We start from the raw sequence: 89871 nt of genomic DNA on the forward strand, positions 1-89871 counted from the left end.
GGCCGGCTTCGCGGAGATCGACGTGACCCGGCGCAAGGCGATCTCGCGGTCCCACACGGCGACCCACCTGATCCACCAGACGATGCGGGCGTTCCTCGGCGAGTCGGCGACCCAGGCGGGTTCGCTGAACGCGCCGGGCCGGCTGCGGTTCGACTTCAACACCCCGGGCGCGGTGTCGGCGAGCGTGCTGCACGACGTCGAGCAGCAGGTCAACGAGGTGCTGCTGCGTGACCTCGAGGTCCACGCGTTCATCACCTCCCAGGACGAGGCGCGCCGGCTCGGTGCGATGGCGCTGTTCGGGGAGAAGTACGGCGACGAGGTCCGAGTGGTTGAAGTCGGCGACTACGCGCGTGAACTTTGTGGTGGCACGCACGTGGCCCGCTCCGGCCAGCTGGGCCTCGTGAAGATCCTCAACGAGTCGTCGATCGGTGCCGGTGTGCGCCGCGTCGAGGCGCTCGTGGGTATCGACGCGTTCGGCTTCCTCGCCAAGGAGCATCTGCTGGTCACACGGCTCGCGGAGCTGTTCCGGGTCCCCGGCGACCAGGTCGCCGACCGGGTCGAGCAGACCGTGACGGCGCTGCGCGACGCGGAGAAGGAGCTCGAGAAGATGCGGGCGCAGATGGTTCTGGGCGGTGCGGGTGCGCTCGCGGCGCAGGCCCAGGATCTGCGCGGCGTCGCTTTTGTCGGGACCGAGGCGCCCGAGGGCGCCGCGACCAACGATGTGCGTACCCTTGCGCAGGAGATCCGGGCCAAGATCGACTCGGCCCGTCCGGCGGTGGTCGTGGTAGCGGCCCGGGCCAACGGCAAGGCGTCGCTGATCGTCGCGGTCAACGCGGTCGCCAAGGGCCGTGGCCTGTCCGCGGCCGACCTGGTCAAGGGCGCGTTGTCCGGCCGTGGCGGCGGCAACGCCGATCTCGCGCAGGGCGGCGGTGTCCCCGCCGATCAGGTTCCGGCGCTGCTGGCGGCGGTGGAGAAGGCGGTCGGTGAGGCCGCCTGAGAAGGGCGGGCAAACCGATGAGCGCATGGTCGCGGGGTAGGCGGCTGGCTGTCGATGTCGGTAAGGTGCGCGTCGGGGTCGCCATCAGCGACCCCGACGGGATCCTGGCCACCCCCCTGGTCACGGTCGCCCGTGACATGGGGGCGGCGCCCGACGTCGTCCCCCGCGACATAGCTGAGCTCGTTCGCCTCGTGGGGGAGCACGAGGTGGTGCAGATCGTCGTTGGCCTCCCCGTGCGCCTCAACGGGCGCGAGGGGGATGCCGCCATAGACATTCGTGCGTACGCTGGGCGGCTGGAACATGCGGTCGGGCAGGTCCCGATCGTGCTGGCGGACGAGCGGATGTCGACCGTCGTCGCGACCCGTAGGCTTGCCGAGCGCGGCGTACGGGGCAAACGGCAACGGGCGGTCGTCGACCAGGCGGCCGCGGTGGAGATCCTGCAGAGCTGGCTGGACGCACAGCGGAGGCAGACGAGATGATCGACGAGCTGGACCTGGCGTTCGACGAAGAGGCCGATCGCAGTAAACCTCGCCATCGGCGTGGCGCCAAGGGGGCGAAGGGCGGCGGCAAGGGCAAGACCGCCATCGCGTTCCTGATGGTGTTTGTCCTGCTGGGCGTGCTCGGCGTCGGGGGTTACCTCGGCTACGAGAAGGTCAAGGGCTTCTTCACGGCCGCCGACTACGACGGCGCCGGCACCGACGCGGTGCAGGTCGTCATCGAGGAGGGGTCGCTCACCGCGATCGGCAACACCCTCGTCGACTCCGACGTGGTGAAGAGCACAGCCGCGTTCACCGAGGCTGCTGAGGCGAACCCGCTGGGCAAGAACATCCAGGCGGGCACCTACAACCTGAAGAAGCAGATGGCGGCCAAGGACGCCGTGACGATGCTTCTCGACCCGAAGAGCCGGGTGAAGACGGGGATCACCATCACCCCGGGCACCACGGCCAGGGATGTCTACAAGCTGCTCGCGCAGAAGACCGGCCTGCCGTTGAAGGACTTCGAGGACGCGGGGAAGGATCCGAAGGCGCTCGGCGTCCCGGATTTCTGGTTCAACCGCACCGACGGCAAGAAGGCCTCCGGCACGATCGAGGGCTTCCTCTATCCGGACACCTACGAGTTCAAGCCCAAGGCGACCGCCGCGGAGATGCTGGCGGTGATGGTGCAGAAGTTCCTCACCGTGACCGGTGACATGGATTTTGTGAAGTCCGCCGAGCAGGGGCTGTCCGTCTCGCCGTACGAGGCGCTGATCGTGGCGTCGTTGTCGCAGGCCGAGGCGGGTGTCGCGAAGGACTGGCCGAAGGTGGCCCGGGTCGCCTACAACCGGGCGTACAAGGACCCGAAGATGCCGTTGCAGTTCGACGTGACGACGAACTACTGGCTCAACCTGAACGACAAGTCCGGTAAGCACTCCGGCAAGATGACCAAGGCCGAGCTCGAGGATCCGAAGAACCCGTACACCACGGAGTTGAAGGTCGGGCTCCCGCTCGGCCCGATCAACAACCCGAGCGAGGGCGCGCTGGCGGGTGCCGCGAAACCGGCGAGCGGGCCGTGGCTGTTCTTCGTGGCGGTCGACAAGGCCGGCAACTCGGCGTTCGCGACCACCAACGCGGAGCACGAGGCCAACATCCAGAAGGCCTGCAGGAACGGCATTCCGCTCTGCTGAGCGAACGATGAGCGCCGGTCAAGGACAGACAGGGACAAAGCGGCGCGGCGGGGAAACCGCTGCGCCGCTGCCCGTACGCTGAAGCCGCCAAGCCTCCCGACCGAAAGCGCGCAACCGATGACCGTCAATCGCCGGGCCGCCGTCTGCGGCAAGCCCATCGGCCACTCGCTGTCACCGGTGATCCATGCCGCCGGGTTCGCCGCCGCGGGCCTGCTCAACTGGTCCTACACGACCATCGAGTGCGCCGAGGCCGAGCTTCCCGACCTGGTCGCGGGGCTGGGCCCCGAGTGGGCCGGGCTCTCGCTGACCATGCCGCTCAAAGAGGCAGCCCTCGCGCTGGCCCAGGAAGCGTCGCCGGTCGCGATCGCGTCGGGTGCCGCCAATACTCTGGTACGCCGTGACGACGGCACCTGGTACGCCGACAACACCGACGTCGCGGGCATGGTCCGCGTCCTGCGCGACGCCGGCCTGAAGAACAATCCCCGGGTGACCGTGCTGGGCGGTGGCGGCACCGCGCGGGCCGCCCTGGCCGCGGCCGCGGAGTTCGGCGCCGACGAGGTCACGCTGGTCACCCGTCGTGCCGAGGCCCGCGACGAGCTGATGCCTGCGGCGGAAACCCTCGGCCTGAAGCTTCTGGGCAGCTCCTGGGCCGACGCACCCGGTGCCTTCGACGCCGACGCGGTCATCTCGACGGTCCCCAAGGGTGCGGCGGACACCCTGGTCACCCGGGTCACGTGGCGGCCGCGGGCGGTGCTGTTCGACGCGATCTACGACCCGTGGCCGACCCCGCTGGCGGCGGCGGCCCGCGCTCACGGCGTACGTGTGGTGTCGGGGCTTGATCTGTTGCTCGCCCAGGCCCTCGGGCAGTTCGAGCAGTTCACCGGGGTGCGGCCCGCCCCGGAGCGGGCTATGCGCGAGGCTTTGACGGCCGCGGCCAGCGTTCGTTAGCGAGACTCAGCGCCGCGACCAGCGCGATCGCGGCAAAGCCCAGGATGGCCGCGCCCATCGGCACCCCGGTGCCGGGGTCGCCGAGCCCGGTCAGCGGGGTGGCCGCCGCCGCGATCACCGACTGGATGCCCCCGAGCAGCGCGGCCGCGGTTCCCGCCCGCGAGGGATGCCGGTCCAGGGCCAGCGCCGTCGAGTTGGGCGTGATCATGCCGATCGTGGCGACCAGCACGAACAGTCCGGCGAGCAGCCCGGCCAGCAGACCCGCGAGGGCGCCGGCCAGCACGACGGCGCCCGCGACGGCCTGGGCGGTCAGGGTTGCGATCAGCAGCACCCGCGGCGTGAACCGGTCGAGCAGGCGCGCGTTGGCCTGAGCCGTGACGATCAGTGCGCACGCGTTGAGCCCGAACAGCAGGCTGAACACGGTCGGGGAGAGGCCGTAGCCGTTCTGCAGGACGAACGACGATCCCGACAGATAACTGAACAAGGCGGCGAACCCGAACGACTGGGCGAGGGCGTAGCCGGCGAAGACCCGATCGGTGAACAGCACCCGGGCCGTGCGCAGGGTGTCGCCGAGCCCGCCCGGGCTGCGGCGCGGCACCGGCAGGGTCTCCGGCATCCCGGCCGCGAGCAGTGCGAACAGGCCGCAGGCGAGGACGGCGAGCGCGACGAAGATGCCGTGCCAGGTGGTGACCGTGAGGACCGCGCTCCCCAGCAGCGGAGCCGCGATCGGGGCCAGCCCGAAGACCAGCGACAGCCGGGAGAAGAACTTCGCCGCGGCGACCCCCGAGTAGAGGTCACGCACGATCGCGCGGGCGACGACGACCCCGGCGCCGCCGGCGAAACCCTGGGCCAGGCGGGCCGCTGCCAGCAGCGGAGCGGTCGGGGTCAGGGCGCAGATCAAGGACAGGATGGCGTACGCGGCCACGGCGATCAGCAGCGGCCGCCGCCGTCCCCACCTGTCACTGAGCGGCCCGCAGACGAGTTGCCCGATCGCCAGCCCGGCCAGGCAGGTCGTGAGCGACAGCTGCACCTGCGCGTCGCCGACACCCAGGTCACGGGCGATCGTGGGGAACGCGGGCAGATACATGTCGAGCGACAGCGGCCCGATCGCGGTGACGAGGCCGAGCATGACCACCATCAGGGCGGGGCGGGGTGGTGCTTGCCGATCGGACACCGCCGGACCCTACCGGTGATCATGGAGGCCGGTGGTCCGCAGGGCGGGACGGCAGTGGGCGGACGGCGGACCGCGACGGAGGCGTGCCAGACTGTGACCTGTGTTGCGCTGGCTTACCGCAGGTGAATCCCATGGACCGGCGCTTGTCGCCCTGATGGAGGGCGTGCCCGCCGGAGTGCGGGTGACGAGCGAGGACATCGCACGCGACCTCGCGCGCCGCCGGCTCGGCTACGGCCGGGGTGCGCGGATGAAGTTCGAGCAGGACGAGATCGAGATCATCGGTGGCGTCCGGCACGGGCTCACGCTGGGCAGCCCCGTGGCGATCCGCATCGGCAACTCGGAGTGGCCCAAGTGGCGCACCGTGATGGCCGCCGACCCGGTCGACGAGGAAGAGCTCGCGTCGCAGTCGCGCAACGCCCCGCTGACCCGTCCCCGCCCCGGGCACGCCGACCTGGCGGGCATGCAGAAGTACGGGCACACCGACGCCCGGCCGATCCTCGAGCGCGCCAGCGCCCGGGAGACCGCCGCCCGGGTCGCCGTCGGCGTGGTGGCGAAGGCGCTGGTCAAGCAGGCGCTGGGCATCGACGTCGTCTCCCACGTGATCGAGCTGGGTTCGGTCGTGGCCAAGGCCGGGCTGATCCCCACGCCCGACGACGCCGAGCGCATCGACGCCGACCCGCTGCGCTGTCTCGACCCCGAGGCGAGTGCGCGGATGGTGGCCGAGGTCGACGCGGCGAAGAAGGACGCGGACACGCTGGGCGGCATCGTCGAGGTGCTGGCGTACGGCGTACCCCCCGGTCTGGGATCGCATGTGCAGTGGGACCGCAAGCTGGACGCCCGGCTGGCCACCGCGTTGATGTCCATCCAGTCGGTCAAGGGTGTGGAGATCGGCGACGGTTTCACCCAGGCCCGGTCGCGGGGTTCCGTGGCGCACGACGAGATCATCAACACCCCCGACGGCGTGCGCCGCATCACGGACCGTGCGGGCGGCCTGGAGGGTGGCATCACCAACGGTGAGAACCTGCGGGTACGCGCCGCACTCAAGCCCATCTCATCGCTGAACCGGGCGTTGCAGACGGTCGACGTCGTCACCGGCGAGGCGACCACCGCGATCAACCAGCGCTCCGACATCACGGCCGTGGCCGCCGGTGGCGTGGTCGCCGAGGCGATGGTGGCGCTGGTGCTGGCGGAGGCCGCGACGGAGAAGTTCGGCGGCGACTCGGTCGCCGAGATTCGCCGTAACGTCGCGAGCTACCTCGACAGTCTGCTGATCCGCTGATGGCGCCCGTAGCGGTGGTGGTGGGCCCGCCCGGCGCCGGCAAGACCACGGTCGGGCAGGCCATCGCGGCGCTGCTCGGCGTCGAGTTCGTCGACACCGACCACCTGATCGAGCAGCGGGCCGGCAAGCCGATCCCGGAGATCTTCTTCGACGAGGGCGAGGAGACGTTCCGCCAGCTGGAGCGGGAGGAGATCGCCGGTGCTCTCGACTCGTTCGAGGGGGTGCTCGCGCTGGGTGGCGGGGCCATTCTCGATCCGGGCACGCGTGACGCCCTGCGACCGCACACGGTGGTGTTCCTGTCGGTGGAGCTGCCCGACGCGGTCAAGCGGGTCGGGCTCGGTGCGGGTCGTCCGCTGCTGAGCGTGAACCCGCGGGCGACGCTGAAGTACCTGATGGAGCAGCGCCGCCCGCTCTACGCCTCGGTGGCGACCCACACGGTGAGCACCGATTCGCGCCCGCCGTCCGAGATCGCCGCGGAGCTTGCCGGCCTGCTGAAAGTCAGCTGATCCTCGCCTCCAGTGCTTCGATGCGCTGGACGATCGGCGCGAGTGCGACCTGGAGCAGGTTCGCGGGTTCTTTGGTGGTCGCGCGCAGGTGGGCGTAACCGGCGACGGCAGCACTCACTGCCCGCCGGGTGCTGCGGGCGTCCGCGCCCGCGTCGCGCAGCACCTGTCCGGCCAGGCCGTCCGGCTCGGCGGCCAGTGCGATCAGCAGGTGCTCGCAGCCCACATAGTTGTGACCCATCGTGGTCGCCTCGGTGACGGTCAGCTCGAGGGCGTTGGCGGCCGGGCGCCCGTCCTCGGCTCCCGACGGCACGACGATCGCGGTGGGGTCGATCTCCATCGCGGTGAGGACCTGCACGGCGAGGTTGGTGCCCTCGGCCAGGATGCCGTGCAGCAGGTCGGCGGTGGTGACGGTGGCCGCTCCGGCGGTGCGGGCCCGGTCGATGGCCAGGGTCAGGGTGGCGACGGCCCGTGGGGTGAAGTTCGGCAGCTGGGCGGCCAGGTCGACGGGCTCGCGGACGTCGAGGACGATCCGGCGGATGGCGGAGACGCGGCCGACCGCCTGCTCCAGAGCGCGTTGACAGATTGCGGACACGGGAAGGCCGGCTTCGCGTACGGCGTCGGCCAGGTCATCAGGCAGGTACACGTTGATTTTTGGCATGCTCCATGTGTAACCCCTCATGGGGTTATCTGTCTATAACCCCATGCTTTGGCGCTAACATCTGACCTGATGGACGACGTGACGCGTATTTCCGTGACCGGGGACCGGCCCTACGACGTGCTCGTCGGCCGGGGCCTGTTCGACACCCTGCCCACGCTGGTCGAGGGCGCCGCCCGTGCCGCCGTGCTCTATGCGGCGCCGCTGAAACAGCATGCCGGGCAGGTCGCCGACGTGCTGGCCGCCGCCGGTCTGCGCCCGCTGCCGATCGAGGTGCCCGACGCCGAGGCCGGCAAGAGCGTCGAGGTCGCCGCCCGCTGCTGGGACGAGCTGGGCGCCGCCGGGTTCACCCGTACCGACGTCGTGATCGGCGTCGGTGGGGGAGCGGTCACCGACCTGGCCGGGTTCGTCGCCGCGAGCTGGCTGCGCGGCGTGCGCTGGGTGCCGGTCTCGTCCTCGCTGCTCGGCATGGTCGACGCGGCCGTCGGCGGCAAGACCGGCGTCAACATCGCCGCCGGCAAGAACCTGGTCGGCGCGTTCCATCCCCCGGCCGGGGTGCTCTGCGACCTCGATCTGCTGGCCACCCTGCCCGCCGACGACCTGCTCGCCGGCCTGGCCGAGGTGGTCAAGTGCGGCTTCATCGCCGACCCGGTGATCCTCGACCTGGTCGAGGGCGACCCGGCTGCGTCGGCCGACCCGGCCGCACCGGTGCTGCGCGAGCTGGTCGAGCGGGCCATCCGGGTCAAGACCGAGGTGGTCAGCGCCGACCTGCGCGAGTCCGGCCCCCGCGAGTTCCTCAACTACGGCCACACCCTGGGCCACGCGATCGAGAAGAACGAGCGCTTCCGGTGGCGCCACGGCCACGCGGTCTCAGTCGGCCTGGTGTACGCCGCGGAGCTGGGCCGCATCTCCGGCAGCCTCGACGCCGCCACCGCCGCCCGGCACAGCGCCGTGCTGCAGCTGCTGGGCCTGCCGACGACCTACCGCGCCGACGCCTGGGACGAGCTGCTCCCGGCCATGCGCATCGACAAGAAGGCCCGCGCCGACACCCTGCGCTTCGTCGTCCTCGACGGCCTCGCCAAGCCCGGCATCCTCTCGATCTCGGACGAAGGCATGCTGGCCCAGGCCTACCTGGCGGTCGCGGCGGCATGACTGACTGCACCGAACCGCGCCCGCGTCCGCTTGCGGACGGCCCCGAGAGTGCGGGCCACGAAGGCATGCCAAAGGGGACAGCGTGAGGGTTTATGTGCTGAACGGGCCCAATCTCGGGCGGCTCGGGACGCGGCAGCCGGAGGTCTACGGCCACACCACCTATGCCGACCTGGTGGCGCTCTGCGAGGCGGCGGGCAAGGATCTCGGCCTCGACGTCGTGGTCCGGCAGACCGACGCGGAGCACGAGATGCTGGCGTGGCTGCACGCCGCCGCCGACGAGCAGGCCGCGGTCGTGCTCAACCCGGGTGCCTGGTCGCACTACTCCTACGCCGTCCGTGACGCGTGTGCGATGCTGCGCGACGCCCTGGTCGAGGTGCACATCTCCAACATTCATACCCGCGAGGAGTTCCGGCACCACTCGGTGATCTCCGCGGTCGCGACCGGGGTCATCGCGGGTCTCGGCGTCGACGGATACCGCCTCGCGCTGGCACATGTCGCGGGACGCCCGCGCCCCGATTCGCCTGGTGACGGGTCGCGCCGGTAAACTCGGCCGGTCACCTCTACGTTTTCCCTCTTCCCAAGGCAGGACATGGCTTCCACCAACGACCTGAAGAACGGCCTGGTTCTCAACCTCGACGGCGACCTCTGGGCCGTGGTTGAGTTCCAGCACGTCAAGCCGGGCAAGGGCGGCGCGTTCGTGCGCACCACGCTGAAGAACGTCCTCTCCGGCAAGGTCGTGGACAAGACCTTCAACGCCGGCACCAAGGTCGAGACGGCCACGGTCGACAAGCGGACGATGCAGTACCTCTACCAGGACGGTGAGGACTTCGTCTTCATGGACCTGGACACCTTCGACCAGATCACGGTGCCCGGCGGCACGGTCGGCGAGAACGCCAACTACCTGCTGCCGGAGGCCGAGGCGACGGTGGCGACCCACGAGGGCGTCCCGCTCTACATCGAGCTCGCGACCAGCGTCTTCCTCGAGGTCACCTACACCGAGCCCGGCCTGCAGGGCGACCGCTCGACCGGTGGCACCAAGCCGGCGACGGTCGAGACCGGCGCGACCGTGCAGGTCCCGCTCTTCATCACCACCGGTGAGAAGATCAAGGTCGACACCCGCGACGGCCGTTACCTCGGCCGTAGCTGAGGCCCTGGTAAATGGCTGAAGGTCCCAAGACGCAGATGCCTGCGCGCCGCAAGGCGCGCAAGCGGGCCCTGGACGTCCTCTACGAGGCCGACCTCCGGGACCTCCCGCCGGCCCAGGTGCTCGTCACCTACCTGGACCGGATCGAGAAGCCACGCCCCGATCACCTCGACTACACGGTCAGCCTGGTCGAGGGCGTGGCGAAACACCTGGACCGGATCGACGAGCTGATCTCCAGCTACGCCGAGGGCTGGACGATCGACCGCATGCCCGTGGTCGACCGCAACCTGGCCCGTATCGCGGTCTTCGAGCTGCTCTACGTCGGGGAGATCGACGACCCGGTGGCCATCTCCGAGGCGGTCGAACTCGCCAAGCAGATGTCCACGGACGACAGTCCCCGCTTCCTCAACGGCATCCTCGGGCGCATCGCCGAGTTCGCCACCCGCTGACGGCCGGTCCGGGCCGGGTCGCTTCTGCTGACCCAGCGCCCGGACCTCCGTCGGTTTTTACAGATCGGCCAGCTCGCGGCCCGGCCGGTTCTCAAAGATCGGCCAGCTCGCGGCCCGGCCGGTTCTCAAAGATCGGCCAGCTCGCGCAGCGCGGCCGGTTGGAGCACGATCACGCGACGGTAACCGGTGTCGACCAGCCCGGCCGCGCGTAATTCACGCATCGCCTTCTGCAGGGAAACCTCGGCAGCGCTGCACAACCCGGCGAGCTCCGTCTGGGTCAGATGCACGCCCAGCTGGATCCCTGCCGGAACAGGCAGTCCGTGCATCTCGGCGATCTCCGACAGCACCCGGGCGAGCCGCACCTTGACCGGGTAGGACGCGAAGTCGACGCGGGTCCGGTTGGACCGGCGCAACCGGTCGGCGACGGTGCCCGCCACGGCCAGCGCCGCCTCCGGGTTGTCGCGCAGGAACGGCCGGAACTCGTGGAGATGGATGACGTTGAAGCTCGATGTCGTGCAGGCCGTCACGGTCGCCATGCGCGGGGTGCCGTTCAGCGCGGCCGTCTCGCCGATCAGGTCACCGGAGACCCGGATGTCCAGCAGGGCCTGCCGGCCGTCGGCCATCCGCGCCGAGACCTTGGTGAGCGCGTGCCGGAGCACGATCACGTGGGTCTCGGTCGCATCCTCGGTCAGCAGCGGTGTGCCTGCCGCGACGGTGCGCCGCACCCCGAGCGCGAGGATCCGGTCACGGGTGGCCGGGTCGAGCCGGCCGAGCAATGTGGTCGGTGGGAACGGGGGCAGTGTTTGCGCCACGTCTCCCAGTATCACCCCGCCCATCATCAGGCGTGTGCGAGCAGAGCGGGAACGGCGATCAGCAGCTCCCCTGCGATCATGGCGGCGGCTGCGACGATCAGGCAGTTCAGGCTTCGGCGTACGCGCTGGTGCTTGGCGATCGCGATCCGCGACAGCACCTCGACGAGTTCCCGGAAGTCCCCGTCCGCCGGCCCGAGCCGGCCCGTGCCGCCGGCCGTGTCGAGCCGGGGGCGCAGCGCGTCGGCCAGGAACCAGGCGGCGCCGGCGAGTCCGGCGAGGGCGACCGCGGCGAGGATGCCCCCCGCGTACCGCGCCCACAGGTCGGCCCCGGCCAGGGTGGCGAGGTCGGTGACCCGGCCGGCGAGCAGGGCGGCGCCGCCGAGGACCACACTGGAGAGAGCCGCGATCTTGGTGTCGGCGTGCCGGATGGTGCGCTGGACGAACTCGGCGGTGTGCAGGGCGAGCAGGGGGTCGGCGGGCTGCTGGTCGTCGCGTGCGATGGTCGCCATGGATTCAGTGTCGGCGGGGGCCGGTCCCCGCAATACCTCGAAATATCGGCTGCGCGGGTGCTCCGGATCACGGGCACCAAAAAGTCCGCGTCGCCGGGGCGACGCGGACTCAGATGGTGCGTGTTCAGCTGGGTTCAGCTCGCGAAGAACGCGCGCGGGTCGGCGACCAGCACGCCCTGCTCGGTGAGACGCTCGATCAGGCCCGACGGCGAGATGTCGTAGACGATCGCGAGCGCGCGCAGGTCGTCGGCGCGGATGGAGAGCACGCGTCCGTTGTAGTCACCGCGCTGCTGCTGGATGGCCCGGGCGTAACGCGCGACGTAGGCGAGGTCCTCGCCGGCCGCGTCGTACAGCTTCTCCAGGTCGAGCACGATCTTGTTGGTGGCCTCGAGCCGGACGCCACTGCCGTCGGGCAGCAGCTCGGAGACGGGCACCCGGTAGAAGTCGGCCAGCTCGGCCAGGCGGGAGACGGTGACGGCACGGTCGCCACGCTCGTACGAGCCCACCACGACGGCCTTCCAGCGGCCGTTGGACTTCTCCTCCACGCCCTGCAGGGACAGGCCCTGCTGCTGACGGATGGAGCGCAGGCGGGCGCCAAGCGATTTGGCGTACTCAGACGGCATTCGGACACTCCAGTACTGTGCTGGCCCGGAGGGTTCTTCCTCCGGATCGCTACGCTGCGTGACGGTACGGAGTTTGCGACGCCTGGTCAAGTGTCGGTTGCCTATGAGTCGCTGAGCCAGGGGGTAGATTGCCCGCATTCGTCCGTCTGGTCCCGTGGGTAGGCCACGTCACCATGGTCATCGCCGCACTCGCTGGTAACGTAGCGTCAGCCATCGGGCTCCCCATGATCGGGGGCCTGGTTCAACCCTTCTTTAACGACCCGTCCCGTGAGGCGGGGAAGGAGGTCCGCCGTGGCACCACCACGCGCAGACACCGAAACAGTTCCCGGCAAGGTCATTCTTTCGGGGTCCGACCTGCACAGGGTCGTCGACCGGATCGCACATCAGATCCTCGAGAAGACCTCCGGCGCCACCGGCACGGTCCTCCTGGGAATTCCGACCCGCGGCGTTCCGCTCGCCCACCGTCTGGCCGCCCGGATCCACGCCTTCGAGGGCATCGACATCCCGGTCGGCGCACTCGACATCACCCTCTACCGCGACGACCTGCGGCTGCACGCGACCCGGGCCCTCGGCAGGACAGAAATCCCTGGTGACGGGCTTGACGGGCGGCGGGTGATCCTCGTCGACGACGTGCTGTTCTCCGGGCGTACGGTGCGGGCCGCCCTTGATGCCCTCAGTGATGTGGGCCGGCCGAGTTCTGTGCAGCTGGCCGTTCTGGTCGACCGCGGCCACCGCGAACTGCCCATTCGGGCCGACTACGTGGGCAAGAACATCCCCACCGCGCTCAGCGAGAAGGTGCGGGTGTCGCTCGCCGAGACCGACGACGGCGTCGACGAGGTCAAGCTGTACGGAGACGCCGCATGATCAAGCATCTGAAATCGGCCGCGGACCTCGACGCGGCGACCGCCACGCTCATCCTGGACACGGCGGGTGAGATGGCCGCCCTCGCGGGGCGTGAGGTCAAGAAGCTGCCGACCCTGCGCGGGCGGACGGTGGTCAACCTCTTCTACGAGGACTCCACGCGTACCCGGATCAGTTTTGAGGCCGCCGCCAAACGGCTCTCGGCCGACGTCATCAATTTTTCCGCGAAGGGCTCCAGCGTCTCGAAGGGTGAGAGCCTCAAGGACACCGCGCTCACCCTGCAGGCCATGGGCGCGGACGCGGTCGTCATCCGGCACCCCGCCTCGGGCGCGCCGCACCGGCTCGCCTCGTGGGTGGACGGTTCGGTCATCAACGCCGGCGACGGCACGCACGAGCACCCGACGCAGGCGCTGCTCGACGCGTACACGATGCGGTCCAGGCTCGGAAAGATCGAAGGCCTCAAGGTCGCTATCGTCGGTGACGTCCTGCACAGCCGGGTCGCCCGGTCGAACGTCCTGCTGCTCACCACGCTCGGCGCGCACGTCACCGTGGTCGGGCCACCGACGCTGATCCCGCTCGACGTCGCCGCCGCGCTGGCGCCGGGCATCAAGGTCACCTACGACCTGGACAGCGTCCTCGCGGATTCCGATGTCGTGATGATGCTGCGGGTGCAGACGGAGCGGATGCAGGACTCCTACTTCCCCTCGGCACGCGAGTACAGCCGCCGCTACGGGCTCGACGCCCCGCGCATGCGCAAGCTGCCGGAACACGCGATCGTCATGCACCCCGGTCCGATGAACCGCGGCATGGAGATCGCCCCGGAGGTCGCGGACTCCTCGCGCTCCACCATCGTTGAACAGGTTGCCAACGGCGTCAGCGCCCGGATGGCGGTTCTCTACCTTCTGCTCGGAGGCAAGGCATGACCTCGTACTTACTCAAAGGGGTCTCCGTCCTCGGCGGCTCACCGACCGATCTGCTGATCAAGGACGGGGTGATCGCGTCCGGCGGCGGCAAGGCCGACGAGACGATCGACGCCACGGGCCTGGTCGCGCTGCCGGGCCTGGTCGATCTGCACACCCACCTGCGCGAACCCGGCCGCGAGGACGCCGAGACGGTCGAGACCGGTTCGCGGGCCGCGGCGCTCGGCGGATACACCGCGGTCTTCGCGATGGCGAACACCTCGCCGGTGGCGGACACCGCGGGTGTGGTCGAGCAGGTCTGGCGGCTGGGTCGCGAGGCCGGGCTGGTCGACGTGCAGCCGATCGGCGCGGTCACCGTCGGGCTCGCCGGCAAGCAGATGGCCGAGCTCGGCGCGATGGCGACCTCGGCCGCGAACGTGCGGATCTTCTCCGACGACGGTCACTGCGTCGCCGACCCCCGGCTGATGCGCCGCGCCCTGGAGTACGTGAAGGCGTTCGACGGCATCATCGCCCAGCACGCCGAGGAGCCCCGGCTCACCGAGGGCGCGCAGATGCACGAGGGTGAGGTGTCCACGCGGCTCGGCCTGACCGGCTGGCCCGCGGTCGCCGAGGAAGCGATCATCGCCCGCGACGTGCTGCTCGCCGAGCACGTGGGCAGCCGCCTGCACGTCTGCCACGTCTCCACCGCCGGCTCCGTCGAGGTGCTGCGCCAGGCCAAGGCCCGGGGCGTACGCGTCACCGCCGAGGTCACCCCGCACCACCTGCTGCTCACCGACGAACTCGCGGCCAGCTACGACCCGGTCTACAAGGTCAACCCTCCGCTGCGTACGGGCAAGGACGTCGAGGCGCTGCGTCAGGCGCTGATCGAGGGCGTGATCGACATCGTCGCCACCGACCACGCGCCGCACGCCGTGGAGGACAAGGAGTGCGAATGGGCGTACGCCCGCCCGGGGATGGTCGGTCTCGAAACCGCCCTGCCCGTCGTGCTCAGCGTCCTCGGTGAGCAGTGGGAACTGATCGCCGAACGGATGTCGCGGGCTCCGGCCCGGATCGCGGGCCTGACCGGGCACGGCACCGACCTCAGCCCCGGCTCGCCTGCCAACCTCACGCTGGTGGATCCGGCCGCGCGCCGGGTCGTGGACCCCGCCGAGCTGGCCAGCCGCAGCCGCAACACACCGTACGCGGGCACCACCCTGCCGGGTCGCATCGTCGCGACCTTCCTCCGGGGAGAGCCGACAGTCCTGGATGGGAAGGCCGTCAAGTGAAACCAGCAATTCTCGTGCTCGAGGACGGGCGCACGTTCCACGGAACCTCCTACGGCGCGGAGGGGGAGACGTTCGGTGAGGCGGTCTTCACCACCGGCATGACCGGCTATCAGGAGACGCTGACCGACCCGTCGTACCACCGGCAGGTCGTGGTCCAGACCGCGCCGCAGATCGGTAACACCGGGGTCAACGGCGATGACGACGAGTCCGCGAAGATGTGGGTCGCCGGCTACGTGGTCCGCGACCCCGCCCGCCGCCCCTCCAACTGGCGCTCGACCGGCGACCTCGGTGAGCGACTGGCCGCCGAGGGCGTCGTCGGCATCTCCGGCATCGACACCCGCGCCCTGACCCGCCACCTGCGCTCACGCGGCGCGATGCGGGTCGGCATCTCCACCGTGGAGCTCGACCCGGCGGCGCTGCGGGCCCGGGTCCTCAGCCAGCCGGAGATGACGGGTGCGGACCTGTCCGCGCAGGTCACCACGGACGCGCGATACACCGTCGACGCGGTCGGGGAGCACCGCTACACGGTCGCCGCCCTCGACCTGGGCATCAAGCGCAACGTGTCGCGCCGCCTCGCCGAGCGCGGTGTCACCACGCACGTCTTCCCGGCGTCGACGTCGATCGAGGAGCTGCTCGCGGTCAGCCCCGACGCGGTCTTCCTCTCGCCCGGTCCCGGCGACCCGGCGACCGCGGACGGCCCGGTCGCGCTGGCCCGTGAGGTCATGAACCGGCGGGTGCCGCTGTTCGGCATCTGCTTCGGAAGCCAGATCCTCGGCCGCGCGCTGGGCTTCGGCACCTACAAGCTCGGGTACGGCCACCGCGGCATCAACCAGCCGGTGTTCGACAAGACCACCGGCAAGGTCGAGGTGACCAGCCACAATCACGGCTTCGCGGTCGACGCACCGCTCAACACCGTGATCGACACGGACTTCGGCGGCGTCGAGGTCTCCCACGTGTGCCTCAACGACAACGTGGTCGAGGGCCTGCGGGCACTGGAAGTTCCCGCGTTCACCGTTCAGTACCACCCCGAAGCAGCAGCGGGCCCGCACGACGCGGACTACCTGTTCGACCGTTTCGTGGAGCTTGTCGAGAAGGTCGAGGCCCGCTGATGCCGAAGCGCACAGATCTGCAGCACGTCATGGTGATCGGCTCCGGGCCGATCGTGATCGGGCAGGCCTGCGAGTTCGACTACTCCGGCACCCAGGCCTGCCGGGTGCTGCGCGCCGAGGGGCTGCGCGTCTCCCTGGTCAACTCGAACCCCGCCACGATCATGACGGATCCGGAGTTCGCCGACGCGACCTACGTCGAGCCGATCACCACGGAGTTCCTCGAGCTGGTCATCGCCCGGGAACGCCCCGACGCGATCCTGCCCACGCTGGGTGGTCAGACCGCTCTCAACGCGGCGATCGCCCTGCATCACGCGGGCATTCTCGACAAGTACGGCGTGGAGCTGATCGGCGCCGACATCGAGGCGATCAACCGCGGCGAGGACCGTCAGCTGTTCAAGGACATCGTCGCCAAGGCCGGCGGCGACACCCCGCGCAGCCGGGTCTGCCACTCGATGGACGAGGTCAAGGCGACCGTGGCGGACCTCGGTCTCCCGGTCGTGATCCGGCCCTCGTTCACCATGGGTGGCCTGGGCTCCGGCATGGCACACACCGACGAGGACCTCGAGCGCATCGCCGGTGCGGGCCTGTCGGCGTCCCCGGTGCACGAGGTGCTCATCGAGGAGAGCGTGCTCGGCTGGAAGGAGTACGAGCTCGAGCTGATGCGCGACAAGAACGACAACGTCGTGGTGGTCTGCTCGATCGAGAACATCGACCCGATGGGCGTGCACACCGGCGACAGCGTCACGGTCGCCCCGGCCATGACGCTCACCGACCGCGAGTACCAGAACATGCGTGACCTGGGTATCGCGGTGCTGCGCGAGGTCGGCGTCGACACCGGCGGCTGCAACATCCAGTTCGCGGTCAACCCGGACAACGGCCGCCTGGTCGTCATCGAGATGAACCCGCGCGTCTCGCGCTCCAGCGCGCTGGCCTCCAAGGCGACCGGCTTCCCGATCGCGAAGATCGCCGCGAAGCTGGCCATCGGCTACACGCTCGACGAGATCCCGAACGACATCACGCTCAAGACCCCGGCGGCGTTCGAGCCGGCGCTGGACTACGTGGTCGTGAAGATCCCCCGGTTCGCGTTCGAGAAGTTCCCCGGCGCCGACCCGGAGCTCACCACGACGATGAAGTCGGTCGGCGAGGCGATGAGCATGGGCCGCAACTTCGCCGAGGCGCTCAACAAGGCGATGCGCTCGATGGAGACCAAGGCCGCCGGGTTCTGGACCGCGCCGACGTTCGAGGACCGCGACGAGGCCCTCGAAGCACTGCGGATCCCGCACGACGGCCGGCTCTACACGGTCGAGGCGGCGCTGCGCCTCGGCGCGACCGTCGAGCAGGTGCACGAGGCCAGCGGGCGCATCGACCCCTGGTTCCTCGACGAGATCCAGGCCCTGGTCGACCTGCGCGCCGAGATCCTGGACGCGCCGGTGCTGGACGAGGCGTTGCTGCGCCGGGCCAAGCGCCAGGGACTCTCCGACCGGCAGCTCGCCGCGCTGCGTCCCGAGCTGGCCGGTGAGGACGGCGTCCGCACGCTGCGCCACCGGATGGGCGTACGCCCGGTCTACAAGACGGTCGACACCTGCGCCGCCGAGTTCGAGGCGGACACCCCGTACCACTACTCCACGTACGACGAGGAGACCGAGGTCGCGCCGTCGGACCGGCCCAAGGTGATCATCCTGGGCTCGGGGCCGAACCGGATCGGGCAGGGCATCGAGTTCGACTACTCCTGCGTGCACGCCGTCATGGCGCTCAAGGGCGAGTACGAGACCGTCATGGTCAACTGCAACCCGGAGACGGTCTCGACCGACTACGACACCGCGGACCGACTCTACTTCGAGCCGCTCACGTTCGAGGACGTGCTCGAGGTCTTCCACTCCGAGGACTCCTCCGGCAAGGCGGCCGGCGGCCCCGGCGTGGTCGGCGTGATCGTGCAGCTCGGCGGGCAGACCCCGCTCGGGCTCGCGCAGCGGCTCAAGAAGGCCGGCGTGCCGATCGTGGGTACGTCGCCCGACTCGATCGACCTCGCCGAGCACCGCGGGCTGTTCGGCGCGGTGCTCGCCAAGGCCGGGCTGCGCTCGCCCGACCATGGCACGGCCACCTCGTTCGACGAGGCGAAGGCGATCGCCGACGAGATCGGTTACCCGGTGCTGGTCCGGCCGTCGTACGTCCTGGGTGGCCGCGGCATGGAGATCGTCTACGACGAGCCGACGCTCGCCGACTACATCAGCCGGTCCACGGAGATCTCCCTGGACCACCCGGTGCTGGTCGACAGCTTCCTCGACGACGCCATCGAGATCGACGTGGACGCGCTCTGCGACGCGACCGGCGAGGTCTACATCGGCGGCGTGATGGAGCACATCGAGGAGGCCGGCATCCACTCCGGCGACTCGTCCTGCTCGCTGCCGCCGGTCACCCTGGCCGGTTCGCATCTCGCCGAGGTACGCCGTTACACCGAGGCGATCGCCCGCGGTGTCGGCGTGCGGGGGCTGCTCAACGTCCAGTACGCGCTGCGCAACGACGTGCTGTACGTGCTCGAGGCGAACCCGCGCGCCTCGCGTACGGTCCCGTTCGTCTCCAAGGCGACGGCGGTGCCGCTGGCCAAAGCGGCGGCGCGGATCATGCTCGGCGCCACGATCAAGGAGCTGCGCGAGGAGGGCATGCTGATGCGTACGCGCGACGGCGGTGAGACCCCGCCGAACGCGCCGATCGCGGTGAAGGAGGCGGTGCTGCCGTTCAAGCGGTTCCGTACCCCCGCCGGTAAGGGTGTCGACAGCCTGCTCGGCCCGGAGATGAAGTCGACCGGTGAGGTCATGGGCATCGACCCCGATTTCGGTCCGGCGTTCGCGAAGTCGCAGGCGGCGGCGTACGGCTCGCTGCCGACCAGCGGCAAGGTCTTCGTCTCCGTCGCCAACCGGGACAAGCGCTCGATGATCTTCCCGATCAAGCGCCTGGCCGACCTGGGCTTCACGATCGTCACGACGGCCGGCACCGGTGAGGTGCTGCGCCGGCACGGCATCGCGTGCGAGGTCGTGCCCAAGCACTTCGAAAGCCCGGGTCAGAACGCCGTGTCGCTGATCCAGTCGGGTGAGATCGCTCTGATCATCAACACCCCGCAGGGCTCAGGAGCAAGTGCCCGATCCGATGGGTACGAGATCCGCAGCGCAGCCGTCACCCATGACATCCCGAGCATCACGACGGTTCCCGGTGTCGCGGCGGCCGTGATGGGCATCGAGGCCCTGATGCGCGGCGACATGTCCGTACGCCCCCTGCAGGAGCTGCACGCCTCCTTGCGGGAGAGCGAGTGACGTTCTTCGAGACCGCCGTCCGCCCGGTCCTGTTCCGGGTGGGCGGCGGCGACGCCGAGCAGGCCCACGAGTTCACGCTCAAACGCCTCGCGGGCCTGAGCCCGGCCGTGCGCGCGGTCCTGCGCCGGCGCTACGCGGTGAGCGCCCCCACCGAGGTCTTCGGGGTGCGCTTCCCGAACGCCGTGGGGCTGGCCGCCGGGATGGACAAGAACGGCGTCGCGCTGCCGTCGTGGCCCGCGCTCGGCTTCGGCTTCGTCGAGGTCGGCACGGTCACCGCGAAGCCGCAGCCCGGCAACGACCGCCCCCGGCTGTTCCGGCTGCGGGACTCCGAGGCCGTGATCAACCGGATGGGCTTCAACAACGAGGGGGCCGCCGCACTGGCAGCCCGGCTGTCCGCGCTGGGTCCCATCGGCGTGCCGCTCGGCATCTCGCTGGGCAAGTCGAAGGTCACGCCGCTCGAGGAGGCGGTGCAGGACTATCTGGACTCGTACGAGCTGCTGCACGCGTACGCCGACTACATCGCGGTCAACGTGTCGTCGCCGAACACCCCCGGCCTGCGGACGCTGCAGGACAAGTCGGCGCTCGCCTCGTTGCTCGGCGCGCTGGTCGGCAAGGTCCCGGTGCTGGTGAAGATCGCTCCGGACCTGACCGAGCCGGCCGTCGCGGAGCTGCTCGAGGTCTGCCTGGCGTACGGCGCGGCCGGGGTCATCGCCACCAACACCACGCTCAGCCGTGACGGGCTCGCCGCGGCCGACCAGCCGCGGGCGGGGGAGGCGGGTGGCCTCTCCGGGCGGCCGCTGACCGAGCGGGCGCGCAAGATCGTGCACTTCGTCCATCAGGAGACCGGCGGGAAGCTGCCGATCATCGGCGTCGGCGGGATAGCCGGGCCCGACGACGCGGCCCGCATGTTCGACGCGGGTGCGGCACTGGTCCAGCTCTACACCGGGTTCATCTACCGAGGTCCGGGGCTCGTCAGAGCGGCCGCTCTGACGCGGACCTGAGAAAGCCCGGCTCCGGCCGGGCTTTTTTCTGCCCTGGGCCAGCCCTGGGGAATGCCCTCCCAGGCGCTCCTGGGGCATCTGAGACGCCTTCGCATTACCAGTGACGCCGCCGCGGTGGTGTCCGCCAGCTGACACGAGAGGAAATCATCGTCATGGAGAGCTTCGGAAGGCGGCTGCGCGCCGCCACGGACGCCCGCGGGCCGCTGTGCGTGGGCATCGATCCGCACCCCGCTCTGCTCGCTCAGTGGGGTCTGGAGGACGACGTCGCCGGCCTGGAACGTTTCGCCTTTACGGTCGTCGAAGCACTGGCCGATCGGGTCGCCGTACTGAAGCCGCAGTCGGCCTTCTTCGAGAGATTTGGGTCACGTGGCATCGTCGTTCTTGAGTCAACTATCCGACAGTCACGCCAGGCCGGTGTGCAGGTACTTCTCGACGTGAAGCGGGGTGACATCGGCTCGACGATGGCCGCTTACGCGAGTGCGTACCTCGATCCGGACAGTGCCCTCAGTGTCGACGCGATTACTGTGAGTCCCTATCTCGGAGTGGGCTCCCTGGCCCCCGCATTCGATCTTGCGACCGCTCACGGGGCCGGTGTCTTCGTTCTCGCGCTGACGTCAAATCCGGAAGGACCGGAGGTTCAGCACGCCGTCACCGCAGCCGGAAAGACCGTCGCGCAGACCGTCATCGACGAGATTTCCCAGCTCAACGCGGGTGCGGACGGTCTCGGAAGTTTCGGTCTCGTGGTCGGTGCGACGATCGGGGAGACCGGTCACGACCTTTCCAAGGTCAACGGGCCGCTGCTCGCTCCGGGCCTCGGCGCGCAGGGCGGAGACCCCGCCGGACTGCGAGCGATCTTCGGCGAAAGTCTGCGGAACGTGCTGCCCTCGTACTCACGCGAGGTCCTCTCGGCGGGCCCCGATGTGGCCGCGCTGCAGGCCGCGGCGGATCGCGCTCAGGCCGCCTGCCGGGCCGTGATCGGGTGAAACGGCCTGCCTAGCAGGCCCGGCCCCACCGGGGTGAGGGGTACCCCCACGTTGCCGAAAGCGCCATTGACCGCTAGTTTTCCCGGCGCCGGGAACCACATGCCCCTTTGGTTCCCTGGCACACCACGTTTCACAGAAGTGCCGGTATTGAACTACTGGCGCGATAGGGACCTGAGGAGAACTGGTGCCGCTCCCGTCACTGAGCCCCGAGCAGCGTAAAGCCGCGCTGGAGAAGGCTGCGGAGATTCGTAAGGCCCGTGCTGAGCTGAAGGATCAGCTCAAGCAGGGCAAGACCACCCTCGCCGCCGTGCTCGACCGGGCCGAGGGCGACGACGTCGTCGGCAAGCTGAAGGTCTCGGCCGTGCTTCAGGCACTGCCGGGCATCGGCAAGATCCGGGCCACCCAGATCATGGAGAAGCTCAAGATCGCCGACAGCCGTCGCCTGCGTGGCCTTGGCGAGCAGCAGCGTAAGGCCCTCCTGGGGGAGTTCGCTGCGAACTGACTCTTCGGCTCGTGTAGTAATGAGCCGTGAGCATGGATGACGACGCGCGCCCGGCAGCCCGCCTCACCGTCCTTTCCGGCCCTTCCGGGGTCGGCAAGGACAGCGTGATCGAGCTGATCCGGGCGCGCTCGCCGTGGATCAAGTTGTCTGTGTCGGTGACGACCCGCAAGAAGCGCGACTACGAGACGGATGGCGAGCATTACCACTTCGTCACCCGTTCGGAGTTCCAGCGCCTCGTCGAGGGCGACCAGTTGCTCGAGTGGGCAGAATTCGCGGGGAACCTCTACGGGACCCCGCGGGCCCAGGTCGAAGGCTGGATCGCGCAGGGCCGTCCGGTCCTGTTGAAGATCGACTTGCAGGGGGCGCGCCAGGTGCGCGCCACGATGCCGGACGCACAACTTGTATTCCTGGCCCCGCCGAGTGTGGAAGAACTCCGCCGCCGACTTGTCGGCCGCGGAACCGATGACGAGGACACCATCCGCCGGCGCCTGGCGCACGCGGATGAGGAACTGGCCGCAGAGAAGGAGTTTGACCGGACGGTCGTGAACGACTTCGTCGAGCGTGCGGCCGATGAGCTGGTAGGATTGCTCGGTTCGTCATTTCTGACTCCCGAACAGCTTTAGGTAGGTCAATTCGTGGGAACCATCGCCAACCCCGAAGGCATCACCAACCCGCCGATCGACGAGCTGCTCGACAAGACCTCGTCGAAGTACTCGCTGGTGATCTTCGCGGCCAAGCGCGCCCGCCAGGTCAACGCGTACTACAGCCAGCTCGGTGAGGGCCTCCTCGAATACGTCGGTCCCCTCGTGGAGACCACGCCGCAGGAGAAGCCGCTCTCGATCGCGATGCGCGAGATCAACGCCGGGCTGCTCACCGCCGAGGCGACCGACAACCCCTGATCTTTCTCTCTTTGTTGGGCCCGTGACCGCTTCTGCGTGCGCGGGCCGCTTTTTTGGGGGTACGGATGGCCGAGGTCGTGCTCGGGGTGTGCGGCGGGATCGCCGCCTACAAGGCGTGTGAGCTGCTGCGCCTGTTCACCGAGTCGGGGCACTCCGTCCGGGTGGTGCCCACCGCGTCCGCGCTGAAGTTCGTCGGCGCTCCCACCTGGGCGGCGTTGTCCGGCAAGCCGGTCGCCACCGAGGTCTGGGACGACGTGCACGAGGTGCCGCACGTGCGGATCGGGCGGTCGGCCGATCTCGTTGTCGTCGCCCCCGCCACCGCGGACATCCTCGCCAGGGCCGCGCACGGGCTCGCCGACGACCTGCTCACCAACACGCTGCTGACCGCCACCTGCCCGGTCGTCTTCGCTCCGGCGATGCACACCGAGATGTGGGAGAACCCGGCCACGCAGGCCAACGTGGCGACGCTGCGCTCGCGCGGGGCGATCGTCATCGAGCCGGCGGTGGGGCGGCTGACCGGTGCCGACACCGGCAGGGGCCGGCTTCCCGACCCCGCCTCGATCTTCTCGACGGCCCTGCACGTGCTCTCCCGACGCGTTCCTGATCTCGCGGGCCGTCACGTGGTCGTCACCGCCGGGGGCACCCGGGAGCCCCTCGACCCGGTCCGGTTCCTCGGCAACCGTTCCTCCGGCAAACAGGGTTACGCGCTCGCGTCATCGGCCGTGGCCCGGGGCGCACGGGTAACGCTGGTTGCGGCGAACGTCACTCTGCCCGTCCCGGCCGGCGTCGATCTGGTCACGGTTGGCACCACCGAGGAGCTCCGCAAGGCCACGGTTTCCGCCGCTGCGGATTCCGACGTCGTGGTCATGGCCGCCGCTCCCGCCGACTTCCGGCCCGCCTCGGTGGCCGAGAAGAAGATCAAAAAGAGCGACGACGGCGGCGAACCCGTGCTCGAACTGATCACCAACCCGGATATAGCGGCCGAGCTGGGCGCGGCCAAACGCCCAGGTCAGCTGCTTGTGGCCTTCGCGGCCGAGACCCACGACGCGCTGGAGAACGCCCGCGGCAAGCTCGCCCGCAAGCGCGCCGACCTGATCGTCGTCAACGAGGTCGGCACCGATCTGGTCTTCGGCGCCGATGACAACACGGTGACCATTCTGGGCGCCGACGGCACCACCATCACCCTCGGTAAACTCCCTAAAGCCGATGTGGCTGATGCGATATGGGACGAGGTCGTGTTGCGGTTGGCCTCGCGGTTCGGCCACGATGGGACCCCGCAGGACCGGACCAGCGGTCCTTGAGCCGTGGTGACTACACTGCCGCGGAACGAACCTTCGACGAATCTGAGGAGCACCGTGGCACGCCGCCTGTTCACTTCCGAGTCGGTCACGGAAGGCCACCCGGACAAGATTGCTGACCAGATCAGCGACGGAATTCTCGACGCCCTGCTCACGCAGGACCCCCGCAGCCGCGTCGCGGTGGAGACGCTGATCACGACCGGTCAGGTGCACGTCGCCGGAGAGGTGACGACCCAGGCGTACGCCGACATCCCCAGCATCGTGCGCGAAACGATCCTCGGGATCGGCTACGACTCGTCGAAGAAGGGATTCGACGGCGCCTCCTGTGGCGTCAGCGTCTCCATCGGCTCCCAGTCGCCCGACATCGCCCAGGGCGTGGACAGCGCCGTCGAGCTGCGTGAAGGCAACTCGGAGCACGTCCTCGACGCCCAGGGCGCCGGCGACCAGGGCATGATGTTCGGCTTCGCCTGCTCGGAAACCCCCGAGCTGATGCCGCTGCCGATCGCGCTGGCCCACCGCCTCGCCCGCCGCCTCTCGGCCGCGCGCAAGGACGGCACCATCCCCTACCTGCGCCCCGACGGCAAGACCCAGGTCACCATCGAGTACGACGGCCTGCGCCCCGTCCGCCTCGACACGGTCGTCGTGTCCTCGCAGCACGCCGCGGACATCTCGCTCGAGTCGCTGCTCACTCCCGATGTCCGTGAGCACGTCATCGGCCCCGAGCTCGAAGCCCTGGGCATCGACACCGAGGGCTACCGCCTCCTGGTGAACCCGACCGGCCGCTTCGAGATCGGCGGCCCGATGGGCGACGCCGGCCTCACCGGCCGCAAGATCATCGTCGACACCTACGGCGGCTACGCCCGCCACGGCGGCGGCGCCTTCTCCGGCAAGGACCCGTCGAAGGTCGACCGCTCCGCTGCGTATGCCATGCGCTGGGTCGCCAAGAACGTCGTCGCGGCCGGCCTCGCCGAGCGCTGCGAGACCCAGGTCGCCTACGCGATTGGCAAGGCCCACCCGGTCAGCCTCTTCGTCGAGACCTTCGGCACCGAGACCGTCCCCGTGGACCAGATCGAGAAGGCCATCAACGCCGTCTTCGACCTCCGCCCGGCCGCCATCATCCGCGACCTCGACCTGATGCGCCCCATCTACCAGCAGACCGCCGCCTACGGCCACTTCGGCCGCGAGCTCCCCGAGCTGCTCTGGGAAAACACGGACCGCGCCGCGGACCTCAAGAACGCCGCTGCCTGACCTTGGCAGTCTGACTCTTGGCACAGCGAACGGGTGTCCCTGCCTCCACGGCCGGGGCACCCGCTCTGTTTCCCCCAGCCTCTACCCCGGCCGCATCCCCGGCCGCTCCACTGCCGGGGATGGCCGCGGAGTTATCCACAGGGGTGGCGCAACCTGTCGTACCCCGGCGGCAGAATAAAAAGGTGCCGGCGAAACAGCGCGACCGCGAACCCGCCCCGACCCTCCCGGTCGCCCGCGTCTCCGTCGACGTCCCGCTGCCCCACCTCGACCGCCCCTTCGACTACCTCGTCTCCGCCGCCGACGACGCCGCAGCCCAGCCCGGCGTCCGCGTGAAGGTCCGCTTCGCCGGCCAACTCGTCAACGGCTACCTCCTCGAACGAGCCGACTCCAGCACCCACGCCAAACTCGCCTACCTAGAAAAAGTCATCTCCCCCGAGCAGATCCTCGACCCCGAAATCGCCCGCCTCGCCCGAGCCACCGCCGACCGCTACGCCGGCAACCTCTCCGACATCCTCCGCCTGGCCATCCCCCCACGCCACGCCCGCGTCGAAGCCGAACCCACCCCCGACGCCGTCCCCGGTGACGCCCCGCCGGCGGGTGATGAGCCGCTTCCGGGTGGCGGTTTGCCCGGGGGTGGCGGTTTGCCCGCCGGCGGTGAGTTGGCTCCGGGTGCTGAATCGCTTACGGGTGGCGGATTACCTGCGGGTGGCGGGTCGCTTTCGGGTAGCGGGTTGCCTGCGGGGGGTGAGTCGCTTCCGGGTGTCGGGTCGCTTCCGAGGTCTGGTCCGACTTCTGATTTCGCTTCATCGCACGACCCGGCTGACTCCGGGGCGAGCCCGGACCTCGTGACGCTCCCGCCCACTTCCCCGTCGGCCCCGGGTCTCGGGGCAGCCAGCGGTCGTGAGCAGACATCCGCCGATTCGCCATCGCAGCCGGCTGCGGAGCCACAGCCCTCTGCCCCGGTAGAGCGATCGGTCCGCGCGTCCTCGAGCACACGTGGTTCGGTCACCGATCCAGCGTCGCGCACACACCTTGTGCCGTCAGCGAGCGGCAATCTGCCTTCGGCTCCCACATCGCTTTCTGATTCGGCCCCGCTTCCTGACTCCGAACCCGGCCCCGGTTCCACTCCTGGTCCCGCGTCGGATACTGGTCCCGCGCTGGGCTCTGCCTCCGCGCCCGGCGTCGCGCCGGGCTCTGATCCCACGCCCGATCTCGCGCTTGGCGTCGCGCCGGGCTCTGATCTGACGCCCGTTTTCGCGCGTGGCGTCGCGCTGCGCTCCGATCTCGCGCCTGGCTCTGCTCCTGGGCCTGGGGTCGGGCTGGGCTCTGAGCAGGTACACGCCGACCAGACGCTCGAATCGTCCGATCTGGATTCCACGCCTGATCTCGCGCTGGGCGCTGCCTCCGGGCCTGGTGTCGCGCTGAGCGCTGATCTCCCGCCTGGTTCTGTCTCTGGGCCTGGTGGCAGGTTGAGCGCTGATCGCACGGCTGATCTCGCGCCGGGTTCTGCCTCTGGGCCTGGTGGCAGGCCGAGCTCTGATCCTGCGCCTGATCTCCCGCCTGGCTCTGCCTCAGCGCCCGTCGTGTTGAGCTCTGATCCCGTGCCTGGTGTAGCGGTGGGTTCTGCGCCTGGGCCTGGTGTCGGGCGGGGCTCTGATGCTGCGCCCGGTTCTGGGGCGGTGTCGGGTGGGGGGCCGCAGTGGGCTGACTATCCGGCCGGGGTGGCTTTTCTGCATGCGTTGGAGCAGGGGCGGGATGCTCGGGCTGTCTGGTCGGCGCTGCCTGGGGAGGATTGGGCTGCTCGGATTGCGGAGGCTGCGGCGGCGACCGTTCGGGGTGGGCGGGGTGTGGTGGTGGTGGTGCCGGATGCGCGGGATCTTGAGCGGTTGGATCGGGCTCTGGGGAGGGTGCTCGGGGTGGGGCGGCATGTGGCGTTGAATGCTGCGGCTGGGCCTTCGGAGCGGTATCGGCGGTTTTTGGCGGCCAGTCGGCATCGGGTGCCGGTGGTGGTGGGGACCCGGGCGGCGATGTTTGCTCCGGTTGCCGATCTGGGGCTGGTTGTTATCTGGGATGACGGGGATGACCTGCATGCCGAGCCTCGGGCTCCTTATCCGCATGCGCGGGAGGTGTTGCTGACCCGGGCTCAGATGGCGGGGTGTGCTGCGCTTGTGGGGGGCTTCGCGCGTACGGGCGAGGGGCAGTTGCTTCTTGAGACCGGGTGGGCGAAGGAGATTGTGGCGGGGCGGGACATGGTTCGGGATCGGTGTCCGGCTATTGCTCCTACGGGGGATGATCCGCAGCTGGCTCGGGATCCGGGGGCGGCTACGGCGCGGTTGCCGAGTTTGGCGTGGCAGGCGGCTCGGCAGGCGTTGAAGGACGGGGCTCCGGTTCTTGTTCAGGTGCCTCGGCGGGGGTATCTGCCGTCGATCGCTTGTGGGGAGTGCCGGACGCCGGCTCGGTGTCCGCACTGTTCCGGGCCGCTCGGATTGGCGGGGGCGCGGGATGTCCCTACCTGTCACTGGTGTGGGCGGGCTGCGGCGGACTATGCGTGTCCGGCTTGTGGGGGGCGGCGGCTTCGGGCTTCCGTGACGGGGGCGCGGCGGACGGCGGAGGAGCTGGGGCGGGCGTTTGCCGGGGTTCCCGTGAAGACGTCGGGGCGGGACGAGATTCTGGACACCGTTCCCGGGACGGCGGCTCTGGTGGTGGCTACGCCGGGGGCTGAGCCGGTGGCCGAGGGCGGGTACGGCGCGGTTCTCCTGCTCGACTCGTGGGCGTTGCTGAGCCGGGCCGATCTGCGGGCTGCGGAGGAGACGATGCGGCGGTGGTTGTCGGCGGCGGCTTTGGCGCGGCCGGCGAAACAGGGTGGGCGGGTGGTGGTGGTGGCCGACGGGTCGCTGGCTCCCGTTCAAGCTTTGCTGCGGTGGGATCCGGGGTGGTTCGCGAGCCGGGAGCTGGCGGAGCGGCGGGAGCTGGGGTTCCCGCCCGCGGCGCGGTTCGTGAGTTTGACCGGGAGGACGGAGGCCGTGAACGAGTTGCTGGAGGTTGCCCAGCTGCCCGATGTCGCGGAGATTCTCGGGCCGGTGCCGGCGGCGGAGGATCAGGAACGCATGCTCGTCCGGGTGCCGCGGGGGCGGGCAGCCGAGTTGGCTCGCGCATTGCATCAGGCGGCGGGGGTGCGCAGTGCGAAACGGGCCTCGCTCCCCGTGCGCGTGCAGGTCGACCCCGCCGAGTTGCTGTAATGGTGTGTCCGGTGTTGTCCGGTGTGTGTCCTGAGAGCGCCGGCCAGCCGCGACGTGGTTGCCATGGTGTCCCTACCGAACAACGGAAGGGACGACATGATCTCGTTCAAGAAGCTGGTGGCCGCCGCCGGGATCGGTATGACGCTCGTGGCGGGGCTCGCACTGCCGGCGCAGGCCTCCACCCGGGCGGTCGGCGTTGTCACCGTCGTGAAACCGGACGGTGGTGAGACCTTCGTCCAGCAGCTGTTCCACACGTGGGGGTACAGCACGGTGCTCCTGAAGGCCAACGCGCCCTACGGCCTCACCTCCGGCGGCACGCTCGTGCGCCTCTACGTCGAGGACGAGCTGAAAGGCGACTGCGTGCTGACCGACTACAGCACCCCCTGCCAGTTCTCGGTGCCGGCCGACCGGTACTTCGAGATAAGCCTGACGAAGCGCTGGGCCGGCGGCCCGGACAGCAGCTTCGAAGGCGTGCTGACGATCAAGGATTGAGGACCTCTCCCGCGGGCGGCGCCGGGAGAGGGGGACCCGGCGCCGTCGGGGGAAGGCGGTGCGGAGGTGACGCGACAATGGAGGGATGGATCTAGCCGCTGCCGTCGCCTCGCTGCTGTCGCCCAAGGCCTCGATGGACCCCTACCCGGCGTACGCGGCCCTGCGCTCGGCCGGTCCGATCGTGGGCACGGGCAGCACGTACTTCGTGTCGGGGTACGACGCGGCCGACTCGATCCTGCGTGACCCGGCGATGGGGACGTACGACAGCCGGCAGCTCGACGAGCACTTCGACGACTGGCGCGAGAACCTCGGCGTGAAGCTGTTCGTCGACTCGATGCTGCGGCAGAACCCGCCGAACCACACGCGGATGCGCCGGCTGGCGTCCGGGGTGTTCACCGCGCGGCGGGTCGCCCGGCTCCGGGACGTCATCGTGGAGCAGGTGGACGAGGTGCTCGACGAGCTGGAGGGCAGCGGGCGGGACGGCGTGGCCGACGTTGTGGCGCACCTCGCGTACCCGTTGCCCATTGCTGTGATCTGCGCTCTTCTGGGGGTGCCGCCCGAGGACCGTGGGCAGTTCCGCCGGCTGGCCGAGGCGTTGACGACGGTGCTGGAGGTCCGGTTCACGCAGGCGCAGGCGACGGCGGCGCATGCGGCGGCGCAGGAGCTCACGGCGTACTTCGAGTCCTTGATCGCGCTGCGCAGGCAGGAGCCGCGGGATGACCTGGTGACCGCGCTGGCCGCGGCGCACGACTCCGGCGGCGACAAGCTGACCGCTGACGAGCTGATGGGCAATCTGGCGCTGCTGCTCGTGGCGGGTTTCGAGACCACGACCAACCTGCTCGGCAACGGGGTTCAGCTGCTGATCGAGCGTCCGGCGCAGGCTGCGCGGCTGCGTGCGGATCCGGATCTGGCGCCGGCTTTTGTCGAGGAGATCCTCCGGTACGACTCCCCGGTGCAGCTCACGGAGCGTTTCGCCGGCGAGGACACGGTGGTGGCGGGGCTGCCCGTGCCCGCGGGCAGCGAGTTGATCATCTTTCTCGGCGCGGCGAACAGGGACCCGGCCCGCTTCCGTGATCCCGACCGGTTCGACCCCGACCGGGCCGGGAACGCGCCGCTGTCGTTCGGGGCGGGAGCGCACTACTGCCTCGGTGCGCCGCTCGCCCGGCTGGAGGCCCAGGTCGCTCTGCCGGCGCTGCTGAGGCGCTTCCCGCAGATCACCGCGGCCGGTGAGCCGGGTCGCCGGGACCGGCTGACCCTGCGCGGCTGGGCGACGCAGCCGGTCACGTTGGGCTCTCGTGACACGGCGTCCGTAGACTAGGTGCGAATACCGACTTCGCGCGTCAGGAGCAGCACCGAGTGACCGTCCAGCCCATCCGTCTGTTCGGCGACCCGGTGCTGCGTTCGCAGGCCGATCAGGTCGTCGATTTCGACAAGGAATTGCGTACGCTCGTCAAGAACCTCACCGACACCATGCTCGACGAGGGTGGCGCAGGGCTGGCCGCACCGCAGCTCGGGGTCGGTCTGCGGGTGTTCGCGTTCGACGTCGACGACGTGGTCGGTCACATCGTCAACCCGGTGCTGAGCTACCCCGACGAGGAGGAGCAGGACGGCCCCGAGGGCTGCCTGTCGATCCCGGGGGTCTACGTCGACACCAAGCGCCGGCAGAACGTCGTGGCCGAGGGCTTCAACGAGCACGGCGACCCCATCCGGCTCATCGGCACGGGGCTGATGGCGCGGTGCGTGCAGCACGAGACCGATCACCTCGACGGGGTGCTCTTCCTGGACCGGCTGGACGCCGCGGGACGTAAGGACGCGATGAAACAGATCCGGGCCTCCGACTGGTACGACCTGGCGAAGCCACCCGTGGTGAAGACCAGCCCGCACGGGCGTGGCCTGTTCGGTCTGGGGCGCTGAGCGATGCGCATCGTTTTCGCGGGTACGCCCGAAGTCACCCTCCCGTCCCTCGACGCCCTCGCCGCCTCGTCGCACGAGCTGGTCGCCGTGGTGACGCGCCCCGACGCCCCCGCCGGCCGTGGCCGCAAGCTGCTGCGCTCGCCCGCCGGTGCGTGGGCCGACGAGCGGGGCATCGAGGTGCTCACCCCGCAGCGCCCGCGCGAGCCGGAGTTCCAGGAGCGGCTGCGTGAGCTGGCCCCGGACTGCTGCCCGGTCGTCGCGTACGGCGCACTGGTCCCCTCGTCCGCGCTGGAGATCCCGAAGCACGGCTGGGTCAACCTGCACTTCTCGCTGCTGCCCGCCTGGCGCGGCGCGGCTCCGGTGCAGCACGCCGTCCTGCACGGCGACGAGGTGACCGGCGCGAGCGTGTTCGAGCTGGAGGCGGGTATGGACACCGGCCCGGTCTACGGCACGCTCACGGAGCAGATCCGTCCCACGGACACGTCGGGTGACCTGCTGACCCGGCTCGCCACGGAGGGTGCCGGGCTGCTCGTCGCGGTGCTCGACGCGATCGAGGCCGGCACGGCACGGGCGCATCCGCAGCCCGCCGACGGCATCTCGATGGCTCCCAAGATCAGTGTTGAGGACGCGCGGGTCCGCTGGAGTGATCCGGCGTTCGCCGTCGACCGGCGCATCCGCGCCTGCACCCCGGCCCCCGGCGCGTGGACGACCCTGCGCGACGAGCGGCTCAAGCTCGGCCCGGTCCGCCCGGTGGCCAACGCCGTGCCGCTCAAGCCCGGCGAGCTGCTGGTCGAGCGCAACCAGGTGCTGGCCGGCACCGCTACCACTCCCGTGATCCTCGGCGAGGTCCGCGCCGCCGGGAAGAAACCCATGTCCGCGAGCGATTGGGCCCGTGGCCTGCGGATCAACCCCGGAGAGCAGCTTCAGTGACTTCCGAGCACCACGCCGACCGCCCGCACAACACCGGCCGTCCGCGGCGTCCAGGCGGGCCTGGTTACGGCCGCACCCAGGACCGTGACGCGCGCACCGGACGCGCCCCGCGAGCGGGCCGGCCGGCGTCCGACCCGGCGCGGCAGGCAGCGTACGAGGCGATTGCCGCCGTGCACCGCGACGACGCCTACGCGAACCTGGTCCTCTCCGAGATCCTGCGCGGCATGGGGTTGCACGGCAGGGACGCGGCGTTCGCGACCGAGCTGACCTACGGCACCCTGCGGGCCCTGGGCACCCTCGACCTGATCATCGGGGACGCGGCGGGGCGTGAGGTGTCGCGCATCGACCCGCCCGCCCGCGACGCGCTGCGCCTCGGCGCCTACCAGCTGCTCTTCACCCGGGTGCCGGCCCACGCCGCGGTCAACCAGACCGTCGACCTGGTCCGCGCGGTCGCCCCGGCGGCGCACGGCTTCGCCAACGCCGTCATGCGCAGCATCTCGGAGACCAGCCTCGACGACTGGCTGACCAAGCTCGCCCCGGCCTACGAGCAGGACCCGGTCGGGAACCTCGCAGTCGTGCACAACCACCCCGAATGGGTCATCCGCGCGTTCAGTGAGGCGCTCGGCGGCGACCTGGAGGACACCGCCCGGCTGCTGATCGAGGACAACCAGGCCCCGGTCGTGCATCTGTGCGCCCGTCCGGGCCGCTCCGACGCGATCGAGCTGGCTGACGAGGTCGGTGGCGTGCCGGGCGCGTTCTCGCCGTACGCCGTGTATCTCAACGGTGGCTCCCCGGCGGAGCTGGGCGCGATCCGTAACGGCCGCGCCCACGTGCAGGACGAGGGTTCGCAGCTGGTCGCCGCGGCACTGCTGGCCGCCCCGCTGGAGGGCCGCGACGACCGCTGGCTCGACCTGTGCGCGGGCCCCGGCGGCAAGGCAGGTCTGCTCGGCGCGATCGCCGCCGAACGCGGCGCCCGCGTCACCGCGGTCGAGGTCGCGGAACACCGGGCCCGGCTCGTCGACCAGGCCACGGCGGGGATGCCGGTGACCGTGCTGCCGACGGACGGTCGTACGGTCGGCCGCGATCCCGACCTGCCCGAGGAGGGCTTCGACCGCGTGCTGGTCGACGCGCCCTGCACGGGTCTGGGCTCACTGCGCCGCCGCCCGGAGTCACGCTGGCGCCGCAAACCGACCGACCTGCCGCCCCTGACCAAGCTCCAGCGCGAGCTGCTCGTCGCGGCGCTGCGCGCGGTCCGCCCCGGTGGCGTGGTCGCCTACGTGACCTGCTCACCGCACATGGTCGAAACCCAGGTCACGGTCACCGAGGGCTCCCGCCGCAGCGGCGTCGAGGTCGACTTCGTGGACGCCCGCCCGCTGCTGCCCGCAGGCATGCCGCACCTGGGCACGGGCCCGACGGTCCAGCTCTGGCCCCACCGCCACGGAACCGACGCGATGTTCCTGGCAGTCCTGCGCCGCACCAGCTGACCTGTGCGAGCGGCGGTCCTGCGCCGCACCAGCTGACCTGCGCGAGCGGCGGTCCTGCGCCGCTCCGGCTAGCCGATCCGCAGCGCGTCGAGCACTTCGGCGGCGTGCTCGCGGATCAACCCGTGGGGGGAGACGAGGCCGCGCCTGGCCTCGTCCACCTCTTGCGGCCGGATGGTGCAGGCCGTCCGGATCTTTACTGCTGACGCGTACGCGGGGAACCGCGCGAGGGCATCCTCCAGCTGGCGGTAATCGAGCGGCGGCGGTGCGACCGCATCATCCCGGAAGCCCGTGTACGGCGCGGCGATCGCGTCAGCCACGGTGTCCGCGGGCAGCGTGCCGGCGCGATCCAGAACGGTGTCGAGCCGGCCCAGACGGGCGAGCGCCATCGCCACCCAGTTCCGGTCGGAGCCGTCGGTCCGGTCGAGCGCCGCTTCGAGTGCGTCCAGGACGTCGCCGTCGGGGCGTCCGATGTCGGCGATGAGTTTGGCGGCCTGCCACGCTGTCCCGGGGACGGTGAGCAGCGGGATCAGCGCGGGGAAGGCGTCCGGGCCGAGTTCCCGCAGCGCCGGCTCCGCCTGGACGGGCCCGTCGAACACGTCCAGCTGGCTGACGAGGTGCACGGCCCGCTCGGCGACCGGCTTGGCGGCGAGCCGGGCCAGCTCGGCGTCGCGGGCGTCGTACTCAGGAAAGTGCAGGCTGACCTCGGACGGGGCCAGCACCGCTCTGATCAGTGACTCGCGGTGTTCGTCGTCGAGGAACACGACCATGAGGTCCAGCGTGGTTCGCGCTCGGCGGCAGGCTTGCACGAACGCTTCCAGGTATCGCTGGAACGTCGCATCCCAGTGGCTGGGGGTCGAGGAGCAAGCCTCCGCTGTTACTGCCTCGGTGACCTCGGTGGGGAGCCATGCGTCGTCGAAGTAGTCCCAGTCCGCGATGCTCCAGCCGTCGGTAGCGAGATCCTCGGCGGTGGCGACGCCGAGAGAAGGCAGCATGATCACTCCGTCGGTTTCCCGGTAGAGGTGTGCCAGCGCGGCAGCGACGGCGTCGGGGTTTTCCGCGAGTGCCGAGGTCACGGCGTGGACGAGGCCGTCATGGAGGGTGTTTTCGAGGGCGGTCCAGTCCATGGCGGCATCTTCCTCGTCAAGGTGTGCGGGTGAGGTCCTACACTTCATTCGTGGAGCCATCGCCGATCATTGCCCCCAGCATCCTCGCCGCGGATTTCGCGCATCTGGCTGACGCCGTGCATGACATCGAGGGCGCCGCCGACTGGGTGCATGTCGATGTCATGGACAACCATTTCGTGCCGAACCTGACGCTCGGGCTGCCCGTGGTGCAGAGTCTGCGCAAGGCGACCGTGATCCCGTTCGACGTGCACCTCATGATCACCGACCCGGAGCGGTGGGCCCCCGGTTACGCGGAGGCCGGGGCGTACAACGTGACGTTCCACGCCGAGGCCTGTGAGAACCCGGTGGCGCTGGCCAAGACGCTGCGCGCGGCGGGGGCGAAGGCCGGGCTGGCGATCGACCGGGACACGCCCGTCGAGCCGTACCTCGAGCTGTTGCCCTATGTGGACACCCTGCTGATCATGACGATCAAGGCCGGTTTCGGCGGCCAGAAGTTCATGCCCGAGATGCTGGAGAAGGTGCGCGATGTCCGGCGCCGGATCCGGGCCAAGAATCTCGAGGTGCGCCTCGAGGTCGACGGCGGCATCTCGGCCGACACGATCGAGCAGGCGGCCGAGGCCGGTGCCGACGCGTTCGTGGCGGGCACCGCTGTCTATGGCGCGGCCGATCCCGCCGAGGCCGTCCGCAAGCTGAAGGCGCTGGCCGAGAGGGCGACGATCCGGGTATGAGCACGGGGGCGATCAACTCGAACGACGCTCCGGGCGCCGACCCGGCGGAGAAGCCCGACCTGGTCATGGTCGTGGACGACGACGACGACATCGCCGGCTTCGTGGGGTTCAACCTCAAGGTGCACGGTTTCGAGGTGGTCCGCGCCCGCGACGGGCAGGAAGCGCTCGAGATGATGGAGACGCAGCGTCCCGCGCTGGCCGTGGTCGACTGGATGATGCCCCGGATGGACGGCGTCGAGCTCACCCGCCGGCTGCGTGCCGAGCCGCTGACCTCGGCGCTGCCGGTGATCATGCTGACGGCCAAGGGCATGACCGTGGACAAGGTCGTCGGGCTCACCGCCGGGGTGGACGACTACCTGGTCAAGCCGTTCGACACCGCTGAGCTGCTCGCCCGGGTGTCGTCGACGCTGCGCCGCAACAAGGAGTTCCGGGAGGTCTCGCCGCTGACCGGGCTGCCCGGCAACGCCCGGGTCACCCGGGAGATCGTCGACCGGCTCAAGGCCGGCAAGGAATTCGCGGTCGGCTACATCGACATCGACCGGTTCAAGCCGGTCAACGACGTCTACGGCTTCGACCGCGGCGACGACTTCATCACCACGCTCGCCGAGAGCGTGCACCGCGCGGCGACCGCTGCGGGGCGCCCGTCGGTCTTCCTCGGTCACATCGGCGGTGACGACTTCGTCTTCATCTGCCATCCCGACCAGGTGCTGCCGCTGACCAAGCAGATGGTCACCGACTTCGAGGCCTCGGCCGACCAGCTCTACGACCCGGAGGACGCCCGCCGCGGCTACATCGAGGTGCCCGACCGCCGGGGCGGCAAGCAGCGTGCCGCGTTGGTGACCCTGTCGATCGGGGTGGCCCAGTCGACAACCGGTGGGCGGCACTACGACGACTATCGGGCCGTGGTCGCGGTCGCCTCCGAGATGAAGAAGGTCGCGAAGAGCCAGCCCGGCTCGTACGTCGCGATCGACCGCCGTCGCCTGGAGTCCGACGCCGACGACACTCTGTTGTGACCTGCCTCGCCCGGGGGTCGGCAAAAGCCTCGGAGCGTGCAAGTATCGGGGGTAACCCACCACGCGCTGGCGGGACTCGGTGAAATTCCGAACCGGCGGTGATCGGCTCCTGCGGGAGCCGTAAGCCCGCGACCCGGACGCTGCTTCACTGGCGGACGGTGGACCTGGTGTGACTCCGGGGCCGACGGTGTGATCGACCTGTTCGACGCCATAGGCGTGGTCGGTCCGACAGTCCGGATGAGAGACAGCGCGCGGAGCAGGACATGGGCTGCCGCCGCGCGCTTTTAAAGCGGCGCAAGCGCCGTCGTGTCCTATTCCTGCGTTTTCTCACTCTTTCGCCGCGCGTGACCGTTCCGCGCGAGGGAGAGGCACGAGATGCTCACCGAGGATCAGGCGATGGCCCGCGCGGTCGCGCTCGCCGCCCGCGGCCTCGGCTCCACCAGCCCCAACCCGGTCGTCGGCTGCGTGCTGCTCGACGCCGGCGGGGAGGTGGCCGGGGAGGGTTTCCACGCGATCGCGGGCGGCCCGCACGCCGAGATCGTCGCGCTCACCCAGGCCGGTGAGCGGGCTCGCGGCGGCACCGCCGTGGTAACCCTGGAGCCGTGCAACCACACCGGGCGTACCGGGCCGTGCGCGCAGGCGCTGATCGCCGCCGGGGTGCGCCGGGTGGTCATCGCCGTCGACGACCCGACACCGGACGCCGCCGGGGGCGCTGCCACGCTGCGCGACGCCGGGCTGCAGGTCGAGACGGGGCTGGGCCGGGCCGGGGCGGAGGCGGGCAACACCGCCTGGCTGACCGCCGTGCGGCGCGGCCGGCCCTACGTGACCTGGAAGTACGCGGCGACGCTCGACGGGCGTTCCGCGGCGGCCGACGGCACCAGCAAGTGGATCACCTCGGAGCCGGCCCGCACCGATGTGCACCGGCTGCGGGGGACGGTCGACGCGATCGTCGCGGGGGTCGGCACCGTGCTGGCCGATGACCCCGAGCTCACCGTCCGGGACATCAGCACCGGGTCGCTCGCGGGTCGGCAGCCGCTGCGGGTTGTTGTGGACAGCTCTGGGCGTACCCCACAAAATGCCCGCGTGCGCGACTCCGCGGCAGACACCTGGATCGCGACGGCCGCCGCGGTGGGCGCCGGGCCCGATGGCCACGTCGACCTGTCCGCCCTGCTCACCGAGCTGTACGCCCGAGGCGTCCGCGCCGTGCTGCTGGAGGGCGGCCCCACCCTGGCCGGCGCGTTCCTCGCCGCCGGCCTGGTCGACCGGGTCGTCGGTTACGTCGCACCCAAGCTGCTCGGCGCCGGCCGGCCCGCCCTCGTGGACGCGGGGGTGGCCACGATCGCCGAGGCGATCGACCTGAACCTGATCGAAGTCACGCAGATCGGCCCCGACCTGCGCTTCACCGCTACGCCTGCCGAGAAGGGCAACTGATGTTCACTGGCATCGTCGAGGAACTGGGAGAGGTCGTTTCGTTCACCGAAACGGTGCTCGCCGTGCGCGGCCCGCTCGTCACGTCCGACGCCCGGCACGGTGATTCGATCGCGGTCAACGGCGTCTGCCTGACCGTCGTCGACAACGCGGACGGCGTCTTCACCGCCGACGTGATGGGGGAGAGCCTGCGCCGCTCGTCGCTGGGCGTGCTCGAGCAGGGCTCCCCGGTCAACCTGGAGCGGGCGGCGACGGTCGGCTCCCGGCTGGGCGGTCACCTCGTGCAGGGTCACGTCGACGGCGTCGCGACGATCATCGCCCGCGAGCCCGCCGACGAGTGGGAGGTGTTGCGCTTCTCGCTCCCGCCGGAGCTCGCCCGCTACGTGGTGGAGAAGGGCTCGATCACCGTCGACGGGGTGTCGCTGACGGTCATGGCGGTCACCGCCGACGAGTTCAGCGTCGGGCTGATCCCGACCACGCTCAAGCTCACGGTGCTGGGCGCCAAGGCCGTCGGCGACCCCGTCAACCTCGAGGTCGACGTGATCGCGAAGTACGTCGAGAAGATGCTGGGGGATCGTCATGTCGGATGACATCGAAGCCGCGATCAAGGCGATCGCGGCGGGGCGTTCGGTGATCGTGGTGGACGACGAGGACCGTGAGAACGAGGGCGATCTCATCTTCGCGGCCGAGCTGGCCACCCCGGAGCTGGTCGCGTTCATGGTCCGCTACTCGTCGGGCTACATCTGCGTGCCGCTGCCCGAGACCGAGGCCGACCGGCTCGACCTCCCGCCCATGTTCCACACCAATCAGGATGCGCGGGGTACGGCCTACGCCGTGACGGTCGACGCCCGCGTAGGCATCGGCACGGGCATCTCCGCCGCCGACCGGGCACACACGATCCGGCTGCTGGCGAGCGCGGAGACCGGCCCGTCCGACCTGTCCCGCCCCGGCCACGTGGTGCCGCTGCGCGCGAAGCCGGGCGGCGTGCTGCGCCGTCCCGGTCACACCGAGGCGTCCATCGACCTCGCGACGCTCGCCGGGCTGCGGCCTGCCGGGGCGATCTGTGAGCTGGTCAACGATGACGGCACCATGATGCGCCGGCCCGACCTGGAGAGGTTCGCGGCCGAGCACGACCTGGTGCTGGTCAGCATCGCCGGCCTCATCGAATACCGCCGCCACCACGAGCAGCAGGTCGAGCGGGTCGTCGAGACCCGGCTGCCGACCGAGCACGGTGACTTCACCGCGGTGGGGTACCGCGCGACCGTCGACGGCGGCGAGCACGTGGCCCTGGTCTACGGCGACCTGTCCGAGCCGGGCGACGTCCTCGTCCGGGTGCACTCGGAGTGCCTCACCGGGGACGTCTTCGGCTCGGTGCGCTGCGACTGCGGCCCCCAGCTGGACGCGGCGCTGCAGCGGATCGCCGCCGAAGGGCGCGGCGTGGTGCTCTACATGCGCGGGCACGAGGGCCGCGGGATCGGCCTGCTGCACAAGCTGCAGGCCTACCAGCTGCAGGACCGCGGCCTCGACACGGTCGACGCCAACCTGGAGCTGGGGCTGCCGGCCGACGCCCGCGACTACGGCATCGGCGCGCAGATCCTCTACGACCTGGGCATCCGCTCGATGCGGCTGCTCACCAACAACCCGGCCAAGCGTGCCGGGCTGGAGGGCTACGGCCTGACCATCACGGGTCGCGAGGCGCTGCCCGTGCGGCTGCACCCGGAGAACGTGCGTTACCTGCGGACCAAGCGGGACCGCATGGGGCATCTGTTCGAAGCGTTGGGCTGATTTCGCCCTGTCAGTTATGTGAGCATTATTTCAAAAGGGGGCATCATGGCCGGTTTCGGGGATCCGCACCTGGAAACTGTCGACGGCGCGGGGCTCACGCTCGGCATCGTCGGCGCGCGCTGGCACTCCGACCTGGTCGACCACATGGTCGACCGGGCCCAGGCAGCGGCGAAGGCGTGCGGCGTGGAGAGCGTGACCACGGTGCGCGTGGCGGGCTCGGTCGAGCTTCCCGTCGTGGCCCAGGCCCTCGCGAAGAAGTGCGACGCCGTGGTCACGCTCGGCGTGGTCATCCGCGGCGAGACCGCCCACTTCGATTATGTCTGCGACGCGGTGACGGCCGGGCTGACCAGGGTCGCCCTGGACGAGCAGACCCCGGTCGCCCACGGCGTGCTCACGGTCGAGAGCCTCGGCCAGGCCCGCGACCGCGCGGGTCTGGAGGACTCGATCGAGGACAAGGGCTGGCAGAGCACGGTCGCCGTCCTCGACGCCGTCCTCGCCATCCGCGAGGTCAACAAGGACTAGAGCCGGCCCGCCTCGATGATCCGCGCCAGGAACTGACGGGTTCTCGGCTCCACCGGGTCCCCCAGCACCTGCGACGGGGGGCCCGCCTCGATGATGCGGCCGCCGTCGAGGAAGACCACGCGATCGGCGACCTGGCGGGCGAAGCCCATCTCGTGGGTCGCCAGGACCATGGTCGTACCGTCGTCCTTGAGACCGCGGATCATCGTCAGGACCTCGCCGACCAGCTCCGGGTCGAGCGCGGAGGTGACCTCGTCGAGCAGCAGCAGCCGCGGATTGTTCACCAGCGCGCGGACGATCGCGACCCGCTGCTGCTGGCCGCCCGAGAGCCGGTCCGGGTAACTGTCCGCCTTGTCGGCCAGGCCGACCCGGGACAGCCACTCCATCGCCTGATCCCTGCTCTCGGCGGCGGCGCGCTTGTGCACCTTGTCCGGGGCGAGGGTCACGTTGCGCAGCACGGTCATGTGCGGGAACAGGTTGTAGCTCTGGAAGACCATGCCGATGCGGCGGCGTACGAGATCGGGATCGGCCCTGGGGTCCGTGATGTCCTCGCCGTCGAGGCGGATCACCCCGTCGTCGATCCCGGTGAGCAGGTTGACACAGCGCAGCAGCGTGGACTTGCCTGAGCCGGAGGCGCCGATCAGCGCGACCACCTCGTGCTCGTCCACCTCCAGCGACAGATCGTCCAGGACCAGATTGGTGCCGAACGTCTTGCGGACGTTCTGACAGGACAGCAGCAACTCAGGACCCCGCAGACTGGCGGCGGGCCGCGCGCAGCGTGACCCAGTCGGTGATGCCGATCAACGGCAGAGCGAGGAGCACGAACAGGACCCCGGCCACGATGTACGGCGTGAAGTTGGCGTCCTGCGCCGTGGCGATCTGCGCCGCGCGAACCGCGTCGATCGGCCCGGCCAGCGACACCAGCCCGACGTCCTTCTGCAGCGCGACGACATCGTTGAGCAGCGGCGGCGTGACCCGGCGGACGGCCTGGGGCAGGACCACGTGGCGCATCGTCTGGCGGTACGTGAGCCCGAGCGACCGGGCCGCGGCGAGCTGGCTCGGGTGCACCGACTCGATGCCGGCCCGGAACACCTCGGCCAGGTACGCGCCGTAGACGATCACGAGGGCCGCGCCGCCGAGCACCAGCACGCTGGGCATGCCCTGCAGCCGCAGTCCCGGCACGCCGAACGTGAAGACGTACAGGACGATGATGAGGGGGAGGCCGCGGAATGCGTACGTGTATCCGGTCGCCAGGGCCCGCACCGGGAAGAAGACCGCGCCCCGCAGCGTGCGCAGCACCGCGATGAGTAGGCCGAGCAGCAGCGCGGCGAGCGTGCAGACGACCAGCAGCCGGATGTTCAGCCAGAGGCCCTGCAGGATGTCCGGAAGGTATTTCCGGGCGATCTCCGGATCGAAGAACGACGACTTGACCCGCTCCCAGCCGGGGGAGCCGGTGACGGCGTAGGCCAGCGCGATCCCGACGACGAGGGTCGAGAGCGCGGACAGCAGCACCGAGCGGATCGTCTGCCGGCGTCGGTAGGCGATCCGCTCGCGCTGGATGTCACTCGGCTCGTACGGCCTGGGCTGATAGGGCGTGCTCACGAAAGCTCGGGGGCCCCGCCACTGCTCAGCCACGTCTTCTCGAGCACCGCGAGGGTGCCGTCCTGGCGCAGCTGGTCCACCGCGTCGGTGACGCACGGGGTCAGCTTCGAACCGAGATCGAGGACCAGGCCGAACTGCTCCGGCACGCCGACCTGGGGCAGCTGCCCGACGATCACGCCGTCCTTGAGCTCGGCGCCGGTCATGTAGAACGCCGTCGGCAGGTCGACCACGATGCCGTCGACCGACTTGTTCTCCAGCGCGGCCTTCGCGTCGTCGTTGTTGTTGTAGACCTGGGCCTTGGCGGTCGGCTTGATCAGCTCGTTGACCGCCTGGTAGCTGGTCGTGCCGACCTGGGCGCCGAGCTTGGCGTCCTTGAGCTCCGCGATGGTCTTGGCGTTCGCGATCTTGGAGCCCTTGATGGTGATCACCGTCTGGCGCACGAGGTAGTACGGCGACGAGAAGTCGACCGCCTTCCTGCGCTCCGGCGTGATCGAGAACTGGTTGACGTCGAAGTCGAACGTCTTCGGGCCGGGCGCGATCGCGTTGTTGAACGTCACGTTGGTCCAGACGACGTTCGCCGCCGGGTAGCCGAGCCGCTTGGCCACCTCGTACGCGACGGCGGACTCGAAGCCCTTGCCGTTGCTCGGCGTGTTGTCGCTGAACCAGGGCTCGTACGCCGGGTTGTCCGTGCCGATCGTGAGCTTGCCGCCGGCCAGGGTGTCGAGCGCACCCTGGGCGCATGCGGCGTTCGACGCGGAGGCGGAGCCGGCGGCGGTGGGGGACGACTCCTCGTCCGCGGGCGCACAGGCTGCGAGCGTGGTGAGGAGCACAATGGCGCTGCCCAGCGCGGTGAAGGTGTTTCTGCTGACCATGAACCGCAGCCTAGGCCACGTGCGGCAGGTAGAGGCCCGTCCGTTGCCACCCCGTAATGAGCTGCAACAATCGGTCCTCGTGAAGACGTTCGAAGAGTTGTTCGCCGAGCTGCGGCAGAAGGCGGCCGAGCGCCCCGAGGGCTCGGGCACCGTCGCCGCGCTGGACAAGGGCGTGCACTTCATCGGCAAGAAGGTCGTCGAGGAAGCCGCCGAGTCATGGATGGCCGCGGAGCACGAGGGTCGCGAGCGGACTGCCGAGGAGATCTCGCAGCTGCTCTACCAGGCACAATGCCTGATGATCGCTTCCGGTCTCGACCTCGAGGACGTCTACCGACATCTGTGACGTGCCCTCCGTACTGATCGATACTTCTCGAAGGAGCACGTCCGATGCTGCGCATCGCTGTCCCCAACAAGGGGACCCTCTCCGCCCCGGCCGCCCAGATGCTGCGTGACGCCGGCTACCGCCAGCGCACCGACCCCAAGGACCTCGTCTGCCGTGACGAGGACAACAACGTCGAGTTCTTCTACCTGCGCCCCCGCGACATCGCCACCTACGTCGCCTCGGGTGACCTGGATCTCGGCATCACCGGCAGGGACCTGCTCGTCGACTCCGGTGTCCCCGCGCAGGAGATGCTCGACCTCGGCTTCGGCGGGGCCACGTTCCGCTGGGCCGCCCCGGTCGGCGGGCTCGACTCGGAGTCGCAGATCGGTGGCAAGCGCATCGCCACCGCCTATCCCGGCGTGGTCGGGCGCTACCTCGCCGAGCACGACCTCAAGGCCGACGTGGTCCGGCTCGACGGTGCGGTGGAGAACGCCGTCCGGCTCGGTGTCGCCGACCTGATCGCCGACGTGGTCGAGACCGGCACCACACTGCGCCAGGCCGGTCTGGTCACCCTGGGCGAGCCGCTGCTGCGCTCCTCCGCGATCCTGATCGGCCGGCTCGAGGGCGATGCGGACCCCAAGCTCTCGCAGTTGATGCGCAGGCTGCAGGGCGTCCTGGTCGCACGTGGTTACGTCATGCTCGCGTACGACGTCCGCGCCGACCTTCTCGACCAGGCCACCGCCCTGACCCCGGGCATCGAGTCACCGACCGTCTCCCCGCTGCACCGCGAGGGCTGGGTCGCCGTGCAGTCCATGGTCCGCCGCGCCGACGTGCACCGCGTCATGGACGAGCTCTACGAGATCGGCGCCCGCGCCATCCTCGTGACCGACATCGCCAACTGCAGGTTGTGAGGACCACGATGGCTTCCCCGCTCGTTTTCAAGCCGCAGCGCATCCGCTGGGTGGCCGGCATCGCCGCGGTCGTGACGTTCGTCCTGTTCACCGCGCTCAGCTTCGGCCTGCACGGCTCGACCGGTGACGGCTACGGCCACTTCGAGCGGGGCGACCAGAGCGCGATGATCGGGCTGGGGGTGCTCGCGGCGCTCGGCATCCTGGCGTTCACCCGGCCCCGGGTCCGCGCCGACGCCGACCACGTGCAGGTCCGCAACCTGATCGGCAACTTCGATCTGCCCTGGTCAGCGGTGCGCGCGGTGCGTTTCGACCGCAACTCGGCCTGGGCGATGCTGGAGCTGCACGACGAGGAGATCGTGCCCGTGCACGCGCTGCAGGCCACGGACAAGGACTACGCCGTGCAGGGCGTGCGGGCGCTGCGTGCCCTTCATTCGGCATCTATCTCCTGAGCTGGTAGAGTTCACAGCAGTCGACCACGCCTGCCCTCTGACGACCGCAAGTCGTCAGGCGATCTCAAATCGCTTCCTGGTTTGGGTATCGCTTGGGACGGCGCGAAAGAGGAGCCCGCTGGTTCCCACCCTGTCGCCCTCGAGGCAGCAGGGTCCGGTCAAACCGACTGTGGGAATATCCCGCGGTGGGTGTGCGTCCTCTATGGGGCGCCGATGACCGGTCGAGCGGGCCCTGGCATATGCCGGGGCCTTCTGCTTTCCCGCCGCCCGGTGGTCAGAGGGCGGCGCGAGGCCGACCGACATTGGCACGGGTTGTTCCACGGCGTGAGCCGGGGAGCGACCGGATATTGATCCCGTTCTGAGGAGGCCCCATCAGCGTCGAACCACGCGTTAACGAACAGATCCGGGCACGAGAGGTCCGGCTGGTCGGCCCCGAGGGTGAGCAGGTGGGCATCGTCCCGCTCGAGCGCGCCCTCCAGCTGGCCGCCGACGTCGACCTGGACCTGGTCGAGGTAGCGCCGATGGCGCGCCCGCCGGTGTGCAAGCTCATGGACTTCGGCAAGTTCAAGTACGAGAGTGCACTCAAGGCGCGCGAATCGCGGCGCAACCAGCAGCAGACAGTCATCAAGGAAATGAAGCTCCGCCCGAAGATCGACCCGCACGACTACGAGACCAAAAAGGGTCACGTGGTGCGGTTCCTCAAGGCGGGCGACAAGGTCAAGGTCACGATCATGTTCCGTGGTCGTGAGCAGAGCCGCCCCGAGCTGGGCTTCCGCCTGCTCCGCCGGCTGAGCGAGGAGATCTCCGAGCTCGGCTTCGTCGAGGCCAGTCCCAAGCAGGACGGCCGGAACATGATCATGGTTTTGGCGCCGCACCGGGCCACCAAGGTCGCGGCAGCCGCCGCGGTCGAGGCCGCACGCCCGGCCGGCCGTGAGCCGCGCGAGGGTGACGTCGCCGCCGAGGCGGAAGCGCCTGTGGCGGAGACCGCCGCTAGTTCGTCTGAGTAGTTCTGTAGTTGGCCCCCGCGGCCGTCAGGCCGCGGGGACGAGATGAGAGTAGGCGTCAAGTGCCGAAGATGAAGAGCCACACCGGCATGGGTAAGCGGGTGAAGGTCACCGGCAAGGGCAAGCTCGTTGTCGAGCAGGCCGGTAAGCGTCACCTGCTGGAGGGCAAGTCCTCCAAGGTCACCCGCCGGATGACCGGTACGGTCACCGTGGCCAAGGCCGACACCAAGCGCGTGAAGAAGATGCTCGGCCGCTGACGCGAGCCACAACCGTTCCCCTGTTAGGAGTACCGAAATGGCACGCGTCAAGCGGGCAGTAAACGCCCAGAAGAAGCGTCGCACGTTGCTGGAGAGCGCCAGCGGTTACCGCGGTCAGCGCTCGCGCCTGTACCGCAAGGCCAAGGAGCAGGTACTGCACTCGATGCAGTACTCGTACCGCGACCGCCGTGACCGCAAGGGCGACTTCCGCCAGCTGTGGATCACGCGCATCAACGCCGCGGCCCGGGCCAACGGCATGACCTACAACCGCCTCATCCAGGGCCTCAAGCTCGCGGGTGTCGAGGTTGACCGCAAGATCCTGGCCGACATGGCCGTCCACGACGACGCCTCGTTCGCGGCCATCGTCGAGATCGCGCGGGCCGCTGTGGTGGCCGAGGGCATCGGCGGCGCCGCCGCCCAGGCTGCCTGATTTCGCACCGCACTTTTGAGGAAGCGCCTTCCGCCACGGCGGTGGGCGCTTCTTCGCTTTCTGAGTTTTCCCGCAGCGGAAAACACATGTCACCCCGCTTGGAGTGGACCTCAGTGATCTTCACCCCCCGCACCCCGCGGATCATCGCGGCCCGCAAGCTGCAGAAACGCCGCGACCGCGACAAGGCCGGTCAGTTCCTGGCCGAAGGGCCCCAGGCCGTGCGGTCCGCTCTCGCTGCGGGAGTGGTTCTCGAGCTTTTCGGTACGCCCGAAGCGCTGAACCGCTACGGCGACCTCGCGATCGAGGCGCCCGTGGTGTCCCCGGTCGACGACGACGCGATCGCGGCGCTGACCGAGACCGTCCAGCCGCAGGGCCTCGTGGCGGTCTGCGAGCAGATCGACGTGCCGCTCGCCGAGGCGCTCGCGAAGGAGCCGCGGCTGGTCGCCGTCGCCGTCGAGATCCGTGACCCGGGCAACGCCGGCACGATCCTGCGCACGGCCGACGCCGCCGGGGCGGGCACGGTCATCTTCGCCGGCGATGCCGTGGACCCGTACAACGGGAAATGCGTGCGGGCCTCGGCGGGCAGTCTGTTCAACGTGGACGTGGTCCGCGCGCCGCTGGCGATCGTCGACGAGCTGCGCGACTACGGCCTGCAGGTGCTGGCCACCACGGGTACGGGCGAGACCGATCTGGACTCCGTCGAGCTGGCGAAACCGACGGCGTGGCTGTTCGGCTCGGAGGCGCACGGGCTCGGTCCGGAGCTGTTGAAGGCGGCGGATGCGCGGGTTCGCGTACCCATCTATGGTGGTGCCGAGAGCCTTAACCTGGCTGCCGCCGCCGCGGTCTGCTTGTATGCTTCAGCACGAGCGCAACGGTCCGTTTCGCCGGGAGATCCTCGCTCCGTTTCGCCGGGAGATCATCATGAGTCAGCTGTTTAGCGAGCCCGCTGGCCGCGGGCGCGTGCGCTGACCCTTTCGCGCGTAACTCGTTGACCGGCGGGCTGTGGCCCAGCCGCGCCTCCGTACACTGATCCACCTGAGTCACCCCTTCGCGGCCCGGCCGCGCTCGGTGCACTCGGGTTCCGCCTGATCCACCTGAGTCGCCCCTCGCGGCCCTCGCTGCGCTCGGTGCACTCGGTCCCGACGAGTCGATGGCTCATCCGGTCCTGAGGGAGTTCGCTCGACCATGTCTTACCGCAACGATCCGTACGACCCGAAGCAGGCCGTCCTGCTCGCCCCTGAATCGCTCGACGCGGCGGTGACCGAGGCGCTCGACGCGTTCAAGGGCGCCGCTGACCTCGACGCGCTGGGCGCGCTGAAGCCGGCCCACCTCGGCGACCGCTCGCCGGTGTCGCTGGCCCGCCGCGAGATCGGCTCGCTGCCGCCGGCCGCGAAGTCCGAAGCCGGCAAGCGCGTCAACATCGCCCGCCAGGCCGTGCAGGCCGGCTATGACGAACGCCAGGGCGAGCTGGAGCGCGAACGCGCCGAGCGGGTCCTGGTCGAGGAGCGCGTCGACGTCACCCTGCCCTGGGACCGCCACCCGCGCGGCGCCCGGCACCCCGTGACCACCCTGATGGAACACATGGGCGACATGTTCCTCGGCATGGGCTACTCCGTGGTCGACGGCCCGGAGCTCGAGCTGGAGTGGGCCAACTTCGACGCCCTGAACATCGGCCCCGACCACCCGGCGCGCGGCCTGATGGACACGTTCTACGTGGACCTGCCCGGCCTCGTCATGCGTACGCACACCTCGCCCGGCCAGGTCCGCACGATGCTCACCCAGCAGCCGCCGATCTACGTGGTCAGCCCCGGGCGCGTCTACCGCACCGACGAGGTCGACGCCACGCACAGCCCGGTGTTCCACCAGATCGAGGGCCTGGTCGTCGACGAGGGCATCACGATGGCGCACCTCAAGGGCACCCTCGACCACTTCGCGCGGTCCCTGTTCGGCCCGGACGCGAAGACCCGCTGGCGGCCGCACTACTTCCCGTTCACCGAGCCCTCGGCCGAGTTCGACGTCTGGTTCGCCCAGCACCGCGACGGCCCGCGCTGGGTCGAATGGGGTGGCTGCGGCATGGTCAACCCGCGGGTCCTCACGGCCTGCGGCATCGACCCCGACCGGTATTCCGGTTTCGCGTTCGGCATCGGCGTCGAGCGCACGCTGATGTTCCGCAACGGCGTCAGCGACATGCGCGACATGGTGGAGGGTGACGTCCGTTTCACCCGCAACTTCGGTATGGCGGTCTGATCATGAAGCTCTCCCTTTCCTGGCTCCGCGAATACGTCGAGCTGCCGGCACCCATCGACACCGCCGAGCTCGAGCGCAAGCTGGTCGACCTCGGCATCGAGGTCGAGTCCGTCGTCGACCAGGGCGCCACCATCAAGGGTGGCCTGGTCGTCGGCCGGGTCCTCGAGATCGAGGAGCTGACCGGCTTCAAGAAGCCCATCCGCTTCTGCAAGGTCGACGTCGGCAACCCCGACGCCCAGGAGATCGTCTGCGGCGCCCGCAACTTCGCCGTCGGTGACCTGGTCGTCGTGATCCTGCCCGGCGGCGAGCTGCCCGGCGGGTTCCACATCGCTGCCCGCAAGACGTACGGCCACACGTCCAACGGCATGATCTGCTCGGCGGCCGAGCTGGGTCTCGGCGACGACCACGACGGCATCGTCGTGCTCCCGCCGTCGTCCGCGGCGCCCGGCACCGACGCGCGGCCGCTGATCGGTCTCGACGACATCGTTCTCGACGTGGAGATCACCCCCGATCGTGGGTACGAGATGAGCGTCCGCGGCCTTGCCCGTGAGCTGTCGCATGCGTACTCGGCTGCGTACACGGACCCCGGCGTCTCGGACACCTCTGACATTTCGCTCGGTGCCGCTTTCCCGGTCGCCGTCGACGACACGGTCGGCTGCGACCGGTTCTCGGCGCGTGTCGTGCGGGGGATCGACCCGTCGGTGCCGTCGCCCGACGTCATCAAGCGCCGCCTGACCACGGCGGGGATCCGCTCGATCTCGCTCGCCGTCGACATCACCAACTACGTGATGCTCGAGCTCGGCCAGCCCATGCACGTGTTCGACCTGAACCTGCTGCGCGGCGGCCTGACCGTGCGCCGCGCCCACCCGGGCGAGAAGCTGACCACCCTCGACGGCGTGGCCCGCGTCCTCGACGCCGAGGACATGGTCATCACCGACGACTCGGGCCCCATCTCCCTGGCCGCGGTCATGGGCGGCGAGACCAGCGAATACCAGCCGACCACGGTGGACGTCCTGCTCGAGGCCGCCCACTGGGACCCGGTCATGGTAGGTCGCACCGCCCGGCGCCACAAGCTCTTCAGCGAGGCGGCCAAGCGCTGGGAACGCGGCGTCGACCCGCAGCTCACGCTTGTCGCCCTTGCGCGCGCGGTGGACCTGCTCACCACGTACGCCGGCGGCACCCCCGACGAGCACGTCCTGGACATCGACCACGTCAAGGGCCCCGCGCCGGTCCTGCTGCCCACGGACCTGCCCACCCGCCGGATCGGCGTGCCCTACTCGGTCGACGAGATCACCGAGCTCCTCGGCAAGATCGGCTGCCACGTCACCGGCGTGGAACCCCTCGAGGTCACCCCGCCGTCCTGGCGCCCCGACCTCGTGGCCCCGGTCGACCTCGTCGAGGAGGTCGCCCGTCTCGGCGGCTTCGACGCCATCCCGAGCCTGCTGCCCCCGGCCCGCGGCGGCGGCGGCCTCACCGCCCGTCAGGCCCAGCGCCGTACGGTCGGCCGCGCGATGGCGGAGAGCGGCTACGTCGAGGTGCTGTCCTACCCGTTCGTGTCCCCCGGCGCCGCGGACGCCCTCGCCCTGCCAGAGGACGACGCCCGCCGCAGCGCGGTCAAACTGACCAACCCGCTCTCCGAGCAGGAACCGCTGCTGCGCACCACGCTGCTGCCCCCGCTGCTCGCCACCCTGAAGCGCAACCTGGGCCGCGGCGAACGAGACCTCGCCCTGTACGAACTGGGCACGGTCTTCCAGCCCCACCTGACCACGACCGCCCCGCCGGTCCTCGGCGTCGACCACGGCCCGTCCCCGGAAGACTGGGCGAACGCCAACGCGATCGTCCCGTCCCAGCCCTGGCACCTCGCCGTAGCCCTCACCGGCGACGTGTCCCCGGCCGGCTGGTGGGGCCCGGGCCGCCCCGCAACCTGGTCGGACGCCATCGAAGCCGCCCGCACCGCTCTGTCCGCGGCCGGCCTGGACCCGTCCCGCATCACGGTCCAGGCAGCGGACCTAGCTCCCTGGCACCCGGGCCGCTGCGCCGCCATCCTGGTCGACGACGCGATCATCGGCCACGCCGGCGAACTCCACCCGGCCGTCCTGTCGAACCTCGAACTCCCCAAGCGCACCTGCGCCATGGAACTCGACCTCGACGCCGTCCCCGCCAAGCCGGTCACCCAGGCCCCGCAGATCTCCACCTTCCCCCCGGCCCTGATCGACGTCGCCCTCGTCGTCCCGGCCGCCACCCCGGCTGCCACGGTCGAGGCCGCCCTGGTCAAGGGGGCAGGAGAGCTCCTGGAATCGGTCCACCTCTTCGACGTCTACGAGTCGGCGCAGGTCGGCGAAGGCCTCAAGAGCCTCGCCTACAAGCTGACCTTCCGCGCCCCCGACCGCACACTCAAGGTCGAGGAAGCGGTAGCAGCCCGCGACGCCGCAGTCTCCGAGGCCGCCACCCGGACCGGAGCAACCCTCCGCGGCGCCTGATCCACCACGCACCACCCGGGCCGGGTCTCCCCTCAGGGGAGGCCCGGCCCGTTGCCGTTTCCCCTATCGCCTGGCCTTTTCGCCGCCCCTTTCACGCGAACGTGGCCGCGCCGCGAATGAATGGTCCCGCAGGCCCCTTCACTCACGCCTCCAGAATGGCTTGTCTCTACCATTTTTCCGCGATTCAAACCCATTCAAGAGAGATACCTGAACCCCTTAGAGGCCTTGACTCCCTGCCCGTTCTGCGCGGATTGACCGGGTCCCGCCCCCGTGTCAGATTCCGAAGGTCCGAGAAAACCCCCGCGCCGAACAACGGGAGACGCCCTGACCAGGAACGCACTTCTCCTAGCCGTCTCAGCCGCCGCCGTCACCCTCTCGCTCACCCCCGCCCCTGCCTACTCAGCCCCCTCGCCCGCCATTCCGGGAACCATCACCAACGCCAATTCCATCACCCTCACGCCCCACTATCCGCACACCCTCAACGCAAGGTCCGCCCCGTCCGTCCCCCTACCTGCCGCCCACGCCCTGTCAGGCCTCACGCCAGCGGCTCTCGCGATGGCAGCGTTCTCGCCCGGCGCTCTCACCGCCGCGGCTCTTACAGCAGCGGGTCGTGCGCCCGCGATTCCGGAAAGACAGCTCGCGGATCTCACAGCCGTGCAGCTCATGGCCGAGCAGCGACCGGATGCAGGTTTCACGGCCGCGGGGCGACAGTCCGCGCAGCTCACGGCCGAGCAGCGACCGGCCGCGGGTCTCACGGCCGCGGGGCGGCAGGTGGCGCGTCTTACGCCGGCGCAGCGGACGGCGTCGCGGCGGGCTCAGATCCTGCGGCGGCGGGCGGCCATCACCGGATACGCCCGCGCCCAGGTCGGCAAGCGTTACCGATACGGCGCCAGCGGCCCGCAGAGCTTCGACTGCTCAGGCCTGACCCGGGCGGCGTACCTCAGAGCCGGCATCCGCCTCCCGCACTCGTCCGGTTCGCAGGCCGCCCTGGCCCACCCCGTGCCGCTGTCCAGGGCGAAACCCGGCGATCTCGTGGTCGGCCCCGGCCACGTCGGCATCTACCTGGGCGGCGGCATGATGGTCGACGCCGGTAACCGCCGCCTCGGCGTGACCCACCGCCGCATGTACCGCGGCCTGCACGTCGAGCAGCTCTGACCCCTCACCCGACACGTCCACCCGGGCAACCCGCGCCAATGAAAGTCCGCGCGCTGGAGGGTCCACCCCCATCCCCGAGACCACCCCCGGTCTCGGGGATGCCCCCTGCCGCGCCTGGGCCGCACCCGGGCCGCTCCCGCGCCGCGTTGGGCCGTTCCCGCGCCGCATTGGGCCGTTCCCGCGCCGCATTGGGCCGTTCCCGCGCCGCGCCGCGCCGCCCCGGGCCGAGGCCGACACGCGGGTTCTGTCACTCTCCCGTGGTCCCGTCGAGGAGCTCGCGTACGGCGTCGGCGTGCCCGGCGTGGCGGGCCGTCTCGTTGATCAGATGGATCAGGACGAAGCGCAGATCCGTCTCCTCGCCGTAGCCGCACGGCAAACTCAGGTCACCCATCGCACGCACCGCCGCATCGGTCTCCCCGGCGCGCCGCTGGTAAGCCTCCAGCGCCACAGCGATCGGGAGGTCGGGCGGGAAATACTCCTCCTCGGTCTTCCCTGTCGGTCTGCCGAGCATCTCGCCGTCGATCCAGCGCCACTCGACGTTGGTGAGGTGGCTGACGATGCCGGCGAGCGGGAGCAGCCTGCCCTGCGGACGCCAGCGGGCCTGCTCGTCGGTGATCCCTGAGGCCTTGCGCATGACGGCCCCGCGCAGGAAGGCGAGCCAGCGCAGCAGCAGCTCCAGCTCGTTCGCCGCGCCCGAGGGGAACGGCGGGTAGGTCGTCACAGGCCCAGCCCGCCGACGACGGTCAGCTCCTGGCTGGTGAATTCACCCGTCATCAGGGGCATGGCCTTGGCGATCGCGGCACGTGTTTCGGGGAGTTGCAGGGACGCGTCGTGCTGTTCCTTGCTTTCCCAGGCCTCCGTGACGTGGATCAGCTCCAAGTCGCTTTCGGAGACGCTCACGACGTACATGTGGCAGCCTGCCGATCTCAGGCCGTCTGCGCCGCTGAGCAGCAGTTTCACCACCTCGTCGCGGTTGCCCGGGGTGGTGCGCATCGTTCCCACGTAGCCGTACATCAGAGGTCTCCCGTTTCTGCGGACTGCTCCAGCCCCGGCGACGTTACGCCGAACGGAACCGCCCCGCTGCCACCGAGCAAGCCCCTGTGGATAACCACGAAACGAGCCTCGAAACAGTCAGCGGCCGCGGCGCTGCCTGGCGGGTAGTCCACCGCCTGCGAGCAGCGCGAACAGGGCGAGCGTCCCGGCCATCATGCCGCTGACCGAGATGGCGAAGCCGCGTTCCTCACCGCCCGGCGCGAGAACGACCCCGGCGGCGAAGGCGGCGACGGAGCAGATCACCATGACGCGCCGCGCGGCCTGCAGCGAACCGGCCCGGTCGACGGCGGACGAGGACAGGCGGATGAGGATGGTCAGGGTCAGGGCCAGCGCCCCGGCGAAGCCTCCCGAGCCCGCGATGAGCGACGACGCGGCCAGCGAGGGCACTCCGTCGTCCAGCGCGGCGGCCCCGGACCAGGCCAGCAGCCCGAAGGCGACGACCGCGATGCTGTGTGCCAGCGCGCTGCGGCCGAGCTTTCGTCGCTGGCTCGCGCTGCGGTGTGCGTACCCGTCTGACATCCTTGCCCTCCGCTGAGCTGGCACTTCCGGGTGGGATGGTCCCACGCTTCGCGGTGCGGTAGTAAAGAGCGATGTCAGCCGAGGCCGTTTTGCTCCTGGATGTGGACGGAGTCGTGAACGCCTTTCGCGCGGGCTGGTACGCGGCACCCCGCATTGTGCAGGTCTATTCCACGGCTGACGCCTACGACTACCGGATCCGCTACGAGCCCGCGCTGATCGACTGGCTCCGGCGCCTCCACGAAAGTGGGCGGGCCGAGGTGACGTGGTGCTCGACCTGGTGCAGCGACGCCGCCGCGCTGGGCGACGCACTCGGCCTGCGCGGGTTGCCGCGGGCGTTCACCGAGCCCGTCACCGGCGAGGAGGCGTCCCTGGCCAAATTCACTGCCGCCCAAGACGTGATCACCAGCGGTCGCCGCCTGGTGTGGGTCGATGACGTCGAGGTCCACACGTACGCCGGGAAGTGCGCGCCGTGGACAGCCACCGGGCGAGCGTTGCTGGTCGGGCCGAACCCGTCACGCGGCTTGCGTACCCGTGATCTGCGCCGCATCGAGAGTTTTCTGAGTTATCCACAGGGGTTGCCGTGATCTTGGTCTGATTCTGTACCGTCGGCCCCGATGAGATCCCAGACCGTCCTCTCCGTCCTCGCCGAGCTCGCCCCGGCGGGTGGCGACCGCGTGCACGACGTCACCCGCGGTGGCCAGCCGCTGGTGTGGCTCGACGATGCCGAGCGGGCGCCGCGCAATGCCGACAGCGACCGGCTCGCCGCCGTCGACGCCCTGCACCGCGAGGAGAGGGTCCTGCGCCGGGCCTGGGGTTTCATCGCGGGGCAGACCGAGATCGACGGGGTCCGCCGCAAGGTCCGGGTGCCGCTGCTCACCCAGCCGGTGCGCATCGAGCGCGGCCTGACCGGCTACCGCGTGGTGCCGGCCGGTGACGCCGAGATCACGCCGCTGGTCGAGGATCGCGAGCTGGCCGCCGCCATGGAGTCCGCACCGGGTCTCGGCAGCGCCGGCTGGCTCGACGCGATCGGCACCCGCGCCTGGCTGTGGTCGGTCGCCGAGGCCACCGGCCTGCCGATCGACGCGACCACCACGACCACCGCGCGCCTGCCGGGCGACCGTCTGGTCATGGTCTGCCGAGCGGCGCTCTTCGTGGCGCGCGACGTCTTCGGCGGTGGCCTGGTGGACGGTCTGCGCAGCTGGTCGGGCCGCGACCTGACCGGCACGGCCTTCGCCGCGATCTACGACCCGCCCGACCCGTTCTCCTCGGATGACGCGCCCGCCGACCGTGGCGACGCCTCGACAGGCCGTGGGTCTGCCTGGCGTGGCGACGGTTCTGCGCGCGGCGGTCCGTTCTCGGGGCGCCGGTTGGGTTCCGGTTCGCGAGCATCGGCAGAGGAAGCTGATGTGCTGTCGCCACTGCCACTGACCCGGGCGCAAGCCGAGGTGGTCGAGCGGGCACGCACCGCGGCGGTGACCGTCGTCTCGGGGCCGCCCGGCAGCGGCAAGAGCCACACCGTCATCGCGGCGGCGCTCGAGGTGGTGCATCGCGGCGGTTCGGTGCTCGTCGCCACGCAGTCGCCGCACGCCGCGGATGTGCTGGCCGAGCTGCTCACCCGCTACCCGGGCCCGGTGCCGGTGCTCTTCGGCAACGCCGAGCGGCGCGCGGCGCTGGCTGCCGGGCTCGCCGCCGGATCAGAAGCAGGGGTGAGCGAGCGAGACCTGCGTGTGGACCGCCAGGCCGTCTCTGACAATCACTCTTCGGTGAGAGACAGAACCCGCGAGATCGAAGCCGCCCTCACCCTGCACAGCCAGGCCGCGGAGCTTGTCACCTGGCAGCCGCTCCTGTCGGGCCTCGCCGCCGACGTGCCGGGCGCGTTCGACGACGCGGTCGACCTCGACGCGGTGGTCGCGCTGCTGGAGACCGATCACGGGCCGTCGCGCTGGGGGAGATGGCGGGCCGGGCGCGCGCGAAAACGAGGGCTCCGGTTGCTGCGGCCGAGCCCGGGCGCTTCGGGAACGGCGGATGGCTCGGGATTGCGGGGCGCGGCGGGGATGCGGGGCGCTCCGGGCGTGCCGGATGATCGGGTGGGGGATGCGATCCGGGCGGCGACCGCGCAGCGTGCTGCGGCGCGGCTCGCGGCGACCGGCGGCACGGACCTCGACTCGCAGTGGGCCGCCCTGCACGCTGCCGAGGACACGCTGGCGGAAGTGGTCGGGGAAGCCATGCGCCGGGCGGCCCGCAGCCGCAAACGCTGGGATGGCGACGCCCGCCGCGGGGCCGCCGCGCTGGCCTCTGCCCTGCGCGCGGGTCGTAACCGGCGACGCGAGTTGCTGGCACGCCTGGACGCCGTGGCCCTCGTCCGCGCGCTGCCCCTGTGGATCGGCACGGTCTCCGATGTGGACGATCTGCTGCCCGCGACGCCCGGCATGTTCGACCTGGTGGTGCTGGACGAGGCGTCCCACGTCGACCAGATCCGCGCGGCGCCGGTGCTCGCGCGTGCGAGACGGGCGCTGGTGGTCGGCGATCCCCGGCAGTTGCGCTTCGTCTCGTTCGTCAGCGACGTGGACGTGGCCGAGGTGCTGACGCGGCACGGTGCGGACGACCGGCTCGACGTGCGGCGGGTCAGCGCGTACGACCTGGCTGCCGGGGCCGCGCCGACCATCTGGCTGGACGAGCACCATCGCAGCTCACCGGCGCTGATCGGGTTCTCGGCGAAACGCTTCTACGACGACCGGATCACCGTGGCCACCCGTCATCCGCGCACCGAGGCGCAGGCACCGATCGACGTGGTGCGGGTCCACGCGGCAACCGTCACCAAAGGCGTCAACGCGGCGGAGGTGGACGCCGTGGTGGGGGTGGTGCGGTCGTTGGCGGAGTCCGGGCGTACGGGTATCGGTGTCGTGTCGCCCTTCCGAGCCCAGGCCGAAGCCCTCGAGAAGAGCCTGCTCAAAGCGTTCCCCGCCGAGCGGATCGAGCAACTCGGCCTGCGCGTCGGCACGGTGCACGCGTTCCAGGGCAGCGAGGCGGCAACGGTGGTCGCGTCCCTCGGCCTGGTCCCCTCCGACGCCGCGGGCCGCCGCCGCTTCGTCACCGACCCCCACCTGTTCAACGTGATGATCACCCGAGCCCGTCGGCACCTGGTCATGGTCACCTCCCTGCCCGACCCGGACGGCCTGCTGGGCGACTTCTTCGCGTACGCCGAGAAGCCCCCGCACCCGGACCCCGGCCCCGACCCCACCGGCTGGCCCGGCACCCTCGCCGCCGAACTGCGAAAGCTCGACCTCCCGGTCCGCCCCCGCTACGAGGTCGGCACCTGGCACGTCGACCTCTGCACCGGCCCGCCCGAAACCGCCCTCGGCGTCTTCTGCGAAGTCCACCCCGACGGCCCACCCGCCCACATCGCCCGCCATCGGGCCCTCCACCGAACAGGCTGGCACCTGATCGACGCCCTACCCTCCCGCTACCACAACGACCCCCGCCGAGCAGCCCTCGAAATCGCCGCCGCCCTCACCCCCGCCGCACAGCCTGCGGCTTCGTCGGGCCCTTGACCCGCCGTGCCTCGACCCGGCCGCAAATCCGCCGACCCGGTCGCAGATCCGCCGACCCGGCGGCAGGTCAGCCGACCCGGCGGCAGGTCAGCTAGCCGGGCCGAGGCCCCGTTCGATGACGCCGGCAGCCGGTAATACCCGGCCGGCCAGCTGACGTGCGAGCGGATGAGCCAGGTCCTGCTCCTGCTCACGCCGGACAGCCTGCTACGAAGGCAACGGCCGGTCAGCCGACCAATGTCCTAGGTAGATGGTGGGCGTGCCTTCGACAGCCTCCTCGGCGGGGTCGGGCTCAAGGATCGCCTGCATAACCGGCACTGGAAGGAGAGGGTTGGCCGCCGCGTACTCCGTGGTCTCCTCCTCCTCGAAGAGCTCGAGAAGCCTCGCCACCGACAACCGCGGGTCCGCGGCGGCCATTGCCCGGACCACAGGCACCGGGTCACGGCTCAACCGGTCGATCAGTTCGGGTGAGGCGTCGGGGTCCCGGGGGACGAGGGCGCGTACTCCGGGGTGCGGGTTTTCGGCGTGCGCGGCGAAGGGGAAGTCCTTCAGGCTGGGGTGCCGTAGCAGGCTGGACGCCCGCATGTTATGTGCTTCCAGAAAAACGTTGATCACTGCCTCGGCGGGTACGCCGGGGTTCTGCTCGCACAGCAGCAGCCGTACGGCGAAGTCCTCGTCGACGGCGAGTCGCTGGATGATGTCCGGCCCGATGGCAGGGTTGTAGGCGAGGGAGCGTCGTAGCCCGATGTGGGCCGACGATGCGCACCGGCGGTGGACGTCGGGGTCGGTGGCATCCCGGACCCAGCCGATCGGCCGGAGGCGTTCCCAGGCTTCGACGCGGTAGTCGATGGCCATGCGCTGCTCTTCGGTCAGTTCCTCGCGCATGGAGACAACTCCGCGGACCATGCGCGAAGGATCGAGGGCGAGCAGCGCGACGAGGTCGGCGGGCAGGGACGGGGACCCCGCGGCGCCGGCGCGGACGTGTTCGTCGGGGGAGTGGGCGAGGTCCGGGTCGACGGGCGGGGCGGGTGCCGGGTCCGGCCAGGTGAGGCCTAATTCCTTGGGTGCCCAGGGGTTGCCGGTGAGGATGGATGTCGCGGTGGGAAGACGTTCGATCAGCCGGCGGTAGGCCTCGACCGGCATGGCGGGTTCGAGCGGATATTCCCAGGCCATGAGCAGGTAGTAGTCGGGGCCCTCAGCGAGCGCGCTCAGCACCCTTCGTTCCGGATCGTCGACCAGGCGTGCCCGCTGGGCGGGGCTGATGTGGAATGCCTGGGCGAGCACTTCGCGTACCGAGGGATCGGGGTGGGAAGCGACGGCCTGGAACTGGTCCCCGGTCCAGTGCTTGCGCCCGACCAGGGCTCCGCGACTGTCCTCGAAGGAGGTGACGAGTTCGTTCAGCAGTTCGGCGGGGATGGCGGGGTTGCGGGCGAGGCCGCGAAGCCGGGCTCGAGCCGGGTTGTGGCGGGTGTCGTTGACGAGCAGGGAGACCTCCCGAAGCTGGGTTCGAGAAGCGAGCTTAGGGAGAGTCTGTGCAGCTCACCACGGCCATATGACCGAGTGACCGCAGCCGTCGGCCCGTCATAGAATGGAGACGGCAACCACGTCAGCCGGGGACGGGTGCGGCGACCGGGCTGCGGTGGCCGTCGCGGTCGACGGCTCGTACGCCGAAGAAGACATTGTCCTTGGACACGTCGACCGTGGTGGTGGTGACGTTGCCGACGACGAGGACGCGCTCCCACTGCGCGGCAGTGGTCTCGCGCCACAGCACCTCGTAACCCTCGATGTCCGGTGCCGTCGACGGCTGCCAGCGCAGGGTTGTCGCGTTGGTCAGCTGGGTCGTGTCGATGACCACACCCTTGGGGGTGCCGGGCGCCTGCGCGAGGGACCACAGCGCGGCCGCGTTGACCCTGGCCACGCGCGCGATGTAGCGGAAGTCGCAGAATTCGACGAGGTCGCCGTACTGCACGCCGTTCTCGACGCGGACGTTCTGGTGCTCGTGGGCGAAATTCTCGCGGGGTTCGGTGAACCGCGCGGCCGGGTAGCCGCGCAGCAGGAACGAGATGTGGTCGCTCCCGCGCAGATAGCGATCGCGCCGCCAGACCACCCGCACGTCCATGCCCGTCTGCGGATTGGCGGCGACATCCTGGACGAACCGCCCGAGCTGCCGCGACGCGCCGTCGTTCTCCCCGCCGACAGACTGCCGGGTCGAAGTCTGTGCGGGCGTCTCGGCTGTCGGCACCCCTTCGACGAACAGCCTGACCGTACGCGGGTCAGCAGCCGTTCCGTCGTGAGAATTCCCCGTCCCCACGATGTCGTTGCTGAACATCGCCTGCACGTCCGCACCCGCGCCCTTGAGCTGCTGAGCCAGATGATCGGACCCGTAGAGCCCCTGCTCCTCACCCGCCACCGCCGCGAAGATCACCGTGGCCTGAACCTCCCGGGTAGCCATCACCCGCGCCACCTCGAGAACGGCGGCAACCCCCGAGGCGTCATCGTCGGCACCGGGTGCATCGCTGGTGGCGTCCATGACATCACTGGCCCGCGAGTCGTAATGCCCGGTCACCACATAGATGCGCCCGGGCTCCCCGGTGCCGCGCAGCGTGGCGACGACATTGGTGATCCGCGTCGGCTCCGGGATGCGGGACGCGGGCGGCTGAATGTACGACTGCAGCTCAACGGTCATCCGCCCGCCGGAAGTCGCTGCGTACGCCTGGAACTGCTCGTAGATCCAGTCCCGCGCGGCACCGACACCCCGCACGGGGTCATCCTGGCTGGACAGCGTGTGCCGGGTCCCGAAGCCGGCCAGCCGCCTGACAATCGTCTCGACACGATGCGGGTCGATCTCCTGAAGCAGCGCCTTGAGCTCCCGGTCCGGCGCCTGCTTGGGCAACCCGGCAGGACGGCCGGCGGGCATCCCAGCAGCATCAGCAGGCGACGCCACAGCAAGCACGGGCGTGGCAGCCACCACCGCGGAAGCCGAGAGAAAAGTACGCCGGTCCGTCATACCTGATCACTCTATGTCCATCCCGGACAGGATGTCCACGACGATCGATGTCAGACCTTTGGCCGCCCACCCCCACCGAAACTCTCGGTGCCACCCACATCCCGCCTGCTGCCGACCGCCGGTGACAAACCGCTGGTCAGCTGTCCGCTCCGCGCCGGAGAAAGCGCCCTTTTCGAGTCGCTTCCCGGTCGGCCCCGCAGCATTCGGCGACACTTTCACAGCCGTGGAAACAGCTGGCGAGCACAGTCCGTAGTGGACCTGGGTAGCCCTGCGTAACAATAAGATCGTCGCCCGAGGAGCCCGGTGGGCAGCCCGCCCGACACCGATCCAAAGGCCCTCGACGGTCCCTACCCGCTCGCGGAACGGCCCGGACCGAGGTCCGGGCCGACACCACTGAAAGGGCGGGTCAGCCGCCGTTGACCGGCTGGAAGGTGGACGGGGCCTTGCGCAGGGCCGTGGCCGCCGAGGCGGGCAGGTTGTCGAGCATGGTGCGGCCGATGACCGCGTGGGCCTCGACGGCGGGGTGGGTGGCGCCGTAGTTGTCGAGGTCACCGAGGGCTTCGGCGAACATCGCGTAGGTGAGCTTCGGGGCGCCGTCCGGGCCGAACATGATGCCGGCCTCGTGGCGGGAGGCGCCGAGGGTGTTGAAGTCGGCGCCGTACTTCGTGGCGATGCGGCTGCGCTCCTCGGAGGACATGGTGCGGCGTACGCCGTCCATGTAGCCGTTGATCCAGCGGGTGATGCCCAGCAGGAAGTTGCATGACGCCGGGGTGAGGAGCGTCTTGGTGGCGAGACGCCAGAGCAGGTCGTGCATCTCGCGGGGGGTGGTGGTGCCCAGGTAGAAGCGGTTGGGGTTGGCGACCGGTTCGACGCGGGTGTTGACGAAGCCCTTGGCGGCGAGGATCTGGTTGATCTCGGCGGCGGGGACGACGCGGCCGCACATGCGGACGGCGGTGTTGTCCGAGACCAGGAGCATCGCGGTGAGGAAGTTGGCGACGGTGATGTCGTCGCCCCAGACGGTGTGCAGGAAGTAGATGCCGCTGCCGCCGAGGATGATGTCGGCCTGCAGGTCGAGTTTCGTGCCGAGCGTCAGCTCGCCCCGGTCGATCTTGTCCATGACCGCGGTGGCAACGGCGAGCTTCTGCACGCTGTAGCCCTGCGTGACGTGGTCGGCGTCGTCCTCGACGATCGGCGTGATCGCGCCGGCGGCGTCGACCGTGGCGATGTGCGAGTGCCAGGTGCCACCGGCCTTTGCCTTCTGCTTGGCATAGACCGCCTGGATGGCGGCGTTGCCGGTCTTCGGCTTCGCAACAGCGCCAGCTGCGGCGTTGGCCGGCGAGCTCGCGGCTGAGGCGCCGACACCGGCGGCCACGGCGGCACCAAGGCCGAGCGCGGAGCGGCGGGACAGGTTTGCGGACATCGTTCCCCCTCGATAATCAGACAACCGCGGCATACCGTACGGCATGGTGGCAACGTCGCAGGCCATGCTCGATCATGCCTTGCCCGGGGAGGGCTCAGACGGTCGTGATGAGGCCCCCGTCGATGGTGAAGTCGGCGCCGGTGACGTTCGTGGAGCGATCGCCGGCCAGGAAGGCCACCAGATCGGCGACCTCGTCGGGCCTGGTGAACCGTCCGGTGACCGAACCACCGGCGGCCTGGCGTGCGATCGCGGCCGGGTCGCCGCCCGTGGCCCCGGCGACGGTCGCCGCGACCCCGCCGGCGCCCAGCCACAGGTCGGTCGCGACGGGGCCCGGGCTCACCGTGTTGACCCGGACGCCCGCTGCACCGACCTCTTTCGACAGCGCCTTGGAGAAATTGGCCAGGGCAGCCTTGGCCGCGCTGTAGTCGACCACCAGCGGATCGGGCAGCGCGGCGTTGACCGAGCCGATCGTGACGATGCTGCCCGCACCGGCGTCCAGCAGATGCGGAAGGGCGGCACGAATCATGCGTACGGCGGAGAAGAAGTTGATCTGGAAGGTCGTCTCCCAGTCGTCGTCGGTGACCGACCGGAATCCGCCGACCCGTGGCCGGACCGCGCCCACATTGTTGACCAGTACGTCCAGCCGGCCGTAGGTCGACAGCGCAGCCTCGACGATCGCGGCCGGCGCTTGCGGATCGGTCAGATCCGCCGTGACCGCATGCACGCGGCCCGTCTCCTCCAGTGCTTTCAGTTCGGCCGAGCCGCTCTTCGAGACCGCCACCACGGACGCTCCCTCCGCGGCCAGAGCACGCGTGATGGCCAGGCCGATGCCCCGGCTGGCACCGGAGACGATCGCTGTCCTCGCGGACAATCCAAGCTCCATGACAAACCTCTTTCAAGACAGGAATGCGGGGGGTACGGATCGAAGGGAAGCGGGTTCACAGGCCCTGGCGGCGCAGCCAGGTCAGCGCGGTGTCGGCGACCTCGTGCCAGCCGCTGTCGATGGACAGGGAGTGGCCCTTGCCGGGGAACTCGGCGATGTCGGTGACGGCGTCGGAGTGCCGGTACTGCTTGAGCGTGGCGCGGACAACCGCTTCGGGGACGGTGTTGTCCTTGCCGCCGGTCATCAGCAGCAGCGGGCCGCGTGACCGGTTCCCGGTGTCGACCTTGGCGGGCGAGTGCGGGTTGAAGTTCGCGGCGGCGGCCTCGAAGAGCGGCTTGCCCGGCGCGGGGATCGTCCACTGCTCGAACAGCGCACCCGACTCGGCGGCCGGGATCGCGTTGCCGAAGGCGAAGCGGAACTCGTCGGCGGTCAGCGACACCGCGCGGTGTTTGTTCGCCGGGCGGGGAGCGTCCGCAGGACCCCGAGGAACCGGCCACTCACGGCTTGACCCGCAGGAGAAACAGGTGGCGAGCCTGGCCGCCGCCGGTGCCACGAACGGCGAGATCGCGGCCCGGCTGTTCCTGAGTACCTCGACCGTCGAGTACCACCTGACCAAGATCTTCCGGAAACTCGCCATCACGTCCCGCCGCAAACTCGCGGCGGCGCTGGGCGAGAACTAGCTGGCCACAGCCTCGTCGACGGAGGTCTCGTGGGGGCCGAGGAAGACGGGGTCGCGGCCGGAGGCGACGTCGAGCAGGGCCTTGACGGCGGCGGGTCGTTCGCGGGCGGCGGTGTTGTACCAGTAGTTCCAGTGTGGAGCGCGGACCGAGTCGTCGCCCACGCCGTTGGCGTTGAGGCCGAGCGCGCGGCAGACGGCGACGGCGCGGTCGATGTGGTAGCTCTGGGTCACGACGGTCAGCGACGTCACGCCGAACACCTCCTTGGCGCGGGCGCAGGAGTCGTACGTGTCGAAGCCCGCGTGGTCGAGGGCGATGCTGCGGCTGGGGACGCCGTGGGCGACGAGCCACGCGAACATGGCGCCGGGTTCGTTGTACTCCCAGACGCGGTGGTCGCCGGAGACGAGGATCGCCTTGACCTTGCCGGCGGTGAACAGTTGCCGGGCGAGTTCGAGGCGGGCCTCGAGGAACGGGGACGGGGTGCCGTCGTCGTAGACCTCGGTTCCCAGGACCAGGGCGACGGGGGCAGCGGGGACCGTGCTCACTGCGTACACATGGCCTTGCGATTGTGCTGTCACCCAGATGCCGCCGGCCGCCATGGCCAGCACCGACGCAGCGACGACCAGACTGCCGGCGACGATGAGCCGGCGGGCGAACGGGCGCCGGACCCAGGTGAGGAGTGCCACACGGGTAGCTTGCCAGACATGATCAAGCTTGACCGGGTCGAGGCCGACGACGATCCGTTGCTCGTGTGGGCGGCTCAGGACATGCAGCCGGGGGTACGCGCCTGGGCGCACCGAAGTGCCGCCGCCGTGGCCTGCAGGGACGTGGCCAACCGCAACCGGGTCGCCGTCCGGGGCAGCGCCGCCGACGTCGACGAACTGCTCCAGCGGATCCGCCCGGACGTGGAGGGATTCTTCCCGATCGGTGACGAAGCGCTGATCTCCGAGCTGAGAACGGTGCGGATCGTCGCCCGACTCGGCTGGATGGATACGACAAAACCAACACATCGCCAAGCCGGGAAAATCGAGGAGTTGCAGGACGATGAGGTCAGCGCCTTCCTCGACGAGAACCACCCGCACTCCTTCGCCCGCCCCGGCTGGCCAGGAGTGAAACGCTGGATCGGGCTGCGGGACGACGACGAGCGCTTGGGAGCCGTGGCCACGGACGCGTGGACCACCACCCACACAGGATTCATCTCCGGTGTGGCCACCCGCAGGGACGCCCGCGGCCAGGGCCTGGCGACACGGTTGTGCGCGGCCCTGACCGACGAGCTCCTGGAGGGACGTGACCGGGTGGCGCTCCTGGTCGACCCGGGCAACGTGGCCGCGCTGCGGACCTACGAGCGGCTCGGTTACACGTTGAGGCGGGTGGCGGCGGCGACGTTCGGCGGCTGACCGGTCGCCTCCATCACCGACAGCCACAGGTCACCGTCCGGGTCGACCTGGTTGCGGGACGACACCGCGAACGCCATCGGGACGTGGACGAAGCGCCCGCGCCACTGCCCGACCACCATCTCCGTGCGTCCCGCCATCGCGCCGTGCACGGCGGCCTGGGCGAGCCGCAGGCAGTAGACGCTGTCGGACGGGTTGGCGGGCACGCTGCGGATCGCGTAGCTCGGGTCGATGTACTTCAGGTTGACCTCCTGACCGGCGGCCGCGAAGTCGTCGAGGATCCGGTCGCGCAGGTAGAGCCCGAAGTCACCGAGCTTGCGGTTGCCGGACGCGTCGAGGCGTACGGGTGCGTCCTCGAGGTATTCCTGCCCGGCACCCTCGGCGACCACGACGAGGGCGTGCCCGCGGGTCGCGACCCGGTGCCGCAGGTCCGGCAGGAACCCGTCCATCGCGAACGGGACCTCGGGGATCAGCACGTAGTCGGCGTCGTTGTTGGCCAGGGCGGCGTAGGAGGCGATGAAGCCGCTGTGCCGGCCCATGAGCTGCACCAGCCCGATGCCACCGGGCTGGGCGGCGGCCTCGACGTGCGCGGCGCGCAGCGACTCGGCGGCCTTGGCGAAGGCGGTCTGGAAGCCGAAACTCTGCCCGATGTACGGGATGTCGTTGTCGATCGTCTTCGGCACACCCACGACCGCGATCCGCCGTTCCCGCTGCGCGACGGCGTCGGAGATCCGGATGGCGCCGCGCATGGACCCGTCACCGCCGATCACGAACAGGATGTTCACGCCGAGCTGCTCGAGACAGTCGACGATCTCGTCCGGGTCCTGGTTGCCGCGCGACGTGCCCAGGATCGTGCCGCCGTGCTCGTTGATGTATTCGACGGACTCGCGGGTCAGCTCGACGATGCTGCGCCCGTGCCGCGCCACCATGCCCTGGTATCCGTTGCGGAACCCGATGATCCGCGAGACGCCGTACTGGTTGTTGAGCGTCAGCACGAGCCCGCGGATGACATCGTTGAGCCCGGGGCAGAGCCCGCCACAGGTGACGATCCCGACCTTGATCTTGGACGGGTCGAAGAAGATCCGCCGCCGTGCCCCGCCGGGCTCGAACGACGGCAGGTCGGCGACGGCCCGCCCGCCGATCATCGCCAGCGTGTCGTCGAGCAGCACCCGGTCGGACTCGTCGACATAATGCTCGGTGGTGCCTTGCCGGGGAAGCAGCTCCGCGAGCGGCGATTCGATCCGCCCCTCGCCGAGGGTCCGCACCCGCAATTGGTCAGGTTCCATTGGTTACCGCCAGCACATCGGCTTGCATCAGCTTCCAGGTCTCGACGTCGTCGGCGCTGCCGGTGTGCGGCCGGAGGAAGCGGTGCAGGTCCACGCACAAATCGTTGAGCTGCCAGCGCAGCCGGTACAGCTCCAGCATCGCAGGAACGACCTCGATGCCGGTAGCGTCGGTCCAGGCCTTGAGATCACCACCGACCAGCCACAGGTCCCGCTCCGGCGGCGCGAGCAGCGCGGTCTCCCAGTCGATCAGCTTCCACCCGTCGCCGGCCAGCATCGTGTTGCCCGGATGCGGCTCTCCGTGCGTCACCACCGCCCGCGACCGATCGACCTGCGCCACCAGCGCGTCGTAACGCCGCAGCAGCCCCCGGATCGGCGCCGCGTGCTCGTTGACCAGTGCCACGGCCCGCTGCGTGAAAGGGCCCGCCGTCCCCGCCTCGGTGACATCCAACGAAGAGCGATGGGTGACAGCGAAATCGTCCGCCGCCGCGTCACGAGGCGCCGAGGTGTGCACCTCGACAAGCATGTCCAGCACGGCAGCCCGGTGCGACGCGGAAGGCCAAGGACCAAAACCAAAACTCTGACCCTCTATGTACGCGTAGAGCGCCGCCGCATACCGCTCACCGACCCGCCGCAGTGGCCGCAACGGCGCCACCACGAACGGCTTCGCCAGCGCCGCGGCGACATCCAGCGCCCGCCGCAACCGCTCGTAGTCCCGGTCGTCAGCAACCTCGTCAACCGTGACGAAGTACGCCTTGTCGGTCGTCGACCAGTGGTGACTGCCCCACCCGACCGGCTCGTACGTCAGCGGCCCCACCCCGAAGGCCGCGACGACGAGCCGCTCGTCGAGATCGTGGGGCGGCGTCAGCACCCATGCACCCTAAGAGATCGTGAATCGCGCGCGCAGCAGGTTTTTGGTCCGGGAATCAGGGCCGACCAGCAGGTCGAAATCGCCCGCTTCGACTATGCGCCGGCCGTCGGCGGTGACCAGGGTGCAGGCGGCGGCGTCCAGCTCGATCGGCACGGTGACGCTCTGCCCGGGCTCGACGGGGACCTGCACGTACGCCTTCAGCTCCTTGGCCGCCCACGTGACGCTGGTGACCAGGTCGCTGATGTACGCCTGCACGGTCTCCAACGCGGGACGCGTACCCGTGTTGGTGAGCTTGACCGTTGCCCGGATCTTGCCGTCAGGGGTGACGAGCGGCTCGAGAACGGTGAGGTCGGCGTACTCGACGGTGGTGTAGCTGAGGCCCTCACCGAACGCGAACAGCGGGTCCTGGCTGAGGTCGGCGTAACGGTTGCCGTGCTGGCCGCGGATCTGGTTGTAGTAGATCGGCTGCTGGCCCACGTGCCGGGCGGCGGACAGCGGCATCCGCCCGGTCGGCTCGATCTGGCCCAGGAGCAGCTCGGCCAGCGCCCGGCCGCCACGCATGCCGGGGTTGAACGCCTGCACGATCGCGGACGCGTTCAGCACCGACGGCGGCAGCACGGCCGGCTTGGAGTTGAGCAGGACGACGACGGTGGGCGTACCCGTGCCGGCAAGGGCTTCCAGGAGCGCGAGCTGACCGCCCTGCAGGTCCAGGGTCGCGGTGGATTTGCTCTCGCCGGTGAGCGCGACCGTGTCACCCACCACGACCACCGCGTAGTCGGCGTCACGAGCTGCGGCGACGGCCTCGGCGATCAGCGCGGGGTCGGCGTCGGCGGGCCGGGAGATCGGCGGCCGGGGCTGCCCGTCGGGGTAGAACTCGCCGGCCGGGTCGGGCACCAGTTTCTCGATGTCGGCGCCGCGTGCGGTGGTGATCGTCCAGCCCTGCGGGGCGACCGCACGGAAACCGTCGAGGACCGTCTCGATCAGCTCGCGCGGCTGGCCCTCGGGCATCCAGTCGATCTGCCCGGAGGCGCCGGCCCAGTCGCCGAGCTGGGACTGCGGGGCGTCGGCGTTCGGCCCGATGATCGCGACCTTCTTCGCACCCTCGGCGGGCAGGGGCAGCGTCCCGTCGTTGCGGAGCAGCACCAGCGAGCGGCGGGCCACCTCGAGGTTGAGCTCGGCGTGCTCCGGGCTGCCGATGACGGCCGCCTGGCGTGCGGCGTCGGGGGCGCGCGGGTTCTCGAAGAGGCCGAACTCGAACTTGAGGCGCAGGATCCGGCGTACGGCGCCGTCGATCTCCGCCTCGGTCAGCAGCCCGCGCTCGACGGCGGTCTGCGCGCCCTCGAAGAAGCCCGGGGTGGTCATGACCAGGTCGTTGCCGGCACGGACGGCGACGGCCGCGGCCTCCACCTCGTCGGCGCAGACCTTCTGCTCCCAGACCATGCGCCCGACGTTGTCCCAGTCGGTGACGAGCGTGCCGGTGAAGCCCCACTCGCCCTTGAGGACGTCGTTGAGCAGCCATTTGTTCTGCGTGATCGGCACGCCGTCGATCGACTGGTAGCCGAGCATGAAGATGCTGCAGCCCTCCTGCACCGCGCGCTCGAACGGCGGCAGGAACCACGCGCGCAGCTTGCGGGGGCTGAGGTCGGCCTCGCTCGCGTCCCGGCCGCCCTGGGTCTCGGAGTAGCCGGCGAAGTGCTTCGCGGTGGCGAGCACCGCGGTCGGGTCACCGAGCCCGTCACCCTGGTATCCGCGGATCATCGCGGCCCCGAGCTCCCCGATGAGGAACGGGTCCTCACCGAAAGTTTCATCGACCCGGCCCCACCGCAGATCCCGGGTAATGCACAGCACGGGGGAGAAGGTCCAGTGGATGCCGGTGGCGGAGACCTCGACGGCGGTGACCCGGGCGACCCGCTCGATCAACGCCGGATCCCACGTGGCCGCCATGGCCAGCTGGGTCGGGAAGACCGTGGCCCCGGACCAGAAGCCGTGGCCGTGGATGCAGTCCTCGGCGGTGATCAGCGGGATGCCGAGCCGGGTGTTCGCGGCCAGGTCAAAGGCCTCGAGCATGCGCTGCGGCGAGGCGTGCAGGATCGACCCGGCCAGCCGGGTGCTCACCGCTTCCTTGATGTCGCGGCGGGCGTCGAGCTGGAGCATCTGCCCGACCTTCTCGGCCAGGGTCATCCGGCCGAGAAGGTCGTCGACCCGCTGCTCGATACTCAGCGACGGATCACGGTACGGGTCGTCTGCGGCCACGGGGCACTCCTCCGGTCCGACCGCGCGACACACGGTCTCCGAACGGCAACACATCGGTAAACGTTCGGAAGTGTCGCACAGCCCGGAACCGGTACCGGCCTCCGCGGGGGTCGGATTTTCGGTCAAAAAGTACCGGAACTCGCTTTACGCGTCGGGGTCGCTGCTGTCGATGCTCGGAACCTCGATGCCGGCCGCCTCGATCGCGTCGAGCCGGGCATCCAGGGCCTCCTTCTCCCGCTCGGCGAGCACGGCGTACTCGGCGAGCACCGACGGGTCCTCGAGATCCTCGACGCGGTCGAAGTAGCGCTGGGTGGTGCGGACGGCCTCGGCGTACGCCAGGGCGGTCTCACGAATGTTGATCAGGTCCTTGTCAGCCATGGCTGAAGTCTTACCCCGCGGAGCCCCCGCCCACCAGCCGCTCCTGACGCCACGTTGCCAGCGGCTCGAACAGCTCCAGCCCTGCGTAGTACGCCGGCCAGCCGTTCGCGGTGTATCCGACGGCGAGGTCGACGTGATGAAGCTCAACCTCGCTGAGCCGCCGGACGGGTGCCTGGTCGGCCGTGAACGCGTCCCCCGCGGTCCATCGTCCGGCCGATTCCTCGTCGAACGCCGCGGCCATGGCGTCGCGCAGGACGGCGTTGGCTGCGGTCAGATCGGCCAGCAGCTCCGCGGCGCCGCGCCCGGCGCCGGCCTCGATGTCGGCGTTGCGGACCTCCTGACTGACGTACGGCGGCAGCCCATGGATCAGGTTCGTCAGCGCCCCGCAGCCGCGCGCGAGATGCGTGATCAGGTGACCGCGCGTCCATCCCGGCAGCAGGGTGGGTTGCCGCATGTCCTCGTCGGTGAGCCGCTCCAGGGAGTCGAACAGCCGGGCGGTCGCTTCGTCGATTTCTCTCAGCACCGCCCGACCCTAATTCACCAGGGGACCGTTCCGGCCCGGTCGACGAACGCGCCGGTCGGTCCGTCCGCGCCGATCTGTGCCATCGCGATGATCGCCTCAGCGCCCTCCTCGACGGCCTGCGTACCGCGGTGGTTGTTGAAGTCGGTGGCGGTGAATCCCGGGTCGACGCAGTTGATCCGCATTCCCGGGTACGCCTTCGCGTACTGCACGGTCAGCATGTTGAGCGCCGCCTTGGCCGACGCGTACACCAGCGGGATGAACGTCGACGCGATCGAATCCGGATCCGTGGCCAGCGTGTTCGACCCGAGCCCGCTGCTCACGTTCACCACCACGGCGGCGCCGGACTTCTCGAGCAGCGGCAGCGCGGCGTGCAGCACCCGCACCGGCCCGAAGACGTTGATCTCGTAGACCTCGCGCATGTCGTCGGGAGCGATCTCCCCGGCGGGCGACAGCGGCCCGGGGATACCGGCGTCGACCTCCGCATAGTCGCCTATACGGCAGAGCCGGGCACTCCGGACTGTGATCGCCTTACTCTGCTGGGCGTGGTTGGACAACAAACCTTCGCCGAGTGAGCACGGTGGGCGCTCTCGCCCTGCTAGCCCTGATCGACAGCACCAGCGTGGGCACCCTGCTCATCCCGCTCTGGATGCTCCTCACACCCAAGCTCCGCCCGGACCGCTTCCTGCTCTATCTGGGTACGGTCGCCGCGTTCTACTTCGCCGTCGGCCTGACCCTCGCCGCGTTCGCGGGCGCGGTGTCCGACCTGATCGGCGATCTCGACGCGGTCAGCTGGGCCGAGCTCGGTCTCGGCATCGCCCTGTTCGCCCTGAGCTTCTACTTCGAGCCCAAACGCGTACGCCGCCGTCGCGGCACCGTCACCCCGGCGATGCGCTGGCAGTCCCGCCTGTCGACGGCTGAGGGCTCCCCGTGGGCCATGGTCGCGCTCGGCCTGGCCGCAGCCGGCATCGAAGTGATGTCGATGCTGCCCTACCTCGCCGCGATCGGCATCCTCACCGCCGCAGACGTGTCCCCGCCGGCCCGGGTCGCGGCACTGGCCGGCTACGTCGTGCTGATGGTCCTGCCCGCCCTGGTCCTGCTGGCGGTCCGCCTCGGCCTCAAGCAACGCGTCGAGGAGCCCCTGCAGTTCGTCAGCGCCTGGTTGTCGCGCCACACGGAGGGGGTCCTGGGCTGGGTGCTGGCCATCGCGGGCTTCCTCCTCGTCCGGGACGCGGTGGTGAAGCTCGACCTGATCGGGTAATTCGAGCTTGCCCCGAGCTTGCCCGGCGTTATACGGTCTGATGCATAGTCATGCGGAGGTAGGTATGGGAATCCGGGTCGCCGTTGCCGGTGCGAGCGGGTATGCGGGTGGTGAGCTGCTCAGGCTCGTCGCCGGGCATCCCGAGCTCGACCTTGTGGCAGCCACGGCGCACACGCAGGCGGGAACACCCGTCTCCGTCGTACATCCTCAACTCACCGGCCTCGACCTGACGCTGGGGGCGACCGACGCCGCCACCCTGGGCGACGCCGACCTCGTGTTCCTGGCCCTGCCGCACGGACAGTCGGCGGCCCTGGCCGCACAGCTGCCCGGCGGGGTGAAGATCGTCGACCTTGGTGCCGACTTCCGGCTGCGCGACGCGGCGCTCTGGGAGCGGTACTACGGGGGAGCGCACGCCGGCACCTGGACCTACGGCCTGCCCGAGCTGCCCGGCCAGCGCGCCGCGATCGCCGCGAGCGACCGCGTCGCCAACACCGGCTGCTACGCGGCGACGATCACCCTCGCGCTCGCACCGCTGATCGCCGCCGGGGTCGCCGATCCCGCCGACATCGTGGTGGTGGCGTCCTCCGGCACCTCGGGGGCCGGGCGGTCCGCCAAGGTGAACCTGCTGGGCAGCGAGGTCATGGGGGATCTCAGCACCTACAAGACCGGCGCGCACCAGCACGTGCCCGAGATCAAGCAGGCCACCGGCACCGATTCGCTGTCGATGACGCCGGTGCTCGCGCCGATGCCCCGGGGGATCCTGGCCACCGTCACCGCGAGACCGATCGGCCGCACGCACCCGCGCGAGGTGCTCCAGGCGGCGTATGCGGACGAGCCCTTCGTCCACGTCCTGCCCGAGGGCCAGTGGCCGCACACCGCGGCGACCGTGGGCTCGAACTCCTGTCACCTGCAGGCCACCGTCGATGTCGACTCCGGTCGCATCATCGTGGTCAGCGCCCTGGACAACCTGGGCAAAGGCGCGGCATCGCAGGCCGTGCAGTGCGCCAACATCATGCTCGGGATCCCCGAGACCGCCGGTCTTTCCGTGTTCGGAGTGGCACCGTGACGATCACTTCTCCCAAGGGCTTCCGGGCCTCCGGTGTCGCCGCCGGTCTCAAGAGCAGCGGTGGTCCCGACGTGGCGCTGGTCGTCAACGACGGTCCCGACGCCACCGTCGCCGGGGTCTTCACCGGCAACCGGGTCAAGGCCGCGCCGGTGCTCTGGAGCCAGCAGGTGCTCAAGGGCGGCATCGTGCGCGCGGTGGTGCTCAACTCCGGCGGTGCGAACGCCTGCACCGGCACGCAGGGGTTCCGGGACACCCACGCGACCGCCGAGCATGTCGCCGCCGCCCTGCGCAACCAGCCGAAACCGATTCTGATCGGCGCCGGTGACGTCGCGGTCTGCTCGACCGGGCTGATCGGCGAGCTGCTGCCGATGGGCAAGCTGCTGCCCGGCGTCACCGCCGCCGTCAAGGAGCTGGACAAGACCGGCGGCCCGAAGGCGGCCGAAGCGATCATGACCACTGACACGGTGGCCAAGAACGTGCACGTACAAGGCAACGGCTGGTCGGTCGGCGGCATCGCCAAGGGCGCCGGGATGCTGGCACCCGCGCTGGCCACGATGCTGGTCGTGCTGACCACGGACGCGGTCGCCGGCTCCGAGGCTCTCGACACCGCGCTGCGCGAGGCCACCCGGCTGACGTTCGACCGCATCGACGCCGACGGGTGCATGTCCACCAACGACACCGTGCTGCTGCTGGCCAGCGGCGCGTCCGACGTGCAGCCCAGCCAGGAGGAGCTGACCGCCGCGGTCGTCGCCGCCTGCCACGACCTCGCGCAGCAGCTCATCGCCGACGCGGAGGGCGCCACCAAGCACATCGCGATCCAGGTGCTCGGTGCGGCGAGCGAGGCCGACGCCGTGGAGGTCGGCCGGGTGATCGCCCGCAACAACCTGGTCAAGACCGCGCTGTTCGGCAACGACCCCAACTGGGGCCGCATCCTCGCCGCGGTCGGCACCACCCAGGCCGCGTTCGCACCGGACCGCATCGATGTCGGCGTCAACGGCGTGTGGGTGTGCCGGGGCGGCTCGGCTGCCGAGGACCGTTCCAAGGTGGACCTCAAGGGTCGCGACGTCACGATCCAGGTGCACCTGCACGAGGGCGAGATGGACGCGACGATCTGGACGACCGACCTCAGTCACGCGTACGTCCACGAGAACTCGGCGTACTCCACATGAGCTTGACCCCGCATGAGAAGGCCGCCGTCCTGATCGAGTCGCTGCCCTGGCTGGAGCGTTTCCACGGCAGCACCATCGTGATCAAGTACGGCGGCAACGCCATGATCAACCCTGAGCTGCAGCGCGCGTTCGCCGCCGACATGGTCTTCCTGCGCTACGCCGGTATCCGTCCCGTGGTCGTGCACGGCGGCGGCCCGCAGATCTCCCGGATGCTCACGAAGATGGGCATCGAGAGCGAGTTCCGCGGCGGCCTGCGCGTCACCACCGCCGAGGCCATGGACGTGGTCCGGATGGTGCTGGTCGGGCAGGTGGGCCGGGAGTTGGTCGGGCTGATCAACGAGCACGGCCCGTTCGCGGTCGGGCTGTCCGGCGAGGACGCGCGGCTGTTCACGGCCGTGAAACGGCACGCCGTCGTCGACGGCGAGCAGGTCGACATCGGCCAGGTCGGCGATGTCGCGCACGTTAACACCGGCGCGGTCGACGACCTCATCGCCGCCGGGCGCATCCCCGTTGTCGCCTCGGTCGCGCCCGACGCCGACGGGGTGGTGCACAACGTCAACGCCGACACCGCCGCGTCCGCACTCGCCGTGGCGCTCGGCGCCCGCAAGCTGGTCGTCCTCACCGACGTCCCCGGCCTCTACACCAACTGGCCCGACACGTCCTCGCTGACCAAGCGGATCGGCGCGGACGAGCTGGAGAAGCTGCTGCCGAGCCTCGAGGCCGGCATGGTGCCCAAGATGGAGGCGTGCCTGCGCGCCGTGCAGGGCGGGGTCCCCGCCGCGCACGTCGTCGACGGCCGCGAACCCCACTCGACGTTGCTCGAAGTCTTCACCTCGGAAGGAATCGGAACGATGGTGGTCCCCTCATGAGCTCGCTCGTGGAGCGGTGGCAGCACAGCATGATGAACAACTACGGCGGGCCGTCGATCGGTCTGGTCGAGGGCTCCGGCGCGGTGCTGACCGACGAGAACGGCAAGCAGTACGTCGACATGCTCGGTGGCATCGCCGTCAACGCGCTCGGCCACGCCCACCCCGCCGTGGTGCAGGCCGTCACCCAGCAGATCTCGACGCTCGGGCACGTCTCGAACTACTACGTCGCCGAGCCGACCGTCGCCCTCGCCGAGCTGCTGCTCGCGCTCGCGGGCCGGCCGGGCAAGGTTATCTTCACGAATTCCGGCGCGGAGGCCAACGAGGCGGCGTTCAAGCTGTCCCGGCTCACCGGCCGCACCCACATCGTCTCCACCGAGGGCGGCTTCCACGGCCGCACGATGGGCGCGCTGGCCCTGACCGGCCAGCCGAAGAAACAGGATCCGTTCCGGCCGCTGCCGGGAGATGTCTCCTTCGTTCCGTACGGCGACAGCGCGGCCCTGAAAGCGGCAGTGACCCCGGAAACGGCGATGGTCATCCTCGAACCGATCCAGGGCGAGAACGGCATCATCGTCCCCCCGCCCGGCTACCTTGCCGCCGCCCGCGAGATCTGCACCGCCACCGGCGCGCTGCTGGTGCTCGACGAGATCCAGACGGGCATCGGGCGCACCGGCAACTGGTTCCACCACCAGAGCGAAGGTGTCGAGCCGGACGTCGTGACCCTGGCCAAGGGGCTCGGCGGTGGCCTGCCCCTGGGTGCGGCCCTCGCGTTCGGCAAGGCTGCCGACCTGTTCACCCCCGGCTCGCACGGCAGCACGTTCGCCGGTAACCCGATCAGCTGCGCGGCCGGGCTCGCGGTCATCCGTACGATCGCGGGGGAGGGGCTGCTCGACCACGTCAAGCGGATCGGCGAGCTGATCCGCCGCGGCATCGAGGGCCTCGATCACCCGCTCGTCGCCGGGGTGCGCGGTGCTGGGCTGCTGCTCGGCGTCCAGCTCACCGAGGCGGTCTCCGCCGACCTGGCGGCCAAGCTGCGCGACGCGGGCTTCCTCGTCAACCCGATCCAGCCGGACGTCATCCGGCTCGCCCCACCGCTGATCCTCAGCACCGAGCAGGCCGAGGCGTTCCTCGCGGCTTTCCAGGAGGCGCTTGCCATGACCGACTGCACCGAACCTCGCCTGCCGGCGGCCATCGACGGCCGCAACGGTGAGGGCCATGAGGGCTTGGCTAAGGAGACTCAGTGACGCGCCACTTCCTGCGTGACGACGACCTGAGCCCGGCCGAGCAGAGCGCGGTGCTCGAGCTCGCCGCCGAGATGAAGGCCGACCGGTTCAAGTACCGGCCGCTCGAAGGCCCGAAGTCGGTCGCCGTGTTCTTCGACAAGGTCAGCCTGCGGACCCGGCTCTCGTTCGAGACCGGCATCCCCGAGCTGGGCGGCAACGCCATCGTCGTGGACACCCAGGCCACCCACTTCGGCCGCGGTGAGTCCCTCGCCGACGCCGGCCGGGTCGTGGGCCGTTACGTGTCGGCGATCGTGTTCCGCACCTCCGGCGACGAGCGGCTCGCCGAGCTGGCCTCCGACGTGCACGTGCCGGTGGTCAACGCGCTCACCGACGGCTTCCACCCCTGCCAGCTCCTCGCCGACCTGCAGACCGTCCGCGAACGCTTCGGGCACACGGCGGGCCTCACCCTCGCGTACGTCGGGGACGCGGCCAACAACATGTCCCACTCCTACCTGCTGGCCGGGGCAACCGCGGGCATGCACGTACGCGTAGCCGGCCCCGAGGGCTTCGACCCCGACCCCGCCGTCGTGGCCCGCGCCGCGGAGATCGCCGCCACCACGGGCGGCTCGGTCAGCGTGGTCCGTGACCCCCACGAGGCGGCGAAGGACGCGAACGTGCTCGCCACCGACGCGTGGACGTCCATGGGCCAGGAGGACGACGGCGTCGACCGGCGTACGCCGTTCTGGGCGTACCAGATCAACCAGGAGCTCCTGGCAGCCGCCGCCACCGACGCGATCGTCCTGCACTGCCTGCCCGCGCACCGCGGCGAGGAGATCACCGACGAGGTGATGGACGGCCCGCAGAGCGCCGTCTTCGACCAGGCCGAGAACCGCCTGCACGCCCAGAAAGCGCTGCTGGCCTGGCTCCTGGCCACGGCTCAGCAGTGACGGGGCCGGGCACGCGGGCGGCACGGCACGCGCGGATCGTCGACCTGGTCCGGGACAAGGCGGTCCGTTCGCAGACGGAGCTCGGTGACCTGCTCGGCCTCGACGGCGTCCAGGTGACCCAGGCGACGCTGTCGCGCGACCTCGAGGAGCTGCGGGCCGTGAAGGCCGGTGGCGTCTACGTGATCCCCGAGGACGGCCGGCCCCCGCTACGCGCCGCCGAGCAGGCCCCGGCCCGGCTCGTCCGGCTGCTGCGCGAGCTGCTGAACTCCGTCGACGTCAGCGGCAACCTGGTGGTGCTGCGGGTGCCGCCGGGTGCCGCGCAGTTCCTGGCCAGCGCCCTCGACCGCTCCGGGCTGCCGGACGTGGTCGGCACGATCGCCGGCGACGACACGATCCTGGTCGTGGCCCGCGAACCCGGCGACGACACCGGGTCCGGCGCCCGCCTTGCCGAGAAACTGACGGCGTGGAGCCGTACCGACAATGAAGGGACCCTGCCGTGATCGCGCAGCAGCCCGCCGTCGAAGCGTTCTTCCCGGGCTTCACGGACAACATGCAGAAACTCCAGGCACACGGCCTGGAGTTCTACCTCGCGTCCAACGACACGCTGCGGCCGCATCTCAACGAGGCACCGTACGGTCACAAGCTGAACTGGCTCGACTTCACCGAGACCACCGGCAGCAAGGGCTGGGACACCAACGAGTTCCTGAACCTGTTCAACGTGATCAACGGCATCGCGTTCGGTGACCGGGGCATCCCGATGCCGCAGTGGGTGATGATCGACCTGATCCTGATGCCGTCGGCGGCCGTCATCGCGGCGCTGCCCCAGTCGTTGTTCACGCAGACGCTGGAGACCAGCGCGTTCGACGACGAGATGAAGAAGCACCTGCGCGCCGTGTTCGAGAAGGCTCAAGCGAGCGGCTACAACGGCCCCATCCCGATCGGCGGCTACTGCGCGGCACCCAGCGCGGCCCCCGGGACGTGGGTCGGCTGGTCGCTGTGGTCGGTGATGACCAACGTCGGGCTCGGTCGCGCGCTCAAGGCCCTCGCGTTGTCGGTGTACCAGGCGAAGAAGCTCGACGGCGTCACCCAGTACGACAACACGGCGCTGCGCGTACACACCCGCTTCGGTCGTCTGCAGATCATGGTCGCGACCGTGCCGTTCCACACCTCGCCCGGATCGTTCGTCTACGAGAACGACTTCACGCTGCCCGTCTCCACCGGCGAGCCCGATCCGTCGTTCCTGCTGGACCCGTTCGACTACGAGCGCCAGCGCGCCATGCAGAAGGCCATCGAGGCCCGCGAGAGCCGCTTCTACGTGCTCGCGCCCGGCCACCTCGTGCAGGACGGCAGGACGTCCGTGCCGATCCTCGAACTCCCGTACTCGTCCGAAGGAATCTGATGTCCAAGCGCACGATCGTCCTCGCGTTCTCCGGCGGCCTCGACACGTCCTACGCCCTGGTCTCCCTCAAGGAGCAGGGCTGGGAGGTGCTGACCGCCAACATCGACACCGGCGGCCTGCACAGCGGCGAGGCCGACGTCGTCCGCAAGCGCGCGGAGGAGCTGGGCTCGGCCGGGCACTTCGTCATCGACGCCCGCGAGGAGCTCTACTCCCGCGTCATCACGTATGCCGTCAAGGCCAACTACCTGCGCAACGGCGGCTACCCGTCATGTGTCGGCGCGGAACGGCTCGTCCAGGCGGAGAAGGTCGTCCAGGCCGCGCTCGACCACAACGCCGACGCGGTGGCCCACGGCTCGACCGGCGCCGGCGCCGACCACGTCCGCTACGACTCGGTGATCCGCGCCCTCGCCCCGCAGATGGAGATCGTCACCCCCATCCGCGACGAGCGCCTCACCCGCGAGTTCGAGCGCGACTTCCTGCTGCAGCACGGCTTCCACACCCCGGACAAGGTCACGACCTACTCGATCAACGAAGGCCTCATCGGTACGTCCATCGGCGGCAAGGAAACGTACGGCTCCTGGGACTACCTCCCCGAGGACGCGTGGACGTACACCAAGTCGATCGCCGACGCCCCCGAGGACGGCATCGAACTGATCCTCGAATTCGTCAAGGGCGAGGTCATCTCCGCGACAACGCCGGACGGCACCCCGATCCCCGGCACCGGCGGCGACGCGAAGAACTACGCCATCCTGCGCTCCCTGAACACCCTCGCCGCCGAGCACGGCGTCGGCCGCGGCATCCACATGGGCTCCACCATGGTTGGAAATCTGGCCCGCGTCGGCTTCGAAGCCCCCGGCATGCTCACCCTCATCGCCGCCCACCGCGAACTGGAGCGCCTGGTCCTCAGCAACCGCCAGCAGGCCACCAAGGCCCAGCTCGGCAACACGTACGGCGACCTGCTCCACGAAGCCGTCTACTACGACCCCATCCTCGACGACTTCCGAGCCTTCCTGGACAGCAGCCAGTCCCGCGTGACCGGCGCCGTCCGCATCAAACTCATCAAGGGCAACATCATCCCCCTGGGCAGCCGAAGCCCCTACAGCCTCCTCGACGCCGCCACCCGCCAGGGCGTCGTCTACGGCTACGGCTCCTCGTTGTGGTCCGGCGACCAGGCCCGTGCCTTCGCGCACATGTACGCGATCCCGGGCGCGATCGCCAAAAACGCAGGCCCCCAAGAGATCTGAGTTGTGCAGCTACTTCAGCCAGGCGGCCAGCACTCGCTCACACTCGCGGATCTCGGCGACGGGGACGTACTCCTCGTCGGTGTGGGCGAGCAGCGGATCGCCGGGGGCGTAGTTGACGGCCGGGATGCCGAGTTCCGCGAACCGGGCGACATCAGTCCACCCGAACTTCGCGACCGGCTCCCGACCCACGACAGCCAGGAACTCCGCAGCAGCAGCCTGATCCAACCCGGGCCGAGCACCCGGCGCCTTGTCCCGAATCTCAAGCTCATACCCCGCGAAGACTTCCTGCAGGTACGCGTACGCCTCGTCAACACTGCGATCCGGCGCGAACCGATGATTGATGTCGATGATGCACGAATCAGGCACCACGTTCCCGGCCACACCACCCTGGATGTTCACGGCGTTGAGCCCCTCGTGATACTCGAGCCCGTCGACAACAGGACGTCGCGGCTCATACCGGTTGAGGATGGCGAGCACATCAGCGGCGGCGTGGATCGCGTTGACCCCGCGCCAGGCCCGGGCGGTGTGCGCGGCCTTACCCGCAAGGGTGATCCGCACCCGCATCGTTCCCTGGCACCCACCCTCGATACCGGCGTTCGACGGTTCCCCGAGAATGGCGAAGTCCCCGCCCAGCCATTCGGGGTGGTTGCGCACGAGCCGGCCGAGCCCGTTCTTCACCGACGCGACCTCCTCGTTGTCGTAGAAGACGAAGGTGAGATCGTGCCGGGGCTCGGGCAGCGTCGCGGCGATCTTGAGCTGGGTGGCGAGGCCGGCCTTCATGTCGCAGGTCCCGCGGCCGTGCAGGAGCTGGGCGTCGCCCTCGCCGCTGAACCAGGTGGGCAGATTGTCCTTGATCGGCACGGTGTCGAGATGCCCGGCGAGCACGATCCGCTTGTCCCGGCCCAGGCTGGTACGCGCGACCACGGCATCGCCGTCGCGCAGCACCTCGAGGTGTCCCAGCTTGCGCAGCGAGGCCTCGACGGCGTCGGCGATCGTGGCCTCGTCACCGGAGACCGAGGGGATGTCGCAGAGCGCGCGGGTCAATGAGACAACATCATCATGCAGGTCGAGCGTCATAGGGGTGACCCTATCCTTGCGAGAATTGAACCGATCTAAGGAGTGAGCAGTGCCGGAGACCGAAGGTCCGACCAGGCTGTGGGGTGGCCGTTTCGCCGGCGGACCGGCCGATGCTCTGGCGCGGCTCAGCGTCAGTGTGCACTTCGACTGGCGCCTGGCCCCGTACGACATCGCCGCCTCCCGGGCCCATGCCCGCGTCCTCGCCGGCGCCGGCCTGCTGGACGCTGACGAGCTGGGCAGGATGCTGGCCGCCCTCGACGACCTCGAGTCGGCGTGCGCGGCGGGTGACTTCCGCCCCACGATCGAGGACGAGGACGTCCACACGGCCCTCGAGCGGGGCCTGCTGGAACGCCTCGGCTCGCTGGGCGGCAAGCTGCGCGCCGGCCGCTCCCGCAACGACCAGGTCGCCACCGACCTGCGCCTCTACCTGCGTGAGCACGCCCGTTTCGTGGCCTCCGCGGTGGTCGAGCTGGCCGACGCCCTGATGGAACAGGCGGGCCGCCACATCGACACCCCCGCCCCCGGCCTCACCCACGTCCAGCACGCCCAGCCGGTCAGCTTCGGCCACTGGCTGCTCGCCCACGTCCAGCCCCTGCTGCGCGACCTGGAACGCCTCCGCGACTGGGACGAACGCGCGGCCATCTCCCCGCTGGGCTCGGGCGCGCTCGCCGGGTCGTCGCTGCCCCTGGACCCGGCCGCGGTCGCCAAGGAACTCGGCTTCAAGGCCCCGGTCCAGAACTCCATGGACGGCGTCTCGGACCGCGACTTCGTGGCCGAGTTCCTGTTCATCACGAGCCTGCTCGGCGTACACCTCTCCCGTCTGGGTGAAGAGGTCGTCCTCTGGACCTCCACCGAATTCGGCTGGGTCATCCTCGACGACGCCTTCGCCACGGGCTCGTCGATCATGCCGCAGAAGAAGAACGCGGACATCGCCGAACTCGCCCGCGGCAAGGCAGGACGCCTGATCGGCGGTCTGGTAGCGGTCCTCACGATGCTCAAGGGCCTGCCGCTCACCTACGACCGCGACATGCAGGAGGACAAAGAACCGGTCTTCGACGCGGTGGACACGCTCCAACTCCTGCTGCCGGCTCTGGCCGGCATGATCTCCACCATGACCGTACGGGTGGACAAGCTCGCAGCCGCCGCCCCCGTCGGCTTCTCCCTGGCCACCGAGGTCGCCGACTGGCTGGTCCGCAAGGGCATCCCCTTCCGCGACGCCCACGAGATCACCGGCAGCCTGGTAGCCCTCTGCGCCGCCCGCGAATGCGAACTCGAAGACGTCTCCGACGAGGACCTCAAAACCGTCAGCGAACACCTCGACCCCACGGTCCGCCAGGTCCTCTCGGTCCGCAGCGCCCTCGCCGGCCGCACCACCCCCGGCTCCACCGGCCCCGGCCCGGTAGCCGACCAACTCCAGATCGCCTCCGACAAACTCGACGGCTGGCGCGAATGGGCCATCGAGCGGGTCGTCCCCCGCTGACCGTTCCACCGTTCAGCTACGAACGAAGGACGCCGTCGCGCTGACGGCGTCCTTCTTCGTTCTCGCTGCTCAGGCGCGTCAGGCGAGGTATTTGCCCAGAGCGTCGAGCAGACCCCGGGTGCCTGTCTCGCGGTTCGCCCCGTCGGCCCAGAACTGGTCGAAGAAGACGCCGTGCTCGACGTGGGTGAACCGGGTTCCCTCGACGAGCGGCTCGAACTCGAGCGACGCCACCGACGTGGACATGTGGATCCCGTCGAGCCACATGTCGTACGTCGTGACGATGCGGTTGTGCTCGACGATGTCGGTGTACCTGGCCTCGTACCGTGAGATCGGACCGTCGTGGAACTGCCCCTCGGCGACGTCGCGTCCACCGACCCGGAAGTCGAAAGCCCATTCGCTGGGCGTGACGGCGTCGCCGCCACCCCACCAGGCCAGTTTCTGCTTCTCCTCGGCGAACGAGTCCCAGACCCGTTCGACCGCGACGGGGTAGTCGCGGGTCAGCGTGAAGTCGGCGCGGGCGAGTCGTCGTTCGATCGTCATCGGTGCGTCCTATCGCGTGAAGGTGACGTGGATCGTGCCGCTCTCGGCCACTTCCGTCGTCACTTTGTGGGTGAGGTCGAGGCCGCGCAGGTCGTCCCACAACCGGGTGCCCCGGCCGAGCACGATCGGGGCGATCACGAGGTGCAGGTGATCGACCAGCCCGGCGCGCAGGAAGGCACGCGCGGTGCTGACCCCACCACCGACGCGTACGTCCCGGCCGCCGGCGGCCGCGGTCGCCTCGGCGAGCACGTCCTCGATCGCGGTGCTGCGGAAGTGGAAGGTCGTTCCGCCGGGCATCGGGATCGGCGGACGCGGTGCGGTGTGTGTCAGGACGTAGACCGGCGTGCCGAACGGCGGCTGATCGCCCCACCAGCCCTTCCAGTCCGGGTCGCCGGGGAACGTGTGCAACCCGAACATGCCCGCGCCCATGATCTCAGCGCCGACACCCTCGAAATGCGCAGCGGCGTACGAGTCGTCGACGCCGGTCGTGCCGGCGCCGCTGGTGTCGCCGAGGACGCGCTCGTGAAACGTCCGGGTCGCGGCGTAAGCGGTCGTGAGGCGCCCCCAGTCCGCACCCATCGGATTGTCCGGGTCCTCCCCGGCCGAGGTGTATCCGTCGAGCGAGGCGAACAGGTCGATGCGAACACGGGTCATGTCAGGTTCCCTCAGGGCTGGTACGGGTCAGGTGTATGCCGAGCCGGTCGGCTTGGCGCTCCGCGGGGGTCCGCTGCTCACCGAGCCACAGGTGCAGAACGTCGAGAGCACCCGGTCGCAGGCTCACGGTGCGGACCCGCCCGTGCTTCTGCGACGTGACCAGCCCCGCGTTCTCGAGGACACGCAGGTGCTGCATGAGCGACGGCAACGCCATCGAGAACGGCGCCGCGAGCTCGGACACGACGGCAGGAGACTTCGCCAGCCGCTCCACGACGGCCAGCCGCGTCGGATCCGCAAGGGCGCGGAAGACGGCTACCAGCTCATCGTGATACTTAGGCACGCGCCTTACTATTGTCGACGGCCGGTCATCGGTCAACCACCCCACGCCAGGAACCCGACCGCGCTCACCCCCGGCCCGCTTGCAGCACGTGCAAGCGGGCCGTAAGCGTCTCTACTGGAAGATCGTGGCCTACCACTGCTGATATCTGTTCCGGGGGTGCACCCGCGGTCGCAGCCATTGACCTGCAACGATATGTTGGAGGTCGAGGGGTGGCGGCCGCGGGTGCCGGAGCGGGGTGGGTGTGGCGGGGGAGCGAGCTCCATGGCTGCGGATCCTGGGACCGCTGCGGGTCACCGCGGAGCTGGGTTCCGAGAAGCAGCGCGCCCTGCTCGGCCTGCTCGCGCTGACGCCGGGCCGCTCGGTCGGCCGTGACGAGATCATCGACGTGCTGTGGGACGGCACACCGCCGGTCGCCGCAGCGAACTCCCTGCAGGTCCACGTCAGCCGGCTGCGCCGAACGCTGGCTGTCGGGGGCGTGCTCGTCTCCGTGCCCGGCGGCTACCGGCTCGACGCGGGCGAGTCCGATCTGGACCTGGTCGCCTGGCGGTCACTGATCGCCGCTGCCGGGGCCGAGGACGAGCCGGATCAAGCCTGTGAAACGTACGCCGAAGCCGCGGTGCTGTGGCGCGGTGCCCTGCTAGCCGACGTGCCCGCCCTGCACGCGTTGCCGGGCGCCGCAGCCATCCGTCACGAGCACGCCGCGTCCGTAACGGCCTGGGCCGACGCCGCAGCGCGGGCCGGGCGGCACGGCGAGGTGATCCCGGCGCTGCGGGAGCTGGTGGCCGCCGAGCCGTGGGACGGCCCCGCGCACGCCCGCCTGATGATCGCGCTCGCCGGCACCGGCCGCCGCCCCGCGGCCCTGGAGGTCTACGCCCGGCTGCGCGAACGCCTCGCCGACGAGCTCGGCACCGACCCCGACGACGAGGTGACGGCCGCGTACGAGCGGATCCTGCGCCACGAATCCGCCCGTCCCCCGGCAACCGTCCCCCGGCAGCTACCGGCGGCCCGCCCCCACTTCGCCGGCCGTCGCCGGGAGTTGACGCTGCTGGACGACGTGACGACCGCGAGCGGCACCGCGTGCACGGTGCTCATCTCCGGGTCGGCCGGCGTCGGCAAGACCACCCTCGCGCTCACCTGGGCGCACCGAGCCACGGGCCGCTTCCCCGACGGCCAGCTCTACCTCAACCTGCGCGGCTTCGACCCGGCCGGTGTGCTGGTGAAACCCGAGGTGGCGCTGCGGGATCTGCTGGACGCGCTCGGCGTCCCCGGCACGCGCATCCCGGCCGGGTCCGACGCCCGGGCTGCCCTCTACCGCTCGCTCACGGCCGGCCGCCGGATGCTGCTGGTGCTCGACAACGCCCGCTCCGCCGAGCAGGTCCGGCCCTTGCTGCCGGGTGCGGCCGGCTGCGTCACGGTGGTCACGAGCCGGGACAGGATGCCGGGGCTGGTCGCGGCGGACGGTGCCGTGCCGGTGCCGCTGGACGTGCTCGACCGGCCGGAGGCGTACGAGCTGCTCGCCGCCCGGCTCGGCCCGGCCCGGCTGCGCGCGGAACCCGAAGCCGTGGCCGTCACCGTGGAACTCTGCGCGCGGCTGCCCCTGGCCCTCGCCGTGGTCGCCACCCGGGCCGCCCTGCACCCCGGTTTCCGCCTCGCCGCCCTCGCCACGCAGCTCGAGGAGGCCGGCCGGCGCCTCGACGGGCTCGGCGACGGTGACCCGGCCACCGACCCGCGGGCGGTGTTCTCGTGGTCCTGCCGAGCGCTGAGCCCACCGGCGGCCCGCCTGTTCCGGCTGCTGGGCGTCCCGACGGCAGCCGACATCTCCGGCACGGCTGCGGCGGCGCTCGCCGGCCTCCCGGAGCGGACGGCGACACCGCTGCTGGCCGAACTCGATCGGGCACACCTGATCACGGAGACGATCCCGGGGCGGTACACGTTCCATGACCTGCTCCGCGCGTACGCCCAGGAACTCGCTCGGGAAACCGGCAACGGCCCGGCGCTGACCCGCCTGCTCGACCATTATCTGCAGACCGCCCAGCAGGCGGCCGGATCGCTGTACCCGTACAGGAAATGGACCGAGATACCGGCCGCCGCGGAGCCGATCAGCCAGGATCGGGCACTGCATTTCTACGCGACAGAACAGGCCGTCCTCATCGCCGCCATCACCCAGGCCCATGAGGAAAGCCTCTATCCGTACGTGTGGCAGCTGGCCTTTCTCGTCACCGAATACCTGGACCGCGCCGGCTCCTGGACCGACCTGGCCGCAGTGCAGGAACTCGCCCTGGACGCCGCCCGCCGCGCAGGCAACCTACCGGCCGAGGCACAGGCCCACTACGACCTGGGCTTCGCCTACACCCACCTGGACCGCCACGACCGGGCCCGCACCCACCTCCGCGCGGCCCGCGACGCCTGCGAATCCCTGGGCGACCGCACCGGCCAGGCCCGCGCCCACCTGGAGATCGCCCGAGCCGAAGCCCGCGAATCGCGCCACCACGCCGCACTGGACCACGCCCGCCGCGCCCTCACCCTCCTCGAAACCGAAGGCAACCGCACAGGCCAGGCCCGAGCCCTCAACGCCGTCGGCTGGTACCACGCCCTCCTCGGCGAACACCACCGAGCCCTCGACCTCTGCCGCCAGGCCATCACCCTGCACCAGAGCCTCGGCAACGAACGAGGCGAAGCAGGCACCTGGCAGAGCCTCGGCTACGCCAACCACCACCTCGGCCGCCACGACGAAGCCGTCGCCTGCTACCACCAGGCCATAGACTTGTGCCGTTCCCTCGGCGACCGTTACAACGAGGCCGACACCCTGCTCCACCTGGGCGACACCCACCAGTCCCGAGCCGACCACCGCTCCGCGACAAAGGCCTGGCGCCAAGCCCTGGAAATCCTCACCGACCTGGACCACCCGGATGCCGCCCAGGCCCGGACCCGACTCTCCATCACCACGCTACGAGCCGTCTGACCCGGTCACATCGGCCGAGGCCGCCACGCGTCGAGCAACTCCTGCGGCCCGAAAGAAGCATCCAGCCCGGCGGTGTCGAAACCGCTGCGGCTGATCGCGCACAACGGCACCGGCTCATCCGTCAGCATCCCCCGATGACGCTGCAGCGCAAGCAGATCGTGGTTGTCGAACGGAGATCGCTCCAGCCACTTGATCGACCCGAGAAACAACAACTCCTTTGCCACCGGTTCCTGGTCTGCGCCGACGATGTCGATCTCGATGCTGTTGGATCGGGTCCAGTAACTACCGACCGCCGGGGCTGACGGCAAGCCGGCGCTTGGCAGAAGCCGGGCGAGCGAGTCGCGAAGCAAGGGCTCGATGGTGCGACCTCGCCAGGAGGTCCAGCTGGCCTTGATGCGTTCAAGGACGAGGTCGCCGCGCAGGCGTTCGATCTCTGCCAGGTGCGGGTGGAGAAACGCCAGCCAAAAGCGCAGATAGGGATCCGTCAGCCGGTAGCGGCGTTCCTTCGACGCCCTGGTGGCGATGGGGAGGTCCGCCGCGACCATGCGTTTGCGAATCAATACCTCAGTTGCCCGGGTCAGGGCAGTGTGTGTAATGCCGCTTGCCTTGGCGATGTTTGTGAACGTCCGCTCGCCGCTACCGATCGCAGTGAACACTGTTCGGGCCTGAGCTGATGTTGGGAACTCTGCGGCCATCGAACGCTCAGCGGAAACCAGGAGGGGGACACGGGGTTCGCCAGTTCCATGGACAGGAAGTCCCACAGGCCAGCTCCTGGTGTCCACTCGGCACAGAGTTGAGGGAGACCGCCGGTGATCAGAGCGGCATCGAATGCCTCGGCTGCGGGCAGGTCGAGCATCTGGCCCACTTCGGCCGAATTGAGCGCACCCAGGATCATCTCCCGGCCGCGCTGGTGGAAGGGCCGTCCGTACGAGTTCAAAGCCTCCATCATCGACAGGTCGGAGCCGATGAGGATCAGGAACACCGGCTTGCGGCACAGCTCTCGGTCCCAGGCGCGTTGGAGCACGCCTTCGAAAGCGTCGACCTGGTCAACCAGATACGGCACTTCATCCATGACCACGACACTCGGCTGATCATCCGGCAGAATGCCTGCGAGCTGGCGGAACGCAGCACTCCAGTTGCCTGGTTGAGCATCCTCGAACACGGCGCGATCGGGAAGGGTGGAGCTGGCGACTGCCTGGGTGAAGTCCTGAAGCTCGATCGAAGAGGGCGCCGCGCTGTAGAACACGGAAGGAACTCCGGCCAGGTGCACGAACGCCTCCACGAGGCTGGACTTGCCAATGCGACGGCGCCCGCGCATCAACAGGCATTGTCCGGGCTTCGGATCGTTGGTCGCCGCCCGAACCCGCGTCAGTAGCGCGTTGAGGGTTTCGATTTCGAGTTGCCGACCGATGAACGCGGTCACGCACCCCTTTGACCAGGGCAGTCATCATCTTCGTATCATCAAAGATGGTATCGCTGATGATACTATCTGTGGTTCCCACGTGATGAACGCACTGGAGTCACGACGTCTAGGCGTGAGTCACGTATGCACTGGTCGCCTTGCGCCTTCAATCCGGCCAGAGGTTCCCGCCGCCAGCGCTCGCCGATATCCGTTGAGTTGAGCGGTCTCGGAATCATTTTCGTGCTGCGCCGTAGAACGCGCGGTCATGAGAGTTGATCCTTGTCATCAACGCCGGGTCGGAGCCGATGCGGATGAGCAACAAGGGTCTGCGGCTCAGGGAGCGGTCCCACACGGCCTCAGTAACAGGCATCGTCCGGGTCACGCACCTCCGCATGCGGCCTTCACCTCGGCGAAGAGTTCGCCGAGCAGCAGCAGTTCGGGAAATCCGTGCATCGTGTCCTAAGTGTCAGCCAGATCGGTTCCCGCGAGGTGTGGTGGGGCGATCAGCGCGTCGACGACGACCTGGGCGAGCCAGCCGATGACGGGAAGGCGCAGAAACCACCCCGCATAAGCCCACCCCAGATTCACCCGCTCCAGCCCGGCAGCAACCGCGGCCACCCCCGACAACGACTCCTCATACCGCGCCCGGGTGATCCCGGAAGCCGGCAGCAGGACAAGCGAAACAGGCGTCCGCCGCCGCAGAAATCCCGCCACCGCCGAGCAAGGCCCGCAATCGTCGTCCAGCCAGAGCCGCGCCTCCGTGGTCCCCGGCACATACGGCCGCACCCGAGGCCGCCAATCCCGTACGTGCAGCCGGTATTGCACCCAATTACCCGCATGCCGCGTGCGCATGTCGTTGGTCTCGTGCGGCCCGGCCACGAACACCGAGAAGAGCGCCGCAAGCCCCGCCCCCACCGCGAGGGTCACGCTCCCCGTGACAGCAGCGATCAGGAGCAGCAGCATGGTCGCGCTGACCTGCATCGGATTGGCCAGATATGCGTACGGTCCCGACGTCACCAACCGCACCGGCGGATCCCACGGAAACGGCGTCCCCCCACCGGCCGTGACGAACTCCCGAACCGCTGCAAGCGCCGGTATCGCGATCACCAACGCCACCTGCGCGACCCCGAACAGCCACACCGGAGGCATCCCCGTGAGCCGCCCCCAACTCCCGTCGCCCAGCGTGAAAGCGACCGTCGGCACCAGCCACAACGTCAGCCCCGCGAACACCGTGACCTGCAGCATCGCCCGCCCACCGAGCCGCCGCCGATCAGCGGTCCACCGCCCGAGCAACTGAGCGGGCAGCGCCACCACGAGCAACCCGAGAACCTCGCCCCACACCCACGACGGCCCGAGCCGCACAAGCGGATCGAGCGCCGGCATGGCAACGAGGTCCACCCACAGCAACAACCCGAGCATCACAGGCAGTGGCAGCACCCGCCGCAGCATCACTGGCAGTGGCCCCCACAGCACCGCCCACCCGATCCACAGGTCGACCGGCATCCCCTGAAACGACCCGTCCACGTCCGCGAACCGGTAGAAGCCGGTCGCCGCGTCCAGCCCCGCGATGCCGATCGCCGCAGCGACAAACGCCAGGAACGGCCCTGCGACGGAACGGTCCAGAAAGCGGCAACCCAGAACCGCGATGACCGGAACGCCCAGACACAGATAGCGGGCCACAATCATCGCAGGTCCAGCATGTCGAGCAGGTGGGCGCCGCCGGCGTGCATGAGCCGGTCCTGGATCGGCCCGAAGTACCAGGACGGGTCGAGACGCCGCTGGTACGCCAGCCGGACCGTCACCGCCGTGCGCCCGTTCCCCGCGTCGTGCCAGCTGATCGACGCGTCACGCCAGCGCAGCCAGCGCGACGTGATGGAGGTGTCGGAGTCCACCGAGAAGTCGATCGACGTGGCGCTCGCCGCGCGCACCGACGTGGTGATCGCCCCGCCCGCACCGTGGTTGGTGTCGTGGTATCCGAATTCCCAGCGGTCGCCCGGGTCGAGGCCGGTGCCGGTCACGTGCTGCGGTGTCGGCGCGCCCAGCAGCGCGAGCGACAGCTGGTCCAGCCCGACCGGCTGGGGCCCGGCGGCGAGCTTGTCGTGCACCTGCGCCGGCGTGAGGTCCACGACCCGCGTCACCGAGGCGGTCTGGTCCGGCCGGATCCGCAGGTCCTGGTCGACCCCTTCAACCCCACCGATCAACAGCAACGGCAGGGGGAGTACGGCCAGAGCGCGCCCGCCGCCCTTCGCCGCCAGATTGATCAGCGCGGTGACTCCGTGCACGACCCCGTAGACCAGGGGAGCGGCGAGCAGCACACAGATAGCGCCCTCGTGCAGCGCGACGGCGGCCAGCAGCAGCGCGATCGTCGTCGCCGCGAAGACCCGCCGGTGCGGGGTGCGACCCGGCGCGAGCGCAAGCGCCACGGCCAGCACGACCGGCAGCACCACGAACAGCAGAGCACTGTCCGCGCGCCCGGCGTCGACGGTGGCGAAGAAGGCCACCAAGCCGAACACAACGATGAGCCCGGCCAGGAACCAGTTGGCGCGTCCGATGCGCCTCGGTGCAGGTGTTTCAGTCATCGGCTCTCCCCGCTTCGAGGGCCCTGCGGCAGATTGCGGCGGACCCGGTCCCACACGTCTTGAGCGACCGCTCAATACGAGGTAGAGGCTAACCCCGTTTGAGCAACCGCTCAAGAGTGGGTTTGAGCACACGCTCAACAACCAGGTTGGGTTGTGCGCAATTAAG

At 70.0% G+C, this 89871-nt stretch carries 90 protein-coding genes, 2 pseudogenes and 1 riboswitch (1 of these 93 running past the window's edge); of the genes and pseudogenes, 60 read left to right on the plus strand and 32 right to left on the minus strand.

What is annotated here, in order from left to right; genetic code table 11:
* The 4 genes from alaS to Aco04nite_RS00850 all read left to right on the plus strand — a co-directional run.
* Positions 1 to 997, plus strand: the 3' end of a protein-coding gene (gene alaS / locus Aco04nite_RS00835; RefSeq protein ID WP_212995270.1) for an alanine--tRNA ligase. Its footprint begins 1688 nt before the window's first position; only the last 997 of its 2685 coding nucleotides appear in the window; the start codon falls outside the window, past its left edge; the stop codon is at positions 995 to 997.
* Between the two features lie 17 nt (positions 998 to 1014).
* Complete coding sequence (gene ruvX, locus Aco04nite_RS00840) at positions 1015 to 1476, plus strand: Holliday junction resolvase RuvX (RefSeq protein WP_212995271.1); 462 nt, start codon at positions 1015 to 1017, stop codon at positions 1474 to 1476.
* Positions 1473 to 2660: an endolytic transglycosylase MltG gene (gene mltG, locus Aco04nite_RS00845; protein WP_203837918.1), complete on the plus strand. Its 1188-nt coding sequence runs from the start codon at positions 1473 to 1475 to the stop codon at positions 2658 to 2660. The genes ruvX and mltG overlap by 4 nt, the downstream gene beginning before the upstream one ends.
* 117 nt (positions 2661 to 2777) lie before the next feature.
* Positions 2778 to 3608 (plus strand): shikimate dehydrogenase, encoded by an 831-nt coding sequence (locus Aco04nite_RS00850; RefSeq protein ID WP_212995272.1) that lies wholly within the window; start codon positions 2778 to 2780, stop codon positions 3606 to 3608.
* On the opposite strand, the gene Aco04nite_RS00855 is transcribed toward Aco04nite_RS00850, so the two are convergent.
* On the minus strand, positions 3568 to 4746 hold the full coding sequence (locus tag Aco04nite_RS00855; protein WP_212995344.1) for a multidrug effflux MFS transporter: 1179 nt from the start codon (positions 4744 to 4746) through the stop codon (positions 3568 to 3570). The genes Aco04nite_RS00850 and Aco04nite_RS00855 overlap by 41 nt on opposite strands.
* A 136-nt stretch (positions 4747 to 4882) precedes the next feature.
* Here Aco04nite_RS00855 and aroC point away from each other — a divergent pair, with 136 nt between their 5' ends.
* Both aroC and Aco04nite_RS00865 read left to right on the plus strand, forming a co-directional pair.
* Positions 4883 to 6061 (plus strand): chorismate synthase, encoded by a 1179-nt coding sequence (aroC, locus tag Aco04nite_RS00860; RefSeq protein WP_212995273.1) that lies wholly within the window; start codon positions 4883 to 4885, stop codon positions 6059 to 6061.
* Positions 6061 to 6567 (plus strand): shikimate kinase, encoded by a 507-nt coding sequence (locus Aco04nite_RS00865; RefSeq protein ID WP_212995274.1) that lies wholly within the window; start codon positions 6061 to 6063, stop codon positions 6565 to 6567. The genes aroC and Aco04nite_RS00865 overlap by 1 nt, the downstream gene beginning before the upstream one ends.
* On the opposite strand, the gene Aco04nite_RS00870 is transcribed toward Aco04nite_RS00865, so the two are convergent.
* Positions 6560 to 7225, minus strand: a complete 666-nt coding sequence (locus Aco04nite_RS00870) for a Clp protease N-terminal domain-containing protein (RefSeq protein ID WP_212995275.1) — start codon at positions 7223 to 7225, stop codon at positions 6560 to 6562. The two genes, Aco04nite_RS00865 and Aco04nite_RS00870, sit on opposite strands and share 8 nt — an antisense overlap.
* A 69-nt stretch (positions 7226 to 7294) precedes the next feature.
* On the opposite strand from Aco04nite_RS00870, the gene aroB reads away from it, so the two are divergent.
* The 4 genes from aroB to nusB all read left to right on the plus strand — a co-directional run bounded on the left by aroB (position 7295) and on the right by nusB (position 9967).
* Positions 7295 to 8374 carry a 3-dehydroquinate synthase gene (aroB, locus tag Aco04nite_RS00875; RefSeq protein WP_212995276.1) on the plus strand — a complete coding sequence of 360 codons (1080 nt, stop codon included), beginning with the start codon at positions 7295 to 7297 and terminating at the stop codon, positions 8372 to 8374.
* An 82-nt stretch (positions 8375 to 8456) separates the two neighbouring features.
* Positions 8457 to 8918: a type II 3-dehydroquinate dehydratase gene (gene aroQ / locus Aco04nite_RS00880; RefSeq protein WP_212995277.1), complete on the plus strand. Its 462-nt coding sequence runs from the start codon at positions 8457 to 8459 to the stop codon at positions 8916 to 8918.
* Positions 8919 to 8963: 45 nt separating this feature from the next.
* Positions 8964 to 9521, plus strand: a complete 558-nt coding sequence (efp, locus tag Aco04nite_RS00885) for an elongation factor P (protein ID WP_203837925.1) — start codon at positions 8964 to 8966, stop codon at positions 9519 to 9521.
* Between the two features lie 35 nt (positions 9522 to 9556).
* Positions 9557 to 9967, plus strand: a complete 411-nt coding sequence (gene nusB / locus Aco04nite_RS00890) for a transcription antitermination factor NusB (RefSeq protein ID WP_212995278.1) — start codon at positions 9557 to 9559, stop codon at positions 9965 to 9967.
* Positions 9968 to 10092: 125 nt separating this feature from the next.
* On the opposite strand, the gene Aco04nite_RS00895 is transcribed toward nusB, so the two are convergent.
* From Aco04nite_RS00895 to bldD, 3 genes are all read right to left on the minus strand, one after another.
* Positions 10093 to 10779 carry a Crp/Fnr family transcriptional regulator gene (locus tag Aco04nite_RS00895; protein ID WP_244875647.1) on the minus strand — a complete coding sequence of 229 codons (687 nt, stop codon included), beginning with the start codon at positions 10777 to 10779 and terminating at the stop codon, positions 10093 to 10095.
* 26 nt (positions 10780 to 10805) lie between these two features.
* Positions 10806 to 11288, minus strand: a complete 483-nt coding sequence (locus Aco04nite_RS00900; protein ID WP_212995280.1) for a hypothetical protein — start codon at positions 11286 to 11288, stop codon at positions 10806 to 10808.
* Between the two features lie 134 nt (positions 11289 to 11422).
* The gene (gene bldD, locus Aco04nite_RS00905) at positions 11423 to 11911 is read right to left on the minus strand and encodes a transcriptional regulator BldD (RefSeq protein WP_015624001.1); all 489 of its coding nucleotides are present in this window, start codon (positions 11909 to 11911) and stop codon (positions 11423 to 11425) included.
* A gap of 291 nt (positions 11912 to 12202) precedes the next feature.
* Between bldD and pyrR the strand changes: the two genes are divergently transcribed.
* The 19 genes and pseudogenes from pyrR to Aco04nite_RS01000 all read left to right on the plus strand — a co-directional run bounded on the left by pyrR (position 12203) and on the right by Aco04nite_RS01000 (position 33364).
* Positions 12203 to 12775, plus strand: a complete 573-nt coding sequence (gene pyrR / locus Aco04nite_RS00910; RefSeq protein WP_203837928.1) for a bifunctional pyr operon transcriptional regulator/uracil phosphoribosyltransferase PyrR — start codon at positions 12203 to 12205, stop codon at positions 12773 to 12775.
* On the plus strand, positions 12772 to 13695 hold the full coding sequence (locus Aco04nite_RS00915) for an aspartate carbamoyltransferase catalytic subunit (RefSeq protein ID WP_203837929.1): 924 nt from the start codon (positions 12772 to 12774) through the stop codon (positions 13693 to 13695). Before pyrR ends, Aco04nite_RS00915 begins: the two co-directional genes overlap by 4 nt.
* The gene (locus Aco04nite_RS00920; RefSeq protein ID WP_212995281.1) at positions 13692 to 14957 is read left to right on the plus strand and encodes a dihydroorotase; all 1266 of its coding nucleotides are present in this window, start codon (positions 13692 to 13694) and stop codon (positions 14955 to 14957) included. Before Aco04nite_RS00915 ends, Aco04nite_RS00920 begins: the two co-directional genes overlap by 4 nt.
* Positions 14954 to 16066: a glutamine-hydrolyzing carbamoyl-phosphate synthase small subunit gene (gene carA, locus Aco04nite_RS00925; RefSeq protein ID WP_212995282.1), complete on the plus strand. Its 1113-nt coding sequence runs from the start codon at positions 14954 to 14956 to the stop codon at positions 16064 to 16066. Before Aco04nite_RS00920 ends, carA begins: the two co-directional genes overlap by 4 nt.
* Positions 16066 to 19374, plus strand: a complete 3309-nt coding sequence (gene carB, locus Aco04nite_RS00930; protein WP_212995283.1) for a carbamoyl-phosphate synthase large subunit — start codon at positions 16066 to 16068, stop codon at positions 19372 to 19374. The genes carA and carB overlap by 1 nt, the downstream gene beginning before the upstream one ends.
* Positions 19371 to 20375, plus strand: a complete 1005-nt coding sequence (locus tag Aco04nite_RS00935) for a quinone-dependent dihydroorotate dehydrogenase (protein ID WP_212995284.1) — start codon at positions 19371 to 19373, stop codon at positions 20373 to 20375. Before carB ends, Aco04nite_RS00935 begins: the two co-directional genes overlap by 4 nt.
* Before the next feature lie 152 nt (positions 20376 to 20527).
* Positions 20528 to 21358 (plus strand): orotidine-5'-phosphate decarboxylase, encoded by an 831-nt coding sequence (gene pyrF / locus Aco04nite_RS00940; protein WP_212995285.1) that lies wholly within the window; start codon positions 20528 to 20530, stop codon positions 21356 to 21358.
* Between the two features lie 184 nt (positions 21359 to 21542).
* Complete coding sequence (gene mihF, locus Aco04nite_RS00945) at positions 21543 to 21860, plus strand: integration host factor, actinobacterial type (RefSeq protein WP_203837935.1); 318 nt, start codon at positions 21543 to 21545, stop codon at positions 21858 to 21860.
* 32 nt (positions 21861 to 21892) lie between these two features.
* Complete coding sequence (gene gmk, locus Aco04nite_RS00950) at positions 21893 to 22483, plus strand: guanylate kinase (protein WP_203837936.1); 591 nt, start codon at positions 21893 to 21895, stop codon at positions 22481 to 22483.
* Between the two features lie 12 nt (positions 22484 to 22495).
* Positions 22496 to 22759: a DNA-directed RNA polymerase subunit omega gene (gene rpoZ, locus Aco04nite_RS00955; protein ID WP_015623990.1), complete on the plus strand. Its 264-nt coding sequence runs from the start codon at positions 22496 to 22498 to the stop codon at positions 22757 to 22759.
* A 65-nt stretch (positions 22760 to 22824) separates the two neighbouring features.
* Entirely contained in the window at positions 22825 to 24060 is a 1236-nt protein-coding gene (gene coaBC, locus Aco04nite_RS00960; protein ID WP_212995286.1) for a bifunctional phosphopantothenoylcysteine decarboxylase/phosphopantothenate--cysteine ligase CoaBC, read from the plus strand.
* 54 nt (positions 24061 to 24114) lie between these two features.
* Entirely contained in the window at positions 24115 to 25305 is a 1191-nt protein-coding gene (gene metK / locus Aco04nite_RS00965; protein WP_212995287.1) for a methionine adenosyltransferase, read from the plus strand.
* 182 nt (positions 25306 to 25487) lie between these two features.
* Positions 25488 to 25898 (plus strand): annotated as a pseudogene (locus Aco04nite_RS48555) (primosomal protein N' family DNA-binding protein); the annotation flags it as partial.
* Positions 25899 to 26856: 958 nt separating this feature from the next.
* Positions 26857 to 28544 (plus strand): annotated as a pseudogene (locus Aco04nite_RS00975) (primosomal protein N'); the annotation flags it as partial.
* A 63-nt stretch (positions 28545 to 28607) separates the two neighbouring features.
* Entirely contained in the window at positions 28608 to 29036 is a 429-nt protein-coding gene (locus Aco04nite_RS00980; protein ID WP_212995288.1) for a hypothetical protein, read from the plus strand.
* Between the two features lie 85 nt (positions 29037 to 29121).
* Positions 29122 to 30354, plus strand: a complete 1233-nt coding sequence (locus Aco04nite_RS00985; protein ID WP_212995289.1) for a cytochrome P450 — start codon at positions 29122 to 29124, stop codon at positions 30352 to 30354.
* Positions 30355 to 30392: 38 nt separating this feature from the next.
* On the plus strand, positions 30393 to 30950 hold the full coding sequence (gene def, locus Aco04nite_RS00990) for a peptide deformylase (protein WP_203837945.1): 558 nt from the start codon (positions 30393 to 30395) through the stop codon (positions 30948 to 30950).
* 3 nt (positions 30951 to 30953) lie between these two features.
* Positions 30954 to 31880 carry a methionyl-tRNA formyltransferase gene (gene fmt / locus Aco04nite_RS00995; protein ID WP_212995290.1) on the plus strand — a complete coding sequence of 309 codons (927 nt, stop codon included), beginning with the start codon at positions 30954 to 30956 and terminating at the stop codon, positions 31878 to 31880.
* The gene (locus Aco04nite_RS01000; protein WP_212995291.1) at positions 31877 to 33364 is read left to right on the plus strand and encodes an RsmB/NOP family class I SAM-dependent RNA methyltransferase; all 1488 of its coding nucleotides are present in this window, start codon (positions 31877 to 31879) and stop codon (positions 33362 to 33364) included. Before fmt ends, Aco04nite_RS01000 begins: the two co-directional genes overlap by 4 nt.
* Positions 33365 to 33432: 68 nt before the next feature.
* Here Aco04nite_RS01000 and Aco04nite_RS01005 read toward each other — a convergent pair whose 3' ends face one another.
* Positions 33433 to 34488 carry a DUF4303 domain-containing protein gene (locus Aco04nite_RS01005; RefSeq protein WP_212995292.1) on the minus strand — a complete coding sequence of 352 codons (1056 nt, stop codon included), beginning with the start codon at positions 34486 to 34488 and terminating at the stop codon, positions 33433 to 33435.
* A gap of 50 nt (positions 34489 to 34538) precedes the next feature.
* On the opposite strand from Aco04nite_RS01005, the gene rpe reads away from it, so the two are divergent.
* The 6 genes from rpe to ribH all read left to right on the plus strand — a co-directional run bounded on the left by rpe (position 34539) and on the right by ribH (position 39964).
* The gene (rpe, locus tag Aco04nite_RS01010; protein ID WP_203837949.1) at positions 34539 to 35216 is read left to right on the plus strand and encodes a ribulose-phosphate 3-epimerase; all 678 of its coding nucleotides are present in this window, start codon (positions 34539 to 34541) and stop codon (positions 35214 to 35216) included.
* On the plus strand, positions 35213 to 36229 hold the full coding sequence (locus Aco04nite_RS01015) for a GGDEF domain-containing response regulator (protein ID WP_212995293.1): 1017 nt from the start codon (positions 35213 to 35215) through the stop codon (positions 36227 to 36229). The genes rpe and Aco04nite_RS01015 overlap by 4 nt, the downstream gene beginning before the upstream one ends.
* A 61-nt stretch (positions 36230 to 36290) precedes the next feature.
* Positions 36291 to 36482, plus strand: a riboswitch (FMN riboswitch).
* Positions 36483 to 36604: 122 nt separating this feature from the next.
* On the plus strand, positions 36605 to 37660 hold the full coding sequence (gene ribD / locus Aco04nite_RS01020; protein WP_212995294.1) for a bifunctional diaminohydroxyphosphoribosylaminopyrimidine deaminase/5-amino-6-(5-phosphoribosylamino)uracil reductase RibD: 1056 nt from the start codon (positions 36605 to 36607) through the stop codon (positions 37658 to 37660).
* Complete coding sequence (locus tag Aco04nite_RS01025; RefSeq protein WP_203837952.1) at positions 37660 to 38247, plus strand: riboflavin synthase; 588 nt, start codon at positions 37660 to 37662, stop codon at positions 38245 to 38247. The genes ribD and Aco04nite_RS01025 overlap by 1 nt, the downstream gene beginning before the upstream one ends.
* Positions 38237 to 39442, plus strand: a complete 1206-nt coding sequence (locus Aco04nite_RS01030) for a bifunctional 3,4-dihydroxy-2-butanone-4-phosphate synthase/GTP cyclohydrolase II (protein WP_212995295.1) — start codon at positions 38237 to 38239, stop codon at positions 39440 to 39442. The genes Aco04nite_RS01025 and Aco04nite_RS01030 overlap by 11 nt, the downstream gene beginning before the upstream one ends.
* A gap of 45 nt (positions 39443 to 39487) precedes the next feature.
* Positions 39488 to 39964, plus strand: coding sequence for a 6,7-dimethyl-8-ribityllumazine synthase (gene ribH / locus Aco04nite_RS01035; RefSeq protein ID WP_203837954.1), 477 nt, complete (start codon positions 39488 to 39490; stop codon positions 39962 to 39964).
* On the opposite strand, the gene Aco04nite_RS01040 is transcribed toward ribH, so the two are convergent.
* Genes Aco04nite_RS01040 through Aco04nite_RS01050 form a run of 3 tightly spaced genes read right to left on the minus strand, consistent with a single transcriptional unit; the run spans position 39961 to position 42435 of the window.
* Positions 39961 to 40701: an amino acid ABC transporter ATP-binding protein gene (locus tag Aco04nite_RS01040; RefSeq protein ID WP_280519297.1), complete on the minus strand. Its 741-nt coding sequence runs from the start codon at positions 40699 to 40701 to the stop codon at positions 39961 to 39963. The two genes, ribH and Aco04nite_RS01040, sit on opposite strands and share 4 nt — an antisense overlap.
* 1 nt (position 40702) lies before the next feature.
* Positions 40703 to 41563: an amino acid ABC transporter permease gene (locus Aco04nite_RS01045; protein ID WP_212995296.1), complete on the minus strand. Its 861-nt coding sequence runs from the start codon at positions 41561 to 41563 to the stop codon at positions 40703 to 40705.
* Positions 41560 to 42435, minus strand: a complete 876-nt coding sequence (locus Aco04nite_RS01050; RefSeq protein WP_212995297.1) for an ABC transporter substrate-binding protein — start codon at positions 42433 to 42435, stop codon at positions 41560 to 41562. Before Aco04nite_RS01050 ends, Aco04nite_RS01045 begins: the two co-directional genes overlap by 4 nt.
* A 79-nt stretch (positions 42436 to 42514) precedes the next feature.
* Here Aco04nite_RS01050 and Aco04nite_RS01055 point away from each other — a divergent pair, with 79 nt between their 5' ends.
* From Aco04nite_RS01055 to Aco04nite_RS48560, 10 genes are all read left to right on the plus strand, one after another.
* Positions 42515 to 42778 (plus strand): phosphoribosyl-ATP diphosphatase, encoded by a 264-nt coding sequence (locus Aco04nite_RS01055; protein WP_212995298.1) that lies wholly within the window; start codon positions 42515 to 42517, stop codon positions 42776 to 42778.
* Between the two features lie 44 nt (positions 42779 to 42822).
* Entirely contained in the window at positions 42823 to 43668 is an 846-nt protein-coding gene (gene hisG, locus Aco04nite_RS01060; RefSeq protein ID WP_212995299.1) for an ATP phosphoribosyltransferase, read from the plus strand.
* A gap of 8 nt (positions 43669 to 43676) precedes the next feature.
* Positions 43677 to 44117 (plus strand): PH domain-containing protein, encoded by a 441-nt coding sequence (locus Aco04nite_RS01065; RefSeq protein ID WP_212995300.1) that lies wholly within the window; start codon positions 43677 to 43679, stop codon positions 44115 to 44117.
* A gap of 371 nt (positions 44118 to 44488) precedes the next feature.
* A complete protein-coding gene (infC, locus tag Aco04nite_RS01070) occupies positions 44489 to 45124 on the plus strand; it encodes a translation initiation factor IF-3 (protein WP_203837966.1) in 636 nt (211 codons plus the stop codon).
* 59 nt (positions 45125 to 45183) lie between these two features.
* Positions 45184 to 45378, plus strand: coding sequence for a 50S ribosomal protein L35 (rpmI, locus tag Aco04nite_RS01075; RefSeq protein WP_203837960.1), 195 nt, complete (start codon positions 45184 to 45186; stop codon positions 45376 to 45378).
* 37 nt (positions 45379 to 45415) lie between these two features.
* A complete protein-coding gene (rplT, locus tag Aco04nite_RS01080; RefSeq protein WP_203837961.1) occupies positions 45416 to 45808 on the plus strand; it encodes a 50S ribosomal protein L20 in 393 nt (130 codons plus the stop codon).
* 86 nt (positions 45809 to 45894) lie between these two features.
* Complete coding sequence (locus Aco04nite_RS01085; RefSeq protein ID WP_212995301.1) at positions 45895 to 46746, plus strand: TrmH family RNA methyltransferase; 852 nt, start codon at positions 45895 to 45897, stop codon at positions 46744 to 46746.
* Positions 46747 to 46993: 247 nt separating this feature from the next.
* Entirely contained in the window at positions 46994 to 48055 is a 1062-nt protein-coding gene (pheS, locus tag Aco04nite_RS01090) for a phenylalanine--tRNA ligase subunit alpha (protein ID WP_212995302.1), read from the plus strand.
* Positions 48056 to 48057: 2 nt separating this feature from the next.
* Positions 48058 to 50535, plus strand: a complete 2478-nt coding sequence (pheT, locus tag Aco04nite_RS01095) for a phenylalanine--tRNA ligase subunit beta (RefSeq protein ID WP_212995303.1) — start codon at positions 48058 to 48060, stop codon at positions 50533 to 50535.
* A 663-nt stretch (positions 50536 to 51198) separates the two neighbouring features.
* The gene (locus tag Aco04nite_RS48560) at positions 51199 to 51690 is read left to right on the plus strand and encodes a C40 family peptidase (protein WP_244875648.1); all 492 of its coding nucleotides are present in this window, start codon (positions 51199 to 51201) and stop codon (positions 51688 to 51690) included.
* Between the two features lie 247 nt (positions 51691 to 51937).
* On the opposite strand, the gene Aco04nite_RS01105 is transcribed toward Aco04nite_RS48560, so the two are convergent.
* The 3 genes from Aco04nite_RS01105 to Aco04nite_RS01115 form a co-directional block, all read right to left on the minus strand.
* Complete coding sequence (locus Aco04nite_RS01105; protein ID WP_212995304.1) at positions 51938 to 52411, minus strand: mycothiol transferase; 474 nt, start codon at positions 52409 to 52411, stop codon at positions 51938 to 51940.
* Positions 52408 to 52704, minus strand: coding sequence for a putative quinol monooxygenase (locus Aco04nite_RS01110; RefSeq protein WP_244875649.1), 297 nt, complete (start codon positions 52702 to 52704; stop codon positions 52408 to 52410). Before Aco04nite_RS01110 ends, Aco04nite_RS01105 begins: the two co-directional genes overlap by 4 nt.
* Before the next feature lie 117 nt (positions 52705 to 52821).
* The gene (locus Aco04nite_RS01115; protein WP_212995305.1) at positions 52822 to 53262 is read right to left on the minus strand and encodes a hypothetical protein; all 441 of its coding nucleotides are present in this window, start codon (positions 53260 to 53262) and stop codon (positions 52822 to 52824) included.
* A 71-nt stretch (positions 53263 to 53333) separates the two neighbouring features.
* On the opposite strand from Aco04nite_RS01115, the gene Aco04nite_RS01120 reads away from it, so the two are divergent.
* The gene (locus tag Aco04nite_RS01120; protein WP_280519298.1) at positions 53334 to 53846 is read left to right on the plus strand and encodes an HAD domain-containing protein; all 513 of its coding nucleotides are present in this window, start codon (positions 53334 to 53336) and stop codon (positions 53844 to 53846) included.
* A gap of 30 nt (positions 53847 to 53876) precedes the next feature.
* On the plus strand, positions 53877 to 56813 hold the full coding sequence (locus Aco04nite_RS01125) for a DEAD/DEAH box helicase (RefSeq protein WP_212995307.1): 2937 nt from the start codon (positions 53877 to 53879) through the stop codon (positions 56811 to 56813).
* A gap of 204 nt (positions 56814 to 57017) precedes the next feature.
* Here Aco04nite_RS01125 and Aco04nite_RS01130 read toward each other — a convergent pair whose 3' ends face one another.
* From Aco04nite_RS01130 to Aco04nite_RS01150, 5 genes are all read right to left on the minus strand, one after another.
* Positions 57018 to 58094, minus strand: coding sequence for a hypothetical protein (locus tag Aco04nite_RS01130; RefSeq protein WP_212995308.1), 1077 nt, complete (start codon positions 58092 to 58094; stop codon positions 57018 to 57020).
* A gap of 322 nt (positions 58095 to 58416) precedes the next feature.
* Entirely contained in the window at positions 58417 to 59817 is a 1401-nt protein-coding gene (locus tag Aco04nite_RS01135; RefSeq protein ID WP_212995309.1) for a M20/M25/M40 family metallo-hydrolase, read from the minus strand.
* Between the two features lie 406 nt (positions 59818 to 60223).
* The gene (locus Aco04nite_RS01140) at positions 60224 to 61237 is read right to left on the minus strand and encodes a serine hydrolase (RefSeq protein ID WP_212995310.1); all 1014 of its coding nucleotides are present in this window, start codon (positions 61235 to 61237) and stop codon (positions 60224 to 60226) included.
* A gap of 94 nt (positions 61238 to 61331) precedes the next feature.
* Positions 61332 to 62120 carry an SDR family NAD(P)-dependent oxidoreductase gene (locus Aco04nite_RS01145; RefSeq protein WP_212995311.1) on the minus strand — a complete coding sequence of 263 codons (789 nt, stop codon included), beginning with the start codon at positions 62118 to 62120 and terminating at the stop codon, positions 61332 to 61334.
* Positions 62121 to 62175: 55 nt separating this feature from the next.
* Positions 62176 to 62559: a dienelactone hydrolase family protein gene (locus Aco04nite_RS01150; RefSeq protein WP_212995351.1), complete on the minus strand. Its 384-nt coding sequence runs from the start codon at positions 62557 to 62559 to the stop codon at positions 62176 to 62178.
* Between the two features lie 10 nt (positions 62560 to 62569).
* Between Aco04nite_RS01150 and Aco04nite_RS48565 the strand changes: the two genes are divergently transcribed.
* Positions 62570 to 62800: a helix-turn-helix domain-containing protein gene (locus Aco04nite_RS48565; RefSeq protein ID WP_280519299.1), complete on the plus strand. Its 231-nt coding sequence runs from the start codon at positions 62570 to 62572 to the stop codon at positions 62798 to 62800.
* Here the strand turns inward: Aco04nite_RS48565 and Aco04nite_RS01160 are convergent.
* The gene (locus Aco04nite_RS01160; protein ID WP_308161585.1) at positions 62797 to 63483 is read right to left on the minus strand and encodes a SanA/YdcF family protein; all 687 of its coding nucleotides are present in this window, start codon (positions 63481 to 63483) and stop codon (positions 62797 to 62799) included. The genes Aco04nite_RS48565 and Aco04nite_RS01160 overlap by 4 nt on opposite strands.
* Before the next feature lie 18 nt (positions 63484 to 63501).
* On the opposite strand from Aco04nite_RS01160, the gene Aco04nite_RS01165 reads away from it, so the two are divergent.
* Positions 63502 to 64194 (plus strand): GNAT family N-acetyltransferase, encoded by a 693-nt coding sequence (locus Aco04nite_RS01165; RefSeq protein WP_212995312.1) that lies wholly within the window; start codon positions 63502 to 63504, stop codon positions 64192 to 64194.
* Here Aco04nite_RS01165 and Aco04nite_RS01170 read toward each other — a convergent pair.
* The 6 genes from Aco04nite_RS01170 to Aco04nite_RS01195 form a co-directional block, all read right to left on the minus strand.
* Positions 64152 to 65456 carry an ATP-dependent 6-phosphofructokinase gene (locus Aco04nite_RS01170; protein ID WP_244875659.1) on the minus strand — a complete coding sequence of 435 codons (1305 nt, stop codon included), beginning with the start codon at positions 65454 to 65456 and terminating at the stop codon, positions 64152 to 64154. The two genes, Aco04nite_RS01165 and Aco04nite_RS01170, sit on opposite strands and share 43 nt — an antisense overlap.
* A 10-nt stretch (positions 65457 to 65466) precedes the next feature.
* Positions 65467 to 66345 carry a phosphotransferase gene (locus Aco04nite_RS01175; RefSeq protein WP_212995314.1) on the minus strand — a complete coding sequence of 293 codons (879 nt, stop codon included), beginning with the start codon at positions 66343 to 66345 and terminating at the stop codon, positions 65467 to 65469.
* 9 nt (positions 66346 to 66354) lie between these two features.
* The gene (locus tag Aco04nite_RS01180; RefSeq protein ID WP_212995315.1) at positions 66355 to 68598 is read right to left on the minus strand and encodes an exo-beta-d-1,3/1,6-glucosidase; all 2244 of its coding nucleotides are present in this window, start codon (positions 68596 to 68598) and stop codon (positions 66355 to 66357) included.
* Between the two features lie 144 nt (positions 68599 to 68742).
* Complete coding sequence (locus Aco04nite_RS01185; protein WP_212995316.1) at positions 68743 to 68976, minus strand: hypothetical protein; 234 nt, start codon at positions 68974 to 68976, stop codon at positions 68743 to 68745.
* A gap of 10 nt (positions 68977 to 68986) precedes the next feature.
* Entirely contained in the window at positions 68987 to 69499 is a 513-nt protein-coding gene (locus Aco04nite_RS01190; RefSeq protein ID WP_212995317.1) for a maleylpyruvate isomerase N-terminal domain-containing protein, read from the minus strand.
* A 14-nt stretch (positions 69500 to 69513) separates the two neighbouring features.
* Complete coding sequence (locus tag Aco04nite_RS01195; protein ID WP_244875651.1) at positions 69514 to 70053, minus strand: SDR family NAD(P)-dependent oxidoreductase; 540 nt, start codon at positions 70051 to 70053, stop codon at positions 69514 to 69516.
* Positions 70054 to 70067: 14 nt separating this feature from the next.
* Here Aco04nite_RS01195 and Aco04nite_RS01200 point away from each other — a divergent pair, with 14 nt between their 5' ends.
* From Aco04nite_RS01200 to Aco04nite_RS01240, 9 genes are all read left to right on the plus strand, one after another.
* On the plus strand, positions 70068 to 70757 hold the full coding sequence (locus Aco04nite_RS01200; protein ID WP_212995319.1) for a GAP family protein: 690 nt from the start codon (positions 70068 to 70070) through the stop codon (positions 70755 to 70757).
* 64 nt (positions 70758 to 70821) lie between these two features.
* The gene (argC, locus tag Aco04nite_RS01205) at positions 70822 to 71823 is read left to right on the plus strand and encodes an N-acetyl-gamma-glutamyl-phosphate reductase (RefSeq protein ID WP_212995320.1); all 1002 of its coding nucleotides are present in this window, start codon (positions 70822 to 70824) and stop codon (positions 71821 to 71823) included.
* Positions 71820 to 72992: a bifunctional glutamate N-acetyltransferase/amino-acid acetyltransferase ArgJ gene (gene argJ, locus Aco04nite_RS01210; protein ID WP_212995321.1), complete on the plus strand. Its 1173-nt coding sequence runs from the start codon at positions 71820 to 71822 to the stop codon at positions 72990 to 72992. Before argC ends, argJ begins: the two co-directional genes overlap by 4 nt.
* Positions 72989 to 73861 (plus strand): acetylglutamate kinase, encoded by an 873-nt coding sequence (gene argB, locus Aco04nite_RS01215; RefSeq protein WP_212995322.1) that lies wholly within the window; start codon positions 72989 to 72991, stop codon positions 73859 to 73861. The genes argJ and argB overlap by 4 nt, the downstream gene beginning before the upstream one ends.
* Complete coding sequence (locus tag Aco04nite_RS01220; protein WP_212995323.1) at positions 73858 to 75102, plus strand: acetylornithine transaminase; 1245 nt, start codon at positions 73858 to 73860, stop codon at positions 75100 to 75102. The genes argB and Aco04nite_RS01220 overlap by 4 nt, the downstream gene beginning before the upstream one ends.
* Positions 75099 to 76028 carry an ornithine carbamoyltransferase gene (argF, locus tag Aco04nite_RS01225; protein ID WP_212995324.1) on the plus strand — a complete coding sequence of 310 codons (930 nt, stop codon included), beginning with the start codon at positions 75099 to 75101 and terminating at the stop codon, positions 76026 to 76028. Before Aco04nite_RS01220 ends, argF begins: the two co-directional genes overlap by 4 nt.
* Positions 76025 to 76528, plus strand: a complete 504-nt coding sequence (locus Aco04nite_RS01230; protein WP_203837988.1) for an arginine repressor — start codon at positions 76025 to 76027, stop codon at positions 76526 to 76528. The genes argF and Aco04nite_RS01230 overlap by 4 nt, the downstream gene beginning before the upstream one ends.
* Positions 76525 to 77427: a hypothetical protein gene (locus tag Aco04nite_RS01235; protein ID WP_244875652.1), complete on the plus strand. Its 903-nt coding sequence runs from the start codon at positions 76525 to 76527 to the stop codon at positions 77425 to 77427. Before Aco04nite_RS01230 ends, Aco04nite_RS01235 begins: the two co-directional genes overlap by 4 nt.
* A complete protein-coding gene (locus Aco04nite_RS01240) occupies positions 77427 to 78671 on the plus strand; it encodes an argininosuccinate synthase (RefSeq protein WP_212995325.1) in 1245 nt (414 codons plus the stop codon). The genes Aco04nite_RS01235 and Aco04nite_RS01240 overlap by 1 nt, the downstream gene beginning before the upstream one ends.
* Positions 78672 to 78680: 9 nt before the next feature.
* Here the strand turns inward: Aco04nite_RS01240 and dapE are convergent, their stop codons facing one another.
* Positions 78681 to 79748 (minus strand): succinyl-diaminopimelate desuccinylase, encoded by a 1068-nt coding sequence (gene dapE, locus Aco04nite_RS01245; RefSeq protein WP_212995326.1) that lies wholly within the window; start codon positions 79746 to 79748, stop codon positions 78681 to 78683.
* Positions 79749 to 79797: 49 nt separating this feature from the next.
* Here dapE and argH point away from each other — a divergent pair, with 49 nt between their 5' ends.
* Positions 79798 to 81228: an argininosuccinate lyase gene (argH, locus tag Aco04nite_RS01250; RefSeq protein WP_212995327.1), complete on the plus strand. Its 1431-nt coding sequence runs from the start codon at positions 79798 to 79800 to the stop codon at positions 81226 to 81228.
* Between the two features lie 78 nt (positions 81229 to 81306).
* Here argH and Aco04nite_RS01255 read toward each other — a convergent pair whose 3' ends face one another.
* Genes Aco04nite_RS01255 through Aco04nite_RS01265 form a run of 3 tightly spaced genes read right to left on the minus strand, consistent with a single transcriptional unit; the run spans position 81307 to position 82762 of the window.
* Complete coding sequence (locus Aco04nite_RS01255) at positions 81307 to 81768, minus strand: SRPBCC domain-containing protein (protein WP_212995328.1); 462 nt, start codon at positions 81766 to 81768, stop codon at positions 81307 to 81309.
* 9 nt (positions 81769 to 81777) lie between these two features.
* Positions 81778 to 82422 (minus strand): dihydrofolate reductase family protein, encoded by a 645-nt coding sequence (locus Aco04nite_RS01260; protein WP_212995329.1) that lies wholly within the window; start codon positions 82420 to 82422, stop codon positions 81778 to 81780.
* A gap of 1 nt (position 82423) precedes the next feature.
* Positions 82424 to 82762 carry an ArsR/SmtB family transcription factor gene (locus tag Aco04nite_RS01265; RefSeq protein ID WP_203837998.1) on the minus strand — a complete coding sequence of 113 codons (339 nt, stop codon included), beginning with the start codon at positions 82760 to 82762 and terminating at the stop codon, positions 82424 to 82426.
* A 241-nt stretch (positions 82763 to 83003) separates the two neighbouring features.
* Between Aco04nite_RS01265 and Aco04nite_RS01270 the strand changes: the two genes are divergently transcribed.
* Complete coding sequence (locus tag Aco04nite_RS01270) at positions 83004 to 85724, plus strand: AfsR/SARP family transcriptional regulator (RefSeq protein WP_212995330.1); 2721 nt, start codon at positions 83004 to 83006, stop codon at positions 85722 to 85724.
* A gap of 5 nt (positions 85725 to 85729) precedes the next feature.
* Here the strand turns inward: Aco04nite_RS01270 and Aco04nite_RS48570 are convergent, their stop codons facing one another.
* From Aco04nite_RS48570 to Aco04nite_RS01285, 4 genes are all read right to left on the minus strand, one after another.
* Positions 85730 to 86380, minus strand: a complete 651-nt coding sequence (locus tag Aco04nite_RS48570; RefSeq protein ID WP_244875653.1) for a DUF234 domain-containing protein — start codon at positions 86378 to 86380, stop codon at positions 85730 to 85732.
* The gene (locus Aco04nite_RS48575) at positions 86302 to 87147 is read right to left on the minus strand and encodes an AAA family ATPase (RefSeq protein ID WP_244875654.1); all 846 of its coding nucleotides are present in this window, start codon (positions 87145 to 87147) and stop codon (positions 86302 to 86304) included. Before Aco04nite_RS48575 ends, Aco04nite_RS48570 begins: the two co-directional genes overlap by 79 nt.
* A gap of 438 nt (positions 87148 to 87585) precedes the next feature.
* Positions 87586 to 88812 carry a methyltransferase gene (locus tag Aco04nite_RS01280; protein WP_212995331.1) on the minus strand — a complete coding sequence of 409 codons (1227 nt, stop codon included), beginning with the start codon at positions 88810 to 88812 and terminating at the stop codon, positions 87586 to 87588.
* The gene (locus tag Aco04nite_RS01285) at positions 88809 to 89705 is read right to left on the minus strand and encodes a hypothetical protein (protein WP_212995332.1); all 897 of its coding nucleotides are present in this window, start codon (positions 89703 to 89705) and stop codon (positions 88809 to 88811) included. The genes Aco04nite_RS01280 and Aco04nite_RS01285 overlap by 4 nt, the downstream gene beginning before the upstream one ends.
* Between the last annotated feature and the right edge of the window lie 166 nt (positions 89706 to 89871).

The sequence above is a fragment of the Winogradskya consettensis genome, assembly GCF_018332715.1.
Classification (GTDB): Bacteria; Actinomycetota; Actinomycetes; order Mycobacteriales; family Micromonosporaceae; genus Actinoplanes; species Actinoplanes consettensis.

What these genes read in the sequence shown, in the direction of transcription:
- ruvX (WP_212995271.1), top strand. Translation starts at nt 1,015, where the DNA reads ATGAGCGCATGGTCGCGGGGTAGGCGGCTGGCTGTCGATGTCGGTAAG.
- mltG (WP_203837918.1), top strand. Translation starts at nt 1,473, where the DNA reads ATGATCGACGAGCTGGACCTGGCGTTCGACGAAGAGGCCGATCGCAGT.
- Aco04nite_RS00850 (WP_212995272.1), top strand. Translation starts at nt 2,778, where the DNA reads ATGACCGTCAATCGCCGGGCCGCCGTCTGCGGCAAGCCCATCGGCCAC.
- Aco04nite_RS00855 (WP_212995344.1), bottom strand. Translation starts at nt 4,746, where the DNA reads ATGGTGGTCATGCTCGGCCTCGTCACCGCGATCGGGCCGCTGTCGCTC.
- Aco04nite_RS00865 (WP_212995274.1), top strand. Translation starts at nt 6,061, where the DNA reads ATGGCGCCCGTAGCGGTGGTGGTGGGCCCGCCCGGCGCCGGCAAGACC.
- Aco04nite_RS00870 (WP_212995275.1), bottom strand. Translation starts at nt 7,225, where the DNA reads ATGCCAAAAATCAACGTGTACCTGCCTGATGACCTGGCCGACGCCGTA.
- aroB (WP_212995276.1), top strand. Translation starts at nt 7,295, where the DNA reads ATGGACGACGTGACGCGTATTTCCGTGACCGGGGACCGGCCCTACGAC.
- efp (WP_203837925.1), top strand. Translation starts at nt 8,964, where the DNA reads ATGGCTTCCACCAACGACCTGAAGAACGGCCTGGTTCTCAACCTCGAC.
- nusB (WP_212995278.1), top strand. Translation starts at nt 9,557, where the DNA reads ATGCCTGCGCGCCGCAAGGCGCGCAAGCGGGCCCTGGACGTCCTCTAC.
- Aco04nite_RS00900 (WP_212995280.1), bottom strand. Translation starts at nt 11,288, where the DNA reads ATGGCGACCATCGCACGCGACGACCAGCAGCCCGCCGACCCCCTGCTC.
- bldD (WP_015624001.1), bottom strand. Translation starts at nt 11,911, where the DNA reads ATGCCGTCTGAGTACGCCAAATCGCTTGGCGCCCGCCTGCGCTCCATC.
- Aco04nite_RS00915 (WP_203837929.1), top strand. Translation starts at nt 12,772, where the DNA reads ATGATCAAGCATCTGAAATCGGCCGCGGACCTCGACGCGGCGACCGCC.
- Aco04nite_RS00920 (WP_212995281.1), top strand. Translation starts at nt 13,692, where the DNA reads ATGACCTCGTACTTACTCAAAGGGGTCTCCGTCCTCGGCGGCTCACCG.
- carB (WP_212995283.1), top strand. Translation starts at nt 16,066, where the DNA reads ATGCCGAAGCGCACAGATCTGCAGCACGTCATGGTGATCGGCTCCGGG.
- pyrF (WP_212995285.1), top strand. Translation starts at nt 20,528, where the DNA reads ATGGAGAGCTTCGGAAGGCGGCTGCGCGCCGCCACGGACGCCCGCGGG.
- gmk (WP_203837936.1), top strand. Translation starts at nt 21,893, where the DNA reads ATGGATGACGACGCGCGCCCGGCAGCCCGCCTCACCGTCCTTTCCGGC.
- coaBC (WP_212995286.1), top strand. Translation starts at nt 22,825, where the DNA reads ATGGCCGAGGTCGTGCTCGGGGTGTGCGGCGGGATCGCCGCCTACAAG.
- Aco04nite_RS00980 (WP_212995288.1), top strand. Translation starts at nt 28,608, where the DNA reads ATGGTGTCCCTACCGAACAACGGAAGGGACGACATGATCTCGTTCAAG.
- Aco04nite_RS00985 (WP_212995289.1), top strand. Translation starts at nt 29,122, where the DNA reads ATGGATCTAGCCGCTGCCGTCGCCTCGCTGCTGTCGCCCAAGGCCTCG.
- fmt (WP_212995290.1), top strand. Translation starts at nt 30,954, where the DNA reads ATGCGCATCGTTTTCGCGGGTACGCCCGAAGTCACCCTCCCGTCCCTC.
- Aco04nite_RS01005 (WP_212995292.1), bottom strand. Translation starts at nt 34,488, where the DNA reads ATGGACTGGACCGCCCTCGAAAACACCCTCCATGACGGCCTCGTCCAC.
- Aco04nite_RS01015 (WP_212995293.1), top strand. Translation starts at nt 35,213, where the DNA reads ATGAGCACGGGGGCGATCAACTCGAACGACGCTCCGGGCGCCGACCCG.
- ribD (WP_212995294.1), top strand. Translation starts at nt 36,605, where the DNA reads ATGCTCACCGAGGATCAGGCGATGGCCCGCGCGGTCGCGCTCGCCGCC.
- Aco04nite_RS01025 (WP_203837952.1), top strand. Translation starts at nt 37,660, where the DNA reads ATGTTCACTGGCATCGTCGAGGAACTGGGAGAGGTCGTTTCGTTCACC.
- Aco04nite_RS01030 (WP_212995295.1), top strand. Translation starts at nt 38,237, where the DNA reads ATGTCGGATGACATCGAAGCCGCGATCAAGGCGATCGCGGCGGGGCGT.
- ribH (WP_203837954.1), top strand. Translation starts at nt 39,488, where the DNA reads ATGGCCGGTTTCGGGGATCCGCACCTGGAAACTGTCGACGGCGCGGGG.
- Aco04nite_RS01050 (WP_212995297.1), bottom strand. Translation starts at nt 42,435, where the DNA reads ATGGTCAGCAGAAACACCTTCACCGCGCTGGGCAGCGCCATTGTGCTC.
- hisG (WP_212995299.1), top strand. Translation starts at nt 42,823, where the DNA reads ATGCTGCGCATCGCTGTCCCCAACAAGGGGACCCTCTCCGCCCCGGCC.
- Aco04nite_RS01065 (WP_212995300.1), top strand. Translation starts at nt 43,677, where the DNA reads ATGGCTTCCCCGCTCGTTTTCAAGCCGCAGCGCATCCGCTGGGTGGCC.
- rplT (WP_203837961.1), top strand. Translation starts at nt 45,416, where the DNA reads ATGGCACGCGTCAAGCGGGCAGTAAACGCCCAGAAGAAGCGTCGCACG.
- Aco04nite_RS01085 (WP_212995301.1), top strand. Translation starts at nt 45,895, where the DNA reads ATGTCACCCCGCTTGGAGTGGACCTCAGTGATCTTCACCCCCCGCACC.
- pheS (WP_212995302.1), top strand. Translation starts at nt 46,994, where the DNA reads ATGTCTTACCGCAACGATCCGTACGACCCGAAGCAGGCCGTCCTGCTC.
- pheT (WP_212995303.1), top strand. Translation starts at nt 48,058, where the DNA reads ATGAAGCTCTCCCTTTCCTGGCTCCGCGAATACGTCGAGCTGCCGGCA.
- Aco04nite_RS48560 (WP_244875648.1), top strand. Translation starts at nt 51,199, where the DNA reads ATGGCCGAGCAGCGACCGGATGCAGGTTTCACGGCCGCGGGGCGACAG.
- Aco04nite_RS01110 (WP_244875649.1), bottom strand. Translation starts at nt 52,704, where the DNA reads ATGTACGGCTACGTGGGAACGATGCGCACCACCCCGGGCAACCGCGAC.
- Aco04nite_RS01115 (WP_212995305.1), bottom strand. Translation starts at nt 53,262, where the DNA reads ATGTCAGACGGGTACGCACACCGCAGCGCGAGCCAGCGACGAAAGCTC.
- Aco04nite_RS01120 (WP_280519298.1), top strand. Translation starts at nt 53,334, where the DNA reads ATGTCAGCCGAGGCCGTTTTGCTCCTGGATGTGGACGGAGTCGTGAAC.
- Aco04nite_RS01125 (WP_212995307.1), top strand. Translation starts at nt 53,877, where the DNA reads ATGAGATCCCAGACCGTCCTCTCCGTCCTCGCCGAGCTCGCCCCGGCG.
- Aco04nite_RS01135 (WP_212995309.1), bottom strand. Translation starts at nt 59,817, where the DNA reads ATGACGGACCGGCGTACTTTTCTCTCGGCTTCCGCGGTGGTGGCTGCC.
- Aco04nite_RS01140 (WP_212995310.1), bottom strand. Translation starts at nt 61,237, where the DNA reads ATGTCCGCAAACCTGTCCCGCCGCTCCGCGCTCGGCCTTGGTGCCGCC.
- Aco04nite_RS01145 (WP_212995311.1), bottom strand. Translation starts at nt 62,120, where the DNA reads ATGGAGCTTGGATTGTCCGCGAGGACAGCGATCGTCTCCGGTGCCAGC.
- Aco04nite_RS01165 (WP_212995312.1), top strand. Translation starts at nt 63,502, where the DNA reads ATGATCAAGCTTGACCGGGTCGAGGCCGACGACGATCCGTTGCTCGTG.
- Aco04nite_RS01185 (WP_212995316.1), bottom strand. Translation starts at nt 68,976, where the DNA reads ATGGCTGACAAGGACCTGATCAACATTCGTGAGACCGCCCTGGCGTAC.
- argC (WP_212995320.1), top strand. Translation starts at nt 70,822, where the DNA reads ATGGGAATCCGGGTCGCCGTTGCCGGTGCGAGCGGGTATGCGGGTGGT.
- argB (WP_212995322.1), top strand. Translation starts at nt 72,989, where the DNA reads ATGAGCTTGACCCCGCATGAGAAGGCCGCCGTCCTGATCGAGTCGCTG.
- Aco04nite_RS01220 (WP_212995323.1), top strand. Translation starts at nt 73,858, where the DNA reads ATGAGCTCGCTCGTGGAGCGGTGGCAGCACAGCATGATGAACAACTAC.
- Aco04nite_RS01240 (WP_212995325.1), top strand. Translation starts at nt 77,427, where the DNA reads ATGTCCAAGCGCACGATCGTCCTCGCGTTCTCCGGCGGCCTCGACACG.
- dapE (WP_212995326.1), bottom strand. Translation starts at nt 79,748, where the DNA reads ATGACGCTCGACCTGCATGATGATGTTGTCTCATTGACCCGCGCGCTC.
- Aco04nite_RS01255 (WP_212995328.1), bottom strand. Translation starts at nt 81,768, where the DNA reads ATGACGATCGAACGACGACTCGCCCGCGCCGACTTCACGCTGACCCGC.
- Aco04nite_RS01260 (WP_212995329.1), bottom strand. Translation starts at nt 82,422, where the DNA reads ATGACCCGTGTTCGCATCGACCTGTTCGCCTCGCTCGACGGATACACC.
- Aco04nite_RS01280 (WP_212995331.1), bottom strand. Translation starts at nt 88,812, where the DNA reads ATGATTGTGGCCCGCTATCTGTGTCTGGGCGTTCCGGTCATCGCGGTT.
- Aco04nite_RS01285 (WP_212995332.1), bottom strand. Translation starts at nt 89,705, where the DNA reads ATGACTGAAACACCTGCACCGAGGCGCATCGGACGCGCCAACTGGTTC.